This is a genomic window from Streptomyces sp. NPDC048416 (genome assembly GCF_043200435.1).
GTDB lineage: Bacteria > Actinomycetota > Actinomycetes > Streptomycetales > Streptomycetaceae > Streptomyces.
This window is the reverse complement of the sequence record NZ_JBICXU010000004.1, coordinates 1-115,343: the sequence shown is the minus strand read 5'-3', so window position 1 is coordinate 115,343 and position 115,343 is coordinate 1. Positions and strand designations below refer to the sequence as shown.

The 115,343-nt window shown below is 71.6% G+C and carries 91 protein-coding genes, 1 pseudogene and 1 riboswitch; of the genes and pseudogenes, 58 read left to right on the top strand and 34 right to left on the bottom strand.

The features are described from left to right. The first annotated feature begins 19 nt into the window (after positions 1-19). Together ACGFW5_RS07105 and ACGFW5_RS07100 are read left to right on the top strand one after the other, a co-directional pair. Positions 20-577 carry a TetR/AcrR family transcriptional regulator gene (locus tag ACGFW5_RS07105; protein WP_393833391.1) on the top strand — a complete coding sequence of 186 codons (558 nt, stop codon included), beginning with the start codon at positions 20-22 and terminating at the stop codon, positions 575-577. A 358-nt stretch (positions 578-935) separates the two neighbouring features. After that, positions 936-1,353, top strand: a pseudogene (locus ACGFW5_RS07100) (IS110 family transposase); the annotation flags it as partial. Between the two features lie 34 nt (positions 1,354-1,387). Here the strand turns inward: ACGFW5_RS07100 and ACGFW5_RS07095 are convergent. Beyond that, the gene (locus ACGFW5_RS07095) at positions 1,388-2,077 is read right to left on the bottom strand and encodes a M23 family metallopeptidase (RefSeq protein WP_393833173.1); all 690 of its coding nucleotides are present in this window, start codon (positions 2,075-2,077) and stop codon (positions 1,388-1,390) included. A gap of 291 nt (positions 2,078-2,368) precedes the next feature. On the opposite strand from ACGFW5_RS07095, the gene rpsB reads away from it, so the two are divergent. The 9 genes from rpsB to ACGFW5_RS07050 all read left to right on the top strand — a co-directional run bounded on the left by rpsB (position 2,369) and on the right by ACGFW5_RS07050 (position 12,386). Continuing rightward, positions 2,369-3,307, top strand: a complete 939-nt coding sequence (gene rpsB, locus ACGFW5_RS07090) for a 30S ribosomal protein S2 (RefSeq protein WP_393833172.1) — start codon at positions 2,369-2,371, stop codon at positions 3,305-3,307. A gap of 121 nt (positions 3,308-3,428) precedes the next feature. Continuing rightward, entirely contained in the window at positions 3,429-4,265 is an 837-nt protein-coding gene (gene tsf / locus ACGFW5_RS07085; RefSeq protein ID WP_393833171.1) for a translation elongation factor Ts, read from the top strand. 160 nt (positions 4,266-4,425) lie between these two features. After that, entirely contained in the window at positions 4,426-5,214 is a 789-nt protein-coding gene (pyrH, locus tag ACGFW5_RS07080) for a UMP kinase (RefSeq protein WP_393833170.1), read from the top strand. A gap of 124 nt (positions 5,215-5,338) precedes the next feature. Continuing rightward, positions 5,339-5,896: a ribosome recycling factor gene (frr, locus tag ACGFW5_RS07075; RefSeq protein ID WP_120727660.1), complete on the top strand. Its 558-nt coding sequence runs from the start codon at positions 5,339-5,341 to the stop codon at positions 5,894-5,896. Further along, entirely contained in the window at positions 5,896-7,005 is a 1,110-nt protein-coding gene (locus tag ACGFW5_RS07070) for a phosphatidate cytidylyltransferase (protein ID WP_393833169.1), read from the top strand. Before frr ends, ACGFW5_RS07070 begins: the two co-directional genes overlap by 1 nt. Before the next feature lie 169 nt (positions 7,006-7,174). Then, complete coding sequence (gene rlmN / locus ACGFW5_RS07065) at positions 7,175-8,287, top strand: 23S rRNA (adenine(2503)-C(2))-methyltransferase RlmN (RefSeq protein ID WP_393833168.1); 1,113 nt, start codon at positions 7,175-7,177, stop codon at positions 8,285-8,287. Between the two features lie 64 nt (positions 8,288-8,351). Next, positions 8,352-8,472, top strand: a riboswitch (TPP riboswitch). Between the two features lie 82 nt (positions 8,473-8,554). Then, the gene (locus tag ACGFW5_RS07060; protein WP_393833167.1) at positions 8,555-9,655 is read left to right on the top strand and encodes a thiamine ABC transporter substrate binding subunit; all 1,101 of its coding nucleotides are present in this window, start codon (positions 8,555-8,557) and stop codon (positions 9,653-9,655) included. Positions 9,656-9,732: 77 nt separating this feature from the next. Next, on the top strand, positions 9,733-11,346 hold the full coding sequence (locus tag ACGFW5_RS07055; protein WP_393833390.1) for an ABC transporter permease: 1,614 nt from the start codon (positions 9,733-9,735) through the stop codon (positions 11,344-11,346). After that, positions 11,346-12,386, top strand: a complete 1,041-nt coding sequence (locus tag ACGFW5_RS07050) for an ABC transporter ATP-binding protein (protein ID WP_393833166.1) — start codon at positions 11,346-11,348, stop codon at positions 12,384-12,386. Before ACGFW5_RS07055 ends, ACGFW5_RS07050 begins: the two co-directional genes overlap by 1 nt. 575 nt (positions 12,387-12,961) lie before the next feature. Here ACGFW5_RS07050 and ACGFW5_RS07045 read toward each other — a convergent pair. The 6 genes from ACGFW5_RS07045 to ACGFW5_RS07020 all read right to left on the bottom strand — a co-directional run bounded on the left by ACGFW5_RS07045 (position 12,962) and on the right by ACGFW5_RS07020 (position 19,495). Next, entirely contained in the window at positions 12,962-13,861 is a 900-nt protein-coding gene (locus ACGFW5_RS07045; RefSeq protein ID WP_393833389.1) for a hypothetical protein, read from the bottom strand. A gap of 118 nt (positions 13,862-13,979) precedes the next feature. Continuing rightward, on the bottom strand, positions 13,980-15,110 hold the full coding sequence (locus tag ACGFW5_RS07040; protein WP_393833165.1) for an LOG family protein: 1,131 nt from the start codon (positions 15,108-15,110) through the stop codon (positions 13,980-13,982). 399 nt (positions 15,111-15,509) lie between these two features. Next, positions 15,510-16,670 (bottom strand): hypothetical protein, encoded by a 1,161-nt coding sequence (locus ACGFW5_RS07035; protein ID WP_393833164.1) that lies wholly within the window; start codon positions 16,668-16,670, stop codon positions 15,510-15,512. Next, a complete protein-coding gene (locus ACGFW5_RS07030) occupies positions 16,652-17,398 on the bottom strand; it encodes an ABC transporter ATP-binding protein (RefSeq protein WP_393833163.1) in 747 nt (248 codons plus the stop codon). Before ACGFW5_RS07030 ends, ACGFW5_RS07035 begins: the two co-directional genes overlap by 19 nt. A gap of 172 nt (positions 17,399-17,570) precedes the next feature. Further along, positions 17,571-18,950 carry an aspartate aminotransferase family protein gene (locus ACGFW5_RS07025; RefSeq protein ID WP_393833162.1) on the bottom strand — a complete coding sequence of 460 codons (1,380 nt, stop codon included), beginning with the start codon at positions 18,948-18,950 and terminating at the stop codon, positions 17,571-17,573. Beyond that, the gene (locus ACGFW5_RS07020) at positions 18,935-19,495 is read right to left on the bottom strand and encodes an Lrp/AsnC family transcriptional regulator (protein ID WP_393833161.1); all 561 of its coding nucleotides are present in this window, start codon (positions 19,493-19,495) and stop codon (positions 18,935-18,937) included. The genes ACGFW5_RS07025 and ACGFW5_RS07020 overlap by 16 nt, the downstream gene beginning before the upstream one ends. 165 nt (positions 19,496-19,660) lie before the next feature. Here ACGFW5_RS07020 and ACGFW5_RS07015 point away from each other — a divergent pair, with 165 nt between their 5' ends. Together ACGFW5_RS07015 and ACGFW5_RS07010 are read left to right on the top strand one after the other, a co-directional pair. After that, on the top strand, positions 19,661-21,109 hold the full coding sequence (locus ACGFW5_RS07015) for a gamma-aminobutyraldehyde dehydrogenase (protein WP_393833160.1): 1,449 nt from the start codon (positions 19,661-19,663) through the stop codon (positions 21,107-21,109). 190 nt (positions 21,110-21,299) lie between these two features. Then, positions 21,300-22,496 (top strand): spermidine/putrescine ABC transporter substrate-binding protein, encoded by a 1,197-nt coding sequence (locus ACGFW5_RS07010; RefSeq protein ID WP_393833159.1) that lies wholly within the window; start codon positions 21,300-21,302, stop codon positions 22,494-22,496. Positions 22,497-22,520: 24 nt separating this feature from the next. Here ACGFW5_RS07010 and ACGFW5_RS07005 read toward each other — a convergent pair whose 3' ends face one another. Beyond that, on the bottom strand, positions 22,521-23,219 hold the full coding sequence (locus tag ACGFW5_RS07005; protein ID WP_393833158.1) for a 2-phosphosulfolactate phosphatase: 699 nt from the start codon (positions 23,217-23,219) through the stop codon (positions 22,521-22,523). Positions 23,220-23,316: 97 nt separating this feature from the next. On the opposite strand from ACGFW5_RS07005, the gene ACGFW5_RS07000 reads away from it, so the two are divergent. Next, entirely contained in the window at positions 23,317-23,841 is a 525-nt protein-coding gene (locus ACGFW5_RS07000) for a hypothetical protein (protein ID WP_393833157.1), read from the top strand. A gap of 10 nt (positions 23,842-23,851) precedes the next feature. On the opposite strand, the gene ACGFW5_RS06995 is transcribed toward ACGFW5_RS07000, so the two are convergent. From ACGFW5_RS06995 to ACGFW5_RS06975, 5 genes are all read right to left on the bottom strand, one after another. After that, positions 23,852-25,063, bottom strand: a complete 1,212-nt coding sequence (locus ACGFW5_RS06995; RefSeq protein ID WP_393833156.1) for a serine hydrolase domain-containing protein — start codon at positions 25,061-25,063, stop codon at positions 23,852-23,854. A gap of 164 nt (positions 25,064-25,227) precedes the next feature. Further along, entirely contained in the window at positions 25,228-25,887 is a 660-nt protein-coding gene (locus ACGFW5_RS06990) for a response regulator (RefSeq protein ID WP_393833155.1), read from the bottom strand. Continuing rightward, positions 25,884-27,080 carry a sensor histidine kinase gene (locus ACGFW5_RS06985; protein ID WP_393833388.1) on the bottom strand — a complete coding sequence of 399 codons (1,197 nt, stop codon included), beginning with the start codon at positions 27,078-27,080 and terminating at the stop codon, positions 25,884-25,886. Before ACGFW5_RS06985 ends, ACGFW5_RS06990 begins: the two co-directional genes overlap by 4 nt. Positions 27,081-27,297: 217 nt before the next feature. Beyond that, positions 27,298-27,981: a glycerophosphodiester phosphodiesterase gene (locus ACGFW5_RS06980; RefSeq protein ID WP_393833154.1), complete on the bottom strand. Its 684-nt coding sequence runs from the start codon at positions 27,979-27,981 to the stop codon at positions 27,298-27,300. 77 nt (positions 27,982-28,058) lie between these two features. Next, positions 28,059-29,090 carry an adenosine deaminase gene (locus ACGFW5_RS06975; protein ID WP_393833153.1) on the bottom strand — a complete coding sequence of 344 codons (1,032 nt, stop codon included), beginning with the start codon at positions 29,088-29,090 and terminating at the stop codon, positions 28,059-28,061. Between the two features lie 140 nt (positions 29,091-29,230). Between ACGFW5_RS06975 and ACGFW5_RS06970 the strand changes: the two genes are divergently transcribed. Further along, positions 29,231-29,986 (top strand): DUF4190 domain-containing protein, encoded by a 756-nt coding sequence (locus ACGFW5_RS06970; RefSeq protein ID WP_393833152.1) that lies wholly within the window; start codon positions 29,231-29,233, stop codon positions 29,984-29,986. 622 nt (positions 29,987-30,608) lie between these two features. Here ACGFW5_RS06970 and ACGFW5_RS06965 read toward each other — a convergent pair. Then, positions 30,609-31,172, bottom strand: coding sequence for an NADAR family protein (locus ACGFW5_RS06965; RefSeq protein WP_393833151.1), 564 nt, complete (start codon positions 31,170-31,172; stop codon positions 30,609-30,611). A gap of 181 nt (positions 31,173-31,353) precedes the next feature. Between ACGFW5_RS06965 and ACGFW5_RS06960 the strand changes: the two genes are divergently transcribed. The 8 genes from ACGFW5_RS06960 (at position 31,354) to ACGFW5_RS06925 (ending at position 41,299) form a co-directional block, all read left to right on the top strand. Then, positions 31,354-32,877 carry a gamma-aminobutyraldehyde dehydrogenase gene (locus ACGFW5_RS06960; protein WP_393833150.1) on the top strand — a complete coding sequence of 508 codons (1,524 nt, stop codon included), beginning with the start codon at positions 31,354-31,356 and terminating at the stop codon, positions 32,875-32,877. Between the two features lie 50 nt (positions 32,878-32,927). Then, positions 32,928-34,220, top strand: a complete 1,293-nt coding sequence (locus ACGFW5_RS06955) for a PotD/PotF family extracellular solute-binding protein (RefSeq protein WP_393833149.1) — start codon at positions 32,928-32,930, stop codon at positions 34,218-34,220. A gap of 147 nt (positions 34,221-34,367) precedes the next feature. After that, positions 34,368-35,519, top strand: a complete 1,152-nt coding sequence (locus ACGFW5_RS06950; protein WP_393833148.1) for an ABC transporter ATP-binding protein — start codon at positions 34,368-34,370, stop codon at positions 35,517-35,519. Further along, positions 35,516-36,442, top strand: coding sequence for an ABC transporter permease (locus tag ACGFW5_RS06945; protein ID WP_393833147.1), 927 nt, complete (start codon positions 35,516-35,518; stop codon positions 36,440-36,442). Before ACGFW5_RS06950 ends, ACGFW5_RS06945 begins: the two co-directional genes overlap by 4 nt. An 8-nt stretch (positions 36,443-36,450) precedes the next feature. Continuing rightward, positions 36,451-37,254, top strand: a complete 804-nt coding sequence (locus ACGFW5_RS06940) for an ABC transporter permease (RefSeq protein WP_393833387.1) — start codon at positions 36,451-36,453, stop codon at positions 37,252-37,254. 30 nt (positions 37,255-37,284) lie between these two features. Further along, positions 37,285-38,706, top strand: a complete 1,422-nt coding sequence (locus ACGFW5_RS06935; RefSeq protein ID WP_393833146.1) for an NAD(P)/FAD-dependent oxidoreductase — start codon at positions 37,285-37,287, stop codon at positions 38,704-38,706. 200 nt (positions 38,707-38,906) lie between these two features. Beyond that, positions 38,907-39,380, top strand: a complete 474-nt coding sequence (locus ACGFW5_RS06930) for a hypothetical protein (protein WP_393833145.1) — start codon at positions 38,907-38,909, stop codon at positions 39,378-39,380. Positions 39,381-39,478: 98 nt separating this feature from the next. Next, the gene (locus ACGFW5_RS06925) at positions 39,479-41,299 is read left to right on the top strand and encodes a chitinase (protein ID WP_393833144.1); all 1,821 of its coding nucleotides are present in this window, start codon (positions 39,479-39,481) and stop codon (positions 41,297-41,299) included. On the opposite strand, the gene ACGFW5_RS06920 is transcribed toward ACGFW5_RS06925, so the two are convergent. Together ACGFW5_RS06920 and gabT are read right to left on the bottom strand one after the other, a co-directional pair. Beyond that, complete coding sequence (locus tag ACGFW5_RS06920; protein ID WP_393833143.1) at positions 41,250-41,804, bottom strand: phosphatase PAP2 family protein; 555 nt, start codon at positions 41,802-41,804, stop codon at positions 41,250-41,252. The genes ACGFW5_RS06925 and ACGFW5_RS06920 overlap by 50 nt on opposite strands. A gap of 356 nt (positions 41,805-42,160) precedes the next feature. Continuing rightward, positions 42,161-43,495: a 4-aminobutyrate--2-oxoglutarate transaminase gene (gabT, locus tag ACGFW5_RS06915; protein ID WP_393833142.1), complete on the bottom strand. Its 1,335-nt coding sequence runs from the start codon at positions 43,493-43,495 to the stop codon at positions 42,161-42,163. Between the two features lie 245 nt (positions 43,496-43,740). Between gabT and ACGFW5_RS06910 the strand changes: the two genes are divergently transcribed. The 10 genes from ACGFW5_RS06910 to ACGFW5_RS06865 all read left to right on the top strand — a co-directional run bounded on the left by ACGFW5_RS06910 (position 43,741) and on the right by ACGFW5_RS06865 (position 59,788). Beyond that, on the top strand, positions 43,741-46,152 hold the full coding sequence (locus tag ACGFW5_RS06910) for an ATP/GTP-binding protein (RefSeq protein ID WP_393833141.1): 2,412 nt from the start codon (positions 43,741-43,743) through the stop codon (positions 46,150-46,152). Positions 46,153-46,282: 130 nt separating this feature from the next. Beyond that, positions 46,283-47,836: a PucR family transcriptional regulator gene (locus tag ACGFW5_RS06905; protein ID WP_393833140.1), complete on the top strand. Its 1,554-nt coding sequence runs from the start codon at positions 46,283-46,285 to the stop codon at positions 47,834-47,836. Between the two features lie 434 nt (positions 47,837-48,270). Then, positions 48,271-49,716 carry an aldehyde dehydrogenase family protein gene (locus ACGFW5_RS06900; RefSeq protein WP_393833139.1) on the top strand — a complete coding sequence of 482 codons (1,446 nt, stop codon included), beginning with the start codon at positions 48,271-48,273 and terminating at the stop codon, positions 49,714-49,716. A gap of 180 nt (positions 49,717-49,896) precedes the next feature. Continuing rightward, on the top strand, positions 49,897-51,822 hold the full coding sequence (locus ACGFW5_RS06895; protein WP_393833138.1) for an acyl-CoA dehydrogenase family protein: 1,926 nt from the start codon (positions 49,897-49,899) through the stop codon (positions 51,820-51,822). 371 nt (positions 51,823-52,193) lie between these two features. Continuing rightward, the gene (dxr, locus tag ACGFW5_RS06890) at positions 52,194-53,453 is read left to right on the top strand and encodes a 1-deoxy-D-xylulose-5-phosphate reductoisomerase (RefSeq protein ID WP_393833137.1); all 1,260 of its coding nucleotides are present in this window, start codon (positions 52,194-52,196) and stop codon (positions 53,451-53,453) included. Beyond that, entirely contained in the window at positions 53,450-54,751 is a 1,302-nt protein-coding gene (locus ACGFW5_RS06885; RefSeq protein ID WP_393833136.1) for a M50 family metallopeptidase, read from the top strand. Before dxr ends, ACGFW5_RS06885 begins: the two co-directional genes overlap by 4 nt. 255 nt (positions 54,752-55,006) lie before the next feature. Next, positions 55,007-56,164, top strand: coding sequence for a flavodoxin-dependent (E)-4-hydroxy-3-methylbut-2-enyl-diphosphate synthase (gene ispG, locus ACGFW5_RS06880; RefSeq protein WP_393833135.1), 1,158 nt, complete (start codon positions 55,007-55,009; stop codon positions 56,162-56,164). Between the two features lie 410 nt (positions 56,165-56,574). Further along, complete coding sequence (locus ACGFW5_RS06875) at positions 56,575-57,420, top strand: GNAT family N-acetyltransferase (RefSeq protein WP_393833134.1); 846 nt, start codon at positions 56,575-56,577, stop codon at positions 57,418-57,420. A gap of 29 nt (positions 57,421-57,449) precedes the next feature. After that, positions 57,450-58,013 carry a GNAT family N-acetyltransferase gene (locus ACGFW5_RS06870; protein ID WP_393833133.1) on the top strand — a complete coding sequence of 188 codons (564 nt, stop codon included), beginning with the start codon at positions 57,450-57,452 and terminating at the stop codon, positions 58,011-58,013. Between the two features lie 74 nt (positions 58,014-58,087). After that, positions 58,088-59,788: a proline--tRNA ligase gene (locus ACGFW5_RS06865; protein WP_393833132.1), complete on the top strand. Its 1,701-nt coding sequence runs from the start codon at positions 58,088-58,090 to the stop codon at positions 59,786-59,788. Positions 59,789-60,376: 588 nt separating this feature from the next. Here the strand turns inward: ACGFW5_RS06865 and ACGFW5_RS06860 are convergent. The 3 genes from ACGFW5_RS06860 to ACGFW5_RS06850 are packed head-to-tail and all read right to left on the bottom strand — an operon-like array spanning position 60,377 to position 62,283. Beyond that, on the bottom strand, positions 60,377-61,276 hold the full coding sequence (locus ACGFW5_RS06860) for an aminoglycoside phosphotransferase family protein (RefSeq protein ID WP_393833131.1): 900 nt from the start codon (positions 61,274-61,276) through the stop codon (positions 60,377-60,379). Between the two features lie 39 nt (positions 61,277-61,315). Then, positions 61,316-61,762, bottom strand: coding sequence for a ferritin-like domain-containing protein (locus ACGFW5_RS06855; protein WP_393833130.1), 447 nt, complete (start codon positions 61,760-61,762; stop codon positions 61,316-61,318). Further along, a complete protein-coding gene (locus ACGFW5_RS06850) occupies positions 61,762-62,283 on the bottom strand; it encodes a hypothetical protein (RefSeq protein ID WP_393833129.1) in 522 nt (173 codons plus the stop codon). Before ACGFW5_RS06850 ends, ACGFW5_RS06855 begins: the two co-directional genes overlap by 1 nt. Before the next feature lie 233 nt (positions 62,284-62,516). Between ACGFW5_RS06850 and rimP the strand changes: the two genes are divergently transcribed. The 9 genes from rimP (at position 62,517) to ACGFW5_RS06805 (ending at position 74,352) form a co-directional block, all read left to right on the top strand. Further along, positions 62,517-63,065 carry a ribosome maturation factor RimP gene (rimP, locus tag ACGFW5_RS06845; protein ID WP_393833128.1) on the top strand — a complete coding sequence of 183 codons (549 nt, stop codon included), beginning with the start codon at positions 62,517-62,519 and terminating at the stop codon, positions 63,063-63,065. A 2-nt stretch (positions 63,066-63,067) separates the two neighbouring features. Next, the gene (nusA, locus tag ACGFW5_RS06840; protein WP_393833127.1) at positions 63,068-64,057 is read left to right on the top strand and encodes a transcription termination factor NusA; all 990 of its coding nucleotides are present in this window, start codon (positions 63,068-63,070) and stop codon (positions 64,055-64,057) included. Positions 64,058-64,210: 153 nt separating this feature from the next. Beyond that, on the top strand, positions 64,211-64,489 hold the full coding sequence (locus tag ACGFW5_RS06835) for a YlxR family protein (RefSeq protein ID WP_328308940.1): 279 nt from the start codon (positions 64,211-64,213) through the stop codon (positions 64,487-64,489). Positions 64,490-64,637: 148 nt separating this feature from the next. Further along, positions 64,638-67,772, top strand: a complete 3,135-nt coding sequence (infB, locus tag ACGFW5_RS06830) for a translation initiation factor IF-2 (RefSeq protein WP_393833126.1) — start codon at positions 64,638-64,640, stop codon at positions 67,770-67,772. Between the two features lie 154 nt (positions 67,773-67,926). Further along, positions 67,927-68,220 (top strand): DUF503 domain-containing protein, encoded by a 294-nt coding sequence (locus ACGFW5_RS06825; protein ID WP_393833125.1) that lies wholly within the window; start codon positions 67,927-67,929, stop codon positions 68,218-68,220. A gap of 33 nt (positions 68,221-68,253) precedes the next feature. Then, entirely contained in the window at positions 68,254-68,697 is a 444-nt protein-coding gene (gene rbfA, locus ACGFW5_RS06820; protein ID WP_393833124.1) for a 30S ribosome-binding factor RbfA, read from the top strand. Further along, positions 68,694-69,599 carry a tRNA pseudouridine(55) synthase TruB gene (gene truB / locus ACGFW5_RS06815; RefSeq protein ID WP_393833123.1) on the top strand — a complete coding sequence of 302 codons (906 nt, stop codon included), beginning with the start codon at positions 68,694-68,696 and terminating at the stop codon, positions 69,597-69,599. Before rbfA ends, truB begins: the two co-directional genes overlap by 4 nt. Positions 69,600-69,781: 182 nt before the next feature. Then, positions 69,782-73,348 (top strand): serine protease, encoded by a 3,567-nt coding sequence (locus ACGFW5_RS06810; protein ID WP_393833122.1) that lies wholly within the window; start codon positions 69,782-69,784, stop codon positions 73,346-73,348. Positions 73,349-73,392: 44 nt separating this feature from the next. Beyond that, positions 73,393-74,352: a bifunctional riboflavin kinase/FAD synthetase gene (locus ACGFW5_RS06805; RefSeq protein ID WP_393833121.1), complete on the top strand. Its 960-nt coding sequence runs from the start codon at positions 73,393-73,395 to the stop codon at positions 74,350-74,352. Between the two features lie 24 nt (positions 74,353-74,376). Here ACGFW5_RS06805 and ACGFW5_RS06800 read toward each other — a convergent pair whose 3' ends face one another. From ACGFW5_RS06800 to eccE, 8 genes are all read right to left on the bottom strand, one after another. Then, positions 74,377-75,381 (bottom strand): ABC transporter ATP-binding protein, encoded by a 1,005-nt coding sequence (locus ACGFW5_RS06800; RefSeq protein WP_393833120.1) that lies wholly within the window; start codon positions 75,379-75,381, stop codon positions 74,377-74,379. After that, positions 75,378-76,346, bottom strand: a complete 969-nt coding sequence (locus ACGFW5_RS06795; protein WP_393833119.1) for an ABC transporter ATP-binding protein — start codon at positions 76,344-76,346, stop codon at positions 75,378-75,380. Before ACGFW5_RS06795 ends, ACGFW5_RS06800 begins: the two co-directional genes overlap by 4 nt. Further along, positions 76,343-77,251, bottom strand: coding sequence for an ABC transporter permease (locus ACGFW5_RS06790; RefSeq protein WP_393833118.1), 909 nt, complete (start codon positions 77,249-77,251; stop codon positions 76,343-76,345). The genes ACGFW5_RS06795 and ACGFW5_RS06790 overlap by 4 nt, the downstream gene beginning before the upstream one ends. Beyond that, positions 77,248-78,315, bottom strand: a complete 1,068-nt coding sequence (locus ACGFW5_RS06785; protein WP_393833117.1) for an ABC transporter permease — start codon at positions 78,313-78,315, stop codon at positions 77,248-77,250. The genes ACGFW5_RS06790 and ACGFW5_RS06785 overlap by 4 nt, the downstream gene beginning before the upstream one ends. Positions 78,316-78,318: 3 nt before the next feature. Next, a complete protein-coding gene (locus ACGFW5_RS06780) occupies positions 78,319-80,184 on the bottom strand; it encodes an ABC transporter substrate-binding protein (protein ID WP_393833116.1) in 1,866 nt (621 codons plus the stop codon). Positions 80,185-80,413: 229 nt separating this feature from the next. Continuing rightward, on the bottom strand, positions 80,414-84,223 hold the full coding sequence (locus ACGFW5_RS06775) for an SCO5717 family growth-regulating ATPase (RefSeq protein ID WP_393833115.1): 3,810 nt from the start codon (positions 84,221-84,223) through the stop codon (positions 80,414-80,416). Between the two features lie 356 nt (positions 84,224-84,579). After that, positions 84,580-85,314, bottom strand: coding sequence for a hypothetical protein (locus ACGFW5_RS06770; protein WP_393833114.1), 735 nt, complete (start codon positions 85,312-85,314; stop codon positions 84,580-84,582). Further along, entirely contained in the window at positions 85,314-86,660 is a 1,347-nt protein-coding gene (eccE, locus tag ACGFW5_RS06765) for a type VII secretion protein EccE (protein WP_393833113.1), read from the bottom strand. The genes ACGFW5_RS06770 and eccE overlap by 1 nt, the downstream gene beginning before the upstream one ends. 218 nt (positions 86,661-86,878) lie before the next feature. On the opposite strand from eccE, the gene eccB reads away from it, so the two are divergent. From eccB to ACGFW5_RS06730, 7 genes are all read left to right on the top strand, one after another. Next, entirely contained in the window at positions 86,879-88,405 is a 1,527-nt protein-coding gene (gene eccB / locus ACGFW5_RS06760) for a type VII secretion protein EccB (protein ID WP_393833112.1), read from the top strand. Positions 88,406-88,418: 13 nt separating this feature from the next. Next, on the top strand, positions 88,419-89,669 hold the full coding sequence (mycP, locus tag ACGFW5_RS06755; RefSeq protein WP_393833111.1) for a type VII secretion-associated serine protease mycosin: 1,251 nt from the start codon (positions 88,419-88,421) through the stop codon (positions 89,667-89,669). 398 nt (positions 89,670-90,067) lie between these two features. Continuing rightward, a complete protein-coding gene (locus tag ACGFW5_RS06750) occupies positions 90,068-90,496 on the top strand; it encodes a hypothetical protein (protein WP_393833110.1) in 429 nt (142 codons plus the stop codon). 2 nt (positions 90,497-90,498) lie between these two features. Continuing rightward, the gene (locus ACGFW5_RS06745) at positions 90,499-92,181 is read left to right on the top strand and encodes a hypothetical protein (RefSeq protein ID WP_393833109.1); all 1,683 of its coding nucleotides are present in this window, start codon (positions 90,499-90,501) and stop codon (positions 92,179-92,181) included. A 70-nt stretch (positions 92,182-92,251) separates the two neighbouring features. Further along, positions 92,252-93,505, top strand: coding sequence for a S8 family serine peptidase (locus ACGFW5_RS06740; protein ID WP_393833108.1), 1,254 nt, complete (start codon positions 92,252-92,254; stop codon positions 93,503-93,505). Between the two features lie 85 nt (positions 93,506-93,590). Continuing rightward, positions 93,591-93,956, top strand: a complete 366-nt coding sequence (locus tag ACGFW5_RS06735) for a WXG100 family type VII secretion target (RefSeq protein ID WP_393833107.1) — start codon at positions 93,591-93,593, stop codon at positions 93,954-93,956. A 94-nt stretch (positions 93,957-94,050) separates the two neighbouring features. Beyond that, complete coding sequence (locus ACGFW5_RS06730) at positions 94,051-94,353, top strand: WXG100 family type VII secretion target (RefSeq protein WP_393833106.1); 303 nt, start codon at positions 94,051-94,053, stop codon at positions 94,351-94,353. Positions 94,354-94,440: 87 nt separating this feature from the next. On the opposite strand, the gene ACGFW5_RS06725 is transcribed toward ACGFW5_RS06730, so the two are convergent. The 5 genes from ACGFW5_RS06725 to eccCa all read right to left on the bottom strand — a co-directional run bounded on the left by ACGFW5_RS06725 (position 94,441) and on the right by eccCa (position 102,549). Then, positions 94,441-94,743: a DUF397 domain-containing protein gene (locus ACGFW5_RS06725; protein WP_393833105.1), complete on the bottom strand. Its 303-nt coding sequence runs from the start codon at positions 94,741-94,743 to the stop codon at positions 94,441-94,443. Between the two features lie 151 nt (positions 94,744-94,894). Next, on the bottom strand, positions 94,895-95,185 hold the full coding sequence (locus ACGFW5_RS06720) for a hypothetical protein (RefSeq protein ID WP_393833104.1): 291 nt from the start codon (positions 95,183-95,185) through the stop codon (positions 94,895-94,897). Between the two features lie 431 nt (positions 95,186-95,616). Next, positions 95,617-97,917, bottom strand: coding sequence for a hypothetical protein (locus ACGFW5_RS06715; RefSeq protein ID WP_393833103.1), 2,301 nt, complete (start codon positions 97,915-97,917; stop codon positions 95,617-95,619). Beyond that, entirely contained in the window at positions 97,917-98,378 is a 462-nt protein-coding gene (locus tag ACGFW5_RS06710) for a hypothetical protein (protein ID WP_393833102.1), read from the bottom strand. Before ACGFW5_RS06710 ends, ACGFW5_RS06715 begins: the two co-directional genes overlap by 1 nt. 196 nt (positions 98,379-98,574) lie before the next feature. Next, complete coding sequence (eccCa, locus tag ACGFW5_RS06705) at positions 98,575-102,549, bottom strand: type VII secretion protein EccCa (RefSeq protein WP_393833101.1); 3,975 nt, start codon at positions 102,547-102,549, stop codon at positions 98,575-98,577. A 327-nt stretch (positions 102,550-102,876) separates the two neighbouring features. On the opposite strand from eccCa, the gene eccD reads away from it, so the two are divergent. From eccD to ACGFW5_RS06675, 6 genes are all read left to right on the top strand, one after another. Continuing rightward, positions 102,877-104,376: a type VII secretion integral membrane protein EccD gene (eccD, locus tag ACGFW5_RS06700; RefSeq protein WP_393833100.1), complete on the top strand. Its 1,500-nt coding sequence runs from the start codon at positions 102,877-102,879 to the stop codon at positions 104,374-104,376. 253 nt (positions 104,377-104,629) lie between these two features. After that, positions 104,630-104,920: a 30S ribosomal protein S15 gene (gene rpsO / locus ACGFW5_RS06695; RefSeq protein ID WP_267056737.1), complete on the top strand. Its 291-nt coding sequence runs from the start codon at positions 104,630-104,632 to the stop codon at positions 104,918-104,920. Between the two features lie 325 nt (positions 104,921-105,245). Continuing rightward, positions 105,246-107,465 carry a polyribonucleotide nucleotidyltransferase gene (locus ACGFW5_RS06690; RefSeq protein WP_393833386.1) on the top strand — a complete coding sequence of 740 codons (2,220 nt, stop codon included), beginning with the start codon at positions 105,246-105,248 and terminating at the stop codon, positions 107,463-107,465. Continuing rightward, on the top strand, positions 107,462-108,841 hold the full coding sequence (locus tag ACGFW5_RS06685) for a M16 family metallopeptidase (protein ID WP_393833099.1): 1,380 nt from the start codon (positions 107,462-107,464) through the stop codon (positions 108,839-108,841). Before ACGFW5_RS06690 ends, ACGFW5_RS06685 begins: the two co-directional genes overlap by 4 nt. 33 nt (positions 108,842-108,874) lie before the next feature. Then, on the top strand, positions 108,875-109,627 hold the full coding sequence (gene dapB, locus ACGFW5_RS06680) for a 4-hydroxy-tetrahydrodipicolinate reductase (protein WP_393833098.1): 753 nt from the start codon (positions 108,875-108,877) through the stop codon (positions 109,625-109,627). A 17-nt stretch (positions 109,628-109,644) separates the two neighbouring features. Further along, a complete protein-coding gene (locus ACGFW5_RS06675) occupies positions 109,645-110,097 on the top strand; it encodes a hypothetical protein (RefSeq protein WP_393833097.1) in 453 nt (150 codons plus the stop codon). Between the two features lie 57 nt (positions 110,098-110,154). On the opposite strand, the gene ACGFW5_RS06670 is transcribed toward ACGFW5_RS06675, so the two are convergent. Then, positions 110,155-110,715 carry a hypothetical protein gene (locus ACGFW5_RS06670; protein ID WP_393833096.1) on the bottom strand — a complete coding sequence of 187 codons (561 nt, stop codon included), beginning with the start codon at positions 110,713-110,715 and terminating at the stop codon, positions 110,155-110,157. Positions 110,716-110,838: 123 nt separating this feature from the next. After that, positions 110,839-111,078, bottom strand: a complete 240-nt coding sequence (locus ACGFW5_RS06665; protein ID WP_393833095.1) for a hypothetical protein — start codon at positions 111,076-111,078, stop codon at positions 110,839-110,841. 198 nt (positions 111,079-111,276) lie between these two features. Between ACGFW5_RS06665 and thyX the strand changes: the two genes are divergently transcribed. From thyX to ACGFW5_RS06650, 3 genes are all read left to right on the top strand, one after another. Next, the gene (thyX, locus tag ACGFW5_RS06660; protein ID WP_393833094.1) at positions 111,277-112,017 is read left to right on the top strand and encodes an FAD-dependent thymidylate synthase; all 741 of its coding nucleotides are present in this window, start codon (positions 111,277-111,279) and stop codon (positions 112,015-112,017) included. Between the two features lie 212 nt (positions 112,018-112,229). Beyond that, positions 112,230-113,129 (top strand): 4-hydroxy-tetrahydrodipicolinate synthase, encoded by a 900-nt coding sequence (gene dapA / locus ACGFW5_RS06655; RefSeq protein WP_393833093.1) that lies wholly within the window; start codon positions 112,230-112,232, stop codon positions 113,127-113,129. 124 nt (positions 113,130-113,253) lie between these two features. Continuing rightward, positions 113,254-114,939, top strand: coding sequence for a ribonuclease J (locus tag ACGFW5_RS06650; protein WP_393833092.1), 1,686 nt, complete (start codon positions 113,254-113,256; stop codon positions 114,937-114,939). The last annotated feature ends 404 nt before the right edge of the window (positions 114,940-115,343 follow it).

Below are 115,343 nucleotides of genomic sequence, written 5' to 3'. Positions count from 1 at the left end.
CAGGATCCGAGCGGCCTCCGTGGCCGAGCACCGCACCATGCAGCGTGACGCCCTCCTCGACGCCGCACGCTCCCTGTTGTCCGAAGGTGGAACGGAAGCGCTGACGTTCCCGGCCCTGGCCGAGCGCACGGGCCTCGCCCGCTCCTCCGTGTACGAGTACTTCCGCTCCCGCGCCGCGGTCGTCGAAGAACTGTGCGCCGCCGACTTCCCGCTCTGGGCCGCAGAGATCGAGGGCGCGATGGAGCGGGCCGACACCCCCGAAGCCAAGGTCGAGGCGTACGTACGCCACCAGCTCGGGCTCGTCGGCGACCAGCGCCACCGAGCCGTCGTCGCCATCTCCGCCAGCGAACTCGACGCCGGCGCCCGCGAGAAGATCCGGGCCGCCCACGGTGGCCTCATCGCCATGATCGTCGAAGCCCTCGCCGACCTCGGCCACGACCAGCCGCGCCTGGCCGCGGTCCTCCTCCAGGGCATCGTCGACGCCGCGGTCCGCCGCATCGAGCAGAGCCCCACGGAACCTCCGTCCGCCATCACGGACGCGGCGGTGGCCATGGCCCTGCGAGGCGTCGGAGTCTAAAGCTCCGAGGGGGCCCCTCCCCCTCCCCCTCCCCCTCCCCTCCCCCTCCCCCTCCCCTCCCCGCCCCTCCCCCCGCTTATGTTCTTCGCGGTCCTGCAAGAGGGCCGCTGGCCTCCGGGCCCGGCATGGCTGTGTCCCCTCTGTCGAAGTCGATGACCTGGGGAGGTGTCACCGGGCCCGGGAGGTGCCCGTCGGAGACGCTGATCAGAGGCCCGGCCACAGCCCGGCCACCGCCCGGTCACAGCCCAAGCCGGCGCAATGCCGGGCAGCTCGCGGGGCGGCAGGTCTGCATGACGTGGATGCGCGAGCACGACACCCGAGCCGAGGCCGGCCCCGTCAACGCCCTTGAGGGGGCGCGATGTTCGAGATCGAAGACGTGGGCGTGTTCCTCGGCCTGGACGTCGGCAAGAGCAGGCATCACGGCCATGGGCCGACCCCGGCCGGCAAGAAGGTCTTCGACAAGCCGCTGCCCCATAGCGAGCCGAAACTGCGGGCCGTCTTCGAGAAGCCGACCGCCGCCGAGGCCACCGCACCAGCAACCGCATGCGCGGCCTGCTCACCCAGTTCCACCCCAGTCTGGAACGCGTCCTCGGGCCGCGTCTCGACCACCAGGCCGTCACCTGGCTGCTGGAACGCCACGGACCCCGGCCGCCCTGGGCCAAGCCGGACGCCGCAGACTCGTCGAACTGATCCGCCCCAAGGCCCCACGCACGGCCACCCGGCTGACCGCCGACGTCTTCGACGCCCTGGACGACCAGACCGTCGCCGTCCCCGGCATCGCCCCCGCCCCACCCCACCCCGCCCCACCTCTCACCCAGGCTCAACCACCCCCACCACCGGCAGCAGCCGTGAGGGCGCGGCGCGGTGCAGCAGGAGGAGCGGGTTCAGGTAGGTCCGGTCTCTCAGGAGGCCCCAGTGGAGGCAGCCCGTCGGGCAGTGGGAGGGGCCTTCGGCCGCGGTGGCCACCACTTGTCCGGCGGTGACGTCGGCGCCTTCCGGCACCAGGGCGTGTACTGGTTCGTAGGTGGTTCTCAACGGTGGTGCGGTGGCGCCGGGCAGGGTGATCGTGAGGACTCCCTGCCCTGCCACCTGGCCCGCGAAGGTGACACGGCCCGCGGCGGCTGCCCGGATCGGTGTGCCCGGGGGTGCGGCGAGGTCGATGCCGCGGTGGCCCGGACCGTACGGGGTGGCCGGGGGCGCCCACGGGTGGACGATGTCCGGCGGGGTGACAGGCCACCCGGCCGTGCCCGCGGCGAGGGCGGGACGGACGACGGCCGGCGGTGTCCAGAGGTGGGCGAGAGTCGACGGCGCCCAAAGGCGGACGACGGCGGGCGGTGCCCAAGGCTGGACGACGGCCGGCGGTGCCCAGAGGTGGGCGAGAGCCGACGGCGCCCAAAGGCGGACGACGGCCGGCGGTGCCCAGGGCTGGACGGCGGTCGGCGGGGGCGCGGGCAGGCCGCCGGCCGTCGCCAGGGCGAGGAGGAGGAGTGCTCGATACATGGGTTCAGGGTCCCGCCGGGGACGCCAGGGAGTGGATCTTGGTGCTGATCTGTGGAGTACTGCCCGGTTGTGGACAACGCCGTCACCCGGCACTGTGCGGGTCCCGTACACTTCTTGTGGCGATCCGGGTCACCGGATCGACTTCGCACGCCCCGCCGGCGGTCTCACCACCATCGCCGGCCGCGCCTCTCGGTCCTTACCCGCGCAGGGTTCAGGGCACGGCGCACCGGGGCGTCAGGCGCGGCAGCCGACCGGCGGCCGCGGTAACCGAGTATCTCAAGGAGTACGGCCATGGCCGTCGTCACGATGCGGGAGCTGCTGGAGAGCGGCGTCCACTTCGGTCACCAGACCCGTCGCTGGAACCCGAAGATGAAGCGCTTCATCTTCACCGAGCGCAACGGCATCTACATCATCGACCTGCTCCAGTCGCTGTCGTACATCGACCGCGCCTACGAGTTCGTCAAGGAGACCGTCGCGCACGGCGGCTCCATCATGTTCGTCGGCACCAAGAAGCAGGCGCAGGAAGCGATCGCCGAGCAGGCGACGCGCGTGGGCATGCCCTACGTCAACCAGCGCTGGCTCGGCGGCATGCTGACCAACTTCTCCACCGTCTACAAGCGTCTGCAGCGCCTCAAGGAGCTTGAGCAGATCGACTTCGAGGACGTCGCGGCCTCGGGTCTCACCAAGAAGGAGCTCCTGGTCCTCTCGCGCGAGAAGGCCAAGCTGGAGAAGACCCTCGGTGGTATCCGCGAGATGTCGAAGGTTCCCAGCGCCGTCTGGATCGTCGACACCAAGAAGGAGCACATCGCCGTCGGTGAGGCGCGCAAGCTCCACATCCCGGTCGTCGCGATCCTCGACACGAACTGCGACCCCGACGAGGTCGACTACAAGATCCCGGGCAACGACGACGCGATCCGTTCCGTCACCCTGCTCACCCGCGTGATCGCCGACGCCGTCGCCGAGGGCCTCATCGCCCGCTCCGGCCAGGCCACGGGCGACTCGAAGCCGGGCGAGAAGGCGGCCGGCGAGCCGCTGGCCGAGTGGGAGCGCGACCTGCTCGAGGGCGACAAGAAGGCTGACTCCGAGGAGTCCGCCGAGGCCCCCGCGGCCGACGCCGCTCCGGCCGCCGAGGCCGAGAAGCCGGCCGAGGACGCTGCCGAGGCTCCGGCCACGGAGGCTCCGGCCGCCGAGGCCACGGAGGCTCCGGCCGCGGACGCCGAGCAGGCCTGACCCTTCACCGGGACCCACAGGTTCGGTAGTTGACGGCGGGGGCCACAAGCCCCCGCCGTCAACCCGTAGCCCCGCAGATCTTCGTAGATCTTTCTAGACTCCGAGAGAGAAACACAGACTCATGGCGAACTACACCGCCGCTGACGTCAAGAAGCTCCGTGAGCTCACCGGCGCCGGCATGATGGACTGCAAGAAGGCGCTCGACGAGGCCGACGGCAGCGTCGACAAGGCCGTCGAGGCCCTGCGCATCAAGGGCCAGAAGGGCGTCGCCAAGCGCGAGGGCCGTTCTGCCGAGAACGGCGCCGTCGTCTCCCTCATCGCCGAGGACAACTCCTCCGGCGTGCTGGTCGAGCTGAAGTGCGAGACGGACTTCGTCGCCAAGGGTGACAAGTTCCAGGCCGTCGCCGCCAAGCTGGCCGAGCACGTCGCCGCCACCTCCCCGGCCGACCTGGCCGCGCTGCTCGCCTCCGAGATCGAGGCCAGCAAGACCGTTCAGGCGTTCGTCGACGAGGCCAACGCCAACCTCGGCGAGAAGATCGTCCTGGACCGCTTCGCGCAGTTCTCCGACGGTTTCGTCTCCGCGTACATGCACCGCACGATGCCCGACCTGCCCCCGCAGATCGGTGTGCTCGTCGAGCTGGACAAGGACAACGCCGAGATCGCCAAGGGTGTCGCGCAGCACATCGCCGCCTTCGCGCCGAAGTACCTCACCCGTGAGGACGTTCCGGCCGAGGTCGTCGAGACCGAGCGTCGCGTCGCCGAGGAGACCACCCGCGCCGAGGGCAAGCCCGAGGCCGCGCTCCCCAAGATCGTCGAGGGTCGCGTCAACGGTTTCTTCAAGGAAGCCACGCTGCTCGGCCAGCCGTACGCGCTGGACAACAAGAAGTCCGTCGAGCAGGTTCTGAAGGAGGCCGGTGTCACCCTGAAGCGCTTCTCGCGCATCAAGGTCGGCATCTGAGTCTGTTCAGCGTTCGACACTAGACCCCGCTAGGGTCTGAGGCAGTCGTCGGCCGCGCACGCGACGGACGACCGCAGATCTGACGAGGAGGCCATTGCCGCTAGGGACTACGAGTACCCACCGGCAATGGCCTTCTTCGTATGTGCACGAGGAGACCTCCATGAATCAGGGCGCGGACACCGCCAAGGCCGACGAGTCGGCCGACCACAAGCGCGATGACGGCAAGGTGGCCGGGCGCTTCATGCTGAAGCTGTCCGGTGAGGCGTTCGCCGGCGGCGGGGCGCTCGGAGTCGACCCCGACGTCGTGCACAACATCGCCCGCGAGATCGCCGCCGTCGTCCGTGACGGCGCACAGATCGCCGTCGTCATCGGCGGAGGCAACTTCTTCCGGGGCGCCGAGCTCCAGCAGCGCGGCATGGACCGGGCCCGCTCGGACTACATGGGCATGCTCGGGACGGTCATGAACTGCCTCGCCCTCCAGGACTTCCTGGAGAAGGAGGGCATCGACTCGCGCGTCCAGACCGCCATCACGATGGGCCAGGTCGCCGAGCCGTACATCCCGCTGCGTGCCGTACGCCATCTGGAGAAGGGCCGCGTCGTCATCTTCGGCGCCGGCATGGGCATGCCGTACTTCTCCACCGACACCACCGCCGCACAGCGCGCCCTGGAGATCGACGCCGAGGCCATGCTGATGGGCAAGAACGGGGTGGACGGGGTCTACGACTCCGACCCCCGTCTCAACACCGACGCGGTGAAGTTCGACGCGTTGGAGTACGGCGAGGTCATCACCCGGGACCTGAAGGTCGCCGACATGACCGCGATCACCCTGTGCCGCGACAACAACCTCCCGATCCTCGTCTTCGAGCTCCTTACGGCCGGCAACATCGCGCGCGCCGTCAAGGGTGAGAAGATCGGCACGCTCGTGAGCGACCAGGGCACCCGGGCCTGACCGGGGGATGGACAATCCCCTGCCGGTCGGACACCGTGCAGGGAAAGACGCTGGTTATCCAGGGCCCAAGGGCTCAGGTCGCTCTGAGAACTCCCGGCCCACCCAAGACATGCAGGAGCAAGTGGTGATCGAAGAAACCCTCCTCGAGGCCGAGGAGAAGATGGAGAAGGCCGTCGTGGTCGCCAAGGAGGACTTCGCCGCGATCCGCACCGGCCGTGCGCACCCGGCGATGTTCAACAAGATCGTGGCGGACTACTACGGCGCGCTGACGCCGATCAACCAGCTCGCCTCCTTCTCGGTGCCGGAGCCGCGCATGGCGGTGGTGACCCCGTTCGACAAGAGCGCGCTGCGCAACATCGAGCAGGCCATCCGCGACTCGGACCTGGGCGTCAACCCCAGCAACGACGGCAGCATCATCCGCGTGAACTTCCCGGAGCTGACCGAGGAGCGCCGCAAGGACTACATCAAGGTTGCCCGCACCAAGGCCGAGGACTCCAAGGTGTCGATCCGCGCCGTGCGCCGCAAGGCCAAGGACGCCCTCGACAAGCTCGTCAAGGACAAGGAGTCCGGCGAGGACGAGGTCCGCCGTGCGGAGAAGGAGCTCGACGACACCACCGCCAAGTACGTGGCGCAGGTCGACGAGCTGCTCAAGCACAAGGAAGCCGAGCTGCTAGAGGTCTGATGAACGACTCTTCCTGGGGGGCTCCGCCGAGACCCGCGTACTGGGGAACCCCCGAGGGGCCTTCCCAGGGGGCGTTCCCGGCGGGGCCTGCATACGATCCGTATGACGCCCCGCCCGTGTCGCGGACGCAGCCGATGCCCGTCGTGCCCGACGCGGGCGACGACGCCGAAGACCGCGACGAACGTGACCGGGGGACCGCTCTGCCGGGCGGTCCTCTCTTCCGCGACGAGACGCCGCAGGAGCCCATGGCAAGCACTCCGCCTCCGCCGCCCGTGCCCGCCCAGCCGGAGAAGAAGCGGGCGGGCCGCGATCTGCGGTCCGCGATAGGGGTCGGTGTCGCCCTGGGCGCGGTCGTCATCGCCTCCCTGTTCGTCGTGAAGGCCGTCTTCGTCGGGGTCGTCGCGGTCGCCGTCGTCGTCGGCCTGTGGGAGCTGACCAGCCGCCTCGAAGAGCGCAAGCAGATCAAGGCGCCGCTCGTGCCGCTCGCCGTGGGCGGCGCGGCGATGGTCGTCGCCGGATACGTCAGCGGCGCCGAGGGCGCATGGGTGGCGATGGCGCTCACCGCGCTCGCGGTGCTCGTGTGGCGGATGACCGAGCCGCCCGAGAACTATCTGCGGGACGTCACCGCGGGCGTCTTCGCGGCGTTCTACGTGCCGTTCCTCGCCACGTTCGTCGCCATGCTGCTCGCCGCGGACGACGGTCCCTGGCGGGTGCTGACCTTCCTGCTCCTGACCGTGGTCAGTGACACGGGTGCGTACGCGATCGGCTGGCGCTTCGGCAAGCACAAGCTGGCGCCGCGCATCAGCCCCGGAAAGACCCGCGAGGGCCTGTTCGGCGCGGTGTCCTTCGCGATGGTGGCGGGCGCGCTGTGCATGCAGTTCCTGATCGACGACGGCACCTGGTGGCAGGGCCTGCTCCTCGGCGTCGCGGTGGCCGCGAGCGCCACGCTCGGCGACCTCGGCGAGTCGATGATCAAGCGGGACCTGGGCATCAAGGACATGGGCACCCTGCTGCCGGGCCATGGCGGCATCATGGACCGTCTGGACTCGCTGCTGCCGACCGCTCCGGTGGTGTGGCTGCTGCTCGCGGTCTTCGTCGGCACGGGCTGAGCGGCATCCGGTTACCCTTGAAGGGCGCGTCGCTCGCGAGCGACGCGCCCTTTTCGGCCTCGCGTCCGCGGGGTGATCCTGTGAGGTCTCCTGGCTTCGGCACCGTATCGTCGCCTGCTCCGCGCCCAGCGGGGATCGCCGGCCTCGTCGTACTGAGGAGTTACCGCTCATGGCACGCCCCGTTCCGGGAGAACTGACCTTCACCGCGCCGCGCGGAGCGAAGCAGCCGCCGCGGCACCTCGCCGACCTGTCGCCCGCCGAGCGCAAGGAAGCCGTCGCCGCGATCGGTGAGAAGCCGTTCCGCGCCAAGCAGCTCTCGCAGCACTACTTCGCGCGCTACGCCCACAACCCCGCCGAGTGGACCGACATCCCGCTCGCCGCGCGCGGCCGGCTCCAGGAGGAGCTGCTGCCCGACCTGATGTCGGTCGTGCGGCACATCTCCTGCGACGACGACACCACCCGCAAGACGCTGTGGAAGCTGCACGACGGCACGCTCGTCGAGTCCGTCCTGATGCGTTACCCGGACCGGGTGACGATGTGCATCTCCTCGCAGGCCGGCTGCGGCATGAACTGCCCGTTCTGCGCCACCGGCCAGGCGGGCCTGGACCGCAACCTCTCGACCGCCGAGATCGTGCACCAGATCGTCGACGGCATGCGCGCCCTGCGCGACGGCGAGGTCCCCGGCGGCCCGGCCCGTCTCTCCAACATCGTCTTCATGGGCATGGGCGAACCGCTCGCCAACTACAAGCGGGTCGTCGGCTCCATCCGCCGCCTCACCGACCCCGAGCCCGACGGCCTCGGCCTGTCCCAGCGCGGCATCACCGTCTCCACCGTCGGCCTGGTCCCCGCCATGCACCGCTTCGCAGACGAGGGCTTCAAGTGCCGTCTCGCGGTCAGCCTGCACGCCCCCGACGACGAACTGCGCGACACCCTCGTGCCGGTCAACACCCGGTGGAAGGTGCGCGAAGTGCTCGACGCCGCATGGGAGTACGCCGAGAAGTCCGGGCGCCGCATCTCCATCGAGTACGCCCTGATCCGCGACATCAACGACCAGGCGTGGCGCGGTGACCTGCTCGGCCGCCTCCTCAAGGGCAAGCGGGTGCACGTCAACCTGATCCCGCTGAACCCGACGCCCGGCTCCAAGTGGACGGCGTCGCGGCCCGAGGACGAGAAGGCGTTCGTCGAGGCCATCGCGGCCCATGGCGTGCCCGTGACCGTCCGCGACACCCGGGGCCAGGAGATCGACGGAGCCTGCGGGCAGCTGGCCGCCACGGAGCGGTAGTCCGAGGGGCAGAACGGCCCGGGCCGGGCCGGGGGCCCCGTGTAACCTGGCCGGAAACATCTGCATATTCCGACAGGGGAGCGCCACAGCGCTGAGAGTGCGGTACCCATTCATGGGACACGGACCGCAGACCCTCTGAACCTTGCCCCGGTCATGCGGGGTAGGAAGTTCGGCGATTACTCAAGCTGTTGCGCCCTGCCCGCACGACTGGACGTCGTGCGGGCAGGGCCGCGTCTCTTCCTGGTCATCTCCAGGAGGAATGAAGAAATGCGCAGTACCAAGAGGCTCGCGGCCGGTGCGCTCGCCGCCGCCCTCGGCGTCGCCACGCTCGCGGCCTGCGGCAGCTCGGACGGCAAGAAGGCGTCCGGCTCGACCGGCGGCTCCGGCGGCAAGACCGTGACGCTCGTCAGCCACGACTCGTTCGCCGCGTCCGACCCGGTGCTCAAGGCATTCACCGCCCAGACCGGCTACACCGTCAAGGTCCTCAAGAGCGGCGACGCCGGAGCCGCCCTCAACCAGGAAATCCTCACCAAGGGCTCCCCGCGCGGCGACGTCTTCTTCGGCGTCGACAACACCCTTCTCTCGCGCGCCCTGGACAACGGCATCTTCACCCCGTACGTCGCCAAGGGCCTGGACCGGGTGCCGGTCGAGGACCAGCTCGACAAGGACAAGCACCGGGTCACCCCCATCGACACCGGCGACATCTGCGTCAATTACGACAAGAAGTACTTCGCGGACAAGAAGCTCAGCCCCCCGCAGTCCTTCGACGACCTGATCAAGCCCGAGTACAAGAACCTCCTGGAGACCGAGAACGTCGCGACGTCCTCGCCCGGTCTCGGCTTCATGCTCGGCACCGTCGCCAAGTACGGCGACGGCGGCTGGCAGGACTACTGGAAGAAGCTGAAGGCCAACGGCGTCAAGGTCGTCGACGGCTGGGAGCAGGCCTACAACACGGACTTCTCCGGCTCGGCCGGCGGCAAGAAGGCCAAGGGCGACCGGCCGCTCGTCGTCTCCTACGCCTCCAGCCCGCCCGCCGAAGTGATCTACGCCGACCCCAAGCCCACCGAGGCCCCCACCGGCGTCGCCACCGGCACCTGCTTCCGCCAGACAGAGTTCGCGGGCCTGCTCAAGGGCGCAAAGAACGAGGCAGGCGGCAAGGCGCTCCTGGACTTCCTGATCTCGAAGAAGTTCCAGGAGGACATGCCGCTCCAGATGTTCGTGGACCCGGTCGCCAAGGACGCGGCGGTGCCCGCCGAATTCACCAGGTTCGGTGCGAAGATCACCGACTCGGCGACCGTCGCCCCCGACACGATCGCCAAGAACCGTGACCAGTGGGTCAAGACGTGGTCCTCGCTCGTCCTGAAGTAGGCCGCCCGCCGGGCAAGCCGCCCCGGAAGCCGGCGCGGCGGAGCGCCGTGCGGGGCAACGCGGTGCGGTTCGGGCTCATGGCCGCGCCGCTCGCGTTCTTCGCCCTGTTCTTCGCCTGGCCCGTGGCCGCCATCGTCGGCCGCGGGCTCACGGCGCAGGGCGCCTGGCACTTCGGGCGGATCGGCGAGGTGCTGACCGACCCGGACATCGCTCACGTCCTGTGGTTCACCACCTGGCAGGCGCTCGCCTCCACCGCGCTCACCCTGGTGATCGCGCTGCCCGGCGCCTATGTCTTCGCCCGCCTCGACTTCCCCGGCAAACAGCTCCTCCGCGCCGTGGTCACCGTCCCGTTCGTGCTGCCGACGGTCGTCGTGGGCACCGCGTTCCTGGCGCTGCTGGGCCGCGGCGGCCTCCTCGACCAGCTGTGGGGCGTACGCCTCGACACCACGGTGTGGGCGATCCTGCTCGCGCACGTCTTCTTCAACTACGCCGTCGTCGTACGCACCGTCGGCGGCCTGTGGTCGCAGCTCGACCCCCGTCAGGAAGAGGCCGCCCGTGTCCTCGGGGCCTCCCGCCTCGGGGCCTGGCGCAGGGTCACCCTGCCCGCGCTCGGCCCCGCCGTCGCCGCGGCCGCGCTCATGGTGTTCCTCTTCACCTTCACCTCCTTCGGCGTCGTCCAGATCCTCGGCGGCCCCACCTTCTCCACCCTCGAAGTGGAGATCTACCGCGAGACCGCCGAACTCCTCGACCTGCCGACCGCGGCCGTCCTGACGATCGTGCAGTTCGCCGCGGTCGGCGCGATCCTCGCCGTGCACGCCTGGGCGACGCGCCGCCGCGAGAGCGCCCTCACCCTCGTGGACCCGGCCCAGACGTCCCGCCGCCCGCGCGGCGCCGCGCAGCGCACGCTGCTCGCCTCGGTCCTCGCCGTCGTGGCCCTGCTGATCCTGCTGCCCGTCGGCGTCCTCGTCGAGCGCTCCCTCGACACCCCCGGTGGCTACGGCCTCGGCTACTACCGGGCCCTCCAGGACGCCGGCGACAACGGCAGCTTCCTGGTGCCGCCCATCGAGGCGATCTGGAACTCGCTCCAGTACGCGCTCGCCGCCACCGCGATCGCGCTGGCGGTCGGCGGACTCGCGGCGGCGGCCCTGGCCCGACGGGGCAGCGGCCGCCTCATGCGGGGCTTCGACGCCCTCCTGATGCTGCCGCTCGGCGTCTCCGCCGTGACCGTCGGCTTCGGCTTCCTGATCACCCTCGACAAGCCGCCGCTGGACCTCAGGACCTCCTGGATCCTGGTGCCGCTCGCCCAGGCACTGGTCGGTACGCCCTTCGTCGTACGGATCATGCTGCCGGTGCTGCGCGCGGTGGACGGACGCCTGCGCGAGGCGGCGGCCGTACTCGGGGCCTCCCCGCTGCGGGCCTGGCGCGAGGTGGATCTGCCGCTGGTGCGCCGGGCGCTGCTCGTCGCGGCGGGCTTCGCCTTCGCGGTCTCGCTCGGCGAGTTCGGGGCGACCGTCTTCATCGCCCGGCCCGACCACCCGACGCTGCCCGTCGCGGTGGCCCGGCTGCTCGGCCGGGCGGGCGACCTCAACTACGGCCAGGCCATGGCCCTCAGCACGATTTTGATGGTGGTGTGCGCGGTGTCGCTGCTCGTCCTCGAACGGATCAGGACCGACCGGAGCGGGGAGTTCTGATGCTGAGACTCGACGGTGTGACCGTACGGTTCGCCGGGCGCGCCGCGCTCGACGCGGTCGACCTGGAGGTCGCCGACCACGAGACGGTGTGCGTGCTCGGGCCGAGCGGCAGCGGCAAGTCCACCCTGCTGCGGGTCGTGGCCGGCCTCCAACCCCCGGACGACGGGCGGGTGTTGCTGGACGGCGCCGACCAGGCGGGGGTGCCCGTGCACAAGCGTGGGCTCGGCCTGATGTTCCAGGACCACCAGCTCTTCCCGCAGCGCGACGTCGCCGGCAACGTGGCGTTCGGGCTGCGCATGCGCAGAGCTTCGCGGGGTGAACAGGCGCGCAGGGTCGCGGAGTTGCTTGACCTGGTCGGGCTGCCCGGCGCCGGAAGGCGGGCCGTCGCCGCGCTGTCCGGCGGCGAACAGCAGCGTGTCGCACTCGCCCGCGCGCTCGCGCCCTCGCCCCGGCTGCTGATGCTGGACGAGCCGCTGGGCCAGCTCGACCGCACCCTGCGCGAACGCCTCGTGGTCGAACTCCGGGCGCTGTTCGGCCAGTTGGGTACGACTGTGCTGGCCGTCACCCACGACCAGGGCGAGGCGTTCGCCCTGGCCGACCGGGTCGTGGTGATGCGGGACGGGCGCATCGCGCAGACCGGCACGCCGCTGGAGGTCTGGCAGCACCCTGCATCGGAGTTCGTGGCCCGCTTCCTCGGCTTCGAGAACGTGGTCCCTGCGACGGTGGCCGGGGAGGCGGCCGACACGCCGTGGGGCAAGGTGCCGGTCCCGGCGGGCTCCCCGCAGGGTCAGGTACGGCTCCTGATTCGCCCTGCGGGCGTGCGGCTCGTCGGGGAGCGGGAGGGGTTGGCGTGCGAGGTGACGGCGCGGACGTTCCGCGGCAGTCACGTGGCCGTACGACTTCGGCCCGGGGGCGGGCCGGCGCTGGAGGCGGAGTGCGAAGTCGCGTCCGCGCCGGAGGTGGGGGCGGGGGTGGGGGTCGCCTTCGCGGCGGGCGAGGTGGTGGTGCTGGGGGATTCCCCCACCCCGCCCCTTCCCTAAACCCTCCGGGGGCGGGACGAGCGCGACCGCGGCCGTTTGCGGCTGCTTGCCGCGCAGTTCCTCGCGCCCATGAACCCGTCGTCCCCTGCGGGTCGTGGTCGCTTTTCGCGCAGTTCCCCGCGCCCCTTGAGGGCCGGCTTTCGGGTGCGGGCCGTGGTCGCTTTTGCGCAGTTCCCCGCGCCCCTGAAATCCGTTGTTCGCTGCGGACCGTGGGGGCTTTTCGCGCAGTTCCTCGCGCCCCTGAAATCCCCCTTTCGTCCGCAGGCCGTGGTCGCTTCTCGCGCAGTTCCCCGCGCCCCTATACCCGTGGTCGTCCGCGGGTCGTGGACGGTGTTCGCGCAGTTCCCCGCGCCCCTATCGGCACTGGTGCAGTGGCCGTGCTGGGTTGCTCGGGCATCTTCAGCCTGTCCGGCGTTTGAGGACGAGCGCCCTTTAGGCGCGAAACGGGGGTGCAGGGGGCGGAGCCCCCGCGTGGGGTCTGGGGCGGAGTCCCAGGGGTCAGCGCATGCAATGAGCTGTACGGGCGGGTGGGTGGGTGGGAAAACCCCCCAGGGCCCGGGGCGCCGCCCAGCCCGTCAGCCCACCCGGGCCAGGTCCGCGGGGCGGGCCTCCGGGGCCTCGGGGGAGCCGAACCACGCCACCGCCACCGCCCCGGCCACCGCGAGGACGAAACCCAGGACCGCCATCCACGCCAGGCCCGCCCGAGACGCGTCGCCCAGCCACAGCACACCGATCGCACCCGGCAGCACCGTCTCGCCCACCACGAGCGCCGCCGTCGCACCGTTCACCGAGCCGATCTGCAGGGCCACCGTGTGCAGGTACATGCCGCCGGCCCCGGCCACGAGGATCGCGTACAGGGCGGGGTCGCCGAGCAGCGCGCCGGGATCGAACGGGTCGATGCCGTTCAGGATGCGGACCCCCACGCCGAGCGCGCCGAAGCCCAGGCCCGACAGGAGCCCGGCGAGGATCGCGGCGCGGGCGCCCAGGAGACGTACGGCCACCGTGCCGCCGGCCATCAGGAGCAGCGCGACCGCCAGGAGCCACCCGTGCGTGGCCAACTCCGTGTGCCCGCTGCCCTCGTGGCCCGCCGCCGAGGCGAGCAGGACCAGGGCCGAGCAGACCACGCCGATGGACGTCCACTCCGCGCGGCTCAGCCGGATGCCGAGGAGCTTGACGCTGAGCACCGCCGTGATGACCAGGTTCGCGCTGATCACCGTCTGGGAGAGGAAGAGGGGGAGCAGCCGGGCGGCCAGCGCGCCGAGCCCGAACCCGACGAAGTCGAGGACCGTGCCGACGATGAATTCCCAGGTCGTCGCCGCCTTCGCGGTGGAGGAGAGGCTGGGACCACCGTGCTGGGTACGGTCGCTCGCGGCCGCGTCGCGGCGGGCGGACTTGCGGGACCCGACGGCTTGCAGGACCGAGCCCGTGCCGTAACAGACCGAGGCGGCGATGGCGGTCAGCAGACCGAGCAGCACGGGGACTCCGTTCATGGCGGGGGCAACCGGTTCACCCCACTTCGCTTTACCAGACGTTTACCGCCCTTTGGGAGTTGCCTGGTGCCCGGTACTTTTCGGCCCGCCCCGCTCGGCGACCTCAGACCTCGCTCGACATGCGGGCCAGCGCGTCGGGCGCCTCGGACACCGAGTCCACCAGCGCGATCCGGGCCGCCATCGGGCGGTCCCGCGCCAGCGCCTGAAGCAGCGGCCAGGTCGGCAGCCGCTCCGTCCAGTGCGCGCGGTCGACCAGCACCATCGGCGTCGGGGTGCCCCGCGACTCGTAGTAGTTCGGCGTCGCGTTGTCGAAGATCTCCTGTACGGTGCCGGCCGCGCCGGGCAGGAAGACGACGCCCGCGTTGGAGCGGGCCAGCAGGCCGTCCTCGCGGGTGGCGTTGGCGAAGTACTTGGCGATGGCGTTCGCGAAGGCGTTCGGGGGCTCGTGGCCGTAGAACCAGGTGGGGATGCCCACCGAGGTTCCGCCGCGCGGCCACCTCGTACGGACCTCGAAGGCCGCGCGCGCCCACTGCGACACGGACGGCCTGAACGAGGGCTCCTTGGCGAGGAGTTCGAGCGCGGAGCCCAGCATCGCGTCGTCGAAGGGAGCCGCGTACGCACCCAGGTTCGCGGCCTCCATCGCACCGGGTCCGCCGCCGGTCGCGACCGTGAAACCGGCACGGGCCAGGGTCCGCCCGAGCACGGCGGCGCCCTGGTACTCGGTCGTGCCGCGGGCCATCGCGTGGCCGCCCATCACGCCCACCACCCGCGCCCCGACGAGCAGTTCGTCCAGGGCGTCGGAGACCGCGTCGTCGTGGATGGAGCGCAGCATCGAGGAGAAGATGTCGCCGTCGGTGCTGGTCCGCTGGAACCACGCGTACGACAACGCGTCCGGGGTGCGTTCGTAGCCCTCGTCGAGCGACGCGAAGAGTTCGGCGGGGGAGTAGAGCGCGCCGCGGTACGGGTCGAACGGCAGGTGCGGCACCGGCGGGAAGACCAGGGCGCCGTCGGCCCTGACCTTGGCCGCCGCGTCCGGATCCATCGCGCAGCCGAGGAAGACGGCGCCGGCGGTGTCGGTGTCGAGCAGCGCGGGCGTACGGGCCGTCAGGTCGACGGACTGTACGCGGAACCCGGCGAGGTCGCTGCGCTTGGCGGTGACCGTGTCGAATTCGGCGAGGGATTCGATCTCGGTGTCGCTGCCCGGGGGGCGGGGTGTCTCTTCTGCGTCGAACACGGCGTCCATGCTAGGCGCTGCGCTGTGCTGGGCCGCTTTCGGGTGAGCCTGGGCCCGTTGGACCCCGGGCCCCTCGATGCCGCCTTCGGCTGCGCCGTCTTTCGGGCGCGGGCCGTTGCTGGTTGCTCGCGGTTGCCGGGTGCGGGCCGTTGCTGGTTGCTCGCGGTTGCCGGGCGCGGGCCGTTGCTGGTTGCTCGCGCAGTTCCCCGCGCCCCTTGAGAGGTCGGTCTTCGGGTGCGGGTCCTGTGTGGCTTGTCGCGCAGTTCCCCGCGCCCCTGTAGGGCGCCCCGCGCTGGTCCGGAACCCCCTTTGTAGGGCCGCCCTCGGACCGGGCACCCCTCTGTAGGCCCCCTGTACGCGCCCCGCTGATAGATGAAGCGTGTATCTGTGTGGGGGGGGCTATCTCAGGGGTAGGGCGGCTACTTCCGCGATGGTTACGGTTACGGGGGTGAAGACCGCCAGGAGGGCCAGTGCGCGCAGGGCCGTTGCGGTTCTGAGGACTGCCGCCGGGGTGCCGAGTGACAGGAGGGCCGCCGTGGTGTGGGCGCGGGCGTGCCGGGACTCCAGGGCCGCGGTGAGCAGCGTGGCCACCGTGCAGCTCATCACCAGCGCCGCGCCGAGCCCGGTGAGCGGGCCGAACGGGTGCGGCCCCACCTGGTCGCCGTACAGGACCGCCGCCGCGATCGCCGCCGAGGCCACCGCGCACACCACGCCGAGGGGGCGCCCGATGCGGCGGGCCTCCGCCATCAGGACGCGGCCCGCGAGCAGGCGCGCGACGCCCGGCCGGGCCAGTTGCAGCAGCCGCCCGCTGAAGTGGGTGAGCGCGGGGCCCGCGAAGGCGAGGCCGAGGGCGGTCAGCGCCCAGCCGGCGAGCACTCCGGCGGTGCTGTTCTCCGGGTGGCCCGGCATCGGGAACGCCGAGCCCGTGGCGCCCCTGCTCGCGTACGTCTCCATCGCCAGGCCCGCCGTGAGCAGCGCGCAGCCCCAGGGCAGTCCGCTGGGCGCGGGTGCCGGCTCCTCGGGGTGCACCGGGTCGCTCCGGTCGCCGGGCCGCGTGGCGCGCCGGGGGCGCAGCGTGAGACCGGCAGCCGCCGAGGCCGTCACCGGCAGCACCGCGAGCAGGGTCAGGGCGGCCGCGACCGGCATCGGCTGGTCCGCGGCGAGCAGACCGGACGCGGCGCCGTCGAAGGGGAGCCCGGTGATGTCACCGCGCAGGTGGAGGTAGACGAGGAGGGCCACCGCCGAGCCGAGGGTGCAGGTGATCGCGGTGGACGCGGCGGCGATCGCGGCGAGACGGGCCGGGCCCAGGCCCACCGCGGAGAGCCCTGGGCGTGGCCGCGTGCTGGGGTCGGTGCGCGCGACCGCGACCGCGAAGTGCGCCGTGGCGGCCAGCGGGACCACGCACCACAGCAGCCGCAGGACCGAGGCGCCGGGATGGCCGACCGCGTGGCCGAGCGTGCACAGCAGGAGGAAGCCGACCCCGGCGGACGCGGCGGACACCAGCAGGCGGCGCAGCAGGACCAGCGGGTGGGTGCCGCGGGCTAGACGGAGAGCGAGCACGCGGCGATACCCTCCGCATCCGAAGGATCGTTCTTGCCGTTCTTGCCCCGGGGGTTGACCCGGCGTCCGTCGATGAGCACCACCGTGCGGTCGGCGAGGGTCGCCACGTCCGTGTCGTGCGTGGCGATCAGCGTGGTGATGTGGTGGGAGCGGGCCGCGGTCAGCAGGGTGCGCAGCACCTGCGCCCGGTCGGTGCGGTGCAGGGTCGCGGTCGGTTCGTCGGCGAACAGCACGGCGGGCGCGGTGATCAGGGCGCGGGCGATCGCGACGCGCTGGCGCTGCCCCTGGAGCAGGGCGTGCGGGCGTTTCTTCGCGCAGGTGTCGATGTCCAGGCGTTCGAGCCATTCGAGCGCGGCCTTCTTCGCGGTGCGGTGCGCGACGCCGCGCAGCAGCAGGGGCAGGGCGGCGTTCTCCCAGGCGCTCAGCTCCGGGACCAGGGTGGGCTCGGGGTCGATCCAGGCGAACCGGTCGCGGCGCAGCCGTTCGCGGGCCACGACGCCCAGGGTGTGGACGGGCGCGCTGTTGAACCACACCTCGCCCTCGTCCGGCACCAGGGTGCCCGAGAGGCAGCGCAGCAGGGTCGTCTTGCCGCAGCCGCGCGGGCCGCCGACGGCAAGGATCTCGCCTTCGCGGACCCCCACGCTGACCCCGGTCAGGGCGGGCGATCCACTGTGGGAGTGGTGCAGGGAACGCGCCCACAGCACGTCGTTGTCCGGCGGAGCCACCATCGTGCACACCTCGGTTCAGATCAGATTTCCTGCTCCTCGTACGGGGGAACGAAGGCAGGGCCGATCGGTCACTGGGCACGCTAGGCAGTGGGGTGTGGCTGTCCCAACAGCACGCGGCCCGGCCGCGCCCATCTCACTCGGATGGGCGCGGCCGGGCCGGGGACGGGGTGGCTCAGAGCTTTGTCCAGGCCTCCGTCAGGACCTGACGCAGGACGCCCTCGATCTCGTCGAACGTCGACTGGTCGGAGATCAGCGGCGGGGCCAGCTGGACCACCGGGTCGCCGCGGTCGTCGGCCCGGCAGTACAGGCCGTTGTCGTACAGCGCCTTGGAGAGGAACCCGTACAGGACGCGCTCGGTCTCCTCGTCGTTGAACGTCTCCTTGGTGGCCTTGTCCTTCACCAGCTCGATGCCGTAGAAGAACCCGTTGCCGCGGACGTCGCCGACGATCGGCAGGTCGTGGAGCTTCTTCAGCGTGTTGAAGAAGGCGTCCTCGTTGTCGAGCACGTGCTGGTTGAGGCCTTCCTTCTCGAAGATGTCGAGGTTGGCCAGGCCCACCGCCGCGGAGACCGGGTGGCCGCCGAAGGTGTAGCCGTGCAGGAAGGTGTTGTCACCCTTGTAGAAGGGCTCCGCCAGCTTGTCGGAGATGATGCAGGCGCCGATCGGGGAGTAGCCCGAGGTCATGCCCTTGGCGCAGGTGATCATGTCCGGTACGTAGTCGAACTTGTCACAGGCGAACATCGTGCCGAGGCGGCCGAAGGCGCAGATGACCTCGTCGGAGACGAGCAGCACGTCGTACTTGTCGCAGATCTCGCGGACCCGCTGGAAGTAGCCGGGCGGCGGCGGGAAGCAGCCGCCCGCGTTCTGCACCGGCTCAAGGAAGACGGCGGCCACGGTCTCGGGACCCTCGAACAGGATCTCCTGCTCGATCTGGTCGGCGGCCCAGCGGCCGAAGGCCACCGGGTCGTCGGCGTGTATCGAGGCGCGGTAGATGTTGGTGTTCGGCACCTTGTGCGCGCCGGGGACCAGCGGCTCGAAGGGTGCCTTCAGGGCGGGCAGCCCGGTGATGGACAGGGCGCCCTGCGGGGTGCCGTGGTAGGCGACCGCACGCGAGATGACCTTGTACTTCGTGTGGTTGCCGGTGAGCTTGTGGTACTGCTTCGCCAGCTTCCACGCGGTCTCGACGGCCTCGCCGCCACCGGTGGTGAAGAAGACCTTGTTGAGGTCGCCCGGCGCGTAGTTCGCAAGGCGCTCGGCGAGCTCGACGGCCTTGGGGTGGGCGTAGGACCACACCGGGAAGAAGGCCAGTTCCTGAGCCTGCTTGTACGCGGTCTCGGCGAGCTCGTGACGGCCGTGGCCGGCGTTGACGACGAACAGGCCCGACAGGCCGTCGAGGTACTTCTTTCCCTTGTCGTCGTAGATGTAGGTGCCCTCGCCACGCACGATGGTGGGAACGGGGGCGTTCTCGTACGACGACATGCGGGTGAAGTGCATCCACAGGTGGTCGTAGGCGGTACGGCTCAGGTCCTTGCTCACGGCTATCGGGTTCCCCACATATAGGTCTGCTTCTTCAGCTTGAGGTAGACGAAGCTCTCGGTGGAGCGCACGCCGGGGAGGGCGCGGATCCTCTTGTTGATCACTTCGAGCAGGTGGTCGTCGTCCTCGCAGACGACCTCCACCATCAGGTCGAAGGAGCCCGCGGTCACCACCACGTACTCGCATTCGGCCATGGCCGTCAGCGCTTCCGCCACGGGGTCGAGGTCTCCCTCGACGCGGATGCCGACCATCGCCTGACGCCGGAATCCCACGGTGAGCGGGTCGGTGACGGCGACGATCTGCATGACGCCCTGGTCGAGCAGCTTCTGTACGCGCTGGCGCACGGCCGCCTCGGACAGGCCCACGGCCTTGCCGATCGCGGCGTACGGACGACGCCCGTCCTCCTGGAGCTGCTCGATGATCGCCAGGGAGACGGCATCGATCGACGTCCCGTTGGAGCGACGCGCGGCGTCGCCCTGCGGGGCGGGGGTCGGGAGCCGGGAGGGTGATCCGTTCCCGATCCTGGGGTCTGTGCTTCGGCTGGCCACGGAGCCACTGTGCACCCGACCCGGTCCGTCCCGCAACCCCAAAGCGATGAAATTCGTTGTTCCGAGACCTTCCGGGAACTGAATCCGAAGTTCAGGGGCGTCGGGTCTGTCGAAAGCGTCGCTCGACCGACTAGGGTGGGTTGTCTCATCCATCGGACATCGGACCGGGAGGCCAGCGAAGTGACCACCGAACTGCGTCGGCTGCGCACGCTACGTAACTACATCGACGGGGAGTTCCGCGATGCCGCCGACGGGCGGACCATCGAGGTGGTCAACCCCGCCACGGGCCAGGCGTACGCGACGTCCCCGCTCTCCGGCCAGGAGGACGTCGACGCCGCCATGGCCGCCGCCGCCAGGGCGTTCCCCGCCTGGCGCGACAGCACGCCGGCCGAGCGCCAGCGCGTGCTGCTCAAGATCGCGGACGCCTTCGAGGAGCGCGCCGAGGAGCTGATCGCCGCCGAGTCGGAGAACACCGGCAAGCCGCTGGAGCTCACCCGCACCGAAGAAGTGCCGCCGATGGTGGACCAGATCCGCTTCTTCGCGGGCGCCGCCCGGCTGCTCGAAGGCCGCAGCGCCGGCGAGTACATGGAGGGTCTGACCTCCATCGTGCGCCGCGAGCCGGTCGGCGTGTGCGCGCAGGTCGCGCCGTGGAACTACCCGATGATGATGGCCGTGTGGAAGTTCGCCCCGGCGCTCGCCGCGGGCAACACCGTCGTCCTCAAGCCGTCGGACACCACGCCCGCCTCGACCGTCCTGATCGCCGAGATCATCGGCGCGATCGTGCCCAAGGGCGTCTTCAACGTCGTGTGCGGAGACCGTGACACCGGCCGCGCGATGGTCGAGCACAGGACCCCGGCGATGGCCTCCATCACCGGTTCCGTACGGGCCGGCATGCAGGTCGCCGAGTCCGCCTCCAAGGACGTCAAGCGCGTCCACCTGGAGCTGGGCGGCAAGGCCCCGGTCGTCGTCTTCGAGGACGCCGACATCGCCAAGGCCGTCGAGGACATCGCGGTCGCGGGCTACTTCAACGCCGGTCAGGACTGCACGGCCGCCACCCGCGTCCTCGTCCACGAGTCGATCCACGACGAGTTCGTGACCGCGCTCGCCAAGGCCGCCGCCGACACCAAGACCGGGCAGCCCGACGACGCCGACGTGCTGTACGGCCCGCTCAACAACGCCAACCAGCTGAAGCAGGTCACCGGCTTCATCGAGCGCCTGCCCGCGCACGCCAAGGTCGAGGCGGGCGGCCACCGGGTCGGCGACCAGGGCTACTTCTACGCCCCGACCGTCGTCTCCGGCCTCCAGCAGGACGACGAGATCATCCAGAACGAGGTGTTCGGGCCGGTCATCACCGTCCAGTCCTTCACCGACGAGGCCCAGGCCCTGGAGTACGCCAACGGCGTCGAGTACGCGCTGGCCTCCTCCGTGTGGACCAAGGACCACGCCCGCGCCATGCGGATGTCCAAGAACCTCGACTTCGGCTGCGTGTGGATCAACACCCACATCCCGCTGGTCGCCGAGATGCCGCACGGCGGATTCAAGAAGTCCGGCTACGGCAAGGACCTCTCCGCGTACGGCTTCGAGGACTACACCCGCATCAAGCACGTGATGACGTCCATCGAGGGCTGAGCCGAAGCCTGAACGCAGGGCCTGAACACCGGGCCTGAACACCGGGCCTGAACACCGGGAAGGGGCGGGGGAGTTGTTCCCCCGCCCCTTCCCGCTGTCCCGATCGGCCCGACAGGGTGTCCGGCCTGGGGCGCAGGGCTGGACGCAGCGTCCATTGAAGCCCGTGGGCGCGGCCGGGCATCCTGCGGACATGCCACCGACCGCGCACCGCGCCAGCAGCCCCTTCTCCCGCCGCAGCCTCCTGCGCGCCCTCGGCGGCGGGGCGGCGCTCGCCGCGCTGGCCGGCTGCGGGGTCCCCGCGGCGTACGTCGCACCGGGCGAGCGGGCCGGACGCGACCGCTCGGCGGCCGACAAGTCCCTCACCTTCGCCAACTGGCCGCTCTACATAGACGTCGACGACGACGACGCCTCCAAGCGGCCCACCCTGGAGGCGTTCACCAAGAACACCGGGATCTCCGTCACCTACACCGAGGAGATCAACGACAACGACGAGTTCTTCGGGAAGATCAGTCCCGCCCTGATGAACCATCAGGAGACCGGCCGCGACCTCATGGTCATCAGCGACTGGATGGCGGCCCGGTTCGTACGGCTCGGCTGGGTGCAGGAGATGGACCGGGCCAAGCAGCCCAACGTCGCCCGCCACCTCGACCCCCAACTGCGCACCCCCGCCTTCGACAACGGGCGTCTGCACAGCGTCCCGTGGCAGTCCGGGATCACCGGCATCGCGTACAACAGGAAGAAGCTCGGCCGCGAGCTGAGGCACGTGAGCGACCTGTGGGACCCGCGCCTGGCCGGCAAGGTGACGCTCTTCTCCGGCCTCGACGAATCCTTCGCCCTGCTCATGCAGGGCAACGGCGTCGACATCACGCGGTGGACGGCCGACGACTTCCACCGCATGTGCGACCAGGTGGAGAAGCAGGTCGCGAACCGGCAGATCCGCCGCTTCACCGGCAACGACTACACCAGCGACCTCAACAAGGGCGACGTCCTGGCCTGCCAGGCCTACAGCGGCGACGTCTTCCAACTCCAGGCGGACAACCCCGACATCGAGTTCGTGGTACCCGAGGAGGGCGCGGAGCTGTGGGCGGAGTCGATGATGATCCCCAACCTGGCCCGCCACAAGGCGAACGCGGAAGCCCTGGTCGACTACTACTACGACCCCGAGGTCGCCGCCGAACTCGCCGCGTCCGTCAACTACGTCTGCCCGGTCCCGGCCGCCCGCGAGGTCCTGGCCTCCTCCAAGAACAAGGACGAGGCCGAACTCGCCGAGAACCCCCTGATCTTCCCCGACGACGCGATGCGGCGCCGCCTCGCGATCGCCCGGGACATCACCTCCGAGGAACGCGTCGAATTCGCCAAGCGGTGGAACGCGATCGTGGGCCTGTAGGCGGGCGCGACGCTCGGACGCGCGTCAGGGTGAGGGCGATGGTGACGGTGGTACGGGGCAGGGGCGCAGCACCATGAGCGAGTCCTCCACGGCCGCCACCATCGCGAAGGGGAACCGGTCGACTTCGAGGCAGAGCGCGACATCGTCGGGGTGGACCCCCTGGCGCACCCCCTCCGCCAGCTCCGCCGCCGCGCGTGACCCGGCCGCGCGCCGGAGGAACCCGGCGGCGTCCGTCCCGCCGCCCTCGGCCCGGCGCGCGATGTACTCGGCGCACGCCCGGTCCTCGTCGGCCCGGCCGTCCTCGCCGGTCACCACATACGTGACGCCGTGGCTCCTGCGCGCCCGCAGGAGCCCGGCCGTCGCCTCGGCCACCACGAAGCCGGCGCACAGCACCAGCGAGGCGTCCTTCACCGCGAGGGCGCCGACCGTCCCCGCGGTGGTCTTCTGCACCACGGTCCGCCCGGCGAGGTCGATGGACCGCAGCAGACCGGGCGAGTTGACGGCGTCGAACCCGGGCGCGGGGGGACCGTCCTTGAGCGCCACCCAGCCGGGATGGCGCCCCTTGAGGGCGAGGGCTTCGTCCACCGAGCCGGCCAGCACGATCTTCTCCGCCCCTTGACCGAACGCGTGGGCGGCCACCGTGAAGGCCCGCATGACATCAACCACGACGGCCACGGCCGGGGTCCGGGTCAGCTCGGGGATGCCGAGGAATCGAGAGTCCATACAAACGATGATCACGCACACCCGGCCCCGGGTGCTGGGCATTTCCCTCCCCCGCCCCAGTTATTGAACGCGTTCAATATGGGCGTACGCTGCGATCATGAGCGAGCGAAGCGCCCTGCTGAGGCGTATACGTGTATGGGTGGCCGTGTTCGTCGTCTGTCTCGTCCTGAGCGGGCTGACGGCCTTTCCCCTCGTGCACGAACTCCACTGGACCCAGGCCCTGTTGCACAACACCCCGCTGGGGGAGTGGCTGCCGGGGCTTGCCGGGTGGATCGGCAGGGTTCGTGCCGGGCTCGAATCCGCCGACGCCGACTACCCCTTCCTGCTGTACGGCACGGACTGGCTGGCCTTCGCCCATCTCGTCATCGCCGTCGCCTTCTACGGCGTCGTGCGGGACCCCGTGCGCAACGTCTGGGTCGTCGAGTTCGGGATGATCGCATGCGCCGGAGTCATCCCGCTCGCCCTGATCTGCGGGCCCGTCCGGGGCATCCCCTTGTGGTGGTCGGTGATCGACATGTCCTTCGGGGTGTTCGGGGTGATCCCGCTGTACGTGGTGCGGCGCAAGATCAAGGCGCTGGAGGGGATGGGCCCCATTCCGGTGGGCGCCGCCGTGCCGGTGTGAGGGGGGTGCGTCAGGAGGGGTCCGGGGCGCCGAAGGTGGCGACCATGATCTTCCGTGCGGTGGGGTTCATGTCCGAGCCCTTGGCGTCCGTGGAGTTGACGCTGTAGACCAGGGTGCGGGCAAGCTGTCCGTCGGGTGACGACGTGGCGGCGATGATGGTGGTGTAGCCGTAGCGGCCGCCCGTCTTGCCCCACACCTGGCGGCCGCCGAGCCGCATCGTCGACAGGCCCACGCTGTACGCGGCGGGCGCGCCCGTCTGCCACGTGCGCACCGAGCGGCCGGGCGTCGTGAACATCTCCTTCAGCTGCGCGCCGCGCACCACATGACCGGCGAACAGGGCACGCGTGAAGCGTTCCAGGTCGGCCGTGGTGGAGATCAGGTCGCCCGCCGCGAAGGTGTCTCCCGCGCCCCACACCGTCACGTCCCGCAGCCGCTTCGAGCCGTCCGGCGCGGTGAAGAGCTGGTAGCCGTGGTTGTGCGGGCCGCGGATCGTGGGATCGGCGCCGGGCACATACGTGTTCTCCAGGTGCAGCGGCCGCACGATGCGGGTGGCGAGCTGGTGGGCGTAGGAGTCGCCGGACACCCGCTCGATGAGCAGGCCCGCCACGGTGTAGCCGATGTTGTCGTAGTGCTGCGCGGTGCCGGGCGCGAAGTCCGGCTTCTGGGCGGTCGCCTCGCGCACCACGTCCGCCGGGTCGCGGCCCTCGAAGCGGTGCGCGTACAGGTAGTCCAGGGAGTCGTCGGGCGAACCCACCGACGGTATGCCGCTGGTGTGGTTCAGGAGTTGACGCACCGTCACATGTGCGTACGCGGCCGGAATCAGGTCGGGAAGGTAGGCGCGCGCCGGCCGGTCCAGGTCGACCCTGCCCTCGCTCGCGAGCTGGAGGACCAGGGCCGCGGTGAAGACCTTGGTGACCGAACCCGCCCGGAAGCGGCCGCCCGGATCCGCGGGGGCGCCACTTGCCAGGTCGTGCACCCCCGCGCCCCCGGCCCAGCTCCCCTCGCTGCCCCCGATCCGCACCAGCGCGGCCGTCGCGTCCGCGCCCGGCTTCCCGGCGTCGGCGATGGCCGCACGCAGAGCGGCGGTGTCGAGGGCGCCCGTGGAGTGGCGGGCGGCTGCCCCCGCCGTCACGGGCGAAGGGGCCGAGGCGATGGCGGGGGCCGCCGGGATGCCGAGGATCAGGGCGGTGGCGAACAGGGCGGTGCGGCTACGGGCGTTCATGGCGGGTTCTCCGTGATCGAGGGACGGTCGGGCTGATGGACCCATCCTGCTGATCACGGCCCGCGCGCGGATCGCCGAGCCGAGCGGTTCCGAGGGGCCGGCTCCTCCCCGGCGCGGGGGAGCCCGACGTCGTGCGCCTCCCTCACGCGGGGGAGGCGCGCCGCTCAGGAGGGCGCGCCCGTGGCGATCAGGCCCGTCTCGTACGCGCAGATCACCGCCTGGACGCGGTCACGCAGCCCCAGCTTCGCCAGGACATTGCCGACGTGCGTCTTCACCGTGTGCTCGGAGACCGTGAGTTCGGCCGCGATCTCCGCGTTCGACAGGCCCCGGCCGAGCAGCAGCAGCGTCTCGCGTTCGCGCGCGGTCAGCGCGTCGAGCCGCCCCGCGGGAGCCGGCGCCGCGGGCCGGGACGTGTACTCGGCGATGAGCCGGCGAGCCACCGACGGCGCGAGCAGCGCGTCCCCGGCCGCCACCACCCGCACCGCATGCACCAGATCGTCCCGGCGGACGTCCTTGAGGAGGAAGCCGCTCGCCCCGGCGTGCAGCGCCTCGTACACATAGGCATCGGAGTCGAAGGTGGTCAGCATCACCGTGCGGCAGGCGCCGCGCGCGCTGATCTCACGGCACGCCTCGATGCCGTCCAGGCGTGGCATCCGGATGTCGAGCAGCGCGACATCGGGTGCCAGTCGGCGTACGGCCTCGACGGCCTGCACGCCGTCGCCGACCTCGGCGACGACCTCGATGTCCTCCTGTACGTCCAGGATCAGGGCGAAGCCGCTGCGCACCAGCTCCTGGTCGTCGGCCACCACCACACGGATCGTCATGCCCCCACCTCCGGTCGGGAGCGTACCGGGCGCAAGGGCGAGGGGCGCGGGGCCGGGGCGCGGGGGGTCAGCGGGATGGTGGCCCGCACGGCGAAGCCCCGGCCGCCCGGGCCCGGACCCGCCGACGCGGCGCCGCCGTGTGCCGCCGCCCGCTCACGCACCCCGATCAGGCCGTGCCCGGTGCCGGTGCCGGTGTCGGTGTCGGGGCGGGCGCGGGGGCCGGAGTCGCCGGAGGGCCCCGGCGCGAGGCCCCGTCCATCGTCCAGGACCGTGATCGTCAACTCGTCGTGTGCGTAAGCCAGTTGGACGGACACGGACGTGGCCGCGGCGTGCTTGACCGCGTTCGTCAGGGCCTCCTGCACGATCCGGTACACCGCCGCCCCCGTGTCCGGTGGGAGCGGGCGGGGTTCGCCGCTCACCTCGTACGCCACCGAAGGGCCGCTCCGCGACACCCGCTCGGCCAGCGCGGGCAGTTCCGCCACCCCGGGTTGCGGTGTGCGCGGGGCCGGGACCGCGTCCGGGGTGTCCTCCTCGCGCAGCACGCCCAGCATCCGGCGCAGCTGCACCATCGCGTCCCGGCCCGTCTCGGAGATCGCCTCGAACGCGGCCTCCGCCCGGGCGGGCGCCGCCCGCACCGCCAGGGGACCCGCCTCCGCCTGCACGACCATGATGGCGACGGCGTGCGACAGGATGTCGTGCATCTCCCGCGCGATACGGGCGCGTTCGCGCGCTGTGGCCTGCTCGGCCTCGATGCGGTTGGCCCGCTCCAGCTGCGCCGCACGGTCCTCGACGGCCGCGGTGTAGGCCTGGCGGGTGTGGGTGAGCCGTCCGAGCGCGTACGCGGCGCCGAAGACGAAGAAGGAGAACATCAGCTCCTTGGCGTCCTGGGTGTTGAGTGCCACCGAGGGTGCGATGAGGGCCGCGACCAGGGCGGCGACGCCGATCCTGCGGCGCGCCGGGCAGAGCGACGCCACCGAGTAGAGGGCGATGAGCCCCGGGTAGGGCAGCGGCTGGCCGGGCCCGTCGAGGGTCAGCTTGTACGCCGCTCCCGCCGCCAGGACCGCGAGCGTCACGGTCACCGGGGCCCGGCGCCGCCACACCAGCGGCAGGACGCACAGCGAGGTCAGCCCGTAGTCCGCCCAGGTCGCGGGGCGCAGCCCGTCGGGCCTGCCCACGACGAACGGGATCGACATCGCCACCTGCACCAGCAGGGCGAGACCGATGTCGACGACCCACCCGTTCGCCGCCCGCAGCCGCGCGGCGAGTCGACCCGGGGCCACCCCTACCCGTACCCGTGCCCGCGCCCGTACCCGTACCCGTGCCCGCGTCCGCAGCCGCGCCGCCCATCGGCCCGCACTCATCCCGCGCCCCCGCCCGCCCGTCGTGTGGTGCCCGCTTGTCAGTCCGTCGCTATCGCGCGGCCAGGACCTTTCGCAACGTCTCCACCCGGTTGGTGGTGATCGAGTCCACGCCGTGCTCGACGAGGCGGCGCTGGGTGCGCCTGGTGTCAGCGGTCCAGGCCGAGACCAGCATCCCGTCCCGGTGGATCCGCTCCACAAGGTCCGCATCGACAAGTCCGAAACGGTGGTTGAGCCAGCGCGGCTTCACCGCGTCGACCAGAGCGGGGCGCGGCGGCGCGGGCTTCGTCCAGGTCAGGGCGATCTCGGCGCCCGGGTCGGCGGCGCGGACCCACAGCATGGCGACCGGCCCCGCGCAGTAGTAGACCCGCTCGCCCGCGCCGCACTCGCGGACCGTGTTCACCACCGTGCGCACCGACTCCTCGGTGGCGCCCGGCAGATCGATCAGCACCCGGTGAGCGCCGACCGCCATCAGAGTCTGGCGCAGGGTGGGGATCCCGCCGCCGGACACCTCCCGCACCTCCTCGTACGGCAGCGCGGCCAGGGGGCGTTCGATGCCCCACAGCCGTTTCAGCGTGTCGTCGTGCAGCAGCACGGGCACGCCGTCCCGGGTCGTACGGACGTCGATCTCGACCGCGTCGGCGCCCCGCTCCAGGGCCGAGGCGATGGAGGGGAGCGTGTTCTCGCGGACGCGGTACGGGTCGCCGCGGTGGGCCACGGCTGTCACGGTGCGCATGGGGTCATTGTGCGGAGCGGCGGCGGGGGCGGCCAGCCGGTGCGGGGCCCGACCGGCCGGCGCAGCGCCGACCTACGTCAGCGGGCGAGCCACTTCGCCGTGTAGTCGTCGATCTCCGCGGTCAGCTTCGTCTTGCCCGCCGGGTCGAGGAAGGAGGCGTCCACCGCGTTCTTGGCAAGACCGGCGAGACCCTGCTCGTCCAGGTCCAGGAGGCGGGCGGCGACCGCGTACTCGTTGTTCAGGTCGCTGCCGAACATCGGCGGGTCGTCGCTGTTGATGGTCACGAGGACGCCCGCCGCGACCATCTCCTTGACCGGGTGCTCGTCCAGGCTCGGCACCACCCGGGTCGCCAGGTTGGACGTGGGGCAGACCTCCAAAGCGATCCGGTGCTCGGCCAGATGGGCCAGGAGCGCCGGGTCCTGGGTGGCGCTGGTGCCGTGGCCGATGCGCTCGGCGCGCAGCTCGGTCAGCGCGTCCCAGATCGACTGGGGCCCGGTGGACTCGCCCGAGTGCGGTACGGAGTGCAGGCCGGCGGCGATGGCCCGGTCGAAGTAGGGCTTGAACTGCGGGCGCGGCACCCCGATCTCCGGTCCGCCCAGGCCGAAGGAGACCAGGCCTTCGGGGCGCACGCCGTCCTCGGTGGCGAGCCGGGCGGTCTCGGCGGCCGCGTCGAGGCCCGCCTCACCCGGAATGTCGAAGCACCAGCGAAGCACCGTGCCGAGCTCGGTCTCGGCGGCCTTGCGGGCGTCCTCGATGGCGTCCATGAACGCACGCTCGTCGATGCCGCGGCGGGTGGAGGAGAACGGCGTGATGGTCAACTCGGCGTAGCGGATGTTCTGCCGGGCCATGTCACGGGCCACCTCGTAGGTGAGAAGGCGCACATCCTCGGGCGTGCGGATCAGGTCCACGACCGACAGGTAGACGTCGATGAAGTGTGCGAAGTCCGTGAACGTGAAGTAATCGGCAAGCGCCTCGGGGTCGGTGGGGACCTTCGAATCCGCGTGGCGGGCCGCGAGTTCGGCCACGATGCGCGGGGAGGCGGAGCCGACGTGGTGCACGTGGAGCTCGGCCTTGGGCAGCCCCGCGATGAAGGGGTGCAGGTCGGTCATGGGGTCCTCCAGAGTCTGCCGCGAGGGTCCTCGGGCGGTCGGCGTCGTGGGGCCTTCGCCGGTCGGGGATCATGGTAGGCCGGGCGGATCGCCCCGGGACCCGGGGCCGTAGCATGACGGAACCACGATGGGGGAGGCCCATGTCAGAGAACACCCAGCAGCCGCCGGGAGGCCAGGAGCCGCGCGACCCCTGGGCGCCGCCGGAGCACAAGGTTCCGCTGGACAAGCCGTCGGTGCACGATCAGCAGACCGTCGTCTCGATGCCCGCGCCGCCCACCGGCGCCCCGAACGGTGCCCCGGGCGCTCCTGGTTCAGCGCCCCCGCCGGGCGCGCCCGGACAGCAGGCGCCCGGCAACTACGGCTACCCCTCGGGGGCGCCGACGCCGCCATCGGGCCAGCCCGGTCCCGGCGGTTACGGTTACCCCGCGGGCGCGCAGATACCTCCGCCGGGACAGCCGGATCCCGGTGGTTACGGCTACCCCGCGTATCCGCAGCAGCCCGCGCAGACCGGCGGCTACCCCGGCTACCCGGGCCAGCAGCCCTCCTACGGCTACCCCGGCTGGGCCGGGATGAGCGCCCCGCAGAACGGGTTCGGCACCGCCGCGATGGTGCTCGGCATCATCGCCTGCGCGTCCATGTTCTGCACGTGGGGCATAGCCGGCATCGTGCTCGGCGTGCTGGCCCTGATATTCGGGCTGCTCGGCAAGGGCAGGGCGGCTCGGGGTGAGGCGAACAACCGGGGCCAGGCCGTGGCGGGTGTCGTCATGGGCATCATCGGCATCGTGCTGGGCATCGCGATCCTGGTGCTGGTGATCGTGGCCTTCGCCGACAAATCCTCGCGGCACGACGATTACGATTACTGGAACGCCATGTCGGCGACCGTGCTGACCCGCTGAGGAACGACGCGGCACCCTCGCCCTGGCGGGCGGCCGGCCGACATCGGTCCGACCGCCAGGGCACGGGGCGCTGCGCGCTGCGTACGCCGAGCCCAGCGCAAACGCACGTTTCGCGAACCCGACCAGCGCGAGCCCCGCAGGCCCAGCCGCGGGCGGGCGCGCCGGGGCGAGGCCAGGCAGTCCCTGCGGGTCCAGCCGCGTGCGGGTCGTGTCCGGGGCGAAGCCGGGCAGTCCCTGCGGGCCCCGCTGCTCAGCGCAACCACGCGCGGGCCTCGGCCGCGGGCGAGACCACCCGGTCCCGCGGGCCCAGCCGCGTGCGGACCGCGCCCGGGGCGAAGCCAGGCAGTCCTGGCGGGCCGCGCCACTCAGTGCAGCCACGCGCGGGCCGCGCCCGGGGCGGAGCCATCCGGTCCCGGCGGGCCCCGCCGCTCAGTGCAGCCGCGCGCGGACCGCGCCCGGGGCGGAGCCAGCCAGTCCCGGCGGATCCCGCCGCTCAGCGCAACCACGCGCGGGCCTCGGCCGCGGGCGAGGCCAGCCGGTCCCTGCGGGCCCCGCCGCTCAGCGCAGCCGCGCGCGGGCCGCGCCCGAGGCGGAGCCAGCCAGGCCCGGCGGGCCCCGCCGCTCAGCGGAGCCGCGCGCGGGCCTCGCCCAGGGCGAAGCCCAGCAGGTTCAGGCCGCGCCATCGCGCGGGATCCTCCGCCTGTGGCGCGTCGGCCGCCAGGCCTATGCCCCAGATCCTGTCCAGCGGACTCGCCTCGACGAGCGCCCGCTCGCCGGTGCCCAGCAGATACGCCCGCAGCGCCTCGTCCTGGCCGAACTTGTGCAGACAGCCGGCCAGCACGATCCCGTACCGCTCCCGGCACCACACCGCCTCGTCGAAGCCGCGCACCAGACGTCCCGCCTTCTTCGCCAGCGCCGGGCTCGCCGCCGTCAGCGCCGCGCGCTCCGCCTCCGCGTCCCCGAAGAGCCGGGCCTTCGCCGCCATCATCCAGTGCTCGGCCGTCGCGTACGCGACACCCTCCACCGTGAAGGGGGAGGGCCACCACTGACTGAAACAGCTCGGCCCCAGCGCCCCGTCGCGCCTCGGCGCATGGCCCCAGAAGTGCAGAAACTTGATCCGCTCACCGCTCTTGACCTGCGCGATCAGCGCGTCCAGCGGCGCGCGGTCCCCCGTGATCTTTCCCATGCACGCGAGTCTGGCACGCGCCACTGACAACCCGTCGGGCCGTGACCGCCCCGACGCGACACATGGTCGACAGATTCCGTCGCGTAATCAAAAGGCAACAACGGAATCACTTGTTGGCCTGAGGTCACTCTGCCAGGATCGTCACTCAAATCGAGCTGAAGCTACGAAGAACGTGGGCCACATGGACACCGACAACGGCACCGGCAACCGCTTCCCCGCGCAGGACCGCTTCGCGGCCGGCGCCCAGTACATCGGCGGGGTTCTGCGCCCCGGCACCTCGGGCCGCTCCCACGAGGTGGTCGATCCCGCGACGGGGGAGACGGTGTACACGTACGAGCTCGCGGGCCCCGCCGATGTCGACGCCGCGGTGGCCGCGGCCAAGGGGGCGTTCCCCGGCTGGTCCGCCACCACGCCCGGGGACCGCTCGGCCGCCCTGCACCGCCTGGCCGGTGTCCTGGCCGAGCGGGCCGAGGAGTTCGCGCAGGCGGAGTCCCTTCAGTGCGGCAAGCCCATCAAGCTGACCCGGGAGTTCGACGTCCCCGGCACGGTCGACAACGCCGCGTTCTTCGCGGGCGCCGCCCGGCATCTGGAGGGCAGCTCGGCCGGTGAGTACTCCGGCGACCACACCTCCTACGTACGCCGCGAGCCCATCGGGGTCGTCGGGTCCATCGCCCCCTGGAACTACCCGCTCCAGATGGCTGCCTGGAAGATCCTCCCGGCGATCGCGGCGGGCAACACCATCGTCCTCAAGCCCGCCGAGATCACCCCGCTGACCTCCCTCCTGTTCGCCGAGGCGGCGAAGGAGGCCGGCATCCCGGACGGTGTGGTCAACATCGTCAGCGGGGCCGGGAAGGACGCGGGCGAGCATCTCGTCGGGCACCGGGACGTCGTCATGACCTCCTTCACCGGCTCCACCGGCGTCGGCAAGCGGGTCGCGGAGATCGCCACCCGCACCGTCAAGCGCGTCCACCTCGAACTCGGCGGCAAGGCCCCCTTCGTGGTGTTCGACGACGCCGACCTGGAGGCCGCGGTGCACGGCGCGGTCGCCGCCTCGCTCATCAACTCCGGCCAGGACTGCACCGCCGCCACCCGCGCCTATGTGCAACGCCCCCTGTACGAGGCCTTCGTCGAGCAGGTCGCCGCCCTCATGGAGACCGTCCGCCTCGGCGACCCCTTCCGCGCGGACACCGACCTCGGGCCGCTGATCTCCCACGTCCACCGGGACCGTGTCGCGGCCTTCGTCGAGCGGGCCAGGGGATACGCCCGGATCGTCACCGGCGGCGAGGCCCCCGAGGGCGCCGGCGCCTACTACCGGCCCACCCTCATCGCGGACGCCCCCCAGGACAGCGAGGTTGTGCAGGCCGAGATCTTCGGCCCGGTCCTGGTCGTGCTGCCCTTCGACACCGACGACGAGGGCATCGGGCTCGCCAACGACACGCCCTACGGACTCGCCGCCTCCGCATGGAGCCGCGACGTGTACCGCACGGGACGGGCGACGCGCGAGATCACAGCGGGCTGTGTCTGGATCAACGACCACATTCCGATCATCAGCGAGATGCCGCACGGCGGCTACAAGGCGAGCGGCAGCGGAAAGGACATGTCGGCGTATTCCTTCGAGGAGTACACGCAGGTCAAGCATGTGATGTACGACAACACAGCGGTGCCGAGGAAGGACTGGCACCGCACGATCTTCGGGGACCGATAGCCGAGGGGCCCGACCAGGCCACCGAACCCACCCGAAAGGGCACACAGCGCATGGAGCAGTACGAGTCCGACCCTTCCCACGCTCTCGACTCCGATCGAGCGGGCAGGGGCGGCCCTCTCGCCGCGGCCCAACTGGCCGCCATGCGGCGCAGCCTGACCAACGGCAGGGGCGCCCTGACCCGCCGTTCCCTGCTGCGCGCATCGGGCGTCGGCGCGCTCGCCGTCGGCGGCCTTGCCACCCTGAGCGCCTGTGGCATCCCGGCGGCCACGAAGGAGAACGGCACCGGACCGTCCAACGCGGACCACTCCGCGCAGGAGAAGGAGGTCAACTTCTCCAACTGGACGCAGTACATGGACATCAGCGACGACAAGAAGCACCATCCGACGCTGGACGAGTTCACCCGCCGCACCGGGATCCGGGTCAAGTACACCGAGGACATCAACGACAACGTCGAGTTCTTCGGCAAGATCAAGCCGCAGCTCGCCGGTGGCCAGGACACCGGCCGCGACCTCATGGTGCTCACCGACTGGCTGGCCGCCCGGCTCATCCGGCTCGGCTGGGCACAGAAGCTCGACCCCGCGCACCTGCCGCACGCCTACGCCAACCTCGCCCCCCAGTTCCGCTCGCCCGACTGGGACCCCGGCCGCGCCTACTCCTACCCCTGGACCGGCATCCCGACCGTCATCGCCTACAACGCCAAGGCGACCGGCGGCAAGAAGGTCGACTCGATCACCCAGCTCCTGGACGACCCCAGCCTCAAGGGCCGGGTGGGTTTCCTGTCCGAGATGCGCGACTCCGTCGGCATGACCCTGCTCGACCTCGGCAAGGACCCCGCGAAGTTCACCGACGCCGACTTCGACGCCGCGATCGGCCGGCTCCAGAAGGGCGTCGACTCCAAGCAGATCCGCCGCTTCACCGGCAACGACTACACCGGCGACCTGGTCAAGGGCGACCTCGCGGCCTGTGTCGCCTGGGGCGGCGACGTCACCCAGCTGCGCTCCGACAACCCGGACATCAAGTATGCGATCCCGGCGGCCGGTTACATGACGTCGAGCGACAACCTGCTGGTCCCGGCGAAGGCCCGGCACCAGAGCAACGCGGAAAAACTCATCGACTACTACTACGAGCTGCCGGTGGCCGCCAAGCTCGCCGCGTTCATCAACTACCAGTGCCCGGTCGACGGTGTCCGCGACGATCTCGCCAGGATCGATCCGGCGCTCGCGGCGAACGAGCTGATCCTGCCGGACAAGGCGATGAGCGCGAAGTCCCACTCCTTCCGCTCGCTCAGCGAGGCCGAGGAGACGGCGTACGAGCAGAAGTTCTCCCGGCTCATCGGAGCGTGAGCGCTCCGCTTCGGTGTGCTCGTCCTTCGGGTGCGGGCCGACTGCGGCCGGCCGCGCAGTTCCCCGCGCCCCTCAGGGCGCTTGGCCTCGGCACCCTCAAAGGCGCCAGCCCCTCCCCCTTCCTCTCGACCCCCTGGGACCCCACCCATGACTGACAGCACCGCAGGCGGCGATGTCCGCCTCACCGGGATCAGCAAGACGTACGGCTCCTTCACCGCCGTCCATCCGCTCGAACTGACCGTTCCGCAGGGCTCGTTCTTCGCGCTGCTCGGCGCCTCGGGCTGCGGCAAGACCACCACGCTCCGCATGATCGCGGGTCTTGAGGAGCCGACCACCGGCACGGTCTTCCTCGGCGACAAGGACGTCACCGACCTGCCGCCGTACAAGCGGCCGGTGAACACCGTCTTCCAGTCGTACGCCCTCTTCCCGCACCTGGACGTCACCGAGAACATCGCCTTCGGGCTGCGCCGGCGGGGCATCAAGTCGGTGAAGAAGCAGGTCGACGACATGCTGGCGCTCGTCCAGCTGGGCGACTTCGCCCGGCGCAAGCCGCATCAGCTCTCCGGCGGGCAGCAGCAGCGCGTCGCGGTGGCCCGCGCGCTCATCAACCACCCCCAGGTGCTGCTCCTGGACGAGCCGCTGGGCGCCCTCGACCTGAAACTGCGCCGCCAGATGCAGCTGGAGCTCAAGCGCATCCAGACCGAGGTCGGCATCACCTTCGTCCATGTCACCCACGACCAGGAGGAGGCCATGACGATGGCCGACACCGTCGCGGTGATGAACGGCGGCCGGGTCGAACAGCTCGGCGCGCCCGCGGAGTTGTACGAGAACCCGCAGACCACCTTCGTCGCGAACTTCCTCGGCACCTCCAACCTCATCGAGGCGGAGGTGGCGGAGAAGAGCGGCGACGACCTCGTCGTCACCGCGGGCGGCGCCAAACTGAAGCTGCCCGGCGGACGATGTTCGGCCCCCGCGGTCAGCGGCGGCAAGCTCCTCGTCGGCGTGCGCCCCGAGAAGATCTCGCTCGCCCACCGCGACGACGAGGGCGCGATCGCCGACGGCCGCAACCGCATCACCGGGCGCATCGTCGACTCCTCGTTCATCGGCGTCTCCACCCAGTACCTGATCGACTCCCCGGCGGGCAACGGCCTGTCCGTGTACGAGCAGAACGTGGACCGGCGCGCGGGGCTCCTCCCCGGCGCCGAGGTCGTCCTGCACTGGAACCCTGCGCACACCTTCGGCCTCGACGCGGCCCAGGCGATCGACGCGGGCGTGGAGAAGGTCGAGGACACCGCGTGAGCGCCGTCGTCGAGGCGCCCACGGCGCCCACGGAGGGCCCTCCCGCGCGCAGGGCGTCCACCCGCAAGCGGCTCGTGCCGTACTGGCTGCTGCTGCCCGGCATCCTCTGGCTGATCGTGTTCTTCGCGCTGCCGATGGTGTACCAGGCCTCAACCTCCGTACAGACCGGCTCACTTGAGAAGGGCTTCCGGGTCACCTGGCACTTCCAGACGTACTGGGACGCCTTCAAGGAGTACTACCCGCAGTTCGTCCGCTCCCTGCTGTACGCGGGAACGGCGACGATTCTCTGTCTGCTGCTCGGCTACCCGCTGGCGTACCTCATCGCCTTCAAGGCCGGCCGCTGGCGCAACCTGGTCCTCGTCCTGGTCATCGCGCCGTTCTTCACCAGTTTCCTCATCCGCACGCTGGCGTGGAAGACGATCCTGGCCGACGGCGGGCCCGTGGTGCACGCGCTCGGCACGCTGCACATCCTGGACGTCACGAGCTGGCTGGGCTGGACCGAGGGCAGCCGGGTCCTCGCCACGCCCATGGCGGTGGTCTGCGGACTCACCTACAACTTCCTGCCGTTCATGATCCTGCCGCTGTACACCTCGCTTGAGCGCATCGACTCCCGGCTGCACGAGGCGGCGGGCGACCTGTACGCCACCCCCGCCACCACCTTCCGCAAGGTGACCTTCCCGCTGTCGATGCCCGGCGTCGTCTCGGGCACCCTGCTCACCTTCATCCCCGCGAGCGGCGACTACGTGAACGCCGAACTGCTCGGCTCCACCGACCAGAAGATGGTCGGCAACGTGATCCAGTCCCAGTTCCTGCGGGTCCTGGACTATCCGACGGCCGCCGCACTCTCCTTCATCCTGATGGCGATCGTCCTGATCATGGTCACCGTCTACATCCGCCGATCCGGGACGGAGGACTTGGTCTGATGAGTCTCATGCCCATCATCAAATGGCTGCGCCGCAACCTCGTGGTCATCGCGGGGCTCGCGACGCTCGCGTACCTGATCCTGCCCAACGTCGTCGTCATGGTGTTCTCGTTCAACAAGCCGAACGGGCGCTTCAACTACTCCTGGACGCGGTTCTCCACCGACGCCTGGCAGGACCCGTGCGGCGTCGCCGACATGTGCGGCTCGCTCTCGCTGTCCCTCCAGATCGCGCTGTGGGCGACGATCGGCTCGACCGTGCTCGGCACGATGATCGCCTTCGCCCTGGTGCGCTACCGGTTCCGGGCGCGCGGCGCGATCAACTCACTGATCTTCCTGCCGATGGCGATGCCCGAGGTCGTGATGGCCGCCTCGCTGCTCACGCTCTTCCTGAACATGGGCGCCAAGCTCGGCTTCTGGACGATCCTGATCGCCCACATCATGTTCTGCCTCAGCTTCGTCGTCACCGCCGTCAAGGCACGCGTGATGTCCATGGACCCGCGCCTTGAGGAGGCCGCGCGCGACCTCTACGCAGGCCCGGTCCAGACGTTCCTGCGGGTGACGCTGCCGATCGCGTCGCCCGGCATCGCGGCGGGCGCGCTGCTCGCCTTCGCGCTCTCCTTCGACGACTTCATCATCACCAACTTCAACGCGGGCTCCACCGTGACCTTCCCCATGTTCGTGTGGGGCTCGGCGCAGCGCGGCACACCCGTGCAGATCAACGTCATCGGGACGGCGATGTTCCTCATCGCCGTCGTGGTGGTCGCCGCTGGACAATTCATTGCCAACCGGCGCAAGAACAGCGCGAAAGCGTAACCGTACGCAGTTCTGAGGGAGTTGGAAATCATGGCCGTGACCCGAGCCATGAACAGTGCAGCACGGCAGTCCCTGGCGGGCGCGAAGCCCGTCCCCTTCTGGCTGGAGGACCCCGGCCGCCCCGAGGCGCTGCCCGCCCTCACCGGCGACGAGACCTGCGACCTCCTCGTCGTCGGAGGCGGCTACAGCGGCCTGTGGACCGCGCTCATCGCCAAGGAGCGCGAACCGGGGCGCGACGTCGTCCTCATCGAGGGCAAGGAGATCGGCTGGGCCGCCTCCGGCCGCAACGGCGGCTTCTGCGCGGCCTCCCTCACCCACGGCCTGGGCAACGGACTCGCCCGCTGGCCCGACGAGCTGGCCAGGCTCGAAGAGCTGGGCGCGGCCAACCTCGACGCCATCGGCGCGGCCGTCGCCCGCTACCGCATCGACTGCGACTTCGAGCGGACCGGTGAGATCGACGTCGCCACCGAGCCCCACCAGCTCGACGAGCTGCACGAGATGTACGAGGAGGCGACCAGACTCGGCTTCGGCGGGCTCGAACTCCTCGACGCGGGGCAGATGCGCGCCGAGGTCGACTCGCCGACCTTCCTCGGCGGCCTCTGGGACCGCGAGGGCGTCGCGATGCTCCACCCGGCCAAGCTCGCCTGGGGCCTCAAGCAGGCCTGCCTCGATCTGGGCGTACGGATCCACGAGCACACCCCGGGCCTCTCGCTGGCCCGGGTCGCCGCCGGCATGGGCGTACGCACCCCGTACGGCAGGATCCGCGCCGAGCAGGTCGCGCTCGGCACCAATGTGTTCCCCTCGCTGGTCAAACGGCTGCGCCCCTACACGGTGCCGGTGTACGACTACGCGCTGATGACCGAGCCGCTGACCGGGGCCCAGCTCGCGTCCATCGGCTGGTCCCGTCGCCAGGGGCTCGGGGACGCGGCCAACCAGTTCCACTACTTCCGCCTCTCCGCCGACAACCGCATCCTGTGGGGCGGCTACGACGCCATCTACCAGTACGGCAAGAAGGTGCGCAGCGAGTACGACGACCGGCCCGAGACGTACGCCAAGCTCGCCGAACAGTTCTTCCACTGCTTCCCGCAGCTGGCGGGGGTGCGCTTCAGCCACGCCTGGGGCGGCGCCATCGACACCTGTTCGCGCTTCTCGGCGTTCTTCGGCACCGCCCACGGCGGCCGCGTCGCCTACGCCGCCGGGTACACCGGGCTGGGTGTCGGCGCGACCCGCTTCGGCGCCGATGTGATGCTCGACCTGCTGGCCGGGGAGCCCACCGAGCGCACCGAACTGGAGATGGTGCGCACCAAGCCGCTGCCGTTCCCGCCGGAGCCGGTGGCCTGGGCGGGCATCGGCATCACCAAGTGGTCGCTGGCCCGCGCCGACGAGAACGGCGGCCGGCGCAATCTGTGGCTCAAGGCCATGGACCGGGTCGGCCTCGGCTTCGACAGCTGACCCTCTGCGCGCCCGTACACGCGGGCGCTTGATTCTGCTGGGCGCCTCCGGCCACGCCGGGGGCGCACGCGTGTGGAGGGCGTGATTCGGTTCACCACCGACGATCCGCCGAAGTCGCGTCATAACTCGCCCCCAAGCCCCTCTCCCTGATGGACGCAGCCTGTGCGTCCGGCCACATGGCCTGGGAACGGAGGACGGCAATGACTGCCTCGGGGGCAAAGAGCGCGGTGGAATGGCTGGCGTCGGTGGCGCCGGATCCCGACGCCTGCCGGTGGGAGTGGGAGCGCAACCCGTTGGGTGTGGCGCTCCTGCCGGCGGGCCGGCGCTGGGACGTACTGATCCTGCCGGGCGGGCTCGGGCACGGCGCGCTCGATGTGCTGAGCCGGCTCGTGGGCCGGCCGGGTCCGGTGCTGGCCGACTTCGGCGATGCCCGGATGGGCTTCTTCGTGCCGCCCGGCACGGCCGCGCGCTGGCTCGGCACGGGCGTGCGGGGCGCGGGGCACGGCACCTGGATCGTGGTGCCCTACCCGGGCCGCGCGACCGGCGGAGTGCGCTGGCTGGTGCCGCCCGACGGCTCGGGCACCCTGACCGATCCGGCCCTGCTTGAGCTGGCGATGCACGAGGCCGCCGCCCATATCGCACACGACGGCGGCAACCGGGGCAAGGAGGGCTGAGCGGGGGCGGCTGTCTGCCAGGGACCTTGACAAGCCGATTGGTCTGGACCATGTTGTGCGCACTTCCTGTCTCAATACCCCCTTGCCCGGAGGCAGTTGTGGATCGCACCAGACATCCGGCCGCACGTTCCTCGCTCCTCGCCGCCCTGACGGCGGCGGCCCTCGCCGCGGCCGGACTCGCCGCCGCCGCGCCCTCGGCGCACGCCGCCGACACCGACCTCCTGCGCAACGGGGGCTTCGAGTCCTCGCTCGACGGCTGGAACTGCACCGCGGGCAGCGGAGCCGTCGTCACCTCGCCCGTGCACGGCGGCAGCCACGCCCTGAAGGCCACCCCGGCCGGCAGCGACAACGCGCAGTGTTCCCAGAGCGTGGCCGTGCAGCCCAACGCGACGTACACGCTGAGCAGTTGGGTCCAGGGCAGTTACGTCTACCTCGGCGCGTCCGGCACCGGCACCACCGATGTGTCGACCTGGACCCAGTCCGCGTCCACCTGGCAGCAGCTGACGACGACGTTCAAGACCGGCCCGAGCACCACATCGGTGAGCGTCTACACACACGGCTGGTACGGGACGCCCGCCTACACCGCCGACGACGTGAGCCTGATCGGCCCCGGCGGCGCGCCCGTGCAGATACCGGCGGCGCCCACCGGGCTCACCGCCTCCGGCGCCACCTCCTCCGGCATCGGCCTGAGCTGGTCCCCGGCCACCGGCGCCACCGGCTACACCGTCTACCGCGACGGCGCCAAAGCGGCCTCGGTGAGCGGGACTTCGGCCACCATGACCGGTCTGGCCGCCTCGACCTCGTACAGCTTCCAGGTCACCGCCACCAACAGCGCGGGGGAGTCCCCGAAGTCGGCCGCCGTCGGCGCGAGCACCACCAGCGGCGGCGGCACCACGCCGCCTCCCTCCGGGCACGCCCTGGTCGGCTATCTGCACGCCTCGTTCGCCAACGGCGCGGGCTACACGCGCATGGCGGACGTCCCCGACGACTGGAACATCATCGACCTGGCCTTCGGCGAACCGACCTCACCGACCTCGGGCGACATCCGCTTCAACCTGTGTCCGGCCACCACATGCCCCACCGTCGAATCACCCGCCGACTTCAAGGCGGCCATCAAGGCCAAGCAGGCCGCGGGCAAGAAGGTGCTGATCTCCATCGGCGGCCAGAACGGCCAGGTCCAGCTCACCACGACCGCCGCACGCGACACCTTCGTCGCGTCCGTCTCGAAGATCATCGACGACTACGGTCTCGACGGCCTCGACATCGACTTCGAAGGCCACTCGCTCTCCCTGAACACCGGCGACACGGATTTCAGGAACCCGACAACTCCCGTCATCGTCAACCTCATCGACGCACTGAAGACCCTCAAGGCCAAGTACGGCTCGACGTTCGTCCTCACCATGGCCCCGGAGACGTTCTTCGTGCAGATGGGCTACCAGTACTACGGCTCGGGACCCTGGGGCGGACAGGACCCGCGCTGCGGCGCCTACCTGCCGGTCATCTACGCGCTGCGCGACGCGCTCACCCTGCTGCACGTCCAGGACTACAACTCGGGCTCGATCATGGGCCTCGACAACCAGTACCACTCGATGGGCGGCGCCGACTTCCACATCGCCATGACGGACATGCTGCTCACCGGCTTCCCCGTCGCGGGCGACACCGCCAAGACGTTCCCCGCGCTCCGGCCCGACCAGGTCGCCATCGGCCTGCCCGCCTCCACCCAGGCCGGCAACGGCTGGACCAGCCCCGCCGAGGTCACCAAGACCCTGGACTGCCTGACGAAGAAGGCCAACTGCGGCGCGTACCAGACGCACGGCAGCTGGCCGGGCCTGCGCGGCCTGATGACCTGGTCCATCAACTGGGACCGGTTCAACGGCGGCGAGTTCTCCAGGAACTTCGACGCATACCCGTGGAGCTGACCACCAGGAGCGCCCCGCACAGGCAGACACTGGCGAGCACATCCAGGGGCCAGTGGTAGCCGTGCAGGACGAGACCGATGCCCGTCGCCGCTGTCAGTGCCCCCGCGGCGGCGGGCATCACCCACCGGCGGCGCACGAAGGGGCCGAGCAGCAGCGCCGCCCCGCCGTAGGCGACCATCGCGGTCGCGGTGTGGCCCGAGGGGTAGTAGCCGGTGGCGGGGTCGAACGGGCCGGGCCGGGCGATCCACTCCTTGAGCGGCACCACGAGCACAGGCACCACGGCCATCGTCGCGGCGGCGATCAGGGCCCCTCGGCGCAGGCCGCGCCACAGCGCGTACCCGATCGCGAGGGCGAGGACCGGCAGGGCGACGGGCATGCTGCCGAGGTCGGAGAGCGCTTCGGCGAACCAGGACGGGCCATGGCCGGTGAGGGAGGGGTCGACGCGTTCGTCGAGGCGGCGCAGCGGGCCGCCCGAGGCGACCTGCCAGGTGATCACCGCGAACACGCAGAGCAGCGTGGCGAAGAGGAAAGCCGGCCGCCCCGGAACAGGGGGGGAGGTTCCGGGGCGGCCGCCTTGACCGGTGGGCCGCTCGCCCCGGGGGGTGTGGGGCGGTCGGTCGTCCGATCGGAGAGGAGTTCCGGAGCCGGAGGCTCCAGTGGTGTGCGCGAGGGCACGACCAGGGCATGGCTGGGGATGCTGTGCCCTGGAATCGCCCGCAGTCCCCTGCGGGCGGGGTGTTTCTCTCATCTGCGGAAACCGTACGACAGACGGCGGGGGACCGACAGCCGGAACTCCATCCCGCCATCGGCCCCCCACACGTTCTTCACGAGCGGTGTGCGCGCCTCTGGTTCGGGTGCGGATCAGACGCCGGTGAAGGCCTGCTCGATGATGTCGAGACCCTCGTTCAGCAGGTCCTCGCCGATGACCAGCGGCGGCAGGAAGCGCAGCACGTTTCCGTAGGTACCGCAGGTCAGGACCAGCAGGCCCTCCGCGTGGCAGGCCTTGGCGAGCGCGCCGGCGGCCTCCGGGTTCGGGGTCTTGGACGCGCGGTCCTTGACCAGCTCGATGGCGATCATGGCGCCGCGGCCGCGAATGTCGCCGATGATGTCGTACTTCTCGGCCATGGTGGCCAGGCGGGCCTTCATGACCTCCTCGATGCGCTTGGCCCGGCCGTTGAGGTCGAGCTCCTTCATCGTCTCGATCGCGCCGAGGGCCGCGGCACACGCCACCGGGTTGCCGCCGTAGGTGCCGCCGAGGCCGCCCGCGTGAGCGGAGTCCATGATCTCGGCGCGGCCCGTCACCGCGGCCAGCGGCATGCCGCCCGCGATGCCCTTGGCGGTGGTGATGAGGTCGGGGACGATGCCCTCGTCCTCACAGGCGAACCACTGGCCGGTGCGGCAGAAGCCGGACTGGATCTCGTCGGCCACGAACACGATGCCGTTGTCCTTGGCGAACTGGCTGATCGCGGGCAGGAAGCCCTTGGCCGGCTCGATGAAGCCGCCCTCGCCGAGCACCGGCTCGATGATGATCGCGGCGACGTTGTCCGCGCCGATCTGCTTGTTGATCATGTCGATGGCCTGCGCGGACGCCTCGGCGCCGGCGTTTTCCGGGCCGGTGAGCCAGCGGTAGCCGTAGGCCACCGGAACGCGGTAGACCTCGGGTGCGAACGGGCCGAAGCCGTTCTTGTACGGCATGTTCTTGGACGTCAGCGCCATCGTCAGGTTGGTGCGGCCGTGGTAGCCGTGGTCGAAGACGACGACGGCCTGGCGCTTGGTGTACGCACGGGCGATCTTGACGGCGTTCTCGACGGCCTCGGCGCCCGAGTTGAACAGCGCGGACTTCTTGGCGTGGTCGCCCGGCGTCAGCTCGGCAAGCTGCTCGGCGACGGCGACGTACCCCTCGTACGGCGTGACCATGAAGCAGGTGTGGGTGAAGTCGGCGAGCTGGGCGGTCGCGCGGCGCACCACGGCCTCGGCGGAGGCGCCCACCGAGGTCACCGCGATGCCGGAACCGAAGTCGATCAGGCGGTTGCCGTCGACGTCCTCGATGATGCCGCCGCCCGCGCGCGCGGTGAAGACGGGCAGCGTCGAGCCCACACCTGCGGCGACGGCCGCGAGACGGCGGGCCTGAAGCTCCTGCGACTTCGGGCCGGGGATGGCGGTGACGACGCGGCGCTCCTGCGGGATCGCACTCATGAGGGGCTCCTGGGATCTTCCTGGGGATGTGGACGCTTCCTTGGCTTTCTTCGCAGGCTAGAGCGCGCGAGCGGACCGTGGCATGCGCCGTTCGGTAGTGGTGGGTGTGTGTCCCTTGTCCTCGGCGGACAGGTGGCCCGTGCGGGCGGGTGGTGCGCGGCAGCGGTGAACCCTTGCGCGCTGCCACTACATTGAGCGTTCGTACCGCTCGGAACGGACCTGGCTGGTCAGGGGGCAAGGGGTCGATGGACACCGAAGGCACGTACGACGCACGCGGCACCCGTTCGGGGGCGGTCCCGCGCCCGGCCGGGCCGCCGCCGCGCCCCACGCTCCCGCCCCGGCCCGCCGAGGCGCCCACGGCGGGCGCCCCGCTCGGCGGCTGGCTGCGCACCCCGCGCGCGGCGGCCGAACCGGGCCTGTGGCGCCTGGGCCACACACCACGACCGGACGCGGACCCGGACCGGGTGCCGAGCCGGGCGCTGGTCGGCGGCGCCGTCGTCGCGCTGCTCGCGGCCGCCCTGGTCTGGTCGCTGTGGCGCAACGGCTACGTCCCGCACAGCCGGGTCCTGCTCGAACTCGTCACCCCGGCGGACTGGTGGGGATTCGAACGGCCCCCGGCGGCCACCACCGCCCTCGCCGTCTACAACAGCCTGGTGGCGGTTCTCGTGCTCTACACCGCAGGCCGCCTCGGCAACTGGCGCGAGGTGTTCCGCCGGTACGCCGTCGAGCATCCGCAGCCCTCCCGGGCTGTGCGTACCGCACTGGTCGGCGCCTTCCTGGCCTGGTGCTTCGTGCAGGCGGACAGCCTGAAGGACTACGCCCCGTCCACCGCCGCCGTGCAGGCGGGCTCCCCGCCGCCGCGCCCCCTGCTGCCCTTCGGCGACCTGGCGCTCTCACTGATGCCGCACGCGTGGCTGTACAACGGCACCGGGGAGCAGGTCGCGGACCATCTGCGCACGTTCGCGACCTGGTACCACCTGGTGGGCGCCGCCGCGATCCTGTGGCTGACCGCGCGTGCGGGGGGATGGTTCACCGTGCTGCGCGACCTGCGGGCCGGCAAGGAGGGCGGCCCGGTCCCCAGCGGCCCCGGCGAGACCCCGGCCGACTGGCCCGAGCTGCGTTCCGCCGGGCAGGACGTGAGCGCCGACCGGCTCGTGGCGGAGGAGCGGGCCGGGCGCATGAACGACGTCGACTGCGTACGGATCCGGCGGGCCTGGACGACCGTGAAGGCCGACCCCTCCCGGCTCGGCGCGTTCACCGACGCCGTCGCGGGCCAGGGCGCGCGGGCCTGTCTGCATCCCTCGGGCGACCGCGACCTGCCCGCCCGCGCGGCCACCCACGACCTGCTCACCTCGCAGGTGCGCATCGGCCGTTACCCCGACACCGAGCGCACCCCGGCCACCCGCAGGGGCGCGGGCGCCGCGATCGACCCGGCCGCGCTCGGCGCCTCGCTGCTCGCCATCGGGCCGTTCGGTGCGGGCAAGACCCGGCACCTGGTGCGGCCCGTCGTGGAGTCGCTGGCGCTCCAGGCACTGGCAGGGAAGGCCGCCGTCGTCGCGGTGTGCGCGGCCGGCACCCCGCTCGGCGCCGACGACGGCTACGACGTGGTGATCAAACCGGGCGACCCCGCCTCGGCGTACGACCTCGACCTGTACGGCGGCGCCACCGACCCCGACGAGGCCGCGGCCCTGCTCGCCGAGGCGTTCGCCGGAGACCTCGCCGAGGTCGACGCGCGGCGCGCCGCGACCGCCCTGGCCCAACTGCTCGGCCCCTACCGCGCGGCCCACGGACGCTTCCCCTCCGTCCCCGTCCTGCGTGAACTCCTGGACGGCTCACCCCGGGCCCTCGAAGAGCTCAGGGCCCGCCTCGACCCCGAGGCGCACCGCACCTACCATCGCGAACTCGACGCCAGGGAACGCCAGTTGGGCAGCCCCGGCGACCCGGGCCTCGCTCTGGCCGCCCGGGTCGCGGTGCTCGACCGTCCCGCCTTCGAGGGATTCTTCGACACCACGGGCCAGACCCGGCCGTTCTCGCTGCGCGCCCTCGAACACCCGCTGCGGGTCCGGATCGACGTGCCCGAGCGCGCCCACCCCGAGGCGGCACACCTGCTGACCCGGCTCGTCCTCGCCCAGTTCACCGCGGGGGCCGCCGCCCGCACGGACCGCTCGCTCTTCGCCTTCCTCGCCCTCGACGACGCCACGCACGCCGTCACTGCCACCTCCGTACGGGCCGTGCAGCGGCTGCGGAACTGCAACGCCGGGGTGCTGCTCACCCTGCGCGGGCTCGGCGACGTGCCGGAACAGCTGCACACCTCGCTGCTCGGCTCCGTCGGCTGCCACATGGCGTTCTCCGGGGTCACCACCTGGGACGGGCGGCTCTTCGCGCAGGCCTGGGGCACCGAGTGGGTGGAGACCACCGAGGTCGCCAAGCACACCGTCTTCGCCGACCAGCCGCTCACCCGGGCCATCCACGCGCTGCGCAAACTGGTCACCGGCAAGGCCGTCACCACGGACGCCGTCACCGTGCGCAAGGTCGAGCGGGAACGCTGGTCCGCCTCCGAGCTCGCCCACCAGGTGCCCGCCGGGCACGCGGTGCTCTCCTTGACCACCGTGGAGGGCGAGCACGCGCCGCCGCTCCTGGTGGATCTGCGCGGGTGAGCCCCGGGCGCCGCGGCCCGGGCGTTGTCCGGTGGCCGAAGAGCTCCGGGGGACCTGGCCGGGCTGGCAAAATGGAGATGCTTCGTTCATACGGGACGTAGCAAACGCCTACCGAAGGTAACCCCGTCCCATGCCGCCCACGCTCGCCTCGCTCGTCCAGCACTCGGCGCTCAAGCTCACCGTGCGCGCGGGGGAGGACCGCCTGGACCGCCCGGTGCGCTGGGCACACGTCAGCGAACTCGCCGACCCCGTCCCGTACATGGAGGGCGGCGAGCTGTTGCTCACCACCGCGATGACGCTGGCCGCCGAGGACCCCCAGGCGATGCGCCGCTACGTACGCAGGCTGGCCGGGGCCGGGGTGGTCGGGCTCGGCTTCGCCATCGGCGTCAACTACGACACCGTGCCCGACGCGCTGCTCACGGCGGCCCGCGAGGAGGGCCTGCCGCTCCTGGAGGTGCCACGGCGCACCCCGTTCCTGGCCATCTCCAAAGAGGTCTCGGCGGCCATCTCGGCCGACCAGTACCGCGCGGTGACCGCCGGGTTCGAGGCGCAGCGCGAGCTGACCCGGGCCGCGCTGTCCGACGGCCCGGCCGTCCTCATCGCCAAGCTCGCCGCCCACGTCGACGGCTGGGCCGCGCTGTACGACACCTCCGGCGCCGTCGTGGCCGCCGCCCCCGAGTGGGCCGCCCGCCGCGCCGCCCGGCTCACCCCGGACGTCGCCCGGCTGCGCGAACGCGCCGCCCCGGCAAGCGCGGTGGTCGGCGGCACCGAGGACGCGTCGGGCGACCGGGTCGAACTCCAGTCGCTCGGCACCGGACGCCGGGTGCGCGGCGCGCTCGCCGTCGGTACGGGGGCGCCGCTGGGCACGGCCGAGCGGTACGCGGTGCACTCCGCCGTCGCGCTGCTCACCCTCACCACCGAACGCTCCCGCTCGCTCCAGGCGGCCGAGCAGCGGCTCGGCGCGGCGGTCCTGCGCATGCTGCTCTCCGGTCAGCAGGACCATGCCCGCGCGGTCGCGGGCGACCTGTACGGCGGGCTCCTGGACGCCCCGTTCCGGCTGGTCATCGCCGAGCTCGCGGGCGAGGGCGAGCCCGCGGGGCTCGCGGCGCTGACCGAGACCATGGAGTCGGCCGCCGCCCGCTGCGGCGAGACGGTCCTCGTGGTGCCGGAGGCGAGCCGGCTCGTCGTCCTGGCCGCCGACGGCGGCGAGGCCGTGGCCGCCTGTCTGGCGCACGAGAGCGCCGAGGGCGAGGAACTGGTCGTCGGCCTCTCCGCGCCGGCCGGCCCGATCGCCGCGGCCTCCGCGTACAAACAGGCCGAGCAGGCGCTCTCGGTCGCCCGCAGGCGCGGCAAGGCGCTCGTCGAGCACGAGGACCTGGTGGCCGGGTCCGTGCTGCCGCTGCTCGCGGACGACGCGGTGCGGGCGTTCGCGGACGGGATGCTGCGGGCGCTGTACGAGCACGACACGAAGGGGCGGGGCGATCTCGTGGCCTCGCTGCGGGCGTGGCTGTCCCGGCACGGGCAGTGGGACGCGGCGGCGGCCGACCTGGGGGTGCACCGGCACACCCTGCGGTACCGGATGCGGCGGGTCGAGGAGATCCTGGGGCGGTCCCTGGACGACCCGGACGTCCGCATGGAGCTGTGGCTGGCCCTGAAGGCGACGTCCGCGCCCGACCGGGAGTAGTCCCCCACCCCGCCCCTCCCCGAATCCCTCCGCCGGTAGCCGGAACCCCTGGGGCTCCGCCCCGGCCCCTGTTCGCGCCCGGGGTGAAGGTTGCGCGCCGAGTGGTCGGGGGCGCGGGGAACGGCGCGAGACGCGGGCACGGTCCGCAGACGAGAGCGGGGTCCCTGGGGCTCCGCCCCGGCCCCCGGGATTCGCCCCGCCCCACCCCTTCCCGCAACCCTCCGGGGGAGAGTGTGTCGGGTGCGGGCCGTGCGTGGCTGGTCGCGCAGTTCCCCGCGCCCCTTGGCGGCATGGTGCGGGCCAGCATGGGCATCTTCAGCCCGTCATGGGGGTCCCCCTGGGGCGTGCCGGGGCGACAAAGCGGCGTATGGCGCGGGTGCACCACTCCACGCCGGACAAACGCGCACCCCCGCCCCCCGGCCTACCGTGAGGGCATGACTTCTACCCACGCCTTCTGGCTCGCCGGCCGCGAGGCCACCGGCGACGACAGCTTCGATGTCACCTCGCCCTGGGACGGCCGGCTCGTCGCCTCCGTCAGTGTGCCCACCGACAGCCAGGTCGAGGAGGCCGTGGCCGCCGCGCACGCCGTCGTGGAGGAGTTCGCCGCGACCCCGGCGCACGTCAGGGCCGCCGCCCTCGACCACGTCTCCAAGCGACTCGCCGAGCGCACCGAGGAGATCGCCCAGCTGATCTCCGCCGAGAACGGCAAGCCCATCAAGTGGGCCCGCGGCGAGGTCGGCCGCGCCGTGTCGGTGTTCCGCTTCGCCGCGGAGGAGGCCCGCCGCTTCAACGGCGGCGAGGCCCAGCGCCTGGACACCGACGGCGGCGGCGTGGGCCGCCTCGCCCTGACCCGCCGCTTCCCCAAGGGCGTCGTCCTCGGCATCGCACCCTTCAACTTCCCGCTCAACCTGTGCGCCCACAAGGTCGCCCCGGCCATCGCGGTGGGCGCCCCGATCGTGCTCAAGCCCGCCCCCGCGACCCCGCTCTCGGGCCTCGTACTCGGCGAGCTCCTTGCCGAGACCGAGCTGCCCGCCGGCTCGTGGAGCATCCTGCCGGTCGCCAACGACAAGATGCCGGCCCTGGTGCAGGACCACCGCCTCCCGGTCATCTCCTTCACCGGCTCCGACAAGGTCGGCTACGCGATCATGGACTCGGTGCCGCGCAAGCACTGCACCCTGGAGCTCGGCGGCAACGGCGCGGCCGTCGTCCTCGCCGACTGGGCCTCGGATGAGGACCTGGACCGGGCGGCGACCCGCATCGCCACCTTCTCCAACTACCAGGGCGGCCAGTCCTGCATCTCCGTCCAGCGCGTGATCGCGGACGCCGCCGTGTACGACCGGCTGCTCCCCAAGGTCGTCGCCGCGGTCGAGGCACAGGTCACCGGCGACCCGTCCGACTCCGCCACCGATGTCGGCCCGCTGGTCAGCGAGGACGCCGCCCAGCGCGTCGAGTCCTGGGTCGACGAGGCCGTACGGGCCGGCGCCAAGCTGCTCACCGGTGGCAAGCGCGACGGTGCCTCCTACGCGCCGACCGTGCTCACCGAGCTGCCCGCCGACACCACCCTCGCCTGCGAGGAGGTCTTCGGACCGGTCCTGACCGTGCAGAAGGTGGACGGCGAGGCCGAGGCGTTCGCCGCGGTCAACGCCTCCAAGTACGGCCTCCAGGCAGGGGTGTTCACGCACGACGTGCAGACCGCCTTCCGCGCCCACCGGGCCCTGGAGGTCGGCGGCGTGATCATCGGCGACGTGCCGTCCTACCGCGCCGACCAGATGCCCTACGGCGGTGCCAAGGCCTCCGGCGTCGGCCGCGAGGGCGTCCGCTACGCCATGGACGACTACACCTACGAGCGCGTCCTCGTCCTGACGGGCCTCGCGCTCTAGGACACGGCCCCACCAGACCGACGGCCGGAACCCACTGTGCGGGGGTTCCGGCCGTCGTCGTACGCCCGGGCGCCCCCGAGGGGTGGTCCAACCGCCGGGAATCGGGTACATACGGTCGAGTAGCACCCCCCGGTAACGGGCGACCGCCCGCAGCCAAGCCCGCGGCGAGGAGAACCCCTCATGACCGCACCACAGCACACGCCCAAGGTCTCCGAGCGCGAGGCGCGCCAGGTCGCCGAGGCCGCCCGCGAGCAGGACTGGCGCAAACCCAGCTTCGCGAAGGAACTCTTCCTCGGCCGGCTGCGCCTCGATCTGATCCACCCTCATCCCCAGCCGGCCGCGGACGACGTGGAACGCGGCGAGGCCTTCCTCGCCAAGATGCGCGACTTCTGTGAGACCCGCGTCGACGGCCGCCTCATCGACCGCGAGTCGCGCATCCCCGACGACGTCGTGAACGGGCTCAAGGAGCTCGGCGCCCTCGGGATGAAGATCGACACCAAGTACGGGGGCCAGGGACTCACCCAGGTCTACTACAACAAGGCGCTCACGCTCGCGGGTTCGGCGAGCCCCGCGATCGGCGCGCTGCTCTCCGCACACCAGTCGATCGGGGTGCCCCAGCCGCTGAAACTGTTCGGCACCCAGGAGCAGAAGGACACCTTCCTGCCCCGCTGTGCCCGTACCGACATCTCCGCGTTCCTGCTCACCGAGCCCGACGTGGGCTCCGACCCGGCGCGCCTGGCCACCGCCGCGGTGCCGGACGGCGACGACACCTACGTTCTGGACGGCGTCAAGCTGTGGACCACCAACGGCGTCGTCGCCGACCTGCTGGTCGTGATGGCCCGGGTGCCGAAGTCCGAGGGGCACAAGGGCGGGATCACCGCCTTCGTCGTCGAGGCGGACTCGCCGGGCATCACCGTCGAGAACCGCAACGCGTTCATGGGCCTGCGCGGCATCGAGAACGGCGTCACCCGCTTCCACCAGGTACGTGTCCCGGCCGCGAACCGGATCGGGCCGGAGGGATCCGGCCTCAAGATCGCCCTGACCACGCTCAACACCGGCCGGCTCTCGCTGCCCGCGATGTGCGTCGGCAGCGGCAAATGGTGTCTGAAAATCGCCCGTGAATGGACGGGCGTACGCGAGCAGTGGGGGCGGCCGGTCGCGCGGCACGAGGCGGTGGGCGCGAAGATCTCCTTCATCGCCGCCACCACGTTCGCCCTCGAAGCCATGACGGACCTCTCCGCGCAGATGGCCGACGAGGACCGCAACGACATCCGGATCGAGGCCGCGCTCGCCAAGCTCTACGGGTCCGAGATGGGCTGGCTCATGACGGACGAGCTGGTCCAGATCCGCGGCGGCCGGGGCTTCGAGACCGCGGACTCGCTGGCCGATCGCGGTGAACGCGCCGTGCCCGCCGAGCAGATGCTCCGGGACATGCGCATCAACCGGATCTTCGAGGGCTCGACGGAGATCATGCATCTGCTGATCGCCCGCGAGGCGGTCGACGCCCACCTGTCCGTGGCGGGCGACCTGATCGACCCCGACAAGAGCCTCCAGGACAAGGCGAAGGCCGGCGCGAACGCGGCCGGGTTCTACGCCAAGTGGCTCCCCAAGCTGGTCGCAGGCCCGGGTCAACTCCCGCGCTCGTACGGCGAATTCGGGCCACTGGCCCAGCACCTCCGCTACGCCGAGCGCTCCGCCCGCAAACTGGCCCGCTCCACGTTCTACGCCATGTCGCGCTGGCAGGGTCGGATGGAGACCAAGCAGGGCTTCCTCGGCCGGATCGTCGACATCGGGGCCGAGCTGTTCGCGATGAGCGCCGCGTGCGTACGGGCCGAGCATCTGCGCGCCACCGGCGAGCACGGGCGCGAGGCGGTCCAGCTGGCCGACACGTTCTGCTGCCAGTCCCGCATCCGGGTCGAGGAACTGTTCACACGCCTGTGGAGCAACACCGACGACCTCGACCGCAAGGTCGTGGACGAAGTGCTGGCCGGTGCGTACACGTGGCTGGAGGAGGGCGTCCTCGACGCATCCGACGAGGGCCCCTGGATCGCGGACGCGACCCCGGGCCCGGCCCGGCGCGACAACGTCCACCGCCCCGTGCGCTGACCGGCGGCGGAGCCCCGGCGCCCAATTAGGTAAGCCCGGGCGCCGGACCCGGTAGGCCCGGGCGCCGGACCCGGTAGGCCCGGGCGCCGGACCCGGTAGGCCCGGGCGCCGGACCCGGTGGGCCGGGGCCCGCGACCCGGTACGCCCGTGCGTCCGATCCCGTACGGGCAATCGGAACCGGGCCCGTACGGGAGTCCGGGCCGGATCCGGTTGGGAGTCCGGCCGGATCCGGTCCGGGGGGCCGCGCACCGGAGTGGCTGGTTCCGCTCCGGCGCCCGGCACGCGCCGGGCAGCTTTTCGGCGCCCCGCGCGCACTCATCCCGGTCTTATTGACAGGAGCGCTGTCCGGGCGCACAGCGGATGCGGCAACAATGGGGGGCATGAGCGACAGCCCAGCCCCCCTCGCCGACCCGCACATCGCCTTCGACCCGGCCGAAGGCCGCCGCGATGTGGTCGTACTCGGATCCACCGGGTCCATCGGAACCCAGGCCATCGACCTGGTCCTGCGCAACCCCGACCGCTTCCGCGTGACCGCGCTCTCCGCGGCGGGCGGCCGGGTCGAGCTCCTGGCCGAGCAGGCGCGCCGGCTCGGAGTCGACACCGTCGCGGTGGCGCGCGAGGACGCCGTGCCCGCCCTGCGCGAGGCGCTGGCCGAGCAGTACGCGGGCCGGCCGCTCCCCACGATCCTCGCAGGTCCCGACGCCGCCACCGAGCTCGCGGCGTCCCCCTGCCACACCGTGCTCAACGGGATCACCGGCTCCATCGGCCTCGCTCCGACCCTGGCCGCGCTCACGGCCGGCCGCACGCTCGCGCTCGCCAACAAGGAATCGCTGATCGTCGGCGGTCCGCTCGTGAAGGCCATCGCGAAGCCCGGCCAGATCATCCCCGTCGACTCCGAGCACGCCGCGCTCTTCCAGGCCCTGGCGGCCGGCAAGCGCTCCGATGTGCGCAAGCTGGTCGTGACCGCGTCCGGCGGACCCTTCCGCGGCCGTACCAAGGACGAACTCGCCGACGTCACCCCCAGCGACGCGCTCGCCCACCCCACCTGGGCCATGGGGCCGGTCATCACCGTCAACTCGGCGACCCTGGTCAACAAGGGCCTTGAGGTGATCGAGGCCCATCTGCTGTACGACATCCCCTTCGAGCGCATCGAGGTCGTCGTCCACCCCCAGTCCTACGTCCACTCCATGGTCGAGTTCACCGACGGGTCCACGCTCGCGCAGGCCACCCCGCCCGACATGCGCGGCCCCATCGCCATCGGGCTCGGCTGGCCCGAGCGGATCCCCGACGCGGCGCCCGCCTTCGACTGGACCAAGGCCTCGGCCTGGGAGTTCTTCCCGCTCGACAACGACGCCTTCCCCTCGGTGGGACTCGCCCGGCACGTGGGGGAGCTGGGCGGGACGGCTCCGGCGGTGTTCAATGCCGCGAACGAGGAGTGCGTGGACGCGTTCCTGGCCGGGCGGCTCCCGTTCAACGGGATCATGGAGACGGTGACGGAGGTCGTCACCGAACACGGAACGCCGCACGCGGGAACTTCCCTCACGGTCCCGGACGTCCTGGAAGCGGAGACCTGGGCACGCGCCCGGGCCCGAGAACTCGCGGTGAAGGCAACAGCGGAGGCACGCGCATGACGATCCTGTTGACGGTCCTCGGCATAGCGCTCTTCGCCGTCGGGCTGCTCATCTCCATCGCCTGGCACGAGCTCGGCCACCTCTCCATGGCCAAGCTCTTCGGCATCCGTGTGCCCCAGTACATGGTCGGCTTCGGCCCCACCATCTGGTCGCGCAAGAAGGGCGACACGGAGTACGGCATCAAGGCGGTCCCGGCCGGCGGGTACATCCGCATGATCGGCATGTTCCCGCCCGGCGCGGACGGCCGCATCGAGGCCCGGTCGACCTCGCCGTTCCGCGGCATGATCGAGGACGCGAGAGCGGCCGCGTTCGAAGAGCTCCAGCCGGGTGACGAGGACCGGCTCTTCTACACGCGCAAGCCGTGGAAGCGCGTCATCGTCATGTTCGCGGGCCCGTTCATGAACCTGATCCTCGCGGTCGCGATCTTCCTCAGTGTGCTCATGGGCTTCGGCATGGCCGCCGAGACCACCCAGGTCGCCGGCGTCCAGAAGTGCGTGATCGCGCAGACCGAGAAGCGCGACACCTGCAAGCCGGGCGACAAGGTCTCGCCCGCCCAGGCGGCGGGCCTCCAGGTCGGCGACAAGATCGTCGCCTTCGACGGCAAGCCCGTGAAGAACTGGTCCGACCTGTCCGACCGGATCCGCGAGACCATCGGCCCGGCCACCGTCACCGTGGAGCGCGCCGGCCGGCAGGTCACCCTGCACGCCACGCTCGCCAAGAACATGGTGGCGAAGAAGGACGCGGACGGGCAGGCGGTCCCCGACCAGTACGTCCCGGCGGGCTACCTGGGCTTCTCGCCCAAGTCCGAGATCAAGCCGCTCACCTTCGGCGAGTCCGTGGACCGCATGGGCACCATGGTGGAGAACGGCGTGCACTCGATCGTCGCGCTCCCCGGCAAGATCCCCGACCTGTGGAACGCGGCCTTCGACGGCGGCGAGCGCAAGGCCGACTCGCCGGTCGGCGTGGTCGGCGCGGCGCGCCTGAGCGGCGAAGTGCTCAACCTCGACGCCCCGACGCAGAGCATCATCGCGACGTTCCTGTTCCTGCTCGCGGGCTTCAACCTCTCGCTGTTCCTCTTCAACATGCTGCCGCTGCTGCCCCTGGACGGCGGTCACATCGCCGGCGCCCTGTGGGAGTCGCTGCGCCGCACGGTGGCGCGGGTCCTCAAGCGCCCCGACCCGGGCGCCTTCGATGTGGCCAAGCTGATGCCGGTGGCGTACGTGGTGGCCGGCATCTTCATCTGCTTCACCCTGCTCGTCCTGGTGGCGGACGTCGTGAATCCGGTGAAACTCACCTGACGCCCGAAGCCGGCGCGTTCGAGCCGGCTGCCGTGCACGCCGGAGGTACGCCCGCTGACGCATGCAGTCGCCCGCAGACGCACGCCGGCGCAGGCGGCGCACAAGGGGCGGTTCGGGCCCGCAGCGGGCCCGGAGCGCCCCTTCGCGTGAACTGTGGGGGCACGGTGCACCGGGTGCCCGCCGGGTGACGTAACCTCGAAGGCTGGAGCCCGCCGATCTCGGGACCTTGATCCACACCTTGGGGTTGCACAGCAGATGACTGCGATTTCACTGGGAATGCCGGCCGTACCGACCAGGCTGGCCGAGCGCCGCAAGAGCCGTCAGATCCAGGTCGGCTCGGTCGCGGTCGGCGGGGACGCGCCGGTCTCGGTCCAGTCCATGACGACGACGCGTACCTCGGATATCGGCGCGACGTTGCAGCAGATCGCCGAACTGACGGCGTCGGGCTGCCAGATCGTGCGGGTCGCCTGCCCCACGCAGGACGACGCGGACGCGCTGGCGACGATCGCCCGGAAGTCGCAGATCCCGGTGATCGCGGACATCCACTTCCAGCCGAAGTACGTCTTCGCGGCGATCGACGCCGGGTGCGCCGCGGTGCGGGTGAACCCGGGCAACATCAAGCAGTTCGACGACAAGGTCAAGGAGATCGCGCTGGCGGCCAAGGACGCCGGCACGCCGATCCGCATCGGTGTGAACGCGGGCTCGCTGGACGCGCGTCTCCTGAAGAAGTACGGGAAGGCGACGCCCGAGGCGCTGGTGGAGTCCGCGCTGTGGGAGGCCTCCCTCTTCGAGGAGCACGGCTTCCAGGACATCAAGATCTCGGTCAAGCACAATGACCCGGTCGTGATGGTCAACGCCTATCGGCAGCTCGCCGCGCAGTGCGACTACCCGCTGCACCTGGGGGTCACGGAGGCGGGCCCGGCGTTCCAGGGCACGATCAAGTCGGCTGTCGCCTTCGGCGCGTTGCTCGCCGAGGGCATCGGCGACACCATCCGGGTCTCGCTCTCCGCCCCGCCCGCCGAGGAGATCAAGGTCGGCATCCAGATCCTGGAGTCGCTGAACCTGCGCCAGCGCCGCCTGGAGATCGTCTCCTGCCCGTCGTGCGGCCGGGCCCAGGTGGACGTCTACAAGCTGGCCGAGGAGGTCACGGCGGGCCTTGAGGGCATGGAGGTCCCGCTGCGCGTCGCGGTCATGGGCTGTGTCGTGAACGGCCCCGGCGAGGCGCGCGAGGCCGACCTGGGTGTCGCCTCGGGCAACGGCAAGGGCCAGATCTTCGTGAAGGGCGAGGTCATCAAGACCGTGCCGGAGTCGAAGATCGTGGAGACGCTGATCGACGAGGCGATGAAGATCGCCGAGCAGATGGAGAAGGACGGCATCGCCTCCGGCGAGCCGCAGGTGTCGGTGGCGGGCTGACCCCGCAGCGCGGGCCCACCCCCGACCCAGCCCCGGGGGCGCGGGCCCGCCCCTGACCCGCCCCCGCTTCCCGGCGGACCCCGCCCGCGCCCAACACCCCGCTCGCATCTGCGGACCGTACGTGCCCAGTCGCGCAGTTCCCCGCGCCCCTGGCTACTTGGTGGCGGCCAGCATTGGCATCTTCAGCCCGTCCGGCGTTTGAGGACGAAGCGCCGTTCAGGCGCGGACGGGGTCTGGGGCGGAGCCCCGGGGCAGGGGGGCGCGGCCCGGATCGGCATCCCAGCCCGTCCGGCGATTGAGGACGAGCGGCCTTCAGGCGCGAACGGGGTCTGGGCGGAGCCCCAGGGCGTGGGGGTTGAGGTGACGGGTACAGTGCGGAGATCAGCAGACCGTACCCGTGAGGCCCCCTCGTGTTGACGCAGACCACCACCCGGGTCCTCGACCCCGGCGACCTCGGCGCGGCGCTCGCCATCCTGGAGAGCGACCCGGTCGCCAACGCCTTCGTGACCTCCCGCGTACAGGTCGCCGGCCTCGACCCCTGGCGGCTCGGCGGCGAGATGTGGGGCTGGTACACCGACGGCAGGCTCCGCTCCCTGTGCTACTCGGGCGCCAACCTCGTACCGATCTGCGCCACCCCCGAGGCGGTACGTTCCTTCGCCGACCGCGCCCGCCGCACCGGCCGCCGCTGCTCCTCGATCGTCGGCCCCGCCGAACCCACCAGCCAGCTGTGGCGGCTGCTCGAACCCCACTGGGGCCCCGCCCGCGACGTACGCCCCAACCAGCCGCTCATGGTCACCGAGCGCATGCCGGACGACATCGAGCCCGACCCCTGCGTCCGCCGGATCCGCAAGGACGAGATGGACGTGATCATGCCTGCCTGCATCGCGATGTTCACCGAGGAGGTCGGCGTCTCGCCGATGGCCGGCGACGGCGGGCTGCTCTACCAGGCCCGCGTCGCCGAACTCGTCGCCTCCGGGCGCTCGTTCGCCCGCGTCGAGGACGGCAAGGTCGTCTTCAAGGCCGAGATCGGCGCCGCCACCAACCAGGCCTGCCAGATCCAGGGCGTGTGGGTCGCCCCCGAGCACCGGGGCAAGGGCCTGTCGGCCACCGGCATGGCGGCCGTCCTGCGGTACGCCCTCGCGGACGTCGCCCCCGTCGTCAGCCTGTACGTGAACGACTTCAACGCCCCGGCCCGCGCCTGCTACCGCCGGGTCGGTTTCCGTGAGACCGGAGCGTTCATGAGCGTGCTGTTCTGAGCCCGCTGTTCTGAGGTTAGGGTGCGCCCATGGCTCCTGACTCTGACGTGACCGTCGGGCCCCTCGACCTCGCGGCCCGCGTGGACGAGGCGCTGGCCGTGCAGGCCCTCGCCTTCGGCCTCGGCGCCGACGAGGTCGCGGTACGCCGCCACATCGTGCTGCGACACCTCACCTATCCGGGGGCCAGGGCGCTCGGAGCCACCACACCGGACGGGCGCCTGGCCGGCTTCGTGTACGGGATGCCCAACGACCGTGCCCACTGGTGGTCCACCGTCGTCGAGCCGTACCTGCGCAACAACGGCGCCGAAGGCTGGCTCGACGACTCCTTCGTGATCACCGAGCTGCATGTCCACCCCGACTTCCAGGGCCGTGGCCTCGGCCGGGCACTCATCACCACCATCACCGACGGCGCCGCCGAACCCCGCTCGATCCTCTCCGCGATCGACACCGAGAGCCCCGCCCGCGCCCTGTACCGGGCGCTCGGCTACCTCGACCTGGCCTGCCGTGTGCAGTTCCCCAGCGCGTTCCGGCCGTACGCCGTGATGGGCGCCCCGCTGCCCCTGCTGCGGCGCGGCCACGAGGGGCCGCGCTGAAACGGATTTCCGCGCACTCGGGGCGCCCGGCTAACCTCCAGGCATCACCCCGTGCACGTACAGGAGAGAAATCCATGGCAGCCGCCCAGGTTCAGCGCATGTCCCGTCTGATGGCCAAGACATTGCGTGACGACCCGGCGGACGCGGAGACGCTGAGCCACAAGCTCCTCGTGCGCGCCGGGTACGTACGCCGCAACGCCGCGGGCATCTGGACCTGGCTGCCGCTCGGCAAGAAGGTCCTGGACAACATCTCCACCGTCGTACGCGAGGAGATGGACGCCATCGGGGCGCAGGAGGTCCTGCTGCCCGCGCTGCTGCCCAAGGACGCGTATGAGGCGAGCGGGCGCTGGGAGGAGTACGGCGACCTGCTGTTCCGCCTCAAGGACCGCAAGGGCGGCGAGTACCTGCTCGGCCCGACGCACGAAGAGATCTTCACGCAGACGGTCAAGGACCAGTGCACGTCCTACAAGGACCTGCCGGTCATGCTCTACCAGATCCAGACCAAGTACCGCGACGAGGCCCGCCCGCGCTCCGGCGTGCTGCGCGGGCGTGAGTTCCAGATGAAGGACTCGTACTCCTTCGACACCACCGACGAGGGCCTTGCCGAGTCGTACGCGCTGCACCGCGCCGCCTACCAAAAGATCTTCGCGCGGCTCGGGCTCGACTACCGCATCGTCTCCGCCGTCTCCGGCGCCATGGGCGGCTCCGCGTCCGAGGAGTTCCTGGCCCCGGCCGCCGCGGGCGAGGACACGTTCGTGGACTGCCCGGCGTGTGACTACGCGGCGAACACCGAGGCCGTGACGTTCGTGGCCACCCCGGTCGACGGCTCCGCGCACGGACCCGTCGAGGAGCTGGCCACCCCCGACACCCCCACCATCGAATCCCTCGCCGCGCACCTCGGCGTCCCGGCGTCGGCCACCCTGAAGAACCTGCTGGTCAAGGTGGACGGCGAGATCGTCGCCGTCGGCGTGCCCGGCGACCGCGAGGTGGACCTCGGCAAGCTCGGTGAGCACCTGGCCCCGGCCGTCGTCGAGCTCGTCACCGCCGAGGACTTCGCGGACCGCCCCGACCTGGTACGCGGCTACGTCGGCCCGCAGGGCCTGGAGAAGGTCCGTTACATCGCCGACCCGCGCGTCGCGCCCGGCACGGCGTGGATCACCGGCGCGAACAAGGCGGACACCCACGTACGCAATGTGGTGTGCGGCCGTGACTTCGAGGTCGACGACTTCCTCGACGTCGTCGTGGTCGAGGAGGGCGACCCCTGCCCGTCCTGCGGCGCCGGCCTCAAGCTGGACCGCGCGATCGAGATCGGCCACATCTTCCAGCTCGGCCGCAAGTACGCCGACACCTTCCAGCTCGACGTGCTCGGCAAGGAGGGCAAGCCGGTGCGGGTCACGATGGGCTCGTACGGCATCGGCGTCTCGCGGGCGGTCGCGGCGCTCGCCGAGCAGACCGCGGACGACAAGGGTCTGTGCTGGCCCGCCGAGATCGCGCCGGCCGATGTGCACGTCGTCGCGGCGGGCAAGGCCGTGCAGACCGAGGCGGCGCTGGACGCGGCGGAGCAGTTGCGTGCGGCGGGGCTTCGGGTCCTGGTCGACGATCGGGCCGGTGTCTCGCCCGGCGTGAAGTTCACGGACGCGGAGCTGATCGGCGTGCCGCAGATCCTGGTCGCGGGACGGCGGGTCGCGGAGGGCGTCTTCGAGCTGAAGGACCGTCGTACTGGCGAGCGCGAGGAGCTGCCGCTGGCCGAGGCGATCGCCCGCCTCACGGCCTGACGGCCGGCTGTACGGGGCCCGGGGGCGCTGCCCCGGGGGCCCCGCGCGCCGCCCCGCCGCCCGTGTCCGGGTCTCGCGCAGTTCCTCGCGCCCCTGGGTCCCGTGGGTTTTCGCCTGCGGGCCGGTGGGGGCCGGTCGCGCAGTTCCCCGCGCCCCCAGCCTCGTTGTACGGCGTCGATCGTGTCCGGGTCGCGCGCAGTTCCTCGCGCCCCTGGATCCTGTTGCTTTTCGCCTGCGGGGCGGTGGGGGCTGGTCGCGCAGTTCCCCGCGCCCCTGGCGGGGTCGACCTTGGCGGGGTGTTTTGCCTCTGCCCGGGCCGGGGTGCAGGGAGCGTAGCCCCCCCGGGGTCTGGGGCGTAGCCCCAGTGGCTGGGCCACTCGTCCCCCGTCACGGGTGGGTGGGTGGGCCGATCCCCGGGGTCTGGGGCGTAGCCCCGGTGGCTGGGCCACTCGTCCCCCGTCACGGGTGGGTGGGCGGGCCAACCCCCGGGGTCTGGGGCGTAGCCCCGGTGGTTGGGCCGTCCGACCCCCGTCATGGGTGGGTGGGTGGGCCAATCCCCCCGGGGTTTGGGGCGCAGCCCCAAGGGGGTTACAGCCAGCCGGCGAATTCGAGGAGTAGCTCCGCGTCCTGGTGGCGGCCCGCCGCACGGGCACGCAGGCCCGACTCGACCGCGCGGAACAGCGTCCAGCCATGGAGCCGCGCCGGGTCCACGTCCAGCGAGTCGGCCAGCTTGTTGACGCGGCGGCGCGCCGAGGACGCCCCGCTCGGCGCCGCGATCAGGTCCTCCACCCGGTCCCGTACCAACCGGGCCAAGTCATAGGCGCGTTCACCCACCAGCGGCTCGGGACCCACCGTCAGCCACGGCGCCCGTTCGCCCGAAAGCACCTTGCTCTGACGGAAGTTGCCGTGCAGGAGCAGCAACTCGGGCGTGCTGGCGGCCAGTTCGTCGCGGGCCGTCAGGGCCGCCGCGACGAGCGGGGCGAGTTCGGGATCCTGCGGTGCCCGCATCGGCACGCTCTGGCGCTCCGTGCGCGCGGCCACCGTCTCGAAGGCGTGGCCGCCGGGCGGCTCGACCCACAGCCGCCGTACCGTCCCTGCCGCTTCGAGCAGCGCCTTCGCCTCGGGCAGCGAGCGCAGCGACACCTCGGGATGCAGCCGCTCCACGAGCAGCGCGTCGTCACCCGCGTCGTCGTCCAGGAGCTGGGCCGAGCCCCAGCCGTTCCAGTGGGCGAGGGCCGCGCGTTCCAGGTCGGGCCGGGCGAAGGAGGGGGCGACCTTGAGGGCGGCGGGGCCGCCGTCGGGTCGGCGTACGAGGGCGACGAGGCTGGAACGGCCGCCGGGGGCCTGCACCCGGTCGACGGTGAGCCCGCGCCGCGCGGCCGACTGGGCCGCCAGCTCGGGCAGCCGGCCGAGCCAGGCTTCGGCCGGCTCGTCCCCGTACGTCTCGCCGAGCGCGCGTACCAGCCGCTCAGGCGGTTCGAAAGCCATACGTGTAGTGCCCCTTGCGCAAGTACTGGCCGGTGGACGTCAGGTACTGGCCGGTGGAACCGGTGCGCTCGGACGTTCCGCGAGCCCAGGAAAGGCTACGCTCCCGCCGCGCCAGCGCACGGCCCGCACCGCCGCCTCCCGCAGCGCGGCGGCCGCCTCCTGGCGCAGCGCGCCCTCGGCGGAACGGACGAGATCGGAGTAGACGTCCGCGACCCGGTCCTCCAGTTCCGTGGCGAGCCGCAGCGCGGCGGCGGCGTCGGGCACGGCGAACGGCAGAGCGTAGGCGGCAGCCGCGACCACCGGTGACCCGCCCAGGTCACGCACCGTGCGGGCCAGCGCGTCGCGGCGGGAGCGGTGCGCGGTGCAGGCGTCCCGGGCCTCGGTGGCGCGGGTGCCGGAGAGCCGGCCGCCGAGCACCCCGTACCCGTACACCGCCGCGTGCTCGGCGGCCAGCGCGGCCTGTGCCGCGTCCAGGGGCTCGGCCATCAGGCACCCCCGGCGAGAAGGTAGGCGTGTCCCGCGCCGGACGCCGACACCGAGGCGAGGAGGCGGGCGAGCTCGGGCGACGCGGTGGCCAGCGCCGCCAACTGGGCGTCGGATGTGCGGCGTTCGGCGTCCGCGAGCTCCTTCAGGGCTTCGTCGGCGTCCGCCGCGACCGTCGAGACGGCGGAGGTGGTGGGGGAGCCGGCGGGGGACGGGGAGGCCGCACCCGTGCCGCCGGGCGACGGGGAGGCCGGTCCCGTGGCGGCGGGGGAGGCCAGCGCCGCCGCGTGCTGGGACGCCTGGTCGCGCAGTGGCGCGAGCCGGTTCCGCAGCGAAGGATGCATCGCGAGCGTCGCGTCGTACCGCTCGACCAGCGCCCGGCTCGCGGCCGAGGTCCTGGCGCGCAGCGCCGTCTCCGCGCGGGCCGCCGCCTCCCGCGCGCCGGTCGCCGAACCGCGCCCGCCGCGCTCGGACGGGTCCTGCGAGCAGCCGGCCAGCAGACCTGCGGTCGCCGCTCCTGTCACGGCCAGCACACGCCTTCGCGTGGTCCCCGGGTGCCGCACGTGTCACTCCCTGTGTGCCGGTCCGCCGGTGACCGAGTGATCACCGCAGGCGAGCGTACCCGCGGGCCCGGGGACGTGGACGGCAACACCCTTCCGGACCGGATACCCTTTGATCTGACGGCGCCGGTCCCACGACGGCCGCCGTGCGCGACGACGATCCCCACAACAGCAGACGCGGCCGAGGAGTCACCCGGATGAGCACCACCCAGAGCGACAGGCTGCGGGGTCTACTCGAACCGCTCGTCAAGGCCAAGGATCTGGACCTCGAAGAGATCGAGGTGTCCCGGGCGGGACGTCGGCGCGTGCTGCGGATCGTGGTCGACTCCGACGAGGGCGTGGAGCTCGACGCCTGCGCCGAGCTGAGCCGGGCCGCTTCGGAACTGCTCGACGAGAGCGATGCGATGGGCGAGGAGGAGTACGTCCTCGAAGTGACGTCTCCGGGCGCCGAACGCCCTCTCACCGAACTCCGCCACTACCTGCGGGCCACCGGCCGCCTCGCCCGCCTCCAGCTGCACAGCGGCGACGAGCTGGTCGCGCGGATCCTCAAGGCCGACGACGACGGCATCGACGCCGAGATCCCGGGTGTGAAGGGGCGCAAGCCGACCGCCCGCCGGATCGGTTTCGCCGAGATCGCCAAGGCGCGGGTCGAGATCGAGTTCAACCGCAAGGACGGAAAGAACGAGATCGCAGCAGACAGCGAGAACGACATCCCGAACGACATTGACAACGAAGAGGAGGCGTAGCCGTGGACATCGACATGAGTGCCCTGCGGGGCCTGGTCCGGGAGAAGGAGATCTCCTTCGACCTGCTGGTCGAGGCGATCGAGTCGGCGCTCCTCATCGCCTACCACCGCACCGAGGGCAGCTTCCGGCGTGCGCGCGTGAAGCTCGACCGTGAGAACGGTCATGTCACGGTGTGGGCGAAGGAAGACCCGGCCGATCTGGAAGAGGGCCAGGAGGCGAAGGAGTTCGACGACACGCCTTCCGACTTCGGCCGGATCGCTGCGAGCACCGCCAAGCAGGTCATCCTTCAGCGCCTGCGCGACGCGGAGGACGACATCACCTTCGGCGAGTTCGCCGGCCGTGAGGGCGACGTCATCACCGGCGTCGTCCAGCAGGGCAAGGACCCCAAGAACGTGCTGGTCGACATCGGCAAGATGGAGGCCATGCTGCCGGTGCAGGAGCAGGTGCCGGGCGAGGAGTACACGCACGGGCTGCGCCTTCGCACGTACGTCGTCCGGGTGGCGAAGGGCGTACGCGGTCCGTCCGTGACGCTGTCGCGCACCCACCCCAACCTCGTCAAGAAGCTCTTCGCCCTTGAGGTCCCGGAGATCGCCGACGGTTCGGTGGAGATCTCCGCCATCGCTCGCGAGGCCGGTCACCGTACGAAGATCGCCGTCCGGTCGACGCGCTCCGGCATCAACCCCAAGGGCGCTTGCATCGGTCCCATGGGCAGCCGCGTGCGCAACGTCATGGCCGAACTTCACGGTGAGAAGATCGACATCGTCGACTGGTCGGACGACCCTGCCGAGATGGTGGCCAACGCGCTGTCCCCGGCCCGGGTCTCCAAGGTCGAGGTCGTGGACCTCGCCGCCCGCTCCGCCCGGGTGACCGTGCCGGACTACCAGCTCTCGCTGGCCATCGGCAAGGAGGGCCAGAACGCCCGCCTCGCCGCGCGGCTGACCGGCTGGCGCATCGACATCCGCCCGGACACCGAGCAGCCGGACGAGGGCTGAGCGACCCGGCCGAGCGGGCCGGTCCGACCGGCCCGGCGGGAATAAAAAGTGGCCCTGCCCCCGTTCGACGGGGCAGGGTGGAGCTTTCTGGACAACAACCGTTCGATTTTTGCCCCCAAGGGGTGAGGTCGCTACGGGGAGGTAGACTTAAACGTGTCTGGCCGGACGCATGCCCGCGCCTGCCCTGAGCGAACCTGCGTGGGTTGCCGGGAGCGAGCGGCCAAGAGCGATCTGCTGCGCATCGTGGTGATCGAGGGTGCTTGCGCCCCCGATCCTCGCGGTACGCTGCCCGGCCGGGGTGCGTACGTTCACCCCGCCTCGGTCTGTCTCGACCAGGCGGTCCGCCGCCGGGCGTTCTCCCGGGCCTTCAGGGCCAAGGAAGCGCTCGACACCGCGGATGTGCGGAACTACGTCGAGCAGGCAGCAACGTAAGAAGAAGTACGGCACGGAATCCCGTGCGGTCAGGTACCTCGCGAGTTGGAAGTAGGTCGAGATTGCGATGAGCACTCGATGAGTACGCGATGAGTACGCCCATGAAGTAGCGACGGTCCGGCGGTAACCCGGACCTAAAAGGAGCGAAGTGGCTAAGGTCCGGGTATACGAACTCGCCAAGGAGTTCGGGGTGGAGAGCAAGGTCGTCATGGCCAAGCTCCAAGAACTCGGTGAATTCGTCCGTTCGGCGTCCTCGACGATCGAGGCGCCGGTTGTACGCAAGTTGACTGACGCACTGCAGGGGCCCGGCGGCAACGCCGGCAAGTCCGCTGCCAAGCCCGGCGCGCCCCGCAAGGCCGCGCCTGCCAAGCCCGCGGCGCCCGCCGCGGCACGTCCCGCTGCCCCCAAGCCCGGCGCCCCGGCCCCCAAGCCGGCCCCCGCCGCGCCTGCGGCCCCCGCCGCGCCGGTCGCCCCGGCGGCCCCGGCGAGCAGCACCCCCTCTGCTCCGGCTCCGGCCGCCTCGGGCCCCCGCCCGGGTCCGAAGCCCGCCCCGGCCAAGCCGGCCCCGGTCACCCCGGTGCCCGCCGCCGAGTTCTCGGCTCCGGCTCCGGCCCAGCCCGCGGCGCCCCAGCAGGCTCCGCGTCCCGCCGGCGCCACCCCCGGCCCGCGTCCCGCCGCCTCCCGTCCGGCTCCGGCCGGCGGTCAGCGTGACGGTGGCCAGCGCGACGGTGGCCGTGGCGGCGACCGTCCGGCCCGCCCCGCGGGTCAGGGCGCACCCCGCCCGGGTGGTTCCCGCCCGGCCGGTCCGCGTCCCGGCAACAACCCCTTCACCTCGGGTGGCTCCACCGGAATGGCGCGCCCGCAGGCGCCCCGTCCCGGCGGCGGCGCGCCCCGTCCGGCCGGCGGCCCCGGTGCCCCCGGTGGCGCTCCGCGTCCGCAGGGCGGCCCCGGCGGCGCCCCGCGTCCCCAGGGTCAGGGCGGCGCCCGTCCGAGCCCGGGCGGCATGCCCCGTCCGCAGGGTGGCGCTCCGCGTCCCGGTGGCGGCGCTCCCGGCGGTAACCGTCCCAACCCCGGCATGATGCCGCAGCGTCCCGCCGCGGCCCCGCGTCCCGGTGGCGGCCCCGGTGGCCGTGGTCCCGGTGGCCCCGGTGGCCGTCCGGGTGGCGGCGCCGGTCGTCCCGGTGGCGGCGGCGGCTTCGCCGGCCGTCCGGCCGGTCCCGGTGGCGGCGGTCGTCCCGGTGGCGGCGGCGGCTTCGGCGGCCCCCGTCCGGGTGGCGGCGCTCCCGGTGGTGGCGGCGGCTTCGGCGGTCGTCCCGGTTTCCAGGGCCGTCCCGGCGGTCCGGGTGGCCGTGGTGGCACGCAGGGTGCCTTCGGCCGTCCCGGCGGGCCCGCCCGTCGTGGTCGCAAGTCGAAGCGTCAGAGGCGCCAGGAGTACGAGGCCATGCAGGCCCCGTCGGTGGGCGGCGTCATGCTGCCCCGCGGCAACGGACAGTCCGTCCGCCTGTCGCGCGGTGCCTCGCTGACCGATTTCGCCGAGAAGATCGGCGCCAACCCGGCGTCGCTCGTCGGCGTGATGATGAACCTCGGCGAGATGGTCACCGCCACGCAGTCCGTCTCCGACGAGACGCTGAAGCTCCTCGCGGATGAAATGAACTTCATCCTTGAGATCGTCAGCCCCGAGGAGGAGGACCGCGAGCTGCTGGAGTCCTTCGACATCGAGTTCGGCGAGGACGAGGGCGGCGAGGAATTCCTCGTCGCGCGTCCGCCGGTCGTGACCGTCATGGGTCACGTCGACCACGGTAAGACCCGCCTTCTGGACGCGATCCGCAAGACGAACGTCATCGCGGGCGAGGCCGGCGGCATCACGCAGCACATCGGTGCCTACCAGGTCGCCACCGAGGTCAACGGTGAAGACCGCAGGATCACCTTCATCGACACCCCGGGTCACGAGGCGTTCACCGCCATGCGTGCCCGTGGTGCCAAGTCCACCGACATCGCGATCCTCGTGGTGGCGGCGAACGACGGTGTGATGCCCCAGACGATCGAGGCGCTGAACCACGCCAAGGCGGCCGACGTGCCGATCGTGGTCGCGGTCAACAAGATCGACGTCGAGGGCGCGGACCCGACCAAGGTGCGCGGTCAGCTCACCGAGTTCGGTCTGGTGGCCGAGGAGTACGGCGGCGACACGATGTTCGTCGACATCTCCGCCAAGCAGGGCCTCAACATCGAGTCCCTTCTGGAGGCCGTCGTCCTCACCGCCGACGCCTCGCTCGACCTGCGGGCCAACCCGGAGCAGGACGCGCAGGGCATCGCGATCGAGTCCCACCTGGACAAGGGCCGCGGCGCCGTCGCGACCGTCCTGGTCCAGCGCGGCACCCTGCGGGTCGGCGACACGATGGTGGTGGGCGACGCCTACGGCCGCGTGCGCGCCATGCTCGACGACAAGGGCGAGAACGTGGAAGAGGCGGGTCCCTCGACCCCGGTCCTCGTCCTCGGTCTCACCAACGTCCCGGGCGCCGGCGACAACTTCCTGGTCGTCGACGAGGACCGTACGGCCCGTCAGATCGCCGAGAAGCGTGCCGCCCGTGAGCGCAACGTCCGCTTCGCCCGCAAGGGTGTGCGGTTCTCCCTGGAGAACCTGGACGAGGCCCTCAAGGCCGGTCTGGTGCAGGAACTCAACCTCATCATCAAGGGCGACGCGTCCGGTTCGGTGGAGGCCCTCGAGTCCTCGCTGCTCCAGCTCGACGTCGGCGACGAGGTCGACATCCGTGTCCTGCACCGCGGTGTGGGTGCGGTCACCGAGTCCGACATCAACCTGGCGACCGGCTCCGACGCGATCGTCATCGGCTTCAACGTCCGCGCAGCGGGCCGCGCGGCCCAGATGGCGGACCGCGAAGGCGTCGACGTCCGGTACTACTCGGTCATCTACCAGGCGATCGAAGAGATCGAAGCGGCCCTCAAGGGCATGCTCAAGCCGGAGTACGAAGAGGTCGAGCTCGGCACGGCGGAGATCCGCGAGATCTTCCGCTCGTCCAAGCTGGGCAACATCGCCGGTGTCCTGGTCCGGTCGGGCGAGGTCAAGCGCAACACCAAGGCGCGCCTGCTGCGCGATGGCAAGGTCATCGCGGAGAACCTCAACATCTCGGGTCTGCGTCGCTTCAAGGACGACGTCACCGAGATCCGCGAAGGCTTCGAGGGCGGTATCAACCTCGGAAACTTCAACGACATCAAGATCGACGACGTCATCGCGACGTACGAGATGCGCGAGAAGCCGCGCGGCTAGTCCGCGAGGCTGACCCGTACCTCAGCAGTCGGGGCCGATCGGCGGGAAGATTATTTCCGTCGATCGGCCCCGGCCGTTCCGGTACGGTTCTGATGTCCCCGCCAAGGCTTTGGCGGGGTCCTCTAACCCGTACCGGCGGGACATCCGGACATCCATGTATGTGGGGACGCTGTCCTTCGATCTGCTCCTCGGCGACGTACGGTCGCTGAAGGAGAAACGCTCCGTCGTCCGGCCGATCGTGGCCGAGCTCCAGCGCAAGTACGCGGTGAGCGTGGCGGAGGTGGGCGACCAGGACCTGCACCGCAGGGCCGAGATCGGTCTCGCGGTGGTGTCGGGGGACACGGGTCACCTCACAGACGTACTCGACCGGTGCGAGCGGCTTGTGGCCGGCCGGCCCGAGGTGGAGCTCCTGTCGGTCAGACGCAGGCTCCACAGCGACGAAGACTGAACACTGAGCAAGGCTTGAGAAGGAGTAGGACCAGTGGCCGACAACGCGCGGGCGAAGAAGCTGGCGGACCTCATCCGGGAGGTGGTGGCCGAAAAGCTGCTGCGTGGCGTCAAGGACCCGCGCCTCGGAACACACGTCACCATCACGGACACCCGGGTCACCGGCGACCTGCGGGAGGCCACGGTCTTCTACACGGTGTACGGGGACGACGAGGACCGGGCGGCGGCAGCGGCCGGCCTGGAGAGTGCCAAGGGCGTGCTGCGCTCCGCGGTCGGCTCCGCCGCCGGCACCAAGTTCACGCCCACCCTGACGTTCATCGCGGACGCGCTCCCCGAGAACGCCAAGACCATCGAGGACCTGCTCGACAAGGCACGGGCCTCGGACGCCGCGGTGCGCGAGGTGTCCTCCGGCGCCACGTTCGCCGGTGAGGCCGACCCGTACAAGAAGCCCGGCGACGAGGACGACGCCACCGAATGAGCACCGCAGCAAAGACGCCCGACGGACTTGTCATTGTCGACAAGCCGTCGGGCTTCACTTCGCACGACGTCGTGGCCAAGATGCGCGGCATCGCCAAGACCCGCCGCGTGGGCCACGCCGGCACCCTCGACCCGATGGCGACGGGTGTGCTCGTCCTCGGCGTGGAGCGGGCCACCAAACTCCTGGGGCACCTCGCCCTGACCGAGAAGGAATACCTCGGCACGATCCGGCTCGGCCAGGACACCGTCACCGACGACGCCGAGGGCGAGATCATCTCGTCCACCGACGCCTCCCGGGTGACCCGCGAAGGCATCGACGCGGGGGTCGCCGCCCTGACCGGCGCCATCATGCAGGTGCCGTCCAAGGTCTCCGCCATCAAGATCGACGGCAAGCGTTCCTACGCGCGGGTGCGCGGCGGCGAGGAGTTCGAGATCCCGGCCCGCCCGGTGACCGTCTCCTCCTTCCGTGTCTACGACGTGCGCGAGGCCGTCGCCGAGGACGGCACCCCCGTCATCGACCTGGTCGTCTCGGTCGTCTGCTCCTCCGGCACCTACATCCGGGCACTCGCCCGCGACCTGGGGGCCGGGCTGGGCGTCGGCGGACACCTCACCGCGCTGCGCCGCACCCGTGTCGGCCCGTACGGGCTCGACGCGGCCAGCACCCTCGACCAGCTCCAGGAATCCCTCACCGTGATGCCGGTCGCCGACGCCGCGGCCGCCGCCTTCGCGCGCTGGGACGTGGACGCGCGCCGCGGCTCGCTGCTCCTCAACGGCGTACGCCTGGACATGCCCGACGAGTACGAGGCCGGCAAGGCGGTCGGAGTCTTCGGGCCCGACGGCACCTTCCTCGCGCTGGTCGAGAGCCAGAAGGGCAAGGCCAAGAGCCTCGCCGTCTTCGGCTGAGCGGCCCACCGTGGAGCGGGCGGACGGCCCGCTCCACGATCCCCCTTGCCAGAGGTCCATCCGCACCGCTCGGGGGATTCACCCCATCGAGCGGGCGCTCGGAGTGAACCGCGGGAGCACAGGGGGGCGCTTTCCGCAGGAGTCCTTCTCGGGCGGATCACCCCAGAACTACCGTTTCGGACATGGGACGTGGGGTGGCGGGCGAGGGCCGGGAGACGTTGGTACGGATCTGTGATCCGGCCGGGCGCACCCGGGGGGCCGGCTTCGTCGCCGACGACCGGGGGACCGTCGTCACCAGCCATGAAGCCGTCGACGGACTGACCAGGGTCGTCCTGCGCGCACCCGGCGACCGCACCTGGCTGGCCGAGGCCGACGACCTCACCCTCCTGCCCGAAGCAGGCCTCGCCCTCGTGCGCACCGACGGGCTCGGCGTGCGGCCCCTGCCGGCGTCGGCGCGCGACGGGATCGAGCCGGGCACCTATGTGCGAGTCGCCGCCCACGGGTGGCGCGAAGCCCGTGTCCTGGGCACCGCCCCCGCCACGTACACCGCCGGCGACCGCTTCCATCTCCTGGACGGCGTCCTGGAGTTGGCGATCGGCACGGCCGGCAGCGAAGCCATGCGGCTCGGCGGCGAGGCCGGCGGGGGCCCCGTCCTCGACCCCGTGACCGGGGCCGTCATCGGCGTGGTCGCCACCGCGCTGCACGCCCCGCACCCCGCATCGGGGTTCGCGATGCCGCTCCGCGCCGAGCAGGGCCCGCTCGCCGACCTCCTGCGGCGCAACGCCGCCACCGTGCCCGCCTACGGCCGCGACCTGAACCTGGCAGGCGCGCTCCAGCTCACCGCGACCACCGTGGGCTTTGCGGGCGGCCCCGGCCTGGCGCAGGACCCGGTGGAACGGCGCGCCGTCATCGAGGAGTTCACGGCGTTCACCGAAGGGGACGCCCTGGTGCTCGGCCTCGTCGGCGACCCCGGCACGGGACGCACCACCGAGCTCGCCGCGTGCGCCGCCCGCCGCGCCCGCGGCGCCGAACCCGCGCCGACGCTGTGGCTGCGCGGCGCGGACCTGCGGGCCGATGACGCGTCGGTGTCCGACGCCGTCGCCCGCGCCCTGAACCAGGCGGCGCGCATCGTCGCCGCCGCCACGGCGCCCGGCGAAAGCGCGGCCACACCGGACAAGGTGGCGTGGCTCGCCCGCCGGGCGGGGCGCCCGCTGCTTCTCCTGCTCGACGGGCCGGAGGAGATGCCGCCCGTGCTCGCCCACCGCCTGGACGAATGGACCGCGGGAACCGTCGGCTGGCTCGCTCGGGCCGGGGCGCGCATGGTGGTCGCCTGCCGCCCCGAGCACTGGGAGCAGGCCGGCGCGCGCTACCCCGAAGGCGTCCTGCACCCGGCCCCGCAGCCCCGCCTGCCCGACGCCGTACGCATCGGCGACCTCGGGTGCGCGGAAGCGGCCGAGGCCCGCCAACGGCACGGCCTCCCGGACACCGCGCCGGCCGGACACGACGCCCGGCACCCGCTGACGCTGCGCCTGCTCGCCGAAGTGCGGGCCGCACTGCCCGACGAGGTCGAGGGCAGCCCCGACCGCGAGGAGATCTTCTCGGCCCACCTCGACCTGATGTGCCTGCGCATCGCGGTACGCGTCGCCGCCTCGGCCCGGCCGCCCCTGCGCGGCAGTGCGGTGCGCCGGCTCGCGGCCCGCGTCGCGGGCCAGGTGCACGAGGCGGCCCGCCGCTGTCTTGGCCCCGGCCAGGGCGAGCTGGACCGCGCGTCGTTCGAGGAGATCTTCCCCTGGCGTACGGGCTCGGCGTCCGCGGTGCTGACCGAGGGGCTGCTCGTGCCGGCCGGAGCGGGCTACCGGTTCGCGCACGAGGAACTTGGCGACTGGGTGCAGGCCGCCCATCTCGACCTCGACGCCGCGCTGTACGCCCTGGTGCACCGCTGGTACGACGAGATCCACCCGGGGGCCGGGGTGCGGCCGCCCCCGCACCCCCATCCCGGCGCCGTCCCCGAAGGACACGTACCGCCGCCGGGACGGGAACCCGCCGCAGCACGCTCCCTGCCCGTCCCGCGGCACCGCATCGGCCCCGTCCTCGAAGCCCTGCTGCTGCTCGGGAGCCGACAGGGATCCACCCAACTCGCCCTGAAACTCAAGGAGTTGGTGCAGGCGCTCGACCGGGCGGCGACGGCCACCGCCGACGGCGGCGGGCCCGCCGACGCCCCGTGGTGGGCCGCGCGCCTGCTGTCCGGGACGCTGCTGCGCGTGGCCGACGCGCGGCCCTACCAGGAGGTGCTGCGTCTGCTCGCCGACCGCATCAGCCGCCACTGCGTACGCGAAGGCGGCCCGGCGCACCTCGGGGCGTACGGCGTGTTCGGCCCCTGGTTCTGGACGCGGCTGCGGCTCGGCGACGACGGCAGGCTCGACCTGCTGCGCCGCCTGGTGCCCGCCGACGGGGTGCCGGGAGCGACGCCCGGCTGGGAGCGCTACCTGGACGCCGTCGACCGCCTGCTCACCGAGAAGCCCGCGGCCGTGCAGCCGCTGCTGTGCCGCTGGTTCACCGACGAGCGGCCGCTGCCCGTGCCGCCCGGCGCGGAGGTGCGGCCCACCGTCGCGCGAGCCGCACAGGCCCTGCTGTACGCGCGCCGGACGCACGCCGTCGACGACCTCACCGAGGCGCTGGTGGCCACCGCCCACGTCCACGCCGACGAACTGCTCGCCCAGCTCGCCGAGGACGAGCCGTCCGCGCTCTGCCGCGCCGTGGACCGCTGGGCCAACGACGAACGGCCCGAACTGCGGGCCGCGGCCGCCGCGCACGGGCCGCGCGTCGCGCCGCGCGCGGGCACCGCGACCGACCGCGACCTGCTGCGCCACGCCGCCGTCGCGCTGCTCGCGCGCCCCGATGACACCCCGCTGCACGGCGCCGCGCTCGCGCTCCTCATCCGCGACCCGCGCACCCGCGCCCACCACCTCGACCAGGCGCTCGCCCACTACGGCGCGGGGGACCCGGGCCTGCCGGCCGCGGCCCTCGCCACGGCCCTCACCACCCACCCCGAGCCCGTCATCGCCGCGTTGAGGACCCGACTGCACGAGCGGGGCACCGGGGCGGCCGACGTGCTCGACGCGCTCGCGGAGATCAACACCCCGGCCCTGGCCCGCCGCGCCGCCGCCCTCGTCCAGGACCACGCCGTACGCCACCCCGGGGCGGCATGGCACGTCGCGGCCTTCGTGGACCGGCGGCTGGAATACGGGCCGGCCGCGCGCGCCGTGCTCTTCCCGCTGGTGACCAGCCTGCTGCGGGTCCGCGGCCACCCCGTCCGGCGCGCGCTCGCCCCCGTCCTGGCCGCGCCCGGCACCCCGGCCTCGCGCCCGCTGCGCGCCGAGCTGCTAGACGTACTCCTCGCATTCGAGGGGTACGCCTCGTACGACCTGAGCGTCGTCGACGCCCTGCTCGGCGCCGCGGCGACCGGATCGGGACAGCGGGCCGAGGCCCGCACCCGTGATCTCGTGCACCGCACCGGGCTCCTGTTCGCCCGCACCCCCGAGGGCGCGGCCCGGTTCGACCTGCGCCTGGCCGAGCTGTGCCGGGAGACCCCCGGATTCGCCGCGCAGGTCGGCGGATGGCTGCTCCGGGCGCCGCACGAATGGGCCGCGGTGGTCGGCCCGGTGGCCCGCCGCGCCCTACGGATGCCGGGCAGTCCCATGCCGATGCGGGCCCGGGCGGCCGGGCATGGCAGTCTTAGACCTGCATGACGCGCAAGGGTCAACGACGTACACGGGTTCGAGGAGCGGTCACAGTGCAGCGCTGGCGTGGCTTGGAGGACATCCCCCAGGACTGGGGACGCAGCGTCGTCACCATCGGCTCCTACGACGGGGTGCACCGCGGACACCAGCTGATCATCGGCCGGGCCGTGGAGCGCGCCCGCGAGCTCGGCGTGCCCTCCGTCGTGGTCACCTTCGACCCGCACCCCAGCGAGGTCGTGCGCCCCGGCAGCCACCCGCCGCTGCTCGCCCCGCACCACCGGCGCGCGGAGCTGATGGCCGAGCTCGGTGTCGACGCGATCCTCATCCTCCCCTTCACCAGCGAGTTCTCGAAGCTCTCGGCCGCCGACTTCGTGGTGAAGGTCCTCGTCGACAAGCTGCACGCCACACTCGTCGTGGAGGGCCCCAACTTCCGCTTCGGCCACAAGGCGGCGGGCAACGTCGACGTCCTCGCCGAGCTCGGCCGCACCTACGACTACGAAGTCGAGCTCATCGACCTGCGGGTGCGCGGCGAGGCGGGCGGCGGCGAGCCGTTCTCCTCGACCCTGACCCGCCGTCTCGTCGGCCTCGGCGACATCGAGGGCGCCGCCGAGATCCTTGGCCGGCCGCACCGCGTCGAGGGCGTCGTCGTGCGCGGCGCCCAGCGCGGCCGCGAACTCGGCTACCCGACGGCCAACGTCGAGACACTGCCACACACCGCGATCCCCGCGGACGGCGTGTACGCGGGCTGGCTCACGGTGAACGGCGAGCGGATGCCCGCGGCCATCTCGGTCGGCACCAACCCGCAGTTCGACGGCACCGAGCGCACCGTCGAGGCCTACGCCATCGACCGCGTCGGACTCGACCTGTACGGGCTGCACGTCGCCGTCGACTTCCTCGCCTATGTCCGCGGCATGGCCAAGTTCGACTCCATCGAGGACCTGCTGGAAGCGATCGGCAACGACGTGAAGCGGTCCACGGAACTGATCGAGGCCTACGAGGCCGGGCGCGGCTAGCAGCGCCCGGCGCCGGGACGGGTCTCAGCCGGAGCCGGAGCCGGAGCCGGCCGCGGCCGCCCAGTGGCACGCCACCTGCGCCGCCGTGCCGCCGGACAGGACCGGCAGGTCCTGGGTGCGGCAGCGTTCCGCGACGCCCGCGCGCTCGGCCTCGCCCGACGCCAGGACCTGGCAGCGGGCGTGGAAGCGGCAGCCGTCCGGAACGCGGGACGGATCCGGGGGCTCGCCGGTGAGGACCACCGGATCGCCCGGGGACTCCGGCAGAACCGACAACAGGGCCTGGGTGTAAGGGTGTTGAGGGCTCGTCAGGACGTCCTCGACGGGACCCGTCTCCACGATGCGGCCCAGGTACATCACCGCCACCCGGTCCGCGATGTTCCAGGCGAGACCCAGATCATGCGTGACGACCAGGGCGGACAGGCCGAGCTCGTCCCGCAGCCGCAGCAGCAGCGCCAGGATCTCGCCGCGCACCGACGCGTCGAGGGAGGCCACGGGCTCGTCCGCGACGAGCAGTTCGGGCGAAAGGACCAGCGCGCCCGCGATCACCACCCGCTGGCGCTGGCCGCCCGACAGCTCGTGCGGATACCGCAGGAAGAACCGCTCCGGCGGGCGCAGACCCGCCCTCGACAGTGCCCGCGCCACCACCTCCCGCTCGTCGCCGGGTGAGCCGTGGATGCGCAGCCCCTCGGCGACGGCGTCGTACACCGTGTGCCGGGGGTTCAGCGATCCGCTCGGGTCCTGCAACACCAGCTGGACCCGCCTGCGGTACGCCTTCAGGGTGCGCGCGTGGTGGTCGAGCGGGCTGCCGTCGAAGGCGACCGTGCCGCCGCTCGGGACGACCAGACCGAGCAGGGCCCGGGCGAGCGTCGTCTTGCCGCAGCCCGACTCGCCGACCAGGGCGACGATCTCACCGGCGCCGACGGTGAGTTCGACGCCGTCCACCGCACGGGCGGGCGGGGCGCCGCGCCGGCCGGGGAAGGTGACGTGCAGGCCGGCGGCGGTCAGGAGCGGGCCCGTCGTGGTGGTCATGCGGTACTCCTCGACAGGGAGCCGGTGTGCACGCAGGCCACCCGGTGGTCAGGGCCCGCGGCGCGCAACGGCTGGTCGTCCGATGCGCAGACGGCGAGCGCGGCCGGGCAGCGCGGATGGAAGGTGCAGCCCGGTGGCAGCGCGGACGGGTCGGGCGGATCACCCGGCAGGCCCCGGGGCGCGCGGCGCGACGCCGGGTCGCCGATGCGCGGGAAGGCGGCGGACAGGGCCCGGCCGTAGGGGTGCCGGGCCGCCGTGCAGACCTGGCGCGCCGGGCCCTCCTCGACGATGCGGCCCGCGTACATCACCGCGAGCCGGTCGCACGTGTCGGCGAGGACCGCCAGATCGTGACTGATCATCAGAAGGCTGATGCCCCGGTCGGCCACAAGGCGTTCGATCAGACGCAGGATCTGCGCCTGGATCATCACGTCGAGCGCCGTCGTCGGTTCGTCCGCGACGATGAGCCGGGGCGCGCAGGCGAGCGCCATCGCGATCATCACGCGCTGGCGCTGGCCGCCGGACAGTTCGTGCGGGTAGGCGCCGGCCCGCGAGGCGGACAGACCGACCTGTTCGAGGAGTTCACCGACGCGCGCGCGGGCCGCGGCCGGCGTGGCCAGACCGTGCAGCACGATCGGCTCGGCGATCTGGTCGCCGACCCGGTGCACCGCGTTGAGCGAGTGCATCGCCCCCTGGAAGACGATGGAAGCGCCCGCCCAGCGCACCGCCCGCAGCCGGCCCCAGCGCATGGTCAGGACGTCCTCGCCGTCGAGCAGCACCGACCCCGAGAGCTCCGCCGACGCGGGGAGCAGCCGCAGCAGCGCCATCGCCAGGGTCGACTTGCCGCAGCCCGACTCGCCCGCGACGCCCAGCTTGCGGCCGGGCCCGATCGTCAGGTCCACCCCGCGCACGGCCGCCACACCGCCCGGGTACGTGACGTGCAGGTCCTTGATCTCCAGCAGGCTCATCGGGCCCCCAGCCTCGGATTGAGGACGGCTTCGACGGCCCGCCCGCAGAGCGTGAAGGACAGTGCCACCAGCGCGATCGCGATGCCGGGCGGCGCCAGGTACCACCAGTGCCCCGAGGAGACCGCGCCCGCCTCACGGGCGTCCTGGAGCATGCCGCCCCAGGACACCACCGTGGGATCGCCCAGACCCAGGAAGGCGAGGGTGGCCTCGGTGAGGATGGCGTTGGAGATGCCCAGCGTGGTCTGCGCGAGGACCAGCGGCATCACGTTCGGCAGGACATGACGGCTCATGATGTGACGGTGGCCGCCGCCGAGCGCGCGGGCGCGTTCGATGTACGGGCGTGACTCGACGGCGATGGTCTGCGCCCGCACCAGCCGGGCCGTGGTCGGCCAGGACGTCACGCCGATCGCCAGGATCACCGTCCAGAGGCTGTGCGACATGACGGTGGCCAGCACGATCGCGAGCACCAGCGTCGGCATGACGAGGAACCAGTCGGTGATCCGCATCAATACCGTGGAGAGCCGGCCCCCGTAGTGCCCGGCCAGGATCCCGACGAGGGTGCCGATCGCCACGCTCAGGGCCGCCGCGAGCAACCCGACGGCCAGCGAGATCCGGGCGCCCCACACCAGCAGGCCGAGCAGCGAGCGCCCGAACTGATCGGTGCCGAGCGGGAACCGCAGGCTCGGGGACTCCAGGGCCGCGCCGGGCGCGGTGGTCACGCTCTGGATGTCCCTGCCGACGGTGAGCGGCGCCGTGAGCGCGATCAGGGCGATGAGCGTCAGGCCCGCCAGACCGTACAGCCCGGCCCGGTGCCTGCGGTAGGCGCGCCAGAAACGGGCGAGTGAGTCGCGGCGGCGCGCCCACGCCAGGGAGCCCGGCGGGTCGGCCGCGGTGGTCGTGGTCATCGGCCCACCCTCGGGTCGAGCAGCGGATACAGCAGGTCGGCCAGGAGGTTCATCACGATCATCGCGCCCGCGAACACCATGAACAGGCCCTGCACCAACGGGAGGTCGGGCACACTCAGCGCCTGGTAGAACAGGCTGCCGAGCCCCGGCCAGGAGAACACCGTCTCCACCAGGATCGAACCGGCCGCCACATGGCCCAGGTTGATGAACAGCATCGTGACCGTGGGCAGCAGGGCGTTCGGCACGGCGTGGTGGCGGCGCACGGCGACGTCGCGCAGCCCCTTCGCGCGGGCCGTCGTCAGATAGTCACCGCCCATCTCGTCGAGCAGCGAGGACCGCATGACCAGCAGGGTCTGCGCGTACTGCACCGCCACCAGGGTGAGCACCGGCAGCACCATGTGGTGCGCCACGTCCAGGACATGAGCGGGACCGCTCGTGTCGCCCGACTCCATGCCGCCGGTCGGGAACAGACCGGGGACCGGGCCCGTGCCCACCGAGAACGTGATGATGAGCAGCAGCCCCAGCCAGAACGACGGCACCGACCACAGCGTCAGCGCGAGACCGGTGTGGAGCCGGTCGCCGAGGCCGCCACGGCGCCAGGCCGCGCAGGTGCCCAGCCAGATGCCGAGCGATGAATAGAGGACGACGGCCGTGCCGGTCAGGAGCAGCGTCGCCGGGAGCTTCTGCGCGATGAGCGTGCCGACCGGGGCATGGAACTGGTACGAGGTGCCCAGATCGCCGGTCAGCGCCCGGCCGCAGTAGTCCGTGAACTGCCGCCACATCGGCAGATCGAGCCCGAACTGGCTTCGCAGGGCCGCCAGTTGACCGGCGGAGACCTGGCGGCCGTGGGTCATGGTGCGGACCGGGTCACCGGGGACGATCCGGAACAGGAAGAAACTCGTGACGAGGACCGCGAGCAGGGAGACCACGGCCCCTGCCAGTCTGCCGCCCACGTAGCGCAGATAGGTGAGGGCCGGGCCCGTGGCCGCGAAGCGGCCGCCGCGCGGTCCGGTACGCGCCCCTGCGACCGTGGCGGGTGTGCCGGCCGGATTCGCCGTGGTCATCGGCTACTCACGGTCGTCGGCGCCGGCGCGGCGGCGCAGGAGCAGGAACGAGCCGAGCCCGGCCAGTACGATCACGCCCGCGACGATGCCGAGGACGAGCCCCGCCGAAGCGTCACCGTGCGCCCTCGCGGCCGAGCCCGGCGCGGGGCGGGCCGACCACCAGCTCCAGTAGCCGTCCTGGCCGTAGATGTTGCCCGCGGCCTCGGGCATCGTGGTGATCGACTCGATCCGGTCGGTGCGGTACGCCTCGACCGCGTTGGGATACGCCATGACGTTGACGTACCCGATGTCGTACAGGCGCGACTCCATCTGCTTGACCAGGTCCGCCCGCTTGGCGGTGTCGTATTCGGCCAACTGCTCCGCGTACAGCGCGTCGAACCGCTTGTCGCAGACAAAGTTGTCCGTCTGGCCGCTCACCTGCGGGGTCGCGGGCAGCGCGGCGCAGGTGTGGATGGACAGGACGTAGTCCGGGTCGGGGCTGACCGAGTAGCCGTCCAGGGCGAGGTCGTACTCGCCGGCCATCCATGGATCGGTGACGTTGTCGACGCAGTCGACGGTCAGGCCGATGCCGAGCTTGCCCCACCACTCCTGGAGGTACTTGCTGATGGCCTTGTCGTTCGGGTCGATGGCGTGGCAGAGCAGCCGCAGGGCGAGCGGTTCGCCGTCCTTGCCCAGCCGCCGCCCGTCGGCGCCCCTGGGGTAGCCCGCCCGGTCGAGCAGCGCGCCCGCCCTGCCCGGGTCATAAGCGATCTTCTGATCGGGCGCCGGTCGCCAGAAGTAGTCGGCGAACCGGGGCGGGATGTAGCCCTCGCCCTCGACCGCGTGGCCCTGGAACACCTTGTCGACGAGCATGGTGCGGTCGACGGACGCGAAGAGGGCCCGGCGCACCGCCGGGTCGAGCAGCGCCGGGTTGCCGTCGCCGAACCTCCTGCCGTCCCTGGACCGCGCTCCCGGGTTGACGGCGAGCGCGAGGAAGCGCCGGCCGGGCGCGTCGTCGACCTTGATGCCCGCCGTGGACTTCAGTGAACTCGCCTGCGCGGGCGTCACGTTGGGGACGAAGGACACCTCGCCCTTGCGCAGGGCCGCGACGGCCGCGTCATTGTCCTTGTAGTACGCGAAGACCAACTGGTCGAACGGGGGCGCACCCCGCCAGAAGCGTTTGTTCGGCTTCAGCTTGATGTACCGGTCGACCTTGTAGTCGGTCAGGACGAACGGGCCGTCGCCGACGACGGGGAAGCGCTGGTCGTTGTTGAACTTGGTGAAGTCGCCGACCTTCTTCCACACGTGCTCGGGCACGATGGGCACGTCGAGCGCCGTCATCGTCGCCTGGGGCCGTTCGAGCTCGACGACGAGCGTGGTCGGGTCGGGAGCGGTGACCCTCTTGAAGTTCGAGACGAAGCTGCCGTTGGCGGTCGCCGCGCCCCTGTCGCTCATCATCGTGTTGAACGTCCAGGCCGCGTCCTGCGCGGTGACCGGCTGCCCGTCCGACCAGGTCGTATCGCCCCGGATGGTGTACGTCCACGTCAGCTTGTCCGGCGAGGTCTTCCACGCGGTGGCCAGACCCGGGATCGCGTGGCCGTCCTTCGGGTCGTAGTCCGTCAGGTACTCGTACATCAGCCGGAGCACACTGGTGCTGATCAGCCGCTGGGCCAGAAAGGGACTCAGGGAGTCGACGCTCTGGGAGACGGCGGCGGTGAGCACCTTCTCGCCGGCCTTCGCGTCCTCGCCGGCCTTCGCGTCGTCGGTTGCCGGAGCGAGGGCGGGAAGCAGGGCCCCGACGGTGAGTGCGAGGGCGACGGTCGTCAGGGCCGACAGGCTGCGGGGCCGCGACGGCCGCAGAGCCTTGCGCGACGGAACTGTTCTTGCCATGGGACGGTGACCTCGCGTCATCATTCACACGGAAAAGCAGGATGGATCGCAGGGGTGATCGGGTCTGATCGGCGGTCGAGCGGAGGCGGCGACGGGCGTGGGCGAAGGTTTACCAGGGTGGTCTAGACGTGTCAACGACGCATCGCAGGCCATTTGGTCTGCGAAAACGCCGGAGGGCCCGCACCGTTCGAACGATGCGGGCCCTTCATTGGTCCAGTCCTCTGACGCCTTACTGCTGGGGAGGCGGCGGCGACTGCGGAGCGTGGCCACCGGCGTCCTGCCCCGGCCATCCCGGCGGGGGAGCGGGCGCCTGCGACTCGGGACCGCCGGGCGCGCCCTCGCCCACGGGGGGCGGCGGCGCCTGGTGCGGCCACCCGGCGGGCGGCTGCGGGGCGGCCGGGTAGGGCTGACCGGGGACGGGCGGGCCCGCCTGAGACCAGGGCGCCTGCCCCGGCTGGGCGGGCTGAGCCGCGTACGGCCGGCCGGGCTGGGCGGGCTGAGCCGCGTACGGCTGGCCGGGGTAGGGCTGGTTCGGGCCGCCCGGGGCCGGCTGCTGTCCGCCCATCTGCCCGGGCTGCCCGGGCTGCGGCTGCCCCTGACCGAACGGTGCCTGGTTCGGGAACGGCTGCGCCTGCGCCTGCGCCTGCGCCTGCTCCTGGTTCGGGAACGGCTGGCCGGGCTGGGGTTGGCCCTGGGCGGGGTAGGGCTGACCCGGCTGGGGCTGCGGGTGTGCTTGCGGCGGGGCGGACTGGAAGGGCTGCCCCGGCGCCGGATATTGCTGGGCCTGGTCGGGGAACGGCTGCCCCGGAGCGCCCTGCTGACCCGGCATCGGCGGGGCCAGACGCGGCGGCGGGTTGTGCCCGTCCCCCGTCCACAGCCCTTGCTGCTGCTGGGCCCGTACGAAGTCCTCGGCCACCAGGGCCGAGAGGTTGAAGTACGCCTCCCGGGTCTTGGGCCGCATCATGTCGAGGTCCACCTCGGCGCCGGCCGACAGGTGCTCGTCGAACGGCACCACGACCACACCGCGGCAGCGCGTCTGGAAGTGCTGCACGATGTCGTCCACCTTGATCATCTTGCCGGTCTCGCGGACCCCGGAGATGACGGTGAGCGAACGCTGCACGAGTTCGGCGTAGCCGTGTGCCGAGAGCCAGTCCAGGGTGGTCGAGGCGCTGGACGCACCGTCCACGGAGGGTGTCGAGATGATGATCAACTGGTCGGCGAGGTCGAGCACGCCCCGCATCGCGGAGTAGAGCAGGCCCGTACCCGAGTCGGTGAGGATGATCGGGTACTGCTTGCCCAGGACGTCGATCGCGCGCCGGTAGTCCTCGTCGTTGAACGTCGTGGACACGGCAGGGTCGACGTCGTTCGCGATGATCTCCAGGCCCGACGGCGCCTGCGAGGTGAAGCGGCGGATGTCCATGTACGAGTTGAGGTACGGGATCGCCTGGACCAGGTCGCGAATGGTGGCCCCGGTCTCGCGGCGCACCCGGCGGCCGAGCGTGCCCGCGTCCGGGTTGGCGTCGATCGCCAGGATCTTGTCCTGCCGCTCGGTGGCCAGGGTCGCGCCGAGCGCGGTCGTCGTCGTGGTCTTGCCGACGCCGCCCTTGAGCGAGATGACCGCGATCCGATAGCAGGAGAGCACCGGCGTGCGGATGAGGTTGAGCTTCTGCTGACGCTCGGCCTCCTCCTTCTTGGCGCCGAACTTGAAACGCGAGGCTCCGGCGGCCGGTCCCCGGCTGCTCTTCGGCTTGGGCTTGTTGTTGCGCAGCAGCCGGTCGGAGGACAGCTCGACGGCGGCGGTGTAGCCGAGCGGAGCGCCGGGCATCGACCGCTCACGCTGGTCGTGCGTCACCGGCGAGGGCCACGCGGCACCGGCCCGCGGATCGACGGGCTGCGCCGTCGGCTGTGACGCCGGCTGCGGCTGTGCCTGCGGGGGGATGCCGCCACCCTGCTCCTGCCCCTGCTGGGGGAAGCCGTATCCGCCTTGCGGTGCTGGGGGGTTGGGTGCGTCGGTGGGCACGGGGCCTTGCTGGGGGAAGCCGTAACCGCCTTGCGGCGCTGGCGGGTTGGGTGCCGCGGGCGGGGCGGCCTCGGGCGCGGCGGCGGGGTTGGCTCCTGGGTGGGGGAAGCCGTATCCGCCTTGCGGTGCGGGGGCGGGTGCGTCGGTGGGCACGGGGCCCTGCTGGGGGAAGCCGTATCCGCCTTGCGGTGCCGGGGGGTTGGGTGCCGCGGGCGGGGTGGCCTCGGGCGCCACGGCCGGGTTGGCTCCCGGGTGGGGGAAGCCGTAGCCGCCCTGCGGTGCGGGGGCGTTCGGCGTGGCCGGGGGAGTTGCCGCCCCTGGGTGCGGGAAGCCGTAGCTGCCTTGCGGTGCGGGGGCGGCGCCGCCGGTCGGGGCGGGGCCCTGCTGGGGGGAGCCGTAACCGCCTTGCGGCGCTGGGGGGTTGGGTGCCGCGGGCGGGGTGGCCTCGGGCGCGGCGGCCGGGTTGGCTCCCGGGTGGGGGAAGCCGTAGCCACCCTGCGGTGCCTGCGGGCCGGGTGTGTTCGGCGGGGTGGCGCCCTGCTGCGGGAAGCCGTAACCGCTCTGCTGCTGCGGCCAGGCCGGCGCCGGAGCGGCCTGCTCCGGGAAGGCGTTCGGCATCGGCTGCCCCTGCCCCTGCCCCTGGACCGGCCACTGGGGTGCCGCAGTCGGCGCGGCCGGCTGGAACGCGGGCGGGAGCGGAGGCAGCCCGGGGTGCGGCGCCTGGGCACTGGCCGCCCAGGGCTGATCCGCCGGAGCGTGCGGGGCGGGGGGTGCGTCCTGGGGGCCCGGCGCCGAGACGTCGGAGGGTACGGCGTCGGACGGCACGGCGTCAGCGACCGGCACGGCGTCAGAGACGGGCACCACGTCCGCAACGGGCACCGCATCCGCGACCGGCACCGCGTCCGTGATCTCGGCGTCGTCGGCCGGGCCGTCAGGGGCATCGGCGGGAACGGCGTCGGCAGGCGGGGCGTCCGAGGCCGGGGGTGCCGGCGTGCTCTCCGCCGGTGCCGCGTCCCGCTGCGAAACGGCGTCCGCCTCGTCGGCCGACGCCCCGGAGGCCCCGCGAATCTCGTCCGCCTCAGCGGCCTCGTCCGTGCCGGTCGCCGTCGGGAACGTACCGCCGACGTGCCTGGCGGATGCGTCGTCCCCGTCGTCCGCGTCACCCGCATCATCCACGCTGTGCACGTTGCCCAACTCGTCCGAGTCATCCAACTCATCCGAGTCGTCCGGCTTGGTCGAGCTCGGCGCATCCCCGGAGCGAGTCGCGTCCGCCCGGCCCAAACCGTCGGCCGTGTCGGCCGTGTCGGCAGAGGCGGCGGCGTCGTCGGTGTCGGCGGTGATGCCCGGAACCTCGGCGCGGAGGCCGTCGGTGCCGGCTCCCGCTGCCGGGGCGGCTGCCGGGGCGTCGGGGCCCTCCGGCGCGTTGGGGGCCTGTGCCGAGGGGGACTCGGCGGCGGCTGCGCCACCCACTGCTGACGTAGCGTCAGAAACCGGCGTCGGGGCGGCCTCGCCCCGTGCCGCCGCGGCGGCCGCTTCGAGCTGTTCGAACTCCCGCTTCAGCGCCGACGGCGAGAAGCGCATGGTGGCGCCGCTCTCGATGTCACCACCGCCGAAGGCCTCGCCCTCGTCCGCGGGACGGCTGGCCCTCGGTGCGGGTGCGGGTGTGGCCGCGAGGGGCGGAGGCACCGGCCCCGGGAAGACCGGTCCGGGCGCGGTCGATGTCATGGGCGGCGGGGGCGGCGGGGTGGTGCTCCAGTTGGGCTGGAAGCCGCCCGTCGGCGGAAGCCCGGGCACGTCGATCGGCGTACCGACCGGCGGCGGAAGCGGGCTCGCCGGAGCCCCCGCCTCACCGGACCGCTCCTCGGGGGCCGACGGCGGGGTGTCCTGCGCGCCCTGGGTGTACCAGGCGGGCGGGGTGTAGTCGATGGTGAACTCACCCGTTGTCTCGGGATCGGCGTCGGACCGATTCTCGTCGCGCGCGTTCCCGCCGGTGCGGAACTGGTCCTGGTCGCTGTTCACCGGTTTCCTTTCGTTCGCCTGTGACCGGGTGGAGGTCGTGAGCTTCATTGGCATGTACGGGGCCGGGGGGATCCCTGTGCGACGGGCGCGGAGTCGTGCGCGGTCGCCCGCCCCTGCCCGCGGCGAGCGCCGCGACACCCTTGAACGTACGGACGACGCACTCTCGCCGTGGAATCCCTGCCCCCGGTCCGTCCCACCCTAATCGTCGGCAATACCGCCACGGCAGGCCCGGTTGCCCCCAGCGACTGTCCCTTTCGTCACCCGCACCCCACGGGCGACGCCGAAGTGACCGGGCAGGGGCGGAGCGTGGGGGGCGAAAGGGTCAGATCGGGTCAACTCCCGCGCCGGGGCCTTCGTCAGTCGACCCGTCGGGCGTTCCCCAACAATCCGGTCTCGGTGTCGGTCGCCTGCGTCATGGTGAAGGAGCGGTCGCGGTCGTTGCACCAGAGTGTGACGCCGTCGGCGAGCGTCGAGAGGGTTTCCTGTTCCGTACGCGGCAGGTTCATGAGGCGGGCCAGCTGCGCGGCCTCGTCCGGCGAGACCCGTTGCACGCCGACGAGCCGCGCCTGCCGGACCAGCCGTGGCGCGACCGGGCTGACATAGGGCAGCAGGGTGAGCACCGCCTGCCAGGGCGCCGACACCACACGCCCGCGCGGCGGACGCATGCCGCAGTCCCGCACCACGAGCACCGGTTCACCGGCCGACGCCCCGAGCGGGGGCACCCGGCCCACGTCGTGCACGGTCATGCCGCTTTGGCTGGCGATCGCGTGCACCAGCTGGGCCCACGCCTGCGGCCGGCCGGTCTCCACCGCGACCCGTATCCCGGTCGCCGCCGACCGCAGCGCGAGCACCTGGGCGGTCCACAGGCCGCCGATGAGCACGATGTCGTACGCGGTCGGTCTGCTCACCCCGAGCACCGCGGGCCGCCCCTCGGTGTCCACCCCGGCGACCACGCCGTCGTCGCCGATGGGCAGCGCCAGGGCGTCCAGCTGCTCGACGGACAGGCTGTGCCTGCGGTGGCGGGGGCCGATGAGACCGAAGCCGGTGCGGAGCCCGGGGCGCGCGGTCGGCGCCGACGTCGTCGTGGTCATCAGCGGGCGCCTCCGAACGGCAGCGTGGCGAGCATCCCCGGCAGTTGCTCGTGGTCCAACGGAACGAGCCCGGCCTTCGTCTCCCGAGCGGTACGCAGCAGTGCCTGACGGGCCGCCGCCAGTTCGGCCTCGCTGCGGCCGGTGACCCTGACGTGGCCGCTGATGCCGCCCTCCCGGGCGCCCGCATGCGTGAGCGTGAGGCTGAACGTGGTCGCGAGCGCGGGCACCGCGGTGAGCAGGGCCACCAGCTGGGGCAGCCCGCCCGTGCCCGCGGCCGCGTCGATCCTCGGCCAGCGCCGCACCCAGTACGTGGTGTGCCTGCGGTTGTCGCAGCGCCAGGAACGGCTCGACTCCTCGGTACGCCGCTGGGGCTCCTGCGCCCGGCCGGCCTGCGCCGTCACCAGCGGATTGGCGCAGGCCGACGTGGCCACCGCGTCCGCCAGTTCCTCCTCGGTCAGCACCGTGGTGCGCAGACCCGCGCCGGTCAGCCGGCTCGCCAGATGGAGCGCGGTGCGCGCCACGCACTTCTGGGCCCCCTCGATGCCGCCGCCGCGCGCGGCCACCGCTTCCGGGCACAGCTCCGGGTCGAGTTTGAGCGCGATCCATGTGATGCGGACCGCGGGTGCGGCGGTCGGGGCGTGCAGGGGCGCGTAGTTGGCCACCGCCACCGACTGCTGGGGCAGCCTCAGGGCGGGCGCCGGCTGGGTGTGCAGGAGGATCTGCGCCGACTCCAGACGTATGTCGTCCACGACGAGTGCGTCGCGCACCAGCGCGACGGGGAGCGGGCGTTGGCCCCGGTCGGCGGCCCGCAGCGCCGTCGTGTCCGACTCGACCTGGAGGACGACCGTGAGGAAACCGCCGTCGCCGATCATCCCGATGGGCCGCTGGTCCCGGTCGCCGTGGCTGTACGTGCGCAGCGTGGGGTCGCACTCCACCGCCGGGGCGAAGGACGGCAAGGCGCCCGCGGGGACCGGAGTGCTGCCCGCGCGGCGCTGCCGGGTGCGCAGCGCCCAGGCGGTTCCCAGCCATTCGGGCAGCGAGCGCCCGCGCAGCCGTACCACCGCGAGCAGCACGAGAACCACCGCGACGACGCCCCCCGGCACCAGCGCCACGGGGCCCGCGACCCAGGCCGCGAGCAGCAGGGCGGCGGCCACCTCGATCAGGATGAGTTGTTGCATATGAAACGAACCTGAGCGCCCGGAACGCGACGTGAGGCGGGGCGCCACCGGCCCGTGGGCCGCCCGCGCCGCTGCCGGGACGACGCCAACAGGCGCTCCCCCACGCGTCCTTGAGCGCGATCCCGGCCCGTCGGGCGCCCCGGACCGCCCCCGCGAGCGCGACCGCATTCCTGTCGGCGCAACCATCCTCGACCCCCCGAACCCCACGAAAGCCCTTGGCCGATAGGGCCCTTGAGGACCCGCTCACCCTACCCGCCCCGGGCGTACGATCACGTAACAGGCATAGTAGGTCGCCGGTCTGACAACGCGTCGCCGGTCTGACGACGCAGGGGCGGGGAGCGGGCTCCCACCGCTCCGCACGGGGACGATGGAGAACGCGGACAGTCATGGCATCACGGCGGGACGAGCTCAACGCGTACACCTTCGCGAAGCGCCGCACGCTCGCGGCCTTCATCCAGCCCTCGCCGACGGGCTCGGAGGAGGGGGCGCCGCGCCCGCTGCGCGCCGTGCTGCCGGGCACCCTGGCGGCGGTGGTGCTGCTGGCCGCGTTCGGCGCGTGGGGGATGTTCAAACCCGCCGCGCCGCCCGGCTGGGACACCCCCGGCGAGAAGGTGATCATCGCCGGCAAGTCCACCACCCGGTACGTCGTGCTGAAGACCGACGGCAAGAGCGAGCTGCACCCCGTCCTCAACATGGCGTCCGCCAAACTCCTGCTCGACCCGGACAAGGGCCAGGTCGTCAAGGTGGACGAGTCCGTCCTCGACAAGGGCTCGCTGACCCACGGCGCCACCCTCGGCATCCCCTACGCCCCCGACCGGCTGCCCTCCCCGGAAGAAGCCGGATCCGCCAAGCGCTGGGCGGTGTGCGAGCGTCCCGGTGACGGCGGACGCGCCATCCAGAAAGCCGCGTTCGTCCTGGCCGAGCGCGACAAGGGCCGCACCGACGGCGCCGGCCGGCTGACCGGAGGCGAGCTCCTGTACGTCACGGGCGCCGAGGACAAGACCCGCTACGTCGTGGACGCCCAGGGCACCAAGTACGAGGTCGGCACCGACGAACTCCTGCTGCGCGCCCTGGTCGGCTCGGGCCGCGAACCCGAGCGGGTGTCCAAGGAATGGCTGGACACCCTTCGTTCGGGTGATCCGATCGCGTTCCCCGAGGTCCAGGGGAAGATCGGCGACCCGGCGGGCGTGCCAGGCACCCTCACCCCCGAAGCCAACAAGATCGGCATGGTTCTGCGCGCACCCAACGGCACGAGCAGCCAGTACTACCTCGTCCAGCGCGGCACGGTCTCCCCGGTCTCCGACTTCACCGCGAAGCTGCTCCTCAACAGCCGCACGCTCGGCGGCCTGATGAAAACGGGCCAGGCGACGGCGGTCAACGCCTCCCAGTTCACGCCCGAGACCACCGAGTTCGCGCCCCGGCGGAACTGGCCGCGCCGGATGCCGGCCGCCGTCAACGACGCGGGCACCACCAACGGCAACCGCAACACCGTGTGCAACGTGCTGCGCGACGTCGACAAGGACAACGGCGCCACCACCATGAGCACCTGGGCGGGCACCGACTTCCCCGCGCCCCTGCCCACCGGTTCCAGCAGCGCGTACGTGACGCCCGGATCCGGCCAGCTCTTCCGGCAGATCCAGGGCTCCGAGACCAAGGCCGGCGGTGTCTTCCTGGTCACCGACACCGGCCTGCGCTACGCCATGCAGTCCAACAGCGACAGCGCCGCCGGCGACTCCGGGGCCGGGCTGAGCGCCGACCAGCGCAAGCAGCTCGACCAGGAGGCCCAGCAGGCCCAGACCCGGCTCGGCTACGCCAAGTCCGAGCCGGCGCCCATCCCCATCAGCTGGTCCACGTTCCTGCCGACCGGGCCCCGTCTGTCCACCGGGGCGGCCCGCCAGCCCCAGGGCTCCTGAGGGCGGCAGGACCATGACGTACGTACGCAAGCCCCCAGCCCTGACGGCCGCGGCGGCCCTGACCGTCCTGACCGTCCTGACGAGCCCGGCGGCCGCGGCCCCCGCCGCCGACGGCGACCAGTGCACCTTCCCCTCCAAGCCGTACGCCGGCCGCCCCTGGGCGCTCCAGCGCGTGCTCCTGGACGAGCTGTGGCACCAGTCGACCGGCAAGGGCGTGCGGGTCGCCGTGATCGACACCGGCGTCGACATCCAGAACGCCCAGCTGAAGGGCGCGGTCGACGCGTCCAAGGGCAAGAACCTCCTGCCCAAGGACCTCAAGGACCCCAGCAACCAGCCGCTGCCGCGCGGCGCCGAGAACGGCACGACGGACACCGTCGGGCACGGCACGAAAGTCGCCGGCATCATCGCGGCGCGCCCCGCCCAGGGCACGGGATTCGTCGGCCTCGCCCCCGACGCGACGATCATCCCCCTCCAGCAGAACGACGCCGACGGCCACGGCACGGCGCAGACGCTCGCCAACGCCATCCAAGACGCGATCGACGCGGGCGCCGACGTCATCAACATCTCGCAGGACACCGCGAACGCCGTGGAACCCGCGGCCACCCTGAAGCAGGCGGTGGACGCGGCGCTGGCCAAGGACATCGTGGTCGTCGCCTCCGCGGGCAACGACGGCCTCGGCGGCAACGTCAAGCCCACCTACCCGGCCTCCTACCCCGGAGTCCTCGCGGTCGCCGCGTCGGACCGCAACAACGAGCGGGCGGCGTTCTCCCAGTCCGGCGCGTTCGTGGGCGTCGCCGCTCCCGGCGTCGACATGATCTCCACGGTGCCGGGCGGCGGCCACTGCGCCGACAGCGGTACGAGCTTTTCGGCCCCGTACGTCGCCGCGGTGGCGGCCCTCATCAAGGCGAAGCACCCCCACTGGACACAGCGCGAGATCGTCGCCCAGATCCAGCAGACCGCCGAACGCTCGGTGGCCGGCCACGACCGCCTGGTCGGCTGGGGCGTCGTCGACCCGGTCCGCGCCCTCACCGAGGACGACCACCCCATCGAAGCCCCGGTCGCCCACGAGGGCGTCACCCCCGCCCGCGTCCCGACCCCCGCGGCGCTCCACCTCGGCGAGAGCGACGAACAGCGCACCCAACGCCTGGCCACCTACGTCGCCGTCGGCGCCGCGGTCCTCGCCGCCGTCCTGAGCGGCGCGGCCGTGGCGATCAGGGACGCGCGCCGCAGGAGCCGGCGCATGGCGCGCAACGATGCGGCGTGAACGGGAGGGGTGGCGGGCCCCGGGCCCCGGCGCTTTTCGGCCCGCCGGACCTTTCGGGGAAAGTGAGTAGCGGTACTCATGTGAGGGCTGACGCACCCTCATAGGGTCGCAGCGACGGGGTCAACCCGCCGACGCCGAAAGCCCGTTGGGGCGGCGGCGGGAGTTGGTTACAGTGATCACGGCGCGACGGAGCGTGGCCAGGGGGACGGCGACGGCCCCGGCGGTGCGCCCCGCCGCCCGCGGGGGAGCGGCGTACGACAAGGGGCGTACTGCGAGGGGCATACGGCGAGGGGCTGACGGCAAGCGCGTACGGCAAGCGGCAAGCGGCAAGCGGCAAGCGGGGAGCGGCACATGGGGCGCCAGGAGGCGGCCCGCCGACAGGGGCGGAGGCGACAACGGTGAGTGCTGACCTCAAGAAGGGCATGGAGGCACTGAAGGCCTTCAAGGGCCGGGTGGACACCGTGCTCACCACCTTCGAGGGCTCGCACGCCGGCGCCACGACGCTGGCGTCCCAGCGGATTCCCCGAGCGTCCTTCAGTGCGGGCGGCGGCGCGTTCCCCGAGGCGGACGGCCTCTACACCCAGTACCACCGCGTGCATGAACACCTGACCTCACTGTCGAAGTCCCTGGGCCTCCAGATCGAGGCGATGGGAATCGCCGTGCACGGCGCGGACGTCGGGTTCGACAACCTGGACGAGGAGACGCGACAGCGGTTCTGGGCGATCCAGTCGAAGATCGACTACGACGGGGCCGAGGCGCGGCGCGCGAAGGACGGGCACCCGGCGCCGGAGCGCTCCGACGACAAGACCTCACGGACGGGGTGGTAGCGATGAGCGACAACAAGCCGCAGGCGTCCTCGCCGCAGGCCCCGCCGCTCACGGAGGAGCAGCGCGTCAGCCGGCAGGTGGGCGCCACCGACATGGCCACGGGAGCGTCACGGGCGCTGTCCGGGATGCTCCCCTTCGGGGGGCCGGTCCGCTTCTTCGGAACGACCGACTTCGAGAGCCACCGGCTCAACGACATGATCGACCTGGTGGAGAACGCCAACCCGGAGCATCTGACAAGCGCCGGGGAGGCGTTGTTCGCCGCACACGAGGCGATCGAGGAGGCGGCCGGAACGCTCGACAAGGACATCGCCCGCGTCGACTGGGAGGGCGAATCCGGCAACGCCTTCCGCGACTGGGGCAAGGCCCTCGCCGGGCACGCCAAGAACCTGGGCGACTTCGCCAGTACGGCCGGGGTCCAGATCAGCGCGGCGGGCATGGGCCTCGCGTCCGTCCGCCAGGCGATGCCGCCACGGGACCACCGCCCCGAGTCGGTGAAGGCGACGGACCTTCCGGCGGAGAAGCGGGTCGCAGGGAACGCGGAGTACGAGGCGGCGGTGCGGGCGGAGAAGGATCGCCAGGAGGCGATCAACCAGATGAACCGCCTGTCGTCCTTCTACACCGTCGCGGAGCAGACCCTGGCCGGGCAGCAGGCGCCTGTCTTTGAGGTCATGCCGAGCGTGGGGGTGCCTCAGCCGGAGCCGGGCTTTGGGATCGAGCCGCGGGATTCGCAGAGGCCGATCACGACCGTCAGCCCTTCGGTCGACAGGACTGGGAATGTTCATCACCCGGACGAGCGCACTCCCGCGCAGAGCCGTGTGCGGCAGCTGCCTGAGGGAGCGGATCGGTCCGCGCATCCGGTGGCCGCGTCGGCCCCCTCAGCAGCTGTCCCGACCGGGCCGCCTGCGGGGACCGAGCTCAACAGCTTTCTCACGCCGCCCGTGTCGACTCCGGCCCCAGCTATGGGGACCCCTCTGCCGTCCACCCCTGCGACTTCTCCCGTCGTGAGCAGTCTGCCGCCCGTCCTCGCAGAGTCACTGGCGCCCTTGACCGGCGGCGCTGCCAGGGCCGTCGGCCCAAGTGGTATGGGGTTCCGTGAGCCCGTGCAGGCGGTTGGTGGCCCGTCGAGCGCATCCGGGCGGGGGGAGGCGCCTCTGGGCCGAGCGGGAGGATCACCTCAGAACGAGGCTCAAGGCGGAGGCCGCGCCAGGGGTGAGATGCCTATGGGGCGCGGAGTTGCAGGAGGCAGCCCGCGGTTTGCCGATACGCGCGGTCCGCGTGGCGGGACGACAAGTCCGGCGCCCATGGGCCGGGGTGGAGGCGTGGTCGGTGGGCGACCGACTGCGGCCTCCCCGGGGTCTGCCGCCTCACGGCCGCCAAGGGGCTCGATCGTGGGCGGCGAAGGCGCGGCGGTTTCCTCGTCCGCACGGCATCCGATCCAACGCGGCGTGATGGGAGCGGCCGGGCCGCCGCCTGCGAAGGGGGTGCGTTCCGTCAGTAACGCCGATGGTGTGGTCGGTAAGCCGCAAGGCAGAATCTCGGGTGCTCGCGCCCCCGGCAATGGCTTCAGCCGAGGCGGCACCGGTCTGGTGAGGAGATCGGGAAACGATGGCGACGGGAACTCGGAGCACGAGGGAACCGATCAGGGTGGCGGCCCCGCGGGCGAGTCGGAGGAGCCGTCGTGCTGACCGGGCGGGGTGACGTACACGAGCGAGTACCCAGGCGCGGGCGAGAACGCAGGAAAGCGTGAGAGCACTGATGAGTCGACGAAAGAAGCCGAGCTCGATGACCGGCGTACGGAGCCGCAGGCGGGCAGCTTCAGTCTGCGCGGCGCTCGGGGTGTGGGCGTTTGCGTCCGGCGGCCTTGCCTCACAAGCCGCCGCTGACGGCAACTCCCCACCTGCGTGGTACCTCGATTCGATGCGGGCTCCTGAGATGTGGAAGACCAGCACTGGCAAAGGCATCAAAGTGGCGGTCGTGGACACCGGGGTGAATCCGAACACGCCATCTCTGCGCGGCCAGGTGCTCAGCCAGGAGGTTCCGCAACCGGCTGCCTACGGCGCGACGCAGGACTATCAGGGCCACGGAACGACGATGGCCGAGCTGATCGCCGGTACGGGAACCGGCGGCGGAATCAGAGGCCTCGCCCCCGACGCAAAGATCATCCCGGTCCGCATCGCCATGAAGACCATGAAAGACACGGACGACCGCACGAGGACGGCTTCAGCCGCAGTCGGGATCCGAGCCGCGGCTGATTCGGACGCCAAGATCATCAACCTGTCCTTCGGCGGGGCCACGGCGGAACCTGGTGAACGTGAGGCGGTGGAATACGCGGTGTCCAAGGGGAAGTTGGTGTTCGCGGCCACTGGGAACGACGAGGAGGCGAACGGTGGGGTGTTGGAATTCCCTGCCGCCTTTCCAGGAGTCGTCGGTGTTGGTGCGGCTGACGAGAGCGGCACTGTTGGAAAGTTTTCGCAATCGGGGAACTATGTCGATCTGGCGTCGCCCGGCCTCAACACCCTCGTGTGGTGCGACACCACGTTCCAGAAGTACTGCGATGCGTCGGGCACCAGCGCGGCCTCAGCCATCGCCTCCGCCTCCGCCGCCCTCATCTGGTCCGCCCACCCCACCTGGACCGCCGACCAGGTTCTGCGGACGATGATCGACACCGCCGGACGGTCCTGGGACAAGGACAAGCCCAGCAAGTACCTCGGCTACGGCCTCATCCGCCCCCGCCTCGTGCTGGAGAAGCCGGACATCGACCCCGGCCCCGCCGATGTCGACCCCGTCTCCCTCGACCAGCAGAAGAGCGGCACCGCCCCGAGTTCCCCGGCGCCGCCGAAGGGCGAGACCGTTGCCGTGGGGGCGGCGCGGGGGGAGGGCGGGGGCGGCAGCATTCCCTGGGTCGTCGCGGGCGTCGTCGCCGGGATCGTCCTTGCCGGGGCCGGCGCGTTCGCCGCGACCAGGAGCCGGCGGCGCGGCGCCCAGCCGGACCACACCCGCACCCCCTAGCCACAGCCACGGCCGCAACCCAGAGCAACAACCCAGAGCCACAACCATCCGCATCACCACCCGACGGAACGAAGGGAAACCGCACATGTCGAAGGACCAGCGGGTATCAGACAGTCAGATGGCCCACCTGGAGGGCCGGATCCTGGAGAAGTTCGACTCGGTGAAGACCCAGCTCAGGAACCTGCAGGGTGTGATCGACGGGCTCGAAGGCCACTGGGACGGCATCGGCGCGGGCGCGTTCAACGGCAAGCAGGCTGACATCAACGACCAGATGGTGCAGATCGGCAACCGTCTGCTGACGTTCCTCGAAGCGATGAAGGCCACGCGCACGGGCAAGGGGGACACCGACGAGGAGGTCCGCAAGGCCCTCATGGGCATCGACGTCGTGGACGGCTACAGCGGCGACACGGCGGCCACGGCGGCGATGACCTCGAACCTCAGCACGTACTAACCAGCGGGTCCAACGGGTCCAGCGGGCCCCATGGGGTGCCCGAAACCCACCGCAGTCCACCACAAGATCATCCAGCAGGGAGACAGAGGAAGCCATGAGCGACTACAGCGGCGATGTCCTCGGAGTGACGTACAGCAGTCTCGAAGAGGCGGCCGCCGCCATCAAGCAGCAGGCCGGCCAGCTCGACGACGACCTCCGCGAGATCAAGAGCCTGGTCGACAAGGCCGCCGGCAGCTGGCACGGCGAGGCCCACGAGGTCTACGTGACGAACCAGCAGGAATGGGACAAGCGGGCGCGGAGCATCCAGACCTCACTGGCGCAGATCGCCAACGCCGTCGCCGACGCGGGCCCGACCTACCGGGCCGGCGACCACAAGGCGGCCGGCTACTTCCAGTAGGGGACGCCGGGGCAACAGCGACGGGGTGGGCGCGCACGGGAGGCGCCCACCCCGTTCGGCGTCGGTACACGGCCGCTCACCGCCGCGCTACTCCGGCGGTGCTTCGAGCCCCCCGTTGCGCACGGACGGCTCCAGGTCGAACTCCCCGTCCCGCGCCCCCAGTACGAACGCCTGCCACTCCGCCTCGGTGTACCGCAGCACCGTGCCGGGGTCCACGGACGACCGCATCGCCACGGCCCCGGCCGGCAGGTACGCGATCTCGACCCGCTCCTCGTCCTCGGACGTACCGGGAGCGCTGTGCCATTCGACCCCCGAGATGTCGAGCGCGTACAGCTCGTTCTTCTCGCGCTCCTTGCGCTCCCGCAGTTCCGTGTCCTGTTCCTCAGCCATGACGGAGCGATTCCTTCCAGACGTAGCGACGGTGCGACGGGCGGCCTGCCAACCGGCCGTCCGATCACCTTACTTGGCAGGTCGCGGCGGGGATGGGGAGCCGGCCAGAATCACGAGAACGGGTTGGTGGTGGGGGTTGGGGAGCGCCGCGTCATGTGCCCTCGGGGACGGGGTCGGGGACGGTCGCGGGGAGGCCCGCCTCGTTCGCGCAGCCCAGTTCGTCAGCGAGGCGGCGCGAGACCGAGTTGACGATCGTCAGGGCGTCCTTGGCCGGGGAGTCACCCGCAAGCTGACCATTGCTGATCGAGCTCGCCCTCACGTACGGCGTCTCACGGCCGTTTCCCCGAGTCCGGCATGCGAAGTAGACGGTGGCCATGGTGCCGCCCTGCGCGTACGCAAGCGCCCCCATGGGGAAGTAGGTCAGCCGGCCGAACCTCGCCACGGGATGGGTGGTCGCTATCAAGTCATGCGTCGGGATGACGGGCGCCGCTGTGAAGTCCAGATTGAGTGCCCAGTAAGCACCGTCACCCTTCGCTTTGTGGACTACGCATACCCCCGGGCGAATCCCGGCGTCGTGCAGGTGTGCGGCCGTCCACGACAATGAGAATTCTCGCGGCCGGCCCGCTGCGCTGCCTCCGCTGTCCTCGGTGAATTCATCGGTTCCGGCGAGGTGACGCAGTGCCGCGGCCGCGGTGGTGTCCAGGGTGGCGGCGCACACGCCGGCTGCCGGAGTACTTTTCGCTTCGGGATTCGAGCCGTGCGAGCAGCCACCTGTGACCATCGCGAGTGCCGCGGCCAGCAGAGCCCACCGCGGCGGGCGACGCCATGTGCGGTTGCGGTTGCGGTCGGGGACGGGGGCACTGGTCATCGCTCTCAGTCCTTGTAGGGCGCGCGGCCACGGTGGTCGTTCTCGTTTGGGCCGGTGCCTTCGTAGGTCTCCCGGATTCGCTCCTTGAAGTATTCGTTGTCTGCTCGCGCCTGAGAGTCGGCGTGGCCCTGAAGGTAATGTTCGTAACTGGTGCCGAGATCGTCCTCGCCTTTGGTGAAGAATTCGGCGCTCGTCATCTGAGACTTTTCCGTAGGGTCGTCCTCCGCCTTGTCCATGGCCTTGTCCGTTTCCTGGCCGATGAACGTGTTGAGCGCGTTACCGGCCAGATCCGAGACAACCGGAGCGATGGCGATGCCCGCGACCGTCGTTCCCGGCAGCGGGATGAGGGCGACACCACCGCCCACCGCGGCACCCACGGCGAACTTGCCCCACTCCGCGACTCTGCCGTTCGACTTGTTGAGTTTTTCGGAGTCGTCCTTGTAGTCGCTCTCGGCCTGCTGCATATGCGAGTGGTCGAGGATTCCCCGGACTTCGGCCTCCGAGACAAGCGCGTGCTGCCCGTGGTGGAAGTTCGCGTCGCTGGTGGGAGGGTTGGCGTCCAGGACGCTGAGGGTGTACAGATGCTGCCCTGCGGTCACCAGCCCGTGCGATGTCTCGTTCTGACCCAGCACGCTCAGGAATGTAATGGCGCCCTGGTTCCCGAAGTCCGCGCGACCCGCATAGCGGCCGGGGAATGTCGTCGCGTCCTTGGCGTGGTCGCCGAGGCCGGACACCGCGTAGTCGAGGTCGTCGATGTACGCGGAGCCCATCTTGCCGAGACTGTCGGCCAGTTCGGGCTGGTCGTGGAGCATCTTCGGGCCGTCCTCGCCGCCATAGAGGTAGGCGACCTGTTCCATCACCCCGGCTGTCGCCGCCGTGCGGCGGTCCGCGCTGCCCGGCGGCGGAGAGGGATGGTTGCCGGGGACGGTCGTGGCGTCATACGCGTAGCCCGTCGTCGCCGCCTCCAGCGCGTGGCCCAGGGAGTCGCGCCCGGCGATCTGATCGGGGGCGTCGCCCATCACGGGGCCGTCCGGGAGCCAGATGCGGTCCTTGGTCAAGTACTGGAGGTGTTCATTGACCTCGGAGTCCTTGTCCACTGTGTCTCCCGAGCCGGCGGGCTGGGCGAAGAACTGCGTCGAGGCGTCGGGGTTGTGACCGAGCGCTTCGAGGAACCCCGTCATCGGGTCGCGGCCACGGTCCTGCTCGCCCCAGAAATTGAGGTCCGCCTGGTTCAGGTTGTTCATCCACGGGCTCATGCCCTTGACGTTGCGCTCCTTGTCGAAGGCCAGGAGTTTGTCGCCGTAGCTGTTGAGGAACTGGTCGTCGTAGTCGCCGAACCGCATGAGGTTGCTCATGACGGCGAACCCGCGCGGGTTGCCGGCGTCGTCGATGCCCAGCGGCTCGGAGCCCAGCTTCACCATGCCGCTCTCCCACGCGTCCATCTTCGCGCTGTCGGACAGCGTGGCCGTGCCCAGGGTGATGCCGAGGTTTTTCTGGAATTGCTTCGCCGCCTCGCCGCGCTTGGGGTCGTAGCCGGCCAGGTACGGGTCTGCGATCCCGGCGTAGAAGGTCAGCACCCCCTTCGGGCCGACGGACGTCGCCAGCTGTTCGGCGAAGAGGGGATCCTGCTGGAACTGGCTCAAGGTGGCGTTGAGCTCGTTGAGTTCGGTCGTCGTGACCTTGTGGGGGTCCTTCTTCATGAGCGCCGCCGCCGTCTTCGCGGCCTTGACTGCCTTGGCCGCCGAGTCCCGGTCGGCGTACGCGGCACCGGAGAAGCCGAGCTTGGCCTGGTCGACGATGAGTTGCAGGGCCTCGGAGGCGGTGGTGTCGCTCTCCGTGGCCTTGCTGAGGATGCGCTGCACCTCGTCGCGCAGGGCGTCGACATCGTGCCGGCTGTGCTCGGGGACGGTGGTTCCCCGCCCTGCGCGGTCGGGGTGGACGTTCATGGTGACGGTGAACGAGCCGTCACCGACGTCCATCACGGTCAGGTTGTTCTTCAGGCCGCGTTCGATGGCGTCCAGCAACTGGTGCTGGTAGTCCTTGAGTTCACTTCGGGTGTCGCCCAGAATCCGGGCGACCGTGGTCGCCTCGGTGTGGGCGTCACTGAATTCCCCGGCCGTCTTGTCGATGAATTCGCGGCTCACCGTGGCGTTGCAGCCGGCCCAGTTCGCCTTGTACGCCTTGGCCCTGAGGTCCCGCTGGCTGGTCTCCTCCAGCTGCGCGAGCTGCCCGGCCATCTGCTCCCAGTCGGTGATCGCCGCGTCGAGCTGGGCGAAGTTCGCGAAGCGGAGCGCGTCGAGGTCCATCAGTGGCCGGCCCTCTCGTCGAATCCCTTGTCGAGTTCGGCGATGCTGCTGACCACGCCGTAGATGTGGGTCTCGTCACCCGCGTGGGCGCCCTTGGTGTAGTCGAGGTGGTTGGAGATGTGGGCACAGGCGTCCAGCAGGCTCTGCACCTGATCGACCCAGTGGACGGCGACATGATCGAGGGCCTTGCCCAGGGCGAACCCCTGTGTGGCCAGGCCCCCGGCGGCGGCCAAGGACGCGCCGCGGGCGTGGCCGCCGAACAGGCCCAGGTCCTGGCGCAGCCGGTAGGCCGCGTCACCGATGGCCGCCAGGTCCTTCTGGTCGACGCGCAGATCGCCCTGCGCGCCCGACGGCGTGCCGGGGTGGTCGTCCTGGGCCGACGGCAGCCGGTTGAGCCGCATCGCCGTCGAACCCCGGCCCGCGGCCTCCTGCTTGAGCTGCTCCCACTCGTCCCATGGCATGCCCGCTGTCCCCCGTGGTCCCTGCACGCCGCCGGGCGCACCCGGGGTGGCATGGTCTCAACTCGACAAGGTGCCTTTGTAGCAGGCGAGTTGCGGCGCGCGTCTGCCGTATGGCCGAGATCCACTCCTTCATGTCACGGGCCCCGGCCGGGTGGCCCCCGTTCCCGTCACGGCCCCCGGACCACCACCACCCCCGTCAGTTCCCGCCCTCCATCAGGCCCGTCTGCACCAGCGGCCTGCCGCGCCTGCGTGAGACGAAGGTGCCGCGGCCGGTCGGCATGGGGCGGGGGCGGACGCCCGAGAGGATGTCGCCCTCGGCGGGGTCGCCCGCCAGGATGACGCCCTGGGCGCCGAGCTCCTTCATGCGCTGGACGAACGGCTCGTACGCGGCGCGGCCCGCGCCCGCCGTGGAGCGGGCGACGATGAAGCGGACGCCCACGTCACGGGCGAACGGCAGGAGTTCGGTGAGTTTGCCGAGCGGGTTGCCGCTGGACGTCGACACCAGGTCGTAGTCGTCCACCACGACGTACACCGTGGGGCCGCGCCACCAACTGCGCTCACGCAACTGCTGCGCGGTCACGTCCGCGCTGGGCGCGCGGCGTCGCATCAGGTCGGCCAGGGCATCCATGTGATGGTCCATGGCGTTCGACATGGGGATGTACTCCGCCAGGTGCGAGGGCGGCGTCGCGTCCAGCAGGGCGCGCCGGTTGTCCACCACGAACAGCTTGCACGCGTCCCCCTCGTACCGCCGTGTGAGCTGCGTGATCAGCAGCCGCAGCAGGTTCGACTTGCCGGACTCGCTCTCGCCGAAGACCAGGAGGAAGGGGTCCTGCTCGAAGTCGACGAACACCGGCTCCAGGTTGTTCTCGTCGAGCGCGAAGGCGATGCCGCGCTCCGGGAAGGCGTTGCCCGGCGGGAGCTGGGCCGCCGGGAGCTCGCGCGGCAGCAGGCGCACGGCGGGCGCGCCCGGAGCCGTCCAGTGCCGGGTGACCTCGGCGGCCAGCGCGGCCGTCGCCTCCGCGAGGTCGGTGTCGGACTGGAGGCCGTCGATGCGCGGCACCGCCGCCATGAAGTGCATCTTCTGCGGGGACTGCCCGCGCCCCGGCACGCCCACCGGCACATTGGCGGCGACCTTGCGGTCGAACTCGGAGTCCATGGAGTCGCCGAGCCGCAGTTCGAGGCGGTTCATCAGGTGGTCCTTGAGGTTGGCCCTGACCTCCATGGAGCGCGACGCGGTCAGCACCAGGTGGATGCCGTAGCCGAGACCGCGGGCCGCGATGTCCAGGACGACCTGCTCCAGACCCTCGTACTCGGTACGGAAGTTGCCCCAGCCGTCGATGACCAGGAACACATCGCCCCACGGCTGGTCGGCGCAGGAGATGGTGCCGCGCGCCCGGCGGGCCCGGAAGTCGGCGATCGAGGCGATGCCGGCCGAGCGGAAGTACTCCTCACGGCGGGTCAGCACGCCGTACACCTCGGCGACCGTGCGCCGCACCCGCTCGGGGTCGAGGCGGGAGGCCACGCCGCCGACGTGCGGGAGCCCGGCGACCGCGGCCATGCCGCCACCGCCGAAGTCGAGCCCGTAGAACTGCACTTCCTGCGGGGTGTGGGTGAGCGCGAACGACGCGAGCAGGGTCCGCAGCAGCGTCGACTTGCCCGACTGCGGGCCGCCCAGGATCTGCAGATGGCCACCCGCACCCGAGAAGTCGCACCACAACGGGTCGCGGCGCTGCTCGTACGGCTTGTCGACGAGACCGAGCGGCACGACCAGACGCCCGGCGCCCTCGTAGCCGGGCTGGGTGAGCCCGCGGCCCGGCACCGGGGCGAGCCCGGACAGCAGCGAGTCGAGCGCGGGCGGGCTGTCCAGCGGCGGCAGCCACACCTGGTGGGCGGCGGGGCCGCGCGCCTCAAGGCGGCGCACGATCACGTCGAGCACCGTGTCGGCCAGCGCGTCGTCGGCGCGCGGCCCGCTCTCGCCGCGCGGCGCCGGCACGGTGGGCGGGGCGTACGTCACCGGCACCTCGGCGGCGGTGAACAGCACCGGACGCCGGTCCACCGGCACAGGACCGCCGAGCGCGGCGGAGCGGTCGGCGCCCGTGCGGTAGACGCCCGAGACGTACGCCGCCTTGAAGCGGGTCATCTCGTCGGTGCCGAACTTCAGATAGCCCGAGCCAGGGACGCTCGGCAGGTGGTAGGCGTCGGGAACACCGAGCGCGGCGCGCGACTCGGCGGCCGAGAAGGTGCGCAGACCGATCCGGTAGGAGAGATACGTCTCCAGGCCGCGCAGCCTGCCCTCCTCAAGGCGCTGCGAGGCGAGCAGCAGATGCACGCCGAGCGAGCGGCCGATCCGGCCGATCTGCACGAACATCTCGATGAAATCGGGTTTGGCGGTGAGCAGTTCACTGAACTCGTCGATGACCAGGACGAGCGAGGGCACCGGTTGCAGCGGGGCGCCGGCCAGCCGGGCCCGCTCGTAGTCGTGGATGTTGGCGTAGTTGCCGGCGTCGCGCAGCATCTCCTGGCGGCGGTTGAGCTCGCCGCGGATCGAGTCGCCCATGCGGTCGACCAGGGTGAGATCGTCCGCGAGGTTGGTGATGACGGCCGCGACGTGCGGCATCTGCGCCATCCCGGCGAACGTCGCGCCGCCCTTGAAGTCGGCGAGGACGAAGTTCAGGGTCTGCGAGGAGTGCGTGACGGCGAGGCCGAGCACCAGGGTGCGCAAGAGCTCCGACTTGCCCGAACCGGTCGCGCCGACGCACAGGCCGTGCGGGCCCATGCCGTCCTGCGCGGCCTCCTTCAGGTCGAGCATGACGGGACGCCCGTCCTCACCCACACCGATCGGCACCCGCAGCCGCTCCGACGCGGAGCGCGGCCGCCAGGTGCGCGCGGTGTCCACCGACGCCGCGTCGCCCAGACTCAGCAGATCGGTGAAGTCCAGATTGGCGAGCAACGGCTCGTCGTCGTCACCGCCGGTGGCCATGCGCAGCGGGGCGAGCTGGCGGGCCAGCGCGTCGGCGGACTCGGAGGACAGCACATCGGGCGTGCCCTCGTACACCAGGCCGTGGCCCGACTCCAGACGCAGGCCGCGCGGGTGCACGACAACGGCCAGATCGCCCCGGGCGCCGGTGAGTTCGCCGGGGACCACCTCGATGACGGTGACGCCCTGAAGGCCCTCGGCCGAGGCGAGCGCCGACATCGGGGGCGGCGACACCCCGTCGAGCACGACGACGATGTGCGGCTCCTCCGCCAGGGGCGCCCCCTCCGGGTGGAAGCGGGGGCGGCCGGTGAGGCGGGAGGCCAGCAGTTCTTCGAGTTCGGCAGCGCTGCGGCTGATCAGACGCCTGCTGCCGGCGCCGTCGGTGAGATCGGGGGCCTGGGTGTGCGGGAGCCACTTGGTCCACTCCCAGTGCGCCGACGCGGACGCGGACGTGGCGACCGCGATCACCAGGTCCTCGGGGGAGTGCAGCGCGGCGAGCGAGGCGATCAGGGCGCGGGCCGAGCCGCGTACCGTCGGCGCGTCCCCACTGACCGTCACGTGGTAGAAGGCGCGCAGCGACACCGCCATCGGCAGGTCCTCCACCGTCTGATGGGTGGCCAGAAACCGCTGCATGGCGCCCGCCGTCAGTGGTTCGAGCTGGTCGACCGGCGCGGTCTGCGGAGGCACCAGCGCGGTCGCGAGCGTCTGCGGCCCGAGCCCGACGCGCACCTGCCCGAAGTCCTCGTCGCCCGCCCGGCGTTCCCACACCCGGCTGCCCTCGGCGACCAGCGCCCACAGCTGCTCGGGGGAGGGGTGCAGGTAGTACTGCGCGTCCCGCTGCTTGCGCGCGGTCCTGGCCGCCGCACGCCGGGTCTGGCCGAGATGGCGCAGGTAGTCGCGGCGCATGTCCGCCAACTGCCCCTGCGAACCCCTGCGATAACGGATGATCATCGCCACCGTCATCGCCACCGTCGAGGCGACCATCACCATGCCCATGATCTTCATGAACGGCTGCGTGTTCGGCATGAAGAAGAACACCACGGAGCCGCCCATGCCCAGCATGGGCAGGAGCTGCATCAGCGCGCCCTCCTGCTGCCCGCGGGGCAGCTCGGGCGGTGGCTGAAGGACGACCTCCTGCGTCGGAACCTCGCCCGGCAGAGCCCGTGGCGGGCGCTTGACAATGATGTGACTCACTACGCACCAATTCCCCTGGCGGTCGCAGAAGTTCAGCCCGCCGCCCCGTGTCCGGCGAACGCCGACCGCGCTCGGATCCTACTGACATCCCGTGCACCCGGCTGGCGATAGGGTGCCATCCGGGGCGTAAGCACCCGCGAACCGCACGACGCCACCCACGGCTGACGTGGATGACACGGATGACGTGGACGACGCGCGTGCGGCAGATGCCCGGGGCACGGGGGAGCGCAGGCGCCACCGGCGTCCGGCGGGCGCACCGGCCCCAGGACGCAGAGCAGGGGACGCCTCGCACCCGCGAGCCGCAGCACACAGCAGGGGGAGCCGAGAGTGAGCACGACGACCACCGCGACGACGGCCGCCGAGCCCGGCGGGCCGGCTCACGCAACCGGAGCGGGGCTCGGCTTCTGCCGTGTGACGATCGTCGCCCCGGACGGCCGCGTCGACGTGGCACTGCCCGACGACATCCCGGTCGCCGACATCTACCCGGAGATCCTGCGGCTCTCCCAGCAGAGCCCGGCCCAGGGCGCCCCCGTGGGCTACTCGCTGGTGCGCCGGGACGGCACCGTCCTCGACAGCGCCCGCTCCTTCGCCGCCCAGTCGATCCTCGACGGCGAACTGCTCACCCTGCGCCCCTTCTCCCAATCGCTGCCCCCCGCCGTCTTCGACGACGTGTCCGAAGCCGTCGCCTCCGCCGTCACCCAGGACCGCACCCTGTGGAACGGCGACCTGACCCGCGCCGCCGGACTCATCGGCGGCGGCGTCCTGCCCGCACTGCTCGCCTTCGCGGCCTGGAGCGGCGACCCGCGCCACGACATGCACGGCCTGCCCGGCATCCTCGCCGCCGTCGCCGGACTGCTCCTGCTCACCCTCGCCGCCGTCCGCGCCCGGATCTACGACGACCAGCTCTCCGCCGTCGCCCTCGGCCTCGGTTCGCTGCCCAACATCGCGGTGGCCGGCTCCGGGCTCCTGCCGCTCGCCGCCCACCACGGCATCGGCCGGCTCCAGATGCTGCTGGCCTGCGCCGCCGTCCTCATCGCCTCCCTGGTGCTCTCCCTGCTCTCACCGCGCGGCGACGGCCCCTTCGTGGCGTTCGTGCTCGCCTCCGCGGTCGGCGCGCTCGTCGTGTTCGCCGCGATCCTCACCCACATGACGGCCGCCGAGACCGCCGCGATCTGCACGCAGCTCGCCGTCGGCGCGCTCGCCTTCCTGCCCGGCCTCTCCATGCGGTTCGCCCGGCTGCCCATCGGCTTCGACGCGCCGCACGCCGCCCAGCGCGACACGGGCGAGGACCCCGCCCCCCAGCCCGTCGACGCCGAGCGCATCGCCGCCCAGGCCCGGCGCGGCCACGAACTGCTCGTCGGCCTGGTCGGCGGCTGCGCCGTCCTCGCGGTCACCGGCGCCGCGGTGCTCGGCTTCGGCGACGGCACCTGGGGCCGCCTGCTCGCCCTGGCCACCGGCATCGCCCTGCTGATGCGCGCCCACCTCTTCCGCTACACCGCGCAGGTCGCCGCCACCCTCGCCGCCGGGCTCGGCTCCCTGGTCCTGCTCGGCCTCGGCCTGTGCGTCAACGCCCCGCGGGATCTGCTGACCGACGCGCTCAAGGGCGACACCGGGGGCCTGGACGTCCACACGCTGTGGCTGGTCGCCGCGATCGCCGCCGCCGCGGCGCTGGTCACCGCGATCGCGCTGATCGTGCCGAACCGGGGCGTCACCCCGTTCTGGGGCCGCTTCCTGGAGATCGCCGAGGGATTCGTCCTGCTCACGCTGGCGCCGCTGACCCTGGCCGTCTTCGACGTGTACGCCAGGGCGCGCGCCCTGACCAGCTGATCCACCCCGGCCGGCCACGGCCGCCGAGCCGGCGTTCCGACCGTGTTCCCACCGGCCGGCCCGTGCGGCGCAGGCCGCGGGGGCACCGCCACCCGGGGTACTGGTACGCTGTGTGACGGCCGTTTGTGTACGCGTTTCCGGAGCATCTGGAAGCTGCGCTCATCGGACCTTCGCCTCGCGAGTCACGGAAGCTCCCCAGAGATCAAGACCTGGGGCACTCGTGGGCGCATCGAACCAATACTGAGGAGTAAGCGTGCCGCTCGACGCCGCTACGAAGAAGCAGATCATGTCCGAGTTCGGCCAGAAGGAGGGCGACACCGGCTCCCCCGAGGTCCAGGTCGCCATGCTCTCGCGCCGTATCTCCGACCTGACGGAGCACCTCAAGACGCACAAGCACGACCACCACTCCCGTCGTGGCCTGCTGATCCTCGTCGGCCAGCGCCGCCGCCTTCTGCAGTACCTGGCCAAGAAGGACATCCAGCGCTTCCGCGCCCTTGTCGACCGCCTGGGCATCCGCCGCGGTGCGGCCGGCGGCGCCAAGTAAGCATGCTGTCGAGGGAGCGGTTCCCACCTATCAGGGGGCCGCTCCCTTTGCTGTACATGCGCGACGTACCGAACGCTCAGTAGTCTGGTACGGACAACAGAACAGCAGCACCGAAGACGCATCACCCCGCGACGCGCGAGCAGCAGCTCCTCCCGCCGCCGGTCCTCGGTAGTGGCCCCCGGACCGCAAGGCACCCCGGGCGCTTCGATCGAAGACCGGCCCGCCCCCAGGAGCGCTTCTTGGCCCGTCGCCCCACCGTCCCCGAGCCACACGGGCCAGGGGACGAAAAGACGACAATGCAGCCAAGCAAATGGAGAAAACACTAGTGGAGAACGAGACCCACTACGCCGAGGCCGTCATCGACAACGGCTCCTTCGGCACCCGCACCATCCGCTTCGAGACGGGCCGCCTGGCCAAGCAGGCCGCCGGCTCCGCCGTGGCGTACCTGGACGACGACACGATGGTCCTCTCGGCCACCACCGCGTCCAAGAAGCCCAAGGACCAGCTCGACTTCTTCCCCCTGACGGTGGACGTCGAGGAGCGGCAGTACGCGGCCGGCAAGATCCCCGGCTCCTTCTTCCGCCGCGAGGGCCGGCCCTCCGAGGACGCGATCCTCACCTGCCGCCTCATCGACCGCCCGCTGCGCCCGTCCTTCAAGAAGGGCCTGCGCAACGAGATCCAGGTCGTCGCCACGATCATGGCGCTCAACCCCGACCACCTGTACGACGTCGTCGCGATCAACGCCGCGTCCGCGTCCACCCAGCTGGCCGGCCTGCCCTTCTCCGGCCCGATCGGCGGCGTCCGCGTCGCGCTGATCAACGGCCAGTGGGTCGCGTTCCCGACGCACACCGAGCTTGAGGACGCCGTCTTCGACATGGTCGTCGCCGGTCGCGCCCTCGAGGACGGCGACGTCGCGATCATGATGGTCGAGGCCGAGGCCACCGAGAAGACCATCCAGCTGGTCAAGGGCGGCGCCGAGGCGCCCACCGAGGAGGTCGTCGCCTCCGGCCTCGACGCCGCGAAGCCCTTCATCAAGGTCCTCTGCAAGGCCCAGGCCGACCTCGCCGCCAAGGCCGCGAAGCCGACCGGTGAGTTCCCCGTCTTCCTCGACTACCAGGACGACGTCCTGGAGGCGCTGACCGCCGCGGTCAAGGGCGAGCTCGCCCAGGCGCTCACCATCGCGGGCAAGCAGGACCGCGAGGCCGAGCTGGACCGCGTCAAGGAGATCGCCGCCGACAAGCTGCTCCCGCAGTTCGAGGGCCGCGAGAAGGAGATCTCCGCCGCGTACCGCGCGCTGACCAAGAAGCTGGTCCGCGAGCGCGTCATCAAGGACAAGGTCCGCATCGACGGCCGCGGCATCACGGACATCCGTACGCTGGCCGCCGAGGTCGAGGCCATCCCGCGGGTGCACGGCTCCGCCCTGTTCGAGCGTGGCGAGACCCAGATCCTGGGCGTCACCACCCTCAACATGCTCCGCATGGAGCAGCAGCTGGACACCCTCTCCCCGGTGACCCGCAAGCGCTACATGCACAACTACAACTTCCCGCCGTACTCCGTCGGTGAGACCGGCCGCGTGGGCTCGCCCAAGCGCCGCGAGATCGGCCACGGCGCGCTCGCCGAGCGCGCCATCGTGCCGGTCCTCCCGACGCGCGAGGAGTTCCCCTACGCGATCCGTCAGGTGTCCGAGGCCCTCGGCTCCAACGGCTCGACGTCCATGGGCTCGGTCTGCGCCTCCACCATGTCGCTCCTGAACGCCGGTGTGCCCCTCAAGGCCCCCGTCGCCGGTATCGCCATGGGCCTGATCTCCCAGGAGATCGACGGCAAGACGCACTACGTCGCCCTCACCGACATCCTCGGTGCCGAGGACGCGTTCGGCGACATGGACTTCAAGGTCGCCGGTACGAAGGAGTTCGTCACCGCGCTCCAGCTCGACACCAAGCTGGACGGCATCCCGGCCTCCGTCCTGGCCGCCGCCCTCAAGCAGGCCCGTGACGCCCGCCTCCACATCCTCGACGTGATGATGGAAGCGATCGACACGCCGGACGAGATGTCCCCCAACGCCCCGCGGATCATCACCGTCAAGATCCCCGTGGACAAGATCGGTGAGGTCATCGGCCCCAAGGGCAAGATGATCAACCAGATCCAGGAGGACACCGGCGCCGAGATCACGATCGAGGACGACGGCACCATCTACATCGGTGCCCAGGTCGGCTCGCAGGCCGAGGCCGCCCGCGCCACGATCAACTCGATCGCCAACCCGACCATGCCGGAGGTCGGCGAGCGCTACCTGGGTACGGTCGTCAAGACCACCACCTTCGGTGCGTTCGTGTCCCTGATGCCCGGCAAGGACGGCCTGCTGCACATCTCGCAGATCCGCAAGCTGGCCGGTGGCAAGCGCGTGGAGAACGTCGAGGACGTGCTCGGTGTCGGCTCCAAGGTTCAGGTCGAGATCGCCGAGATCGACTCCCGCGGCAAGCTCTCCCTCGTCCCCGTGATCGAGGGCGAGACCGCCGACGACGCCGAGAAGGACGACGCGGCCAAGTGACGTCCCGTAGTTCCGCGACGACGGCCCGCCCCTCTTCGGAGGGGCGGGCCGTCGCCCGTACCCAAACGCTCCTGAAGGGCCGGGACGGCATCGGCACCGTCCGCCGTACGACCCTCCCCGGCGGCCTGCGGGTCGTCACCGAAACCCTTCCCTCCGTACGGTCGGCGACCTTCGGCATCTGGGTCCAGGTGGGTTCGCGCGACGAGACGCCCACGCTGAACGGCGCCACCCACTACCTGGAACACCTCCTGTTCAAGGGCACCAGCAAGCGCAGTGCCCTCGACATCTCCTCCGCCCTCGACGCGGTCGGCGGCGAGATGAACGCCTTCACGGCGAAGGAGTACACCTGCTACTACGCGCGGGTGCTCGACACCGATCTGCCGCTGGCCATCGACGTCGTGTGCGACATGCTCACGGACTCGCTGATCCTCGCCGAGGACATCGACGCCGAACGCGGCGTCATCCTCGAAGAGATCGCGATGACCGAGGACGACCCGGGCGACTGCGTGCACGACCTGTTCGCGCACACCATGCTCGGCGACACCCCCCTCGGCCGCCCGGTCCTCGGCACCGTCGACACCATCAACGCCCTGACCCAGGCGCAGATCGCGCGCTTCTACAAGAAGCACTACGACCCGCGCCACCTGGTCGTGGCGGCCGCCGGAAACGTCGACCACGCCACCGTCGTACGCCAGGTCCGCAAGGCCTTCGAGAAGGCCGGCGCGCTGTCCAGCACGGACGCCGTCCCCCTCACCCCGCGCAGCGGCTCCCGCACCCTGAAGGCCGCAGGCCGCATGGAGCTCCTGAACCGCCGCACGGAACAGGCCCACGTCGTCCTCGGCATGCCGGGCCTGGCCCGCACCGACGAGCGCCGCTGGGCGCTCGGCGTCCTGAACACCGCGCTCGGCGGCGGCATGTCGTCCCGGCTCTTCCAGGAGGTCCGCGAGAAGCGCGGCCTGGCCTACAGCGTGTACTCCTACACCTCGGGCTTCGCCGACTGCGGCCTGTTCGGCGTGTACGCGGGCTGCCGCCCGAGCCAGGTCCACGACGTCCTGAAGATCTGCCGCGACGAACTGGACCGGGTGGCCGAGGAAGGACTCTCGGACGACGAGATCGGCCGCGCCGTCGGCCAGCTCTCCGGCTCCACCGTCCTCGGCCTTGAGGACACGGGCGCGCTGATGAACCGCATCGGCAAGAGCGAGCTGTGCTGGGGCGAGCAGATGTCGGTCGACGACATGCTGGCCAAGATGGCGGCGGTCACCCCGGACGACGTCCGTGAGGTGGCCCGTGATGTCCTGGGGCAGCGTCCCTCGCTGTCCGTCATCGGCCCGCTGAAGGACAAGCAGGCCGACCGCCTCCACGAAGCGATCGCGTAACCCCTGTCGCGTAACCCTGAAGGAAGCAAGCGAATGAGCAAGCTGCGCGTGGCGGTCCTCGGCGCCAAGGGCCGGATCGGCTCCGAAGCGGTACGAGCCGTGGAGGCCGCCGAGGACATGGAACTGGTCGCGGCCCTCGGCCGCGGCGACTCCCTGGACACGCTCGCCGAGAGCGGCGCCCAGGTCGTCGTCGAACTGACCACCCCCGCCTCGGTGATGGAAAACCTGGAGTTCTGTGTACGCCACGGAATCCACGCCGTCGTCGGCACCACGGGCTGGACCGAGGACCGCCTCGCGCAGCTGCACACCTGGCTGGACGGCTCGCCGTCCACCGGGGTGCTCATCGCCCCGAACTTCTCCATCGGCGCCGTCCTGACCATGAAGTTCGCCCAGCTCGCGGCGCCGTACTTCGAATCCGTCGAGGTCGTCGAGCTGCACCACCCGAACAAGGTCGACGCGCCCTCCGGCACCGCCACGCGCACCGCCCAGCTCATCGCGGCGGCCCGCGCCGAAGCGGGGGTCGGCCCCGCGCCGGACGCCACCACCACGGCGCTCGACGGCGCCCGCGGCGCCGACGTGGACGGCATCCCCGTGCACGCGGTGCGACTGCGCGGCCTCCTGGCCCACCAGGAAGTGCTGCTCGGCGCGGAGGGCGAGACCCTGACCGTGCGCCACGACTCCCTGCACCACAGCAGCTTCATGCCGGGCATCCTGCTCGGCGCCCGCCGCGTGGTGACCACTCCGGGCCTCACCTTCGGCCTGGAACACTTCCTCGACCTCAACTGAGCGGCACCGTCGGTCTCATGCGCGCGAAAATCACCTACCTCATCACGGCCGCCGTCCTGGTCTTCTACTTCGTCCTGGCCGGCACCCGCGGCCTGTGGCTCCTCGAAGAGGGCACCTGGATCACCATCCCGCTGGGCGTGGCCGTCCTGATCCTGCCGCTGGTCGGTATCTGGTTCCTGTGGGCCAACACCCGCTTCGTGACGCAGGCCAACAGGCTCGCCGCCGAACTGGACGCCGAGGGCGGCCTGCCCGTCGACGAACTGGTCCGCACCACGGGCGGCCGCATCGACCGTGACTCGGCCGACGCGGTCTTCGCCCGGCGCAAGGCCGAGACGGAGGACGCGCCCGACGACTGGCGCTGCTGGTTCCGCCTCGCGGTCGCCTACCAGGACGCCCGCGACACCCCCCGGGCCCGCAAGGCGATGCAGCGGGCGATCGCACTGCACGCGAAGAAGCCGGCCACGGTCTGACGGGACCGGCCGAGCAGGAACCGGCCGACCGGAGACCGGCCGACCAGGACCCGGCGGTCAGAGGCCGCGGTATTCGTCACCCCATGCCTCCACCAGGTCCGCGGCCCGGTCGAAGGCCGCGCCGCGCCCGAGGAAGTCCGCGTTGTGATCGGTGAGCAGCGGCGCGAGGGCAGCCCCGTCCGCACGCTCGGCGATCAACGCCTGCCCCTGGACGGTCCGCGGAAGGCCCAGCCAGCGCACCGGCTGCTGAACCGTGCGCACACCGCGGATCCGCGGCCACGCCACCGTGGAGGTGGAGAAGAAGGCGACCCGGCGCAGACCGGCCCGGCTGACCCAGACCCCGACCCGCAGCAGCCGCAGCGACGAGGCGATCACCAGCACGGCGACGCCGAGAACGGCGAGCGCACCCACCGGTTCACCGGCAGCGGCGATGATCACCGCGGCAAGCAGGACGAACGAGGCGAGCAGCAGCAGCACGGCCCCCGCGGCGACCCGCCACGGGCCCGGCCGGTAGGGCCGACGCCAACGGTCGTGGTCGTCGAAGGGCAGCGCGACCTCGTCGCCGTACTCACCGGGTGCGTCAACTGCGCGGTCGGCCGTCAGGAAGGGCAGGGGCACGACTGATCCTCACTCACAAGCACACTCGATTGGGCTGTGCGGGGTGAGGCTACCCAGCAGGTCACCGTGCGGCCACCTCCGGGGTCGGGAGCGCGTCGCCGCGTCCGGGCCGCTCAGCGGGCGTCACCGCCCGTCGGAGGCCTCGGACTGCTGGACGTGACCGGCGGACTGGGGGCTCTCCATCGCGGGCAGTCCGAAGAGCAGCGCGCCGGTCAGCCCGGCTATGACGGTGAGCCCCACCAGGGTCCGTCCGAGGAGCTGACCTGCGCTCGCGCGCGGGCGAGGCGGCGGCTCGACGTTGCTGCGGTAGCGGTCGGCCTCGGCGACGAATGCGAACGGAACGGGCTCACGCCGGCGGAACATGGGGCACATCTCCTAGGAAACTGGAAGGGCTGTCGAACGTGCTGCTGCTTACTTGTACAGACGCGCGACACTGTCGATTGGTGCCCGAATTCCCCGAATTGGCCGAAGAATGTGATGACGAACCGTCAGGGACGGAGTTGTCAGTGCCGACCCGTAGAGTGGGCGCCGCCCGAGCGACGCAATCGGAAGGACCCGTCGGTGACCGACACCCCCGCCCCAGACCTCAAGCCCAGCTTCCGCAGTGACGTCACCGTCGACCTGGTCAAGCACGCGGCGTCCGACTCGGACGTGCTGTGGGCAGCCCGCGTGTCCACGGCGGGCGAGCAGTCCCTGGAGGAGCTTCAGAAGGACCCCGAGCGCTCCAAGGGCCTCATCAACTTCCTGATGCGGGACCGGCACGGCAGCCCCTTCGAGCACAACTCGATGACGTTCTTCATCAGCGCCCCGATCTTCGTCTTCCGCGAGTTCATGCGGCACCGCGTCGGCTGGTCGTACAACGAGGAATCGGGCCGGTACAGGGAGCTCCAGCCGGTCTTCTACGTGCCGGACGCCGACCGCAAGCTGGTCCAGCAGGGCCGCCCCGGCAAGTACGAGTTCGTCGACGGCTCGCCGGAGCAGCAGGAGCTGACCGCCCGCGTCATGGAGGACTCCTACCGCCGCTCCTACGAGGCGTACCAGGAGATGCTGGCGGCCGGCGTCGCCCGCGAAGTCGCCCGCGCCACGCTCCCGGTCGGCCTCTTCTCCTCGATGTACGCGACGTGCAACGCCCGTTCGCTGATGCACTTCCTCGGCCTGCGCACCCAGCACGAGCTGGCGAAGGTGCCGTCGTTCCCGCAGCGGGAGATCGAGATGGTCGGCGAGAAGATGGAGCGGGAGTGGGCCCGGCTGATGCCGCTCACCCACGCGGCGTTCAACACCAACGGCCGGGTGGCCCCGTAAGCGCCCTCGTCGACGGGCGCGCGGACCCATACCGGCACAGATGTGCGGATACGCCGCGCAAAGTGTCCGTATTGCGGCGTTTCGTGAAGTTCATCTAGGCTGATCAAACGGACCCGGCACTGCTTGAACCCCCGAGCAGGCAGTGCCGGGCTCCCACAGCGACCTGCCCCCGAGGGGGGACCCGGCGCTGAGCAGCGAGTAGCGTGTTACCCATGGCTCCGATCTCCACTCCGCAGACCCCCTTCGGGCGGGTCCTCACCGCCATGATCACGCCCTTCACGGCGGACGGCGCACTCGACCTCGACGGCGCCCAGCGACTGGCCGCCCACCTGGTCGACGCAGGCAACGACGGACTGATCGTCAACGGCACCACCGGCGAGTCCCCGACCACCAGCGACGCGGAGAAAGACCAGCTCGTACGGGCCGTACTGGAGGCCGTCGGAGACCGGGCCCACGTCGTGGCCGGAATCGGCACCAACGACACCCGCCACACCCTCGAACTTGCCCGAACGGCCGAACGCTCCGGCGCACACGGCCTGCTCGCGGTGACCCCGTACTACAACAAGCCCTCCCAGGAGGGCCTGCTCCGGCACTTCTCGGCCATCGCCGACGCCACCGAACTGCCGGTGATGCTGTACGACATCCCCGGCCGCAGCGGCGTACCGATCGACACCGAAACCCTCGTCCGGCTCGCCGAGCACCCCAGGATCGTCGCCAACAAGGACGCCAAGGGCGACCTCGGCCGCGCCGGCTGGGCCATCGCCCGCTCCGGCCTCGCCTGGTACTCCGGCGACGACATGCTCAACCTGCCCCTGCTCTCGGTCGGCGCCTGCGGCTTCGTCTCCGTGGTCGGCCACCTCGTCACCCCCGAGCTCCGCGCCCTGCTCGACGCCTACCTCGCGGGCGACGTACGCAAGGCCACCGAGATCCACCAGCGGCTGCTCCCCGTCTACACGGGCATGTTCCGCACCCAGGGAGTCATGACCACCAAGGCGGCCCTGGCCCGCAAGGGCCTGCCCGCCGGACCGCTCCGGCTCCCCATGGTCGAGCTCAGCGCCGAAGAATCCAGCCAGCTGGCGCTCGATCTGGCAGCCGGTGGGGTACAGCTCTAACCACAGACTTCACAACTGAATACGCGCACGACACGCGCGAAACCCCTACACAACAGCAAGTGCACGAATGACATACGCGCCACGTGCCCTACCGGTACGTGGCGCGTGTGGTGAGGAGAGTCTTTTGAGTCATCCGCATCCCGAACTCGGTACCCCGCCGAAGCTCCCCAAGAACGGCCTGCGCGTCACACCGCTCGGCGGTCTCGGTGAAATCGGCCGGAACATGACGGTCTTCGAGTTCAACGGCCGCCTGCTCATCGTCGACTGCGGCGTCCTCTTCCCCGAGGAGGAGCAGCCCGGCATCGACCTGATCCTGCCGGACTTCAGCTCGATCCGGGACCGCCTCGACGACATCGAGGGCATCGTCCTGACGCACGGCCACGAGGACCACATCGGCGGCGTCCCCTACCTGCTCCGCGAGAAGCCGGACATCCCGCTGATCGGCTCCAAGCTGACCCTCGCGCTCATCGAGGCCAAGCTCCAGGAGCACCGCATCCGCCCGTACACGCTGGAGGTCGCCGAGGGCGACCGCGAGCGCCTGGGCCCCTTCGACTGCGAGTTCATCGCGGTCAACCACTCCATCCCGGACGCCCTCGCGGTCGCCATCCGCACCCCCGCGGGCCTGGCCGTCGCGACCGGCGACTTCAAGATGGACCAGCTCCCGCTGGACGGCCGGCTCACCGACCTCCACGCGTTCGCCCGGCTGAGCGAGGAGGGCATCGACCTTCTCCTCGCCGACTCCACGAACGCCGAGGTCCCCGGCTTCGTGCCGCCGGAGCGGGACATCTCCAACGTGCTGCGCAACGTCTTCGCCAACGCCGACAAGCGCATCATCGTGGCCAGTTTCGCCAGCCACGTGCACCGCATCCAGCAGATCCTCGACGCCGCCCACGAGTACGGCCGCAGGGTCGCCTTCGTCGGCCGCTCGATGGTCCGCAACATGGGCATCGCCCGTGACCTCGGCTACCTGAAGGTCCCGGCCGGCCTCGTCGTCGACGTGAAGACGCTCGACGACCTGCCCGACGACGAGGTCGTCCTGGTCTGCACGGGATCGCAGGGCGAGCCGATGGCCGCGCTGTCCCGGATGGCCAACCGCGACCACCAGATCCGCATCGTCCAGGGCGACACCGTGATCCTGGCGTCGTCGCTCATCCCGGGCAACGAGAACGCGGTCTACCGCGTCATCAACGGCCTGACCCGCTGGGGCGCCAACGTCGTCCACAAGGGCAATGCCAAGGTGCACGTCTCGGGCCACGCCTCGGCCGGCGAGCTGCTGTACTTCTACAACATCTGCAAGCCGAAGAACCTGATGCCGGTCCACGGCGAATGGCGCCACCTGCGGGCGAACGCGGAGCTCGGAGCGCTCACCGGCGTCCCGAAGAACCACATCGTCATCGCCGAGGACGGCGTGGTCGTCGACCTGGTCGACGGCAGCGCGCGCATCGTCGGCAAGGTCCAGGCGGGTTACGTCTACGTCGACGGCTCCTCGGTCGGCGACGTGACGGAGTCCTCCCTGAAGGACCGCCGCATCCTCGGCGACGAGGGCATCATCTCGGTGTACGTGGTGGTGGATTCGAGCAGCGGCAAGATCACCAGCGGCCCGCACATCCAGGCACGCGGTTCCGGCATCGACGACTCGGCATTCGGCCCGGTGGTGTCGAAGATCGAGGAAGCGCTGAACCGGTCCGCCCAGGACGGCGTCGTCGAGCCCCACCAGCTGCAACAGCTGATCCGTCGCTCGGTCGGCAAGTGGGTCTCGGACACCTACCGCAGGCGTCCGATGATCCTTCCCGTCGTCGTCGAGGTCTGACGACAGCGACAGCAGGCCCGGAGCGGGGCGCCTCGATTTGCATCGAGGCGCCCCGCTCCAGTAGGTTTATGTCTCCGCCCAAACGGGAACCCGGCACCTTTGCGTGCCACACGGGATCCCCGAACGGGACGGAAATCCGGCTTCAGAATCTCTGATAAAGTCGGTCCCGCCGAAAGGGAAACGCGAGAGCGAAGAACTCGAAGCGAACCCCAATTCGACGGGGAATCGGACACGAAAGAGTCTGATAGAGTCGGAAACACGAAATACCGAAGGGAAGCGCCCGGAGGAAAGCCCGAGAGGGTGAGTACAAAGGAAGCGTCCGTTCCTTGAGAACTCAACAGCGTGCCAAAAGTCAACGCCAGATTGACAACCCCGTCTCCACTTCGGTGGGACGAGGTTCCTTT

Coding starts and splice junctions, on each gene's coding strand:
- ACGFW5_RS07095 (WP_393833173.1), bottom strand. CDS start 2,077: ATGTATCGAGCACTCCTCCTCCTCGCCCTGGCGACGGCCGGCGGCCTG.
- rpsB (WP_393833172.1), top strand. CDS start 2,369: ATGGCCGTCGTCACGATGCGGGAGCTGCTGGAGAGCGGCGTCCACTTC.
- tsf (WP_393833171.1), top strand. CDS start 3,429: ATGGCGAACTACACCGCCGCTGACGTCAAGAAGCTCCGTGAGCTCACC.
- pyrH (WP_393833170.1), top strand. CDS start 4,426: ATGAATCAGGGCGCGGACACCGCCAAGGCCGACGAGTCGGCCGACCAC.
- ACGFW5_RS07070 (WP_393833169.1), top strand. CDS start 5,896: ATGAACGACTCTTCCTGGGGGGCTCCGCCGAGACCCGCGTACTGGGGA.
- rlmN (WP_393833168.1), top strand. CDS start 7,175: ATGGCACGCCCCGTTCCGGGAGAACTGACCTTCACCGCGCCGCGCGGA.
- ACGFW5_RS07060 (WP_393833167.1), top strand. CDS start 8,555: ATGCGCAGTACCAAGAGGCTCGCGGCCGGTGCGCTCGCCGCCGCCCTC.
- ACGFW5_RS07055 (WP_393833390.1), top strand. CDS start 9,733: ATGGCCGCGCCGCTCGCGTTCTTCGCCCTGTTCTTCGCCTGGCCCGTG.
- ACGFW5_RS07050 (WP_393833166.1), top strand. CDS start 11,346: ATGCTGAGACTCGACGGTGTGACCGTACGGTTCGCCGGGCGCGCCGCG.
- ACGFW5_RS07030 (WP_393833163.1), bottom strand. CDS start 17,398: ATGGTGGCTCCGCCGGACAACGACGTGCTGTGGGCGCGTTCCCTGCAC.
- ACGFW5_RS07010 (WP_393833159.1), top strand. CDS start 21,300: ATGCCACCGACCGCGCACCGCGCCAGCAGCCCCTTCTCCCGCCGCAGC.
- ACGFW5_RS07005 (WP_393833158.1), bottom strand. CDS start 23,219: ATGGACTCTCGATTCCTCGGCATCCCCGAGCTGACCCGGACCCCGGCC.
- ACGFW5_RS07000 (WP_393833157.1), top strand. CDS start 23,317: ATGAGCGAGCGAAGCGCCCTGCTGAGGCGTATACGTGTATGGGTGGCC.
- ACGFW5_RS06995 (WP_393833156.1), bottom strand. CDS start 25,063: ATGAACGCCCGTAGCCGCACCGCCCTGTTCGCCACCGCCCTGATCCTC.
- ACGFW5_RS06990 (WP_393833155.1), bottom strand. CDS start 25,887: ATGACGATCCGTGTGGTGGTGGCCGACGACCAGGAGCTGGTGCGCAGC.
- ACGFW5_RS06985 (WP_393833388.1), bottom strand. CDS start 27,080: ATGTCGATCCCGTTCGTCGTGGGCAGGCCCGACGGGCTGCGCCCCGCG.
- ACGFW5_RS06980 (WP_393833154.1), bottom strand. CDS start 27,981: ATGCGCACCGTGACAGCCGTGGCCCACCGCGGCGACCCGTACCGCGTC.
- ACGFW5_RS06975 (WP_393833153.1), bottom strand. CDS start 29,090: ATGACCGACCTGCACCCCTTCATCGCGGGGCTGCCCAAGGCCGAGCTC.
- ACGFW5_RS06970 (WP_393833152.1), top strand. CDS start 29,231: ATGTCAGAGAACACCCAGCAGCCGCCGGGAGGCCAGGAGCCGCGCGAC.
- ACGFW5_RS06965 (WP_393833151.1), bottom strand. CDS start 31,172: ATGGGAAAGATCACGGGGGACCGCGCGCCGCTGGACGCGCTGATCGCG.
- ACGFW5_RS06960 (WP_393833150.1), top strand. CDS start 31,354: ATGGACACCGACAACGGCACCGGCAACCGCTTCCCCGCGCAGGACCGC.
- ACGFW5_RS06955 (WP_393833149.1), top strand. CDS start 32,928: ATGGAGCAGTACGAGTCCGACCCTTCCCACGCTCTCGACTCCGATCGA.
- ACGFW5_RS06950 (WP_393833148.1), top strand. CDS start 34,368: ATGACTGACAGCACCGCAGGCGGCGATGTCCGCCTCACCGGGATCAGC.
- ACGFW5_RS06940 (WP_393833387.1), top strand. CDS start 36,451: ATGCCCATCATCAAATGGCTGCGCCGCAACCTCGTGGTCATCGCGGGG.
- ACGFW5_RS06935 (WP_393833146.1), top strand. CDS start 37,285: ATGGCCGTGACCCGAGCCATGAACAGTGCAGCACGGCAGTCCCTGGCG.
- ACGFW5_RS06930 (WP_393833145.1), top strand. CDS start 38,907: ATGACTGCCTCGGGGGCAAAGAGCGCGGTGGAATGGCTGGCGTCGGTG.
- gabT (WP_393833142.1), bottom strand. CDS start 43,495: ATGAGTGCGATCCCGCAGGAGCGCCGCGTCGTCACCGCCATCCCCGGC.
- ACGFW5_RS06910 (WP_393833141.1), top strand. CDS start 43,741: ATGGACACCGAAGGCACGTACGACGCACGCGGCACCCGTTCGGGGGCG.
- ACGFW5_RS06905 (WP_393833140.1), top strand. CDS start 46,283: ATGCCGCCCACGCTCGCCTCGCTCGTCCAGCACTCGGCGCTCAAGCTC.
- ACGFW5_RS06900 (WP_393833139.1), top strand. CDS start 48,271: ATGACTTCTACCCACGCCTTCTGGCTCGCCGGCCGCGAGGCCACCGGC.
- ACGFW5_RS06895 (WP_393833138.1), top strand. CDS start 49,897: ATGACCGCACCACAGCACACGCCCAAGGTCTCCGAGCGCGAGGCGCGC.
- dxr (WP_393833137.1), top strand. CDS start 52,194: ATGGGGGGCATGAGCGACAGCCCAGCCCCCCTCGCCGACCCGCACATC.
- ACGFW5_RS06885 (WP_393833136.1), top strand. CDS start 53,450: ATGACGATCCTGTTGACGGTCCTCGGCATAGCGCTCTTCGCCGTCGGG.
- ispG (WP_393833135.1), top strand. CDS start 55,007: ATGACTGCGATTTCACTGGGAATGCCGGCCGTACCGACCAGGCTGGCC.
- ACGFW5_RS06870 (WP_393833133.1), top strand. CDS start 57,450: ATGGCTCCTGACTCTGACGTGACCGTCGGGCCCCTCGACCTCGCGGCC.
- ACGFW5_RS06865 (WP_393833132.1), top strand. CDS start 58,088: ATGGCAGCCGCCCAGGTTCAGCGCATGTCCCGTCTGATGGCCAAGACA.
- ACGFW5_RS06860 (WP_393833131.1), bottom strand. CDS start 61,276: ATGGCTTTCGAACCGCCTGAGCGGCTGGTACGCGCGCTCGGCGAGACG.
- ACGFW5_RS06855 (WP_393833130.1), bottom strand. CDS start 61,762: ATGGCCGAGCCCCTGGACGCGGCACAGGCCGCGCTGGCCGCCGAGCAC.
- rimP (WP_393833128.1), top strand. CDS start 62,517: ATGAGCACCACCCAGAGCGACAGGCTGCGGGGTCTACTCGAACCGCTC.
- ACGFW5_RS06825 (WP_393833125.1), top strand. CDS start 67,927: ATGTATGTGGGGACGCTGTCCTTCGATCTGCTCCTCGGCGACGTACGG.
- truB (WP_393833123.1), top strand. CDS start 68,694: ATGAGCACCGCAGCAAAGACGCCCGACGGACTTGTCATTGTCGACAAG.
- ACGFW5_RS06810 (WP_393833122.1), top strand. CDS start 69,782: ATGGGACGTGGGGTGGCGGGCGAGGGCCGGGAGACGTTGGTACGGATC.
- ACGFW5_RS06800 (WP_393833120.1), bottom strand. CDS start 75,381: ATGACCACCACGACGGGCCCGCTCCTGACCGCCGCCGGCCTGCACGTC.
- ACGFW5_RS06795 (WP_393833119.1), bottom strand. CDS start 76,346: ATGAGCCTGCTGGAGATCAAGGACCTGCACGTCACGTACCCGGGCGGT.
- ACGFW5_RS06790 (WP_393833118.1), bottom strand. CDS start 77,251: ATGACCACGACCACCGCGGCCGACCCGCCGGGCTCCCTGGCGTGGGCG.
- ACGFW5_RS06785 (WP_393833117.1), bottom strand. CDS start 78,315: ATGACCACGGCGAATCCGGCCGGCACACCCGCCACGGTCGCAGGGGCG.
- ACGFW5_RS06780 (WP_393833116.1), bottom strand. CDS start 80,184: ATGGCAAGAACAGTTCCGTCGCGCAAGGCTCTGCGGCCGTCGCGGCCC.
- ACGFW5_RS06770 (WP_393833114.1), bottom strand. CDS start 85,314: ATGACCACGACGACGTCGGCGCCGACCGCGCGCCCCGGGCTCCGCACC.
- eccE (WP_393833113.1), bottom strand. CDS start 86,660: ATGCGGTCGCGCTCGCGGGGGCGGTCCGGGGCGCCCGACGGGCCGGGA.
- eccB (WP_393833112.1), top strand. CDS start 86,879: ATGGCATCACGGCGGGACGAGCTCAACGCGTACACCTTCGCGAAGCGC.
- mycP (WP_393833111.1), top strand. CDS start 88,419: ATGACGTACGTACGCAAGCCCCCAGCCCTGACGGCCGCGGCGGCCCTG.
- ACGFW5_RS06745 (WP_393833109.1), top strand. CDS start 90,499: ATGAGCGACAACAAGCCGCAGGCGTCCTCGCCGCAGGCCCCGCCGCTC.
- ACGFW5_RS06740 (WP_393833108.1), top strand. CDS start 92,252: ATGAGTCGACGAAAGAAGCCGAGCTCGATGACCGGCGTACGGAGCCGC.
- ACGFW5_RS06735 (WP_393833107.1), top strand. CDS start 93,591: ATGTCGAAGGACCAGCGGGTATCAGACAGTCAGATGGCCCACCTGGAG.
- ACGFW5_RS06730 (WP_393833106.1), top strand. CDS start 94,051: ATGAGCGACTACAGCGGCGATGTCCTCGGAGTGACGTACAGCAGTCTC.
- ACGFW5_RS06725 (WP_393833105.1), bottom strand. CDS start 94,743: ATGGCTGAGGAACAGGACACGGAACTGCGGGAGCGCAAGGAGCGCGAG.
- ACGFW5_RS06715 (WP_393833103.1), bottom strand. CDS start 97,917: ATGGACCTCGACGCGCTCCGCTTCGCGAACTTCGCCCAGCTCGACGCG.
- ACGFW5_RS06710 (WP_393833102.1), bottom strand. CDS start 98,378: ATGCCATGGGACGAGTGGGAGCAGCTCAAGCAGGAGGCCGCGGGCCGG.
- dapB (WP_393833098.1), top strand. CDS start 108,875: ATGAGCAAGCTGCGCGTGGCGGTCCTCGGCGCCAAGGGCCGGATCGGC.
- ACGFW5_RS06675 (WP_393833097.1), top strand. CDS start 109,645: ATGCGCGCGAAAATCACCTACCTCATCACGGCCGCCGTCCTGGTCTTC.
- ACGFW5_RS06665 (WP_393833095.1), bottom strand. CDS start 111,078: ATGTTCCGCCGGCGTGAGCCCGTTCCGTTCGCATTCGTCGCCGAGGCC.
- dapA (WP_393833093.1), top strand. CDS start 112,230: ATGGCTCCGATCTCCACTCCGCAGACCCCCTTCGGGCGGGTCCTCACC.